Raw genomic sequence first — 115343 nt, forward strand, 5'->3', positions numbered from 1 at the left:
CCAAAATCCATAAAAGGTGCAGATACAGAACCACCATTACGACCCAAAGCACAAAATAAAGATTAACCTTCCCTTTCATCTGCGCTCAGTTTTTGGTCCTGTGTAAAGTGATATATAGTTCCCTAAATCCACGGCCTTGGTAATGGTTTCCCCTACCTTCTTCCCGTTCTCGAAAAGTAGCCCTGTTCCCTGTTGGATGTACAGAATCCTTCCCATTAATTTCTCAGTTCTTTATTGTTCGCATCGCTCAATAATTTTAACAAGACCGCTCCAACTTCATATTGGGTCAAGTCTGGATTTTTGTCACTGAAATCCTCAATCGCATCTATGAACACTTTTTCAAGTTCATTGATTCTTATCTTGCCGTCTATTCTGTTTTGAAACTTGCTCATTCTCCTTGAATTTCTTGTAAAGTTCAACTATGAGGTTGTCGAAACGCTTTTTTGCGCTGCTGTTCTGGTAGGTCTTCTTGTTCTTGAACCCCAGACGCTTCGCAATCCATTCATTGTCGATGCCCAAAGCCTTCCTTACATCCTTAATGTCCATTAAATTTACGGAATTATACCCACTTATATGGGCAATGTATGGATTATTTTTGCATTTCACCGAACATTTGGATAGTTTTATTACTTCCCCCTTAACTTTAAGAAAAACGAAAAGATGAAAAGACTTTTACTATTGCTCTTTTTAGCGGTTTCCTGCTCAAAGAGCAATGATGGGGAAACAGTTAATACCTCTGTTGTTTCCTATCATGTCGAAGGAACAGGTACTATTTACAAGCTTCAGTACACCGTCAATGCATTTGATGGTTCGAGCAATGCAACTTCGCCTGGGGAGATATTTGATGCCGAACTTCCATTGGTGATAACAATAGATGATTACAAACCTAAAAGAATGGAGGCCTTTGTTCTTTTGGATGATATTTCGGATAGGGAATTTATTGATAGAATCTATATTAAAAAAGATGGTAAAATAGTGGATGAAACGTCCTTTTTTGAAGATTCTGAGGTTTCCAATATCGGAGGTATCTATTCAGTTCATTTAAATTATGAATGGTAATTTTATCCCTTTAATAAGTATCATTAATCAACCCTTGGAGCGTAAACGATTCTTTTTCGTCATGATGGTAATATGCCTCTCCAAAACCCCTTCCATTTTCCTCCATTACATGGTATTGAACTCCCCAATCATAGTTGGCTCGATTTACAATAAACGTATATTCAAGTGTTTCAATCATTTTTCTTCAACCTTCGGCACCAAATACTCCCATAACGGCCTTGCCATTGAAACATACCGTATTGCAGCGATTGTGTCCGGTTCATGGGCCTTTGGTGGCTGTGGCAATATCTTGCCGTTCTTATCAAGGTCGTAGAGCCAGTTCGATAATGCCTGTATCGTTGTGGTTGACCTTTTGGTGACCTTGATGTCATAACTGCCCAAACGCTTCATCCCAAGCAGTACAGAGGTCTTTTTTACCCCTCTGGCATTGTGTCCATGTGCGTTCAAATCTTTAAGTTCCGTTGCTCCTGAAGAATCGCCTATTATCATCTGGTTCTTCTCGAAACCTATCTCCTCCATTTTGTCCACAATCGACATCCGCTCGGCCCCCTCAATTTTTTCCGGCATTAGATTGTTCTCAATGAAAACCTCGTCAACATAGAGCGATACCCCTTTGATATAGCAGTCAATGAGCACTGTGGGATCGGGGCTTTTCCCAAAGTCCATTCCACTTGGAATCCGTATGGCATCCTTTGGGATCTCATCGACCACCCCAAAATCATATATCCGCCTATCCGAATACGTCCCGACCAATCCAAGACCGTACACCCTGAACCACTCCGTTTTGTGCTTTCGACTCTCTATGTACCTGACTTCGTTCTCTGGACACATTTCATTGTCCTTGTATGTGACGATTATCTTTTCACAATCAGAACGTGGTTCAAGTTCCTCATGCGCCCAAAACGTTGTGTCGGGATTATAATCGATTATTACCTCTTTGCTCCGGGCAATATAGTGCTCGACCGCTTGCCAACCCAATCTATTGCCCTCGTTTATGTAAAGCAGGTCCCTACGCGGCCCTTTTCCTTTGAATGGCTTGTTGTCGTCCGCGTGGCGGAACTGTATCTTCCTGCCGCCCCAATAGAACACATGTTCCGATTTATTGAAGTACCTATTGAAGTCCATGCCCCATTCCTCGAAAAGAAATTCAAAATCAGATATGGGACCGTCCTTAAGGTTTGGATATGTATCGGTGAGTATGGTGGTGACCCTTGCCTTGGGTCTGTCGTCCATTATAAGAAGCTCTGTAGCGATGTTTTTCCCGGCGCCTTGGCCTCCCTGTATAAGTTTGATGGGGGCCTGCATTTCCTTTATCTTGTAATATGTTGTGGTGTAGGCGACTGGCACGGCCTATTTTTTTTGATGACCCGACATATCAACTATCTTTCTCTCTGGAATTGTGGTGATTTCATGTTTGTCGGTAAGGCCGTTCATACGCTGTGTGATACTTGGATTTATAAGGTTTGCAAACCCTTTGTCCAACTGGTCGGCCCTAATTTCCCTCTTAATGCGCGAACAGATGGGGAAATAATCCTTGTATGATTCATTCTTACCTTCAAAATATTCAGTAAGATCAGGATAGGTTATTTCGGTATTGTCCATTACAAAGCACTCAAATCCTTCCATGGTCAATGCCCGGGTATATTCCCTTTGAACTGTGGTTGCATCCTTCCCGACCCAATCCTTTTGCCTTAATGGATTACTGTTGATTTCTTCTTTATAGGATTGGAAAAGCTTCCACATTCTTTCTGGGGTTTCTATGTACTTGTTTTTCCCCATCAATCAATCTCTTGGTGAAGTTTCTTAGGTTCGTTGTACAGGAATCTGGCATCGTGGAAGTTTATCTCAATATCGGGGTTTATCTTCTTCGCCTCGTTGTCGAGTATTCCCCTTAAAAGTTTTGCCTCCACTTCATTTGCGTTGCTTATCTCTATAAAGCAGATACCACAACTCTTCCTATAAAACTTGTCATTTCTTGACATTTTCGATTACATATTATAACCGTTATTTACAAATATAGTGATAATCTGTAACATATGCAACTATGCTTTTTGTAAATTATTGCCCCAGATATTGTTAAACTCGCTCTGTTCAATTTCTTTAAAGGAGGATATTAAATCATCTGTTACTTTTTTAAAAGTATATTCTTCAGTGCAGACGTTCAAACTCCATTTCCACCTTCCAAATCTGGCTTCACCACAAATAACCTCGCATATTACTTCATTCTTCTTTTTGTGTTGGTAGTATCGTCGCATTTCTTATTTGTTCCTATTCCCAAAAAAATAAATTGACTGGCTGTTTATTTTTACATCAAATTTCTTTTCAATGTCCCTCTGAATATCTTTTATCCTAGAGTCGTTGAACTTTATTCTTCCCCCTGTATCGGTAAGTATTATGTAGTTGTCCTTTTCATTGAACATTGATTCCTCGAACTGCGCCCTATAATCTTCAAAATGTGCTTTGTGGATAAGCTTACATTCCATTAGGAGATCAATTGTGTTGTGGATGGAACTAAGGCTTACGTGAAATCTTTTGATTATTTTATCGTAAATGGATTTTATCTTGAAATTTCCATCTTGATTGTAGACTTCTTCCAATATTGCAAGTCTTTCTGGTGTTTTTCGATACCCTTTTTGGTCCAAAAAATTACAAAATATGATTTTAACCTGTTCTTGTGTGCTTTCGGCCATTGTTATCTTTTTACTTCAATTCCAATTGTGCAGTTCTTTTTCTTTCCCGGATTCTTCATCAACTTCTGACCTAAGTTCCCCCGTTACCTGGAGATAGCCGAACCCTTTTATCTTTTCCTCCGCGTCCTTCCGGGAAATTGCCTCGATGCGCGGGCCTATCCATTTCTTCAGTTTGCCGTCCTTGGGGTCTATTGCCCATGTCATTGTCTGGAATTTCCTCACAGTTCTTTCCTTAGTTGTTCCAGGAGCCATTTTGCGCCGTTAAACACTTTTCTTGCACCCTCTACGTCACGATAATCATAATCGGTTGGATTTTGAATCACATGATATTCGTTCATTTTGTAAATTTCCTTTTCAGCCCTTTCCAACACCTTTTCCATTTGCTCTTTGTGGTAGGATTCAGCAAATTCAGATATTGTTTTATAGTTTGGGTTTATACTCGTTCTTGAAAGTTCAAAAAAGTGGTCAAACTCAAATTCCTGCCTTTTTAGATATTCTTTTGCGTTATCACTCATCTTGCTTTGCTTTGTGGGGTTCAGTCTTCATTAAAATCTTCACCACAATTCTTACAATGCTTTAGTACTTGTTCTTGATTGTTCAGCCCAATGAAACAGTATGGGCAATGACCACTTTTAATTACTTCTTTCTTCTCACTTGCTTCCATTGTTCAAATACGGTTTAGTGGTTACTTGTGCTGACATTGATATTGCATCTGTCTTGAAACTTTTTCTTAGTTCAGCATTTTTATTGCTGACTTTTTCCAAACCGTCAATAACTCTTTCTTCTTCTCTTTTGCAAGGCATACATTGTTCTTTACATGCTGAAATTGCCCTACACACATAAAAATCTTTATCAAAGTCCATTGTAGATAAGGTTATTGGTTAAAGATTCCACACGCCTAATCGTTTAGCGTTTTTCTTGATTTCTTCTTTTTGTTCAAGTTTAAACCCTTCTTCATCGGTTTCGATTGCGCTCAAATACCCTTTGATAAATTCTCTTTGCTCCTTAGATGGATTTCCTAAATCTAAAAACACATCAATAGCTGATTCCTCGCTTTGAGCAACCACTTTACCTACTAAAAGTTTTGATTCTTTATTCCTTGCTTCTACCAAAAATTGATAGATTCCGTAAAATTTATTTTCCATTGTACATTGTTTTGTTGCTTACTTTGGGTCTATTGGTAGGGCTAAAGTTTCATGTTCTAATTCGCTTCTGAATTTACAGAATGCTTTAAGGAAATTCTGACCTTCTTCTTTTGTTAGGTAGATGTTGTTTGACCAATAGTCCATTTCAGAATCCCATTTAGTGTGTTTTGTTATAACGGCGTACCCTGCAATTTCTCCTTCTATTGCTCCTATTGCGCCGTTATCCTGCCTGTAAAGCACTTTTTCAACATGCTGCACGTCTGCCATTGGAATAACGGCTGTTTTACCGTCAAAAATTGATTCATTCACTTTTCCCATTTTCTTCAATGTTTAAGGTTAATTTTAGTTTTAAGAGTTCCAACTCAAATATTTTCTTGTCCAAGAAATTTGAAAGGCTATTCAATTCCAGTTTCTCTTCCATGTTCATTGGTCTAAAAGTTTAATTTCTTTGGTCAGGTAAAAGCATTGCGCCATGTAAAGCATATTCAATGGCTTTTTCAATGTTTTCAAAATCATCGTATGTGTCACAGCAAGTAGTAAAACTGTCTGCGTTCAAATCCTCTACGTTGATGTAGAATCGTTTCTTTCCATACTCCTTGGACTTACCAAAGCCGTGGTCACGTGTGACATAAATTGAATGCCCTTTATATTCAGCCTCAAAATGCTTTTTACTGTATTCGGTTATTTTCCTTTGTTGGAAAATGCATCCTGCTATTTTCATTGGTCTATTGGTTCTGTGGTGTTCAAAAGTTGCTTGGCCTGTGTGAATAATTTCTTTTCCTTTTCACTCAAACCTTCTTCAGAAAATTGTTCGCTCAACAAATGAAATTTAACTTCGCTGACAAAATCTCTAAGCCTTTCAATGGTCTGCTCTTGGGAGGTGGTTTGTTGGGATGCAAATCCGTCAATTGCTTTTTTGAACATTGAGGCATACCATTCAGCGTGTTCCTGTGCAGATTGCCCCCCTTGCTTATATTGAGCTGTGAGATTGAATCCTTGATTTCCAAACCAAACTGTTGGTACTACGCAATCATCACCGTCAACGTCCTTGCCTTTATTGTAATCAACCCGAAAAAATTCATTTTTAGTTCCCATGTCCCTAGAATATCAATCCAATCAAAAATCCCATTATCAACAATATCGCAGTCCTGTGCCTTAAATAGAAGGTCTTCCAGTTCTTTTCGGCCACGTAGTCCGTTGGGTGCTCCAATCTGTCCGGGTCTTCCAAAAAGTCGGCCATTACGTTCACAAATTCGTTGTACCTCTGGTTGTCACTCAAAAAAAGTTCGTCCCCCAGGTCGGTTCCCGAGAAGAACCTGTCAGCTCTGTCTATGTTCTCTTGATTTGCCATGATTTTATTGCCTATTTTTTTGCGTGTTAAAAAGGTTTCTTATTTTATATGGGGCTTTGATCTCTATGTAGAAGAACAGTAAATGGAGGTTGAAAAAACTTCTTGAAATCTCAAATCCAAACAAGCAACCATTAAAATCTCCCAATTCTATATTGAGTATCTCTAAGAAAAATCCATTGTAATTATTCCACTCACAACTGATAAGGCTCACTTTATTCATCTGTCCTTTGTTTTATTGTAGGGGTTGGTCAATCAAAGCTGAGTCAGCCCTAGACGTTCCATAAATTTGATACAAGCTTGTTTGTTGTCTTTATTGATTTTTATCGGGGAATCACCTTGTCTCATGTTTTCGGTTACAATCACAACTCTCCATCCATGTTCTTCACTGAAAGGCAATTCATCATCTGTTTTAGATGGCTTCTGAATAAAAGCCTCAACAATCTTGTTTATATTGATATAGTGTTCCATGATATTCCTGTTTTAATGTTTGCTCTTTAAAATGGCACTGGTGGTCTTTTTTACAGATTCTAGTCCAACTCTTAGGTATTGAGTGCTGTTCGTCCCGACCACTGGGATTTCGCTTTGCTCCCCCGTTGGGGTGGATTACCATTGTTCCTTTTACTGCTCATTTTTTGCATCAGTGCCATTGCTCTTATAGTTTGGGAGTGGCGGTGTTTAGTGTGTGCGCTAGCTTTCTCAACAGATTGTTTATACACTCGTCTCAAGGTTCTGCTTAGACCTTTTTTCACCACTCCCGTTACTATGTTCAATCAAATACCAGTTCTTTATTGGTGTATTTTGTGTTAAGGTCTTTTGCTTCCATTCCTATATGTGTTCTATGTGTTGGTCAGGAATTTTTGAACTCGTTCCATTGGGATTCGGTTAGCTCGGCCTCTTTCTTGAGTTCTCCCATTCTTTTGTCAAAACTTTGGTGGACCCGTTCTTCAGCTTCCTTTAGGGCCATTCTCTTGTCTTTGGGTGATAACCCATCAAGCATATTGAATATTTGTTCTCCTAATGAGATTTCCCTACATGCTGATAATTCTTCTTTTTTAATTTCTCCGTACATCGTATATCTGTTTTAAAATGTTCCTTTTTATGTTTGGATAGACCCTATTTTTTAGGGTCTTTCGTTACTTGGATGGTCAGTTTTTTTGTTCAATATCTTGTCCAGAGTTTCCAGTTCCTTTTTTGAGGGTGATATGAATGTCTCATCAATTATTATGTCAAATGTTTCCAGTTCGTTGGTATCGTATCTATAGGTGAACTCCACCTCAATTGTGCCTTTTTTATATCTATTGGTATACCATTCATCGTGGTCGTAGGCCTTGATGAAATCAAAGCCCATTTTTTCTAGGTCGTTTTCTGTTGGTTTTGCCATAATGATTGAGTTATAAGCCTGTCAGGTTTGTCACATTGACCGCTAGAAAGAATGAATTGACAATACATATAATCAATCCAAAATCCACTTTCCCCTTCTTTACACAATGTATTCCTGCTACAATAAGAACTGTTTGGATTATTATCAATATGACCAATACCGTCTTAATTATTTCCATCTCTTTTTTCTTTTAAAAAACCCCCAGTACCAAAAGGAAGTAAAGGGGGCAACTAACTAAACCAACCAAAAAAACTTAAAACCTCACTTTAGTCGCTACGGCCAAAGCCCCTTTTGGTAACGACTGTGGAACAAATGTAGAAATTATTTTCGATTTAAAGAAATTTATTTGCTCTTTTTGGAAATTTATTTCTATCTTTGAATTGTAGTTGTATGGGAACAACGGGAAAATTTAAGGGTGGCAGTAGTGAACCCATAGGCCCCTGTAGCGAGACCCATACAATCGTTCAGGGGCTTTTTAGTGCCCGGGTGTTTTCTACGGTTGGACCCAAACTCAAACGACATTTATGGATAATCCAGAAATAGATGATAGTAGGGGAAATGTCCATAGAATACAGTTGAAGTGATGAGCAATGCTGGCAATGCCCGAGCCTGTAACCAGCGACATTGGTATAATACTTAAGTCTCGCCCTGTTGAAGAATGGGGTATTTCACCGACGCTAAAACGACCTTTTTCTAGGTTTTGAATGGTTTTTACTCTTTTTTCTTAATATTTGTCTTACAGTCGAATAAGGAAAGTGGAGTATTACCAAAGGGGATGGCTCTTTTCAAAAATCAACAAAAGTATGGGTGAGATTGAAATTTGGACAGATGGAAGCTGTGACCCAAATCCCGGGAAGGGAGGTTGGGCATTTGCTTTGAATAAGGAAGAGTATAAAAGTGGAACAAGTGAGCATTCCACAAACAACAGAATGGAAATGACAGCAGTGGCCGAGGCAATAGCTTATGTCAAATATGAGTTTCCCTCTCACAGTTTGAGGATTTACTCTGACAGCCAATATGTGGTCAACGGCTTCAATTCCTGGATGCATTCATGGAAGAAAAAAGGGTGGACGAAGAAAGGCGGGGAAATAAAGAACCTTGATATATGGAAGACCCTGTACGATAACCATGAGGATGTCACGCTTGTTTGGGTGAAGGGCCATTCAGGCAATGACATGAACGAGTTCGTTGATGTGCTTGCGTCAGGTGGTGACCTATCCAATGTGGAGATCAGGCCAATTGAGAGAATAGACCCCTTATGGGAAAATGTTTTCAAGGAGTTTTCAAGATGGGTCAAGGGAGGTTATAAAAATGAGGACAGGGATTCCTTGTTGAGAAGGCTGCAATCGAAATATTCGATATCAGTCGCCGGGGAAGCTGAAATGGAAGCCTTAAAAATAAAAAAGGTGTCGGTAGAGGATCCCGAAAATGGAATTGTGATAACCTATGAGTTGATTGAAAGCTTAAAAACGCACGCAGGGGGATATTCAAAGAAAGGACTCGAACTATTGGGTGTTGAGTGGCCGCCAGAAAAAGGATGGAAGGCTAGGATTCTAGGAAACGTAATTGATAGAGGGAGTTACGACAGACTGATGCTTGACCCTAAAAGAGGGGGTAAATAAAAAATTCAATTGACAAATGTCAAGAAAAATGGAATTTTACGGAAAATCCATAGTTTTTTTAAGGTTTTTCCACAATGTAGATAAAGAAAAAAGGGCTATTTTAGAGGGCTTTATCGTTTGATAAGTATTTGATAAGTTTCCCCTGCCAAAGCCCTTAAACATCTGAATATGAAGTAGATTAATGGTTAAATCCATTAAATTATTTCATATGAAAAAATTAATTTTTGCACTGTTTTTGTTGTTCGGGACACCAATCATCTTAACGTCCTGTACGGCAGACGAGAACGAAGAGTATGTCACAATCGCAGAGGACAAGGACAAAGAAGAGGACAAGGACGAGTAGGCCTTTTATCATCCTTATGATTTTATTGGGGGCGGCAATCCTAATGTTCGCCCCTCTTTTCCATATAGTCTTTCCTAAATCCAATCCAGTTGTAGATGCTTACGAAAACGATTTGGATGCAAAGGTCTGGCTCATTGACCAACAAGTGGAGAAAGCCCATAACGATTATAAGAACGGGGCGATTACAGGCGATGAAGCGTACTCACTTATATTCCATGACCTATTGCCCAAAAGAAGTGATCAGATAAAAATCAATGAAAAACTTCTTGAAAAGAAAGAGGATTCCGAAAGGATTTTCGGATGGAAGACATGGCGTTCATTTTGGAACGGTTGGGGGCAGAGATTGCCATATGTGGTTTTCGTGCTATCGTTTTCCTTTCTCTTTTTTGCGTTCAATATAAAGGATAGGCTTCTGTACTGGTCGCTGATATTCTTTCAATTGGCAGGATACACCATGACCACCTATCAACAGGCATATTCATTTTGGCCCGCGCAGGACATACCTATAAAAGGCTATAGATTGACAATATTTTCAATCGGACTGTTCATGGGAACATCTATAATATTGTTTATGAAGTACTATTTCTCCAAAACAAATTTATATATGGAGATTATAAGAATGTTGAACGGTGTCCTTATAAAGGATGTGAAGCCGTATGTTAAGAATGAAAGGGAATACGAAGAAGAAATAATGTGGCCCACTTTAAAAAATGAAAGGGATGCTCTCAAACAAGGATAAGAAAAAGGTAGTTGATGATTTGGTCGAGTTCAGGGCTTTGAACGATGAGCTTTCAAAAATGATTATGGACCAGAAAACAGAGAATAAAAAGGAAAAGGAAAAGGTAAAAAAAATCCTTAAGGACAACCCCGACCTACTTTTATTCTTAGGAATCTAAAAACTTTTTCAGTTCTTCCGGGTTGTTCAGTAGATAATTGACTTTCTTCAGTACTTTATTTTCAATGACCTCCAAAAAATATGGATGTTGGAAAAATTGAACCTTGTTCTTCCCCGCAAAAAGCGAAATTTCATCTAAAGTTACAGAAACACCATCTTTTTTAATACAAAGTTCCCCATCATTGAAAGAAACTTTCTTTCCACTTCCATAGAAATGGTTTTCTATTATTTCCTTTTCATAATCCTTTAGGCTTTCATTGGCAAATGCCATACGTATTGTTGCGTCCGACATATCCAAAAGGCCGCCAAAAGCACTCCATTTAAGGCCTTTCTCCTTTTTCAGTTCCCTGAATTTAGTGTAAAATTCTATCTCCTCCATTACTATCATGGTGTAAAAATCGAAAAATTTTCCAATTTTAACAAAATTATTTTCTATTTATGGAAATTTATTTCGATATTCGTATTGTAATAATAATACTAAAACACCCAAAGATAATGCACAGAACGCTAACAATAAAGGAAAAAGAGGTGACGGGGATGTTTCCGGTTGACAGCATCTCTTGGGATTGGAGCTTTGGGGATGATGACGGGCGGGAGTATTCCACCTATGAAAACGTAGAGCATGAGATTGAGTTTGATGACATCGTATTGATATTCCATTTAAAGATTAAGTCTTATGAGGGATGCGAGCATAACGATGTATCCATAAACGACATCAAGGAGATATGGGTGGGCGAAGAACTTGTTGAACTTCCCTGGGAAGATGAAAAGGAGCTTATCAAGATACTTGTCAAACATTACGAGAACCCATTTAACATAGAATAGACATGGAAGAGTTTAAAGGAACAAAAGGGGAGTGGAAAGAAAATCAAAGTGAGGTATACTCTTCAATTTATAAAAATGGAGAGCCGTTCGATCTCGTTAAGGTTGCCTCTTTGGTTCAAATAAATCCAGATGAAACCAAGGCCAACGCCAAACTAATTGCAGCAGCACCTGACTTATTGGAGGCTTTGAAAGATGTATATGACTTGCTAGAGGAACACCAACCTAATTGGTATCTGAGAAAGCACTTCAATAAAATGGAATCAGCATTAACTAAAGCATTGGGATAATGGAAGCATCATTGAAACAGGCAAAACAAATGTTTTCCCACTACGAGGAAGAAATCAAAAAATGTTCCCGAAAAAAGGAACTCCTTGAAATACAGGAAGAATTTGAGGAGGCAAAAAAGGTTGATAGGGTAATTGAACACTATATGGTTCAGCAAGACCACCACGCCAACTATCTAAAGGCAATGGAATATTACATGGAACACAAACTACAGGAAGCATGAAACCGATACTGAAGAACTTTTCGGGCAGCGGACGCTTTGAGTACCGTATACATCCAACCATCGGCAAAAACTTTGTTTCATTGGACATGTACATAAAAACTCCTTTTACTGAAGATTTTGTGTTCCTGAACGGTGTGTCAGGAGACTTTAAGGAGGGACAAAAAAGCTCTATTGGACTTGAAAAGGCCTTAAAACTGACAGAGGATAAATGGGGATTGAACTTAATTAAAGCTGATTTACAGGCGGTATGAAAATCCTAAAGATAGATTCATCAAGCACCAGGATAGAAGTTGAATATGACCTTGAAAGACTGGAACAGAAGAACTACCAGTGGCACGTAAAGCAAATGATATATGACGAACAGGGAAAAAACGGAATACGCACTTGATTTCTATTCCGATCACTTCGACAAGAAGGGGTATTGCATAGACCTTCACTTCTTCCTGAAGAAAAGGGGATTTGAAAGGGTATGGACGAGCATCCAGAACAACTGGTTCAACAAGGGGATATTCCCCAGCAACAAAAAACTTATAAACCTGATATATGAGTTCACGAAACAGTACAAAAAGAAAATCGCAGCCGCAGAGATTGGGGTTGGTTGAATGGTTCACCAAGCATCCCATCAGCAGTGATGTATGCTCCAAGGACTTCGCTATAACAAGGGCAATTGAATATTTGAGTAAAACGTAAACAATTAAAAATAGATAAAATGAAAATTCTAAAACAATTCGGGCATCAAGGTGATACGCAAATCTTCACAATCGATGAAATCCCCTGCAATGCCAAAAAAGTCGATAAGCAATACATAGCCGCATCGGAGCGAAGCGGAAGTTTCCACGCACTTTTTGGGGACTATGACATGTACGAAGTGGACGGGGGTTTTGTCATCGATGCAAAAGAGGAGTGTGTACTCAATCACTCATTGGAATCCATCCTTGCACAAAACGGTATCTCAATGGAGGACGCCAAAGTCCTTCCCAAGAAAGACCATAGACATTCTGTATTACCAAAAGGCAAATATGTGGTTGGTATACAAAACAGATTTGACCCGTTGGAGAACATCAAAAAACACGTGATAGACTGATGAAAACTTTAAAGGACTTTACACCGGAAGTACAGGCGAAGATTCCAAAATACATCCAAAACGGATTGAAAGGGGTGTTTGACGGGCAGCGATATAATGATTTTTCATTGGAAAAGGCTGTTGAAGCGGTTGCCCACAACTACGAGATATGTGGTTATAAAGCACCGTTCGTGTTGGTCGCTGAAAATCCCCTTGAAGCACAATTGTTGTTCAATTACACTAAGATGTTGTTCGGAGATTCGCAACTGGGTTCGCAACTGTATTCGCAACTGGGTTCGCAACTGTATTCGCAACTGGGTTCGCAACTGGGTTCGCAACTGGGTTCGCAACTGGGTTCGCAACTGTATTCGCAACTGTATTCGCAACTGCGTTCGCAACTGGGTTCGCAACTGGGTTCGCAACTGCGTTCGCAACTGTATTCGCAACTGGGTTCGCAACTGTATTCGCAACTGTATTCGCAACTGGGTTCGCAACTGCGTTCGCAACTGTATTCGCAACTGTATTCGCAACTGGGTTCGCAACTGCGTTCGCAACTGTATTCGCAACTGTATTCGCAACTGGGTTCGCAACTGTATTCGCAACTGTATTCGCAACTGCGTTCGCAACTGTATTCGCAACTGGGTTCGCAACGAAGCGAACTGTTCAAATACAATTCTGATTATCTGTTCACACTGAACGTCTATTCCGATTGTTATTATAGTTGGTTCGAGTTCATGAGAAAAGAACTTGATATTACACTCACAAAGGATATTGACGCCCTTTTTCAAAAAACATTCAGGTTGCAAAGAGAATCGGGTATTTATTCTGCCATTTTTTCCGAATTGGTATGCGTGTTTTCAAAATACCCGAAACAGGTCAAGAGAAACCAATCCAATGATATGCACTGCATAGATGGCCCCGCAGTTGAATGGGGACGGTATTCTGATGCTACAAGGTTTGATTGCTACTATGTCAACGGTAGACAGGTCGAAAAAGAACTAATTGAAAAAGATTTCTCCAAAATCGACCTGATAAACGAGGAGAACGAGGATAAAAAGGCCGCTATGATAACCATTGTAAAGGAAAGACAAGGAGATAAAGGGCTTTTGGACTTTCTTGGGGCAACAGTGGTGGATGAAAAGGCGATAGAGCATTTTGAAGGATATAAGGAAACGGTGAGGCTCTACAAGACCAAAGAATCCTATGAAATATTACAGGACAGGTTCGGAAACATGGGACAGCCCTATTGTTGGAGCGAGATAGTATGCCCATCTACAGGAACCACCTATCTGATAGAGAACTCTGCGGATTTTACGGATGCAGAGGAAGCGTTGAAATTTTTGAGGCCAAGTTTCGTGCCGGAGGAATTGATGTACAGATGGGAATCATTTGCAAACTAATATGATAAACCTATTACCAATACCCGGATTCATATTGATGTGCCTTGTGTGGTACTGGCAGATAAAGGGGAACAAAAAACCAAGGAGATGAAGTGGATTAGCGTAGAAGAAAAATTACCCGGTTATGACCCGAATGATGAAAGGGCGTTCAAATATTTTTTCAGGGCAAACAACGAAAGGTATTATTCAGGCTATTCAGTCACAGAATATGGAAATACCATGTTCTATCAGAGCAACGGTAGGAAAATATTGGGGGTGACCCATTGGACACCAATAGAACCACCAAAAAGATAGTATAAAACTGTAAAACAGATATAAATAGAGCCGAAGCGTCAACGGCAACATTTGACGTATTTCAAAACATTTAAAAAATGAGCAGAGCGGACGAATTTAAGAACCAGAACCCAAACCCATGCAACATCTTCCTGAACTGGAACAGTAACGATGGATGTTTCCAGTATTGGGACAGGGAATCCGAGACCAATGTCCCGGTGAAGATGCCCTTTAAGTTTCTTTTTCTCAAACAACTCCACACCGTGAAAGGTTGGAGCAATTCAAGCGAGAGCGGCATCTATTCCAACGAGGTCGATAAGATTGGCGAGGAAAAGATGAACGTAAGGAGTTTCAAGGGCGGACAGATTGCCGAGGGGCTTTGGAAGGACATCAAGGCACGTGTAAAGGATTTCGGTGGGCATTATGTAAGGAGCGTTTATATCATGCTGGAGGATGGCACATTGGCCAACCTACAACTTAAGGGAAGCCAAGCGCAAGAATGGTACGAGTTCACCAAAAAGACCTTTAAACGGCTACAGGATGAATGGGTAGAAGTGGTCGGGGCGGATGCCCGCAAGAACGGAAGCGTCAAGTACACCGTTCCACAATTCGTGTTCAACACATCCCTTAATTCAACAGAGGGCGAAAAGGCAGAGGAAGTGTATGCCGTGATCAAAATGTACATGGATGCCTATCTAGCATCGAACCAAGTCGAAAAGGAACTGGAAAGCGCGGTGGATGCCTACGAGGAAAAACAGAACATGCCACCTACCCCACCAGTTGAGGAAGATGCGGTTTTGGCAGTGCAAGAAGATGACGAATCGGATTTGCCATTTTGATGGAAGGGAGTAAAGAACAATTTTTAAAACTAAGGGAAAATGAGCATTCAGAATTACATAGCGAATTTGGACAGGTGCATAGATGGTTTGAGGAAATACGCCGTTTCGGGGGACATCCAACCGCACGAGGCATACGCACTGATAAAGGAATCGGGAATCGATGAAAGGCTCGGTTCCTGTATATCGGAGATACGGGGCGTTGCAGTGGACGGCTTGAAGCACAATTATCTGGAGGGGAATGAAAAGAACTATAAGAGCAATGGCTACGCCTTTACGGTAAGGTCAGGTTCGACCAGATATTATTTCACCGATGTTCCAGAGGTCAAGGAAAAGAAAATCCTTGCGGAATCAACGGAGGAATGGAAAGGCTTCAAGGCTTCCGAACATAAGTATAAAACCGCCTTTTTGATGAAGCAGAAGAACATGGCGATGTTCGATGAGGAAACCGGAGAGGAAGTAGATGTTTCAAGTGTCAAGGTGGTCTATTCACCAGATACCTTATCCGTAAAGAAAATTGAAAAGGAACTTGTTTGATGCTGATAGTAGGCGCACAACTGGAGAGTTACAGAAGTCTTAAGGACAAGACCCTTAAGCTCAGTTTTGAGACGCAGGAGCCAAGCCCTGAGCAATTGACCGAGATTGCCAAGGCTTCCCAAAAGTTCGGTTATCTGGCCTTTAAGGAAGATAATTTCAAGACCGATGAACTGGAAGTGTTGAACGGCCTTAAATCAGATTATGAAGACAAAGGGAAATCAAAGAGCCAACGTTTGAGGGCGGTACTCTATAAGAATTTCGAGCAGGACAATCTTGGTTATAAGGTGTTCGATGATTTCTACAACAGGAAGATGGAGGAATTGATAAACCACTTTAAGGGAAAATTGGATTGATGAAACAAAAGCCCAAACCCTGTAAAGGAATCCAACCGACCACAAAAGGTCTTGGATGTGGAAAACCAACATACTACAGAACGTATGGATTGGGCAGGGATTGTGGCTGTTACCAAGATTGGCTCTTGAACACGGAAGCCGGAAAACTAAAGATGAAGAAAGCGGAATTGAAGGCTACCAAACCACGAAGGGAACTTGAAAAGGCCGAAAGGGAGCATAAGGAACGCATGAGATTGCCCAAGGCCTTGGAAATAACGCAGGAGGTGTTCAATAGATATATAAGGCTTAGGGATGTTGGATTGCCCTGTATCTCGGAGGGGATAGCATGGAAGAACGATTTTGATGCAGGGCATTTCTTCTCGGTAAAACAGTACAGTGAACTGAGGTTTGATTTTGACAACTGCCACGGGCAGAGCATCCAGGGAAACAGGATGAAGGACGGGAACTTTCAGGACTATGCTATAAACCTTCCATATAGAATCGGAGAGGAACGTTTCGCAGAATTGCTCAAAAGGGCGGAAAGGTCAAAACAAAGGGTTAAGAAATGGACTTTGGAAGAACTGGAAGAAATAAGGACTGAATGTAAACGGAGAATTAAAGAATTACAAAATGGAGCCTAAAGAAAGAGCAAAGGAAATCTATGATAAAATGAAGGGCTTTCGGGTGAAGAACTCCCATCGAAAAAAATGTGCCTTGGTTGCTGTTGATATAATCCTAAAAGATGTTGGAGCTGAAGATTGGCTTCCAGATGAAGAATTGGGAATCAATTATTGGCAAGCGGTCAGAAAGGAAATTGAAAAACTCTAAGGACTGAATGTAAAAAACGTATAAAGGAACTTGAAAATGGAAACTAAACAGACAAGCACACTGGCCTACGATAAATATCGTGCCGATGGAAAAAAGGAGCGTGACCACAAGATAATACTGTGGGTGCTCTCCACTTATGGAAGATTGACCGCTTTCGGTATAGCGAAACGTGCCTTTTACAAGGTCATGGAGAACGGAAGGGAGCGCACAAGAAAACTTGATTACATCGCCGTCAATAGAAGAATGAAGGAGTTGCGGGAATCAAGCCTTGTGGAGATAGTGGACAGGCACAAAGATGTTGACGGGAGTCTGAGAACGAGGTATTCCCTGAAATGAAATTTTGGATTGCCCCTTCCCTTTACCGCCCCGATAAGGAGTGCTTCATATTCCGTGAGGACGGTGTTGAGATAAAGGTGGCAATCTGCGAGAACATAAATTCTGTGAGCCTTATGTCGCTGAAAAAGAACCATTATTTGAGAACGGTTGAGAAAATCGAGATACACAACTACTACAACATGACAAAGAAAATAGAACTGTAATGACACTCGAAGAGCGCAAAATCGAATTTATCGCTGAAGTACATACAACGGCACTCAACAAATATTCGGATGAAATGATTTCAGATTTCATCGGGTACTGGACTGAACTGGACAGAAAGAAAAAGAACGTGATGCGCTTTGAGGGGGAAAAGTATTTTTCAATGGGAAGGAGATTGGGAAGATGGGCAAAAAACGAAAAACAATGGAACACCCCTAAAATTAGGGAAACAAAAGTGAACGAACCAAAATTGATACAGGTAGATTTCAATAAATATGGATGAAGCAAAGGGATTTGGGGCTGAACTGAAGGATTTTCAGCAGTCCTTACGGGAAAAGGTAAAGCATGATGTCTATAAAGCACCTGAAACCCATAAGGTGAAAAGAAGTGTGGTTGATTTTGATGGGCTTTTTGAAAGGCATTCAAAAAAACTCTGCCAAGGCTTTGAGACAAATTTCAATGTTGAGGAGATTAAGTACTATTTCAGGGAGCTGTACTCAAAAGGGTACGATAAAGGTCTTCTTGTTTACGGTTCTTTAGGGGTGGGCAAGACCATGATATTCGACATAATCCACTCAATGGCAAAGGAACTTGTCGTTTCACAGGGATTCCAAGGGCTTTGGTTCACAAAATGCACCGCCCCTTGGTTGGTCAGTGAAAGGATGAGGAGCGTGGAGGAAGGCTATACGGGGAGTTTTGATATAGCAACCTACCACAGGGGAAAACTTTATATAGACGATTTGGGAGCGGAACAACTGTGCTTCAACAAATATGAGCTTTTGGAAGAGATATTGTTCCAGAGACACCGAAACAAGGCTTTGACGATGGTGACAACAAACCTGACCCCTGCTGAAATTGGAAAAAGATATGGTGCAAGGGTCTTTGATAGGCTACCTGAAATGTTCCACATGATAAAATGGGAAGGTGAAAGCAAAAGAACGGTTAGCAAAAAACAAGGAAACAAGATTTAAGAAACATATAAAGGATGTGTTATGAGGGAACGAAAATTTAGGGTTCGGTATCATCAAGAGGCGCAGGGCAATATCCCAGAGCAAATTATAAAGAGGGTTTACCCGTTTAAAGACCTTTTGGAATATGGAAAGCCACATAACATTGAAAAAATCATTTCAATTGATGATTGGACAGGCCTTAAGGACAAGAACGGAAGTGAGATTTTTGAAGGGGATATTCTGCAATATCAGTTTGAAGATGAAGATAATAAAGCTTTTGAAATAGTTTGGCACCAATTCGGTTGGGGGTTTAAATATAAACATTGGGAACATCCTTCCTATATGAACCCTTTCAACATTGAGTACGGGGCAATAATCGGAAACATCCATGAAAATCCAGGGTTGCTATGAAAACCCTAACCCTCATATTGTTCCCTTTCCTTGTATCGGCGCAGATTCATTTGAATATAGGCATAGTTGACATCCAAGATAGATTGGACGGCAATACAATGGCTTGGGACGTTGGCTATTCGCAATTCTTTGAAAGAGTGGGCATAGGGGCAAACTTCCGCAGCACCCAGATAAAAGGGGACGGGTACTTTACACTCGAGGGAAATGTGAGGTATAGGATGGTGGAAGAGAGGATTTATAGAAGTGAGATTTCCGCAGGGGCGGGATGGAACCTTGACGAACACGACATCCACCCGATTGTAGGACTTAGGAACGCCGTACGTATCGACGAGGGAACATGGCTGACCGTTGATTTTGACAACAGTTACAGAAACAGTCAAGATTGGAACGGTGGTGGATGGCGTTTTGAGACCTATCTGCTTATAGGGATAAGTCTTGATGTTAAGTGGCAGAGGAATTTAAGGAAAAGAAAAAGGTTTTTTTGATATGAATCAGATTCAAGAGTTTATTCAATACATACTTCAAAGCGTTAAGTTTTGGGTAATTGTACAACCTTGGCAAACGGGGTTGATAGTTAGATTTGGAAAGAATGTGAGAAAGATAGAAAAGGGAGTGTATTTTAAAATACCCTATTTTGATTCGGTTTATATCCAAGAATCTAGGTTGAGGGTTTCACCGCTTTCCATGCAGACATTGACAACAAAGGATTTAAAGACAATCACTCTTAACGGTTCAGTTGGTTACAGTATAGAATCGATTGAGGATTTATATAAGACACTCTACCATCCCGAAACCACCATAGCCAATATCGTTATGAGTGAGATTTCAGATTACATCTACTCCAAGGATTTGATAGATATTACCCCAAAACAACTTCAGAAGAACGTGTTTGAAAAACTCAACACACATCAATATGGTTTAAAATTCGAGTATTTTAAGATTACAAATTTTGCGGTTGTAAGGACTTATAGACTTATCCAAGACCAAAGCTGGATTGACGAAACCTTAAAAATGGACGAAAGTAAATAACCATGAACCGAGAGGAACCATTGGAGATACAGTTGATATGATTTTAGAAACGGTAACAAAGGAAGAAGTTAAGGAAATGGTCGAGTTCTATTTTGACCCAGGCCTTTTGAGAAGGGAAACGGCAGCGAGGTATCTTGATATGCCGTTATCAACTTTTGATGAGTTCACGAGGCAGAACCCTCATTTAAAGAAGTACAATGGTAAGCGTGTGAGATATTGCCCAAAAGAGCTTAAGAAAGCCTTTCAAAGTGCGATATAAAATCAAGTGCCTTGTCCATGCTTGTCTTTCCTATGTACTTTAAAAAAGTTTCCTCTGAACTATGGCCAGTTATTCCCATCAACACGGGGGTAGGTATCTTGCCAAAGAAGTTGGTGGCAAAACTTCGCCTTAGATCATGTGTACCTATAATTTCCCACTTTGGAAAATAACCCGTTTTGCTGGGTTTTCCTTTCTTGCCACGCTTGAACCCATATACTTTTTGTTCAAGTTCCGCTTCCTTGCATACCAACTTGATATAATCGTTTAGTTTTTGCAAACTTATCGGATGTGGAAAATCTTCCAATATCCACTCAATGTCCTTAACTATAGGTAAAATTATATCCTTTCCGGTCTTGGACTGTCTTATCTCAAAAAACTTTGTTCCCTTGACCTCTTTTAAATCCTTTAATCTCAACGATAGTAAATCACCTCCCCTCTGCCCTACCATACATCCCAATAGGAGCCATTTACGTGCATTATCCAGATAGGGCAGTAAATCCAGTCCCTTTATTTTTTTTTGTTCCTCTGGGGTCACTATAACAAGCTCTTTCTTCTTCTCGGAAAGTTTGGGGACTTTCTTTATTTCAGGATTTATTTTCTTTCCCACATTTTCCGCGTCCCTGCAAACCGTCTTTAAAAGCTCGATGTTCTTCCCCACCGTGTTCAATGAATCCCCTTTATCGAACAGCCATTTTTGGAAGTCCCTTGCAAATTTTGCATCCACCCTGACCAGTGGAATGTTCTCTTGGTATTTGTCTATGAGTTTGTTGAAGCTCTTATAAAGTTTTATGCGTCCTTCGGAAAGTCCAAAGCCCCCCTTCCTGTTCTTGCGTGTGTGGGATGTCGCCAATATTTCATTAATTTGCGACTGTACAGTTTCCTCGTTGTTCTCAGATGACAATATCGATTCAATCCATTTATCATTATGCACCTCCACTTCATTGTAACTTTCCTCTATTTCATTCTGTAGTTTTCGGAGTTTGAGCTGTAAAGGTTTATCTTTGTGCCAGTTCTCTGAATTGCAGATAAAGCGGGTTTTCTTACGGAACAGTTTTTCCCTTGAAATCGACACCCTTACGTACACGGGTACGGTACGCCCCTTTGAGCGGATATAGAATTTAGTTTTCATGTGTGCAACAGTTGTGCAACCAAATCGGTTAGCGGTCATACAAAACTATACCAAAGAAACGTAAATACAGGGGTTTACAATGATAAAATATGATATACCACTGATAAAGTAGCCCCTCTCTCGCTACAAAAAAAGACCATTTTGTGAAATGGTCTTTTTTTATGTCCATTATTTTCCCAGCTTTTTAAACAGTCATATAACCTCACCTGCTTCTTTGAACTTTTCTATCGTTCCCAATGGCAATTGAAAGCTGAAAATGTCTTTGTCTTAATGCGAATGGAAAAGCGTAAATTTAAAGAAAGTGTAAAATCATCTTGAAATTGGAGCGTCCATATCAACTAATTCTTGATAACGTCAGTAGGTTTATTGATTTAACCAAGCTTGAACAACAAAAGTATATTTCTTTACTTACCACAGTAAAAGTAAAAAGGAAAGCATTTTTGATGCAAGCCGGCGAAATTGCCAAGTACGAATACTTTATCACTAAAGGTTGTTTAAAAGTGTACACGCTGGATGAAGATGGCGCACCTCATATCTCCATGTTCGCGGTTGAAGATTATTGGACAGGAGACCTAGCCAGTTTTATTACCAAAGAACCATCACGCTATTTCATTAAAGCCACGGAAGATTCAGAATTATTAGGTGTCTCCAGGGTTAATTATGATTTACTTTTTCAAGAAATCCCAAAATTTGAACGATTTTATCGTATGCTTTATCAAAGGTCACTCATAAATTATATAAGACGTTCTAATCATGGCATATCCTTAACGGCAGAAGAACGATATATTGAGTTCAAAAAGAAATACCCGGAAATTGTCAATAGAATTACCCAGAAAGACTTGGCGGGCTACATTGGTATTACTCCAGAATTTATGAGCAAAATTATCTCGAAAGTCAACAGGATGTAAAAGTCTTAAACTAGTTCATTTTTTTTCATGTGTTCCTCTCGGAATTTTGAGGCATGAAAAAAATACTCATCATAACATCTCTTTTTACCATTGGTTTTGCAAACTATTTGCAGGCGCAATTCACCCAGATAGAACTGTTCTCGGGATTGGATAAAACGGATTTTACGCTGTATGCAAGCTATCCAATAAATACCAAAAAAACACTGAGCATTGCAACCCTAGCATTCTTTCAAAAATTCAATAAAAAAGAGAATGAGGATTTTGATGAGGTTGGCGTTCAACCCACCTTATTCTGGAATATCAATAAAACCATTTCAGTTGGCCCCTCGGTTTATTACAATAGTATTTCAGGGTATTCAGGGCGTTTGTCGGCAAAATTTACATTGAAGAGTTCCAGGTTATTGTTTGTGGTCATTCCTACCGTAGGACGCTATCAACAAACAAAAAATGCATATGCTGAAACCTTTGCCCAAGTCCAGTTTAATACGCCTATCAGTGATAAGATATCGATAGGGCTCAATGGACAGTTTTTAACGGTCTGGGATGAATTTAGGACGCATTCCAGAAGTTTTCAGCAAGTACGTGCAGGCGTAACATTCCATGGGCACCAATTTGGTCTTGGTGTGGACTTTGACCAGTATGGACCCAACCCAATACTTATATCATCATTTGGTATGTATTACCGAAAAACTTTTTAAACCATTTTAAATCTTAAACCGTATGAAAAAATTAGTGAAAACACTTATGAAGACAAACCCAAACATTGGATTTAGTATTGCACGATTAACACTTGGCTTGGTACTACTTCCCCATGGCGCACAGAAATTATTAGGACTTTTCGGAGGTTTTGGTTATTCAGCAACAATGGAATCATTCACAACACAAATGGGATTGCCAAACATTGTAGCCTTCTCCATAATAATGATTGAATTTTTTGGCTCTATTTCCATACTTCTAGGGTTCCTTAGTAGGTTCTGGGCAGTATCAATTATAGGAATGTTTATAGGCATCATTCTTACTACGCAGGTGGAACATGGTTTTTTTATGAACTGGTTCGGCAATCAAGCTGGTGAAGGTTACGAATATTCCCTTCTTGTTATCGGTCTCGCCCTAACCATATTAGTCAATGGTAGTGGAAAATGGTCCATAGATAATTTAATCGCTAAAAAACAATAATCATGAAAAAAATAATCACAATAGCAGGGAGCAATAGTCAAAAATCCATCAATAAAAGTTTATTGACCTATACCCATAGCTTTTTGGAAAATGTAGAGATTATCCCAATTGATTTAAATAATTATGTATTGCCTATTTATGGTGTTGATTTTGAAGCTGAAAATGGAATTCCGACAGCGGTTAAAAGACTAAACGAAGTATTTGATACTGCCGATGGATTTATAATAGCTCTCGCAGAACATAATGGGTCGTATGCAGCAGTGTTCAAAAACACGATAGACTGGTTATCTTGTGCAAACATGAAAATATGGAGAGAAAAACCCATGCTGCTAATGGCAACCTCATCGGGAGCAAGAGGCGGAGCAACCGTATTACAATCTGCAAGTACCTACTTCCCATTTATGGGAGCCAGCATCACCGATACTTTTTCATTACCCTCATTCTATGAGAACTTCAATAGCGGAGAAATTAGTGATGAAGACTTGAAAAAGGACCTTCAATCCAAGGCTACTAAATTTCAAACAAAAATTAAAGCGAGAAATCATCAATACCAAAGCTAATAGCGCAAACTAAAAAGACCATTTTACAAAATGGTCTTTTTCTTTTCTATTTGCTGATTAAAGGAATGAAATCTATAGGCTTTCCTTTATAATATGTTCCACTACTTCGGGATTTAGAAGGGTGGAAATATCTCCTAAATTATCAGTTTCCTTGGATGCTATTTTCCGGAGAATACGACGCATGATCTTTCCACTTCGTGTTTTGGGCAATCCGGGCACAAATTGAATCTTATCCAACTTGGCAATAGGACCAATATGCTCCGTGATCATTTGGTTGATTTCCTTTTTCAGGTTATCGCGATCTCGGGATTCTCCGGTTTCCTTTAAAATGACATAGCCATACAAGGCATTTCCTTTGACATCGTGTGGGAATCCAACGATAGCAGACTCCGCCACTGCTGGATGTTCGTTAATGGCATCTTCAATGGGTGCCGTACCCAGGTTATGTCCCGAAACAATGATGACATCATCCACCCTACCGGTAATTCTATAATAACCGACTTCATCCCGTAAAGCACCGTCTCCTGTAAAATATTTTCCTTCAAAAGCAGAAAAATAGGTGTCCTTATAGCGCTGATGGTCTCCCCATATGGTCCGTGCTATGGAAGGCCATGGAAATTTAATGCAAAGCCGCCCATCTACTTGATTGCCCTTGATTTCTTTTCCATTTTCATCCATTAATGCGGGTTGCACCCCAGGCATGGGCAAGGTTGCGTAGGTGGGCTTTGTTGGGGTTGAAAAAGGAATGGGAGAAATTAAAATACCACCGGTTTCCGTTTGCCACCAGGTATCCACAATGGGGCATTTTTTCTCTCCGACATGGTCATTGTACCAGTGCCATGCTTCTTCGTTGATAGGCTCTCCTACCGTACCCAAAACTTTTAAACTAGAAAGGTCATATTTGGTAACAAAGTCCAGATTTTCTTTGGCCAAAGCACGAATGGCGGTAGGCGCTGTGTAAAATTGGGTGACTTTATGTTTTTCCACCACTTCCCAAAATCTGCCAAAATCAGGATAGGAAGGAACTCCCTCAAACATTACAGTAGTGGCCCCATTGACCAACGGTCCGTACACAATATAGGAGTGGCCCGTTATCCAGCCGATATCCGCAGTGCACCAATAAATATCTTCTTCACGATATTGGAACACATTTTTAAAGGTGTACGCCGTATAAACCATGTATCCCGCCGTAGTATGCATCATTCCCTTGGGTCGACCCGTAGAACCTGAAGTATACAAAATGAAAAGTGGGTCTTCTGCTTCCATGATTTCGGGAACACAATCAGCATAGGCTTTGTCCAACAAGGGTTGCAACCAATGGTCACGTCCGTCCATCATGTCGATTTTTTCTCCAGTTCGTTTGGCGACCAAAACACTTGCGATACCCGGACACTGTTTCAACGCCTCATCCACAATTCCTTTTAGGTCGATGGTCTTGCTACCTCGGTACGAACCATCAGAGGTAATTACCATTTTGGCATCACAATCATTGATTCTTGTGGCCAATGCTGTGGATGAAAATCCTGCAAATACAACAGAGTGGATGGCTCCAATCCGGGCACAGGCCAATACAGAAATGGCCAACTCCGGTATCATCGGCAAATAAATCACCACACGATCTCCTTTTTTCACGCCCTTTTCCTTGAGTACATTGGCAAACTTGCACACTCGTTCATGCAAATCATGATATGTAATATGTTCCGATTCCTCATTGGGGTCATTAGGCTCAAAAAGAATGGCGGTTTTATCACCACGACTTCGCAAATGACGGTCGATGCAATTTTCGGTAATATTGAGTTGGGCACCATCAAACCATTTGACCTCAGGCTTTGTAAAATCCCATTCCAACACCGAATTCCATCTTTTGCGCCAGAAAAAGTGCTCCTCCGCCACTTCTTCCCAGAACGCCTCTGGATTTCTTACGGATTTACGATAGACCTGAAAATATTCTTCCAAATGTTTAATATGGTAGTTGCTCATTGCTTTGAATAAATTTTTATGTGGCTTTAAAATTATGAAAAAGGGGGCAATTAATTAAGGATATCAGTGGTCAATAGCGTCTCCTGCCCCGCTTGGAATGCGGATATTTTCCACAATTTCCTGTACTTCCTCAGGAGGGTCTTCGGTAAAGGTATTAACCACTATCGCCACTATAAAGTTCACTACCATGGCGATGGATCCAAACCCTTCTGGCGAAATGCCAAACCACCAATCATCCTGTAAACCAGCAACGGCTTCCTGTCCTCCATCAAAAATTCCAAACTTAAACTTCAACATATAGAAAAGCATGAGACAGAGTCCTACCACCATTCCTGAGATGGCTCCCTGACTGTTCATCTTTTTATAAAAGATGCCCAAGATTATCGCAGGAAAGAACGATGCTGCCGCCAGACCAAAGGCTAGTGCTACCACCGCGGCCACAAAGCCTGGCGGGTTGATTCCAAAATACCCTGCAACAACCACAGCTACTGCAGCTGAAATTCTCGCTGCCCAAAGCTCTCCTTTTTCGGAAAGGCCCGGATTAAGGACATTTTTAATTAAGTCATGGGATACGGACGCCGAAATTACCAATAACAATCCTGCTGCGGTTGACAAGGCGGCTGCCAGTCCACCTGCAGCAATTAAACCAATTACCCAAGCCGGCAAATCCGATATTTCCGGGTTGGCTAACACCATGATATCACGGTCAACTGTTAGTTCATTTATTTCTGGGGCGGCGACATACTGAATTTTACCATCGCCATTTTTATCCTCATGGGCAATGAGTCCAGTAGTTTCCCATCGGCTGAACCATTCAGGCATTTCATTGTATTCTTTTCCACTTACCGTTTCAATTAGGTTTGTTCTTGCGAATACAGCCACTGCTGGTGCCGTGGTATACAATATAGCAATGAACAGCAAGGCCAGACCTGCTGACTTTCGGGCATCCCGAACCCTTTTCACAGTAAAAAAACGAACAATTACATGCGGTAAACCAGCCGTACCTACCATCAATGCCAATGTAATGGCAAATACGTCAATCGTACTTTTTGAACCAGAAGTATACTCCGCAAAACCAAGTTCGGTGGAGAGTCCATCCAATTTATCCAGAAGATAGGTTCCAGAACCATCAGATAAGGTGTCACCAAAACCAAGTTGTGGAATGGGGTTCCCTGTCATCTGAATTGAAATGAATATGGCAGGTACCATAAAGGCGAAAATCAATACGCAATATTGCGCTACTTGGGTATAGGTGATGCCTTTCATTCCACCGAGGACGGCATAAAACAAAACAATCACCATACCGATGACCACCCCTGTATTAATATCAACTTCCAAATATCTCGAAAATACGATGCCCACACCTCGCATTTGACCCGCTACATAGGTAAAAGAAACAATAAGGGCGCAAAAAACCGCTACTACCCGGGCTGTTTTGGAGTAATACCGTTCTCCAATAAAATCTGGTACGGTGAACTTTCCGAATTTTCGAAGATAGGGTGCCAATAGTAAAGCCAAAAGAACGTATCCTCCAGTCCATCCCATTAAATATACAGCTCCATCATAGCCCGCAAAGGAGATAATCCCGGCCATAGAGATAAAAGAGGCTGCCGACATCCAATCTGCTGCCGTGGCCATTCCATTGGCCAATGGAGAAACCCCACCGCCGGCGACATAAAATTCTTTGGTGGAAGCGGCCCGAGACCAAATGGCAATTCCTATATACAGACCAAAGGATAACGCGACCAACACATAGGTCCAAATTTGAACATCATTCATAATTAGGTTTTAGGGATTGGTTACTCTTCGTTGAAACCGTATTTCTTGTCCAATTTGTTCATAAGCCGAACGTATACGAAAATGAGAATCACGAAGACATAAATGGAGCCTTGCTGGGCAAACCAAAAGCCCAGCTTAAAGCCGCCCATTCGGATGGTATTGAGCTCATCCACCAATAGGATTCCGAAGCCGTAAGAGACCAGGAACCAAATTGCCAGTAAAATTGAGAGGTATTTTAGGTTTTCTTTCCAGTACTTTTTGCGAAGGTCTGTGTCCATCTGTTCGGTTTGATTGAAGAAATATATGAAATCCTCAGAAAAAACCACCAAAAATTGGAAAGTGCAACACTTTTTAAGAAATACCGTTCAAATAATTTGAAACGTTAATCCCGATACGTTCATGAATGTTGGAGACATCTGCTTTTACAAAATCTTCTCCGGTGATGCTTTCATACAATTCTATATAACGCTCTGAGACAGATTCAATATATGCATCACTCATTTCTGGGACGGTCTGCCCTTCCAAACCTTGGAATCCGTTGGAAATCAACCATTGGCGAACAAACTCCTTGGACAATTGCTTTTGCGGTTCGCCCTTGGCCTGCAATTCTTCATAGCCTTCGGCATAGAAATAGCGGGAAGAATCTGGGGTATGGATTTCATCTATCAACACGATTTTCCCTTCCTTGGTCTTCCCAAATTCGTATTTGGTGTCCACCAAAATCAGTCCGCGTTTTGCAGCTATTTCTGTTCCTCTTTGGAAAAGGGCTTTGGTATATTTTTCCAAAACTGCATAATCGGCCTTGGAGACAATACCACGCTTCAAAATATCTTCTTTGGAAATATCCTCATCATGGTCTCCTTTTTCTGCTTTGGTAGCCGGAGTGATGATGGGTTCCGGAAATTTATCATTTTCCTTCATCCCTTCGGGCATGGGTTCACCACATAGCAATCTTTTGCCAGCTTTGTATTCTCTCGCAGCGTGCCCAGAAAGATACCCCCGAATCACCATTTCAACTTTAAAGGGGTCACACGCTTTTCCGATGGCAACATTGGGGTCTGGCGTAGCCATCAACCAATTGGGCACGATATCCTCCGTGGCCTGCATCATTTGGGTGGCAATCTGATTCAAAATCTGGCCCTTGTACGGAATGCCCTTGGGCATAACCACATCAAAAGCAGAAAGCCGGTCAGTGGCCACCATCACCAAAATATCATTGTCCAAGGTATAGACCTCTCTTACTTTTCCTTTATATATTGATTTTTGACCCGGAAAATGAAAATCCGTGTCCATAAGCGTATTTTGCCCCATCTTAGAATTGGTTTTGGTGCTCTATGTTCTTGTATGCATCAATGACTTTCTTGACCAGTTTGTGACGAATTACATCCTTATCATCCAAATAAATTATGCTGATGCCATCCACATTTTTAAGGATAAGCAAAGCTTCCTTCAAACCTGAAATCACACGTCTTGGTAAATCTATTTGGCCAGGGTCACCGGTCAATAAAAACTTGGCGTTCTTTCCCATCCGGGTCAGAAACATTTTCATTTGGGCATGGGTAGTGTTCTGGGCCTCATCCAAAATCACAAAGGCGTTGTCCAGTGTACGACCACGCATAAAGGCCATTGGCGCAATTTGAATGGTACCATCCTCAATGTACTTTGCCAATTTCTCCGCCGGAATCATATCACGGAGTGCATCGTATAATGGCTGCATGTAGGGATCCAACTTTTCCTTGAGGTCTCCAGGAAGAAAACCTAAATTTTCCCCAGCTTCCACCGCAGGTCGGGTTAAAATAATTCGCCGAACCTGTTTTTCCTTCAGCGCTTTTACGGCCAAAGCCACTCCGGTATAGGTTTTCCCAGTCCCCGCAGGGCCAATGGCAAAGACCATATCATCCACCTTGCAAGCATCCACCATTCTTCTTTGGTTGAGCGTCTGCGCCTTAATCAAACGTCCACTGACACCATGTACCAAAACATCACCACTGCTTTTGGATGCCGTTTCCTCTTGCCCATTAGCGGTAAGGACACGCTCAATCATGTTTTCATCGAGCTTGTTGTACTTGGCAAATTGACCTGTAAGCATATCAAACCGTTTATCAAACTCTTCCAAGAGTTCTTCATCTCCATATACCTTAATTTTGCTGCCACGCGCAACAATTTTTAGCTTTGGGAAATATTTTTTTAGAAGTTCAATATTCTCATTCTGCTGCCCAAAAAAGTCCTGTGGGCTAATATCCGTGAGTTCTATGATGAGTTCGTTCAAAAAGTGTGGGGTATTTTTATGTTGTTTTTTACAAGAATTGTATTCTTTCTTTTTTAATGTAATTTTACTTCACAAACTTAACCAAAAATCAATTTGAGCAGGCAAAAACATATCAACAGTATTGCATGGCAATCATAACCTTAACTACGGATTTTGGAATTAAAGACCACTTTGTTGGTGCCGTGAAAGGGACTATTCTGAGCAACCTTCCCGATGTGAACATTGTTGATATTTCCCATGCCATCAGCCCATTCAACATTCAAGAATGCGCTTATATCCTTAAGAATGCCTATCGTTCCTTTCCTGAAGGAACCGTACACGTTGTAGGTGTGGATTCTGAACTTTCACCCGAAAACCAACATATTGTGGTGCAGGTGGACGGGCATTATTTTGTGAGTGCCAATAGTGGGGTGATTTCGTTGATTACTTCTGAAGTGAAACCTGAAAAAGTAGTGGAAATCAAGATTCCGAATATCATTTCAGGGTCGTTTCCCGTTTTGAATGTCTTTATTCAGGTGGCCTGCCATATTGCCCGTGGTGGAAAATTGGAGGTAATTGGAAAACCATTTGATGAGTTGCGTGAACTGCGCGACTTCGAGCCAAGAATCATCAACAACGGAAAAACCATTTCAGGAAATGTCATTTATATTGATAATTATGGCAATGTGGTGACCAATATCCAAAGAAGTTTGTTCAACGCCTATAGAAATGGTAGAGCTTTTGAAATAAATGCGCGTACCACCAAAATCAGTCAAATCCATGACAGTTATAATGGCATCATCAATTTTGATTTGGATAAAAATCAACGCAAAGGCCCCGGTGATGCATTGGCCCTGTTCAATTCTGCAGGATATATTGAGCTCGCCATTTATAAAAGTGACCTGAATTCCGTGGGAGGAGCCTCTTCCCTTTTAGGCCTGAATTATAGGGATACCGTAACCATAAATTTTCTGTAAATGCTGATACGTATCGTGAAACTCACTTTTAAACCCGAAAATATTCCTAGTTTTGAACGAATTTTTAAAGAATCAAAAAACGGAATCTTGGCGTTTGAAGGTTGTAATTTGGTAGAGCTGTACCAAGACCTCAAAAATCCTTGTGTGTTTTTTACGTATAGTTTTTGGGAAAAGGAATCAGACTTGGAAAGATATCGGACATCAGATTTTTTTAAAGGCGTGTGGGGAACCACCAAGCAACTTTTCAGTGAAAAACCCGAAGCTTGGAGCGTCAACAAAGTGCAAACTACAAACCCATCTTAATGTTCGCGATTTTTAAAAGAGAGGTACGGTCTTTTTTCACTTCGCCCATTGGGTACTTGATCGTGGGTGCCTTTTTGTTGCTCAACGGTCTTTTTTTATGGGTTTTTAGAGGCGAGTACAACATATTTGACTACGGTTTTGCCGATTTGGGAAACTTCTTTTTACTGGCTCCTTGGATCTTTATCTTTCTGGTCCCGGCCATCACCATGAAGAGTTTTTCTGAAGAACGCAAAATGGGAACCTTGGAGTTGTTACTCATAAAACCCATCTCTGTATGGAAATTGGTATTGGGTAAATTTTGGGGTGCGGCACTGCTATGTATTATTGCTGTGATTCCGACTATTGTTTACGTATTTGCCATTTCAAGTTTGGGCATGATTGAGGGCAATTATGACCTCGGAATGGTTCTCGGTTCTTATTTTGGGCTATTATTTTTGATTTCGACCTATACTTCCATTGGCCTATTTGCTTCTACGCTTTCTGATAACCAAATCATTGCCTTTTTGGTGGGTATTTTACTGTGTTTTTTGGTGTTCAACGGATTTGATGCGGTTTCTTCGCTGTTTTCGGATGGAGAGTCTCAGCAATTGATTCAAGGAATTGGAGCAAAATCACATTTTGAAAGTATTGCCCGAGGGGTCATCGATACTCGGGATTTGGTGTATTTTATTTCGATGACGCTGCTCTTTTTGTACCTCACTTTTCAACGTCTAAAACAACTGCCCCGATGAAGAAGTTTCTCATTTCAGTAGTCGTGGCTCTCGTAGCCGTTTTGGTGTTGAACATCCTGGCGAGCTTTGCTTACACTCGTTTTGACCTCACCGAAGACCAGCGGTATACCCTATCGGAACCTGCCATTGAGGTCGCCGAAAAGTTTAAGTCTCCTGTTGTAGTGGATGTACTTTTGGATGGAAACATTCCTCCAGAATTTTCAAGACTAAAGACAGAGACCATCCAATTGTTGGAATCCTTTGCTTCCAAAAACAAAAACATTACCTATAACCTGGTAAATCCCTTGGAAGATGAAAGTCAAGCCCAACAGACTGTTGCTGAGCTACAGAGTTTGGGCCTCCAACCTGCCAGTGTAACCGTTGAGGAAAACGGAAGGGTTTCCCAAGAGTTGGTCTTTCCTTGGGCCATGGTGAATCATGGAAATCGGACCGTAAAAGTGGCATTGCTCAAAAATAAAATTGGGTCATCTGCAGAAGAACGCATCAACAATTCGGTACAGCAATTGGAATATGCTTTTGCTGATGCCTTTACCAAATTGAACATCACCGAAAAGAAAAGCATTGCCGTCATCAAAGGAAATGGGGAACTCTCCGATATGTATTTGGCGGATTATTTGACCACTATTCGGGAGTATTACAACATTGCCGCCATTACCTTGGACTCTGTGGCGTCTAACCCACAAAAGGTGTTGGACCAACTGGCGGGTTTTGATATGGCCTTGATAGCCAAACCCACCGAACCATTTTCTGACCAAGAAAAATATGTGCTGGACCAATACGTGGTGAACGGAGGGAAATCCATTTGGTTGGTCGACCAGGTGGCCATGGAAATGGATAGCATTCTAGCCGGTGGTGGAAGCGCTTTTGCCCTACCTCGCGAACTCAACCTAAAGGATTTCTTCTTTAAATATGGGGTGCGAATCAATCCTGTTTTGGTCAATGACATGTACTTTACTCAAATTGTTTTGGCGACTGGTGAGGGAAACGATTCCCAGTTCGACCCTGTACCGTGGTATTACAATCCCATGGTGTTTTCCAAAAACAACCACCCCATCAATACCAATATTGAGGCGGTTCGCTATCAGTTTGCAAGTCCTATGGATGTTTTGGAGAATGATTATGACAAAACCATTCTTTTACAGAGTTCTCCGCTGTCCAAAACCGATGGTACTCCACGACAAATCAGTTTGGACATTTTGAACAACCCTCCAAATCAAGAAAGCTATACCCCCGGAAATATGCCTTTGGCTGTTTTGGTTGAGGGTGATTTTGTATCGATGTACAAAAACCGCGTAAAGCCTCTCAAGTTACAGAATACCACAGAAGAAGGTCCAGCTAACAAAATGATTGTCATTTCGGATGGGGATGTCATCAAAAACCAATTGCGAAACGGCAGACCATTAGAATTGGGTTATGATAAATGGACCAGTAGTTTCTATGGCAACAAGGAATTTTTGGTCAATTGCACCAATTATCTCTTAGACAACACCGGACTTATAAACATTCGAAGTAAAAAAGTGTCCATTCCGTTATTGGATGTGAAGAAAATTGCTGCCGAGAAAACCAAGTGGCAAATCATAAATATTGGGGTTCCCGTATTCTTGACACTTCTTTTTGGGGTTTTCTTCAGCTATTACCGAAAGCGCAAATTTGCAGCCTAAGTGTTAATAAATTTGTTTCTTTGCTTCGCCGTTTTAAGATATATTTGCTTTTATCGATTTACAAGCCCAGTTTTAATGACCTCAAGTCGATTGGGCCGCAATACTAAAGGATTTCTTTGATGAAGTTTATTGTATCCAGTACATATTTATTGAAACAATTACAGGTTTTGGGAGGAGTTATTAACAATAGCAACACGCTTCCCATCCTAGATAATTTTCTGTTCGATTTAAAACAGAATCAACTTACGGTCTCTGCATCCGACCTAGAAACTACCATGAGCTCTGTGCTTGAAGTGGATTCTGATGCCGAAGGCACCATCGCTGTCCCAGCACGTTTGTTGTTGGACACCCTGAAGACCTTTCCTGAGCAACCCCTCACCTTTGTGGTAGAGGACAACAATACGGTGGAAATCAGCTCCAACCATGGTAAATATGCCTTAGCGTATGCTGATGGGGCAGAATTCCCAAAAGCAGTGGAGGTTTCCAATCCGAGCTCCACTACCCTATTGGGCGATATTTTGGCCACGGCCATCAATAAGACCATTTTTGCCGCCGGAAACGATGACCTTCGCCCGGTGATGAGCGGCGTGTTTTTTCAGTTTTCTACAGAGAATTTGACTTTTGTGGCCACAGATGCACATAAATTGGTAAAATACCAACGGCAAGATGTTACGGCTTCGCAAGTGGCGGAATTCATTATGCCCAAAAAGCCATTGACCTTATTGAAAGGGATTTTGGCCGGTTCTGAATCTGAGGTGACCATTGAATACAATGATAGCAATGCAAAGTTCATTTTTGACAATTCAGAATTGATTTGTCGATTGATTGATGGAAAGTACCCCAATTATGAGGCGGTCATTCCAAAGGAAAATCCCAACAAATTGACCATATCCAGAAATCAGTTTTTAAGTTCGGTACGAAGGGTATCCATTTTCTCCAATAAGACCACGCACCAAATCCGGTTGAAGATTGCAGGTGCCGAGCTAAATATTTCTGCTGAAGATGTGGATTATAGCAACAAGGCCGAAGAACGACTTTCCTGCTCCTATCAAGGTGACGATATGCAGATTGGGTTCAACTCACGCTTTCTATTGGAAATGCTCAACAACTTATCCTCTGATGATGTTTCTTTAGAAATGAGCTTGCCCAACCGAGCTGGTATCCTTACTCCCATCGATGGATTGGATGAAGGCGAACATGTTACTATGCTGGTAATGCCTGTGATGTTAAATAACTAAATACTCAAACTATACGTTTAAAAAGCTGGAGCGTTATGTTCCAGCTTTTTTTATTTATAAAAACCGTATCGTTAAAAAATAAGATGGTGCTTCACCGTTGGAAGCCTTTACCGCATTGACTATGGGCAATATAAAACCTAGAATACCTGTTGCAATCAAACCCAGAATTCCCAAGCCCAAAAGCAAGATGGCCGGGATACTTATAATAATGTAAAGAATCAAGCTTAACTGCAGGTTGATGATGGCCTTTCCATGTTCATTCATCCCCTCTACCTTATCTCGTGACGATAACCAGATGATCAAAGGAACTAGTAGACTTCCAAACCCAATAACATACGATAATAACTGGGTCAAGTGTGTGATGGACAACAGCGTGTTGTCCTTTCGCATAACATTTTGATTAACAACTTCCATTTTTCGATTGATTTTGATGATGTACCTTATGAGTATATAATTTACGTAAAATGTTACAGCTTTCCGCTAATTTGTACTTTTGCGCCTATGTCATACGTGGATAATATTGTTGCCTTAGCTACCCCTTCAGGAACCGGGGCCATTGCGGTGATTCGCATTTCTGGGCCTGATGCCATCTCGATTGCCGATTCCATTTTTAAATCGATTAAAGGAAAAAAATTGTCCAAACAAAAGAGTCACACCATTCATTTGGGGCATATTATGGATGACGACAAAATCTTGGACGAGGTACTCGTTTCCATTTTTAAGGGGCCGCACTCCTATACTGGCGAAAATGTGGTTGAAATATCCTGTCATGGGTCTCCCTATATTCAACAACAGATTATCCAATTAATCTTGCGAAAAGGGTGCCGAACTGCTTCCGCTGGTGAGTTTACCCTTCGTGCTTTTTTAAATGGAAAAATGGATTTGAGTCAGGCGGAAGCGGTGGCCGATTTAATTGCCAGTGACAGTAAGGCGGCCCACGACATTGCCATGCAGCAAATGCGGGGCGGTTTTAGTAATGAAATTCAAAAATTGCGAGAAGAATTGCTCAACTTTGCTTCCTTGATTGAATTGGAGCTCGATTTTTCACAGGAAGATGTTGAATTTGCGGATCGTACCCAATTCAACGAGCTGTTGAATCGCATTAGTGAAGTCCTAAAAAAACTGATTGACTCCTTTGCTTTGGGGAATGTCATAAAACATGGTATTCCTGTTGCCATTGTTGGGCAACCCAACGTGGGAAAATCCACCCTACTCAATGTTTTACTGAATGAGGAACGGGCCATTGTAAGTGATATCGCTGGGACCACCCGGGATACGGTTGAAGACCAAATCAGCCTCAATGGCATCAATTTTAGATTTATTGATACCGCTGGCATCCGTGAAACGGTGGATGTGGTTGAAAAAATTGGGATAGAACGGACTTTTGATAAAATTGAAAAAGCCAGGTTGATTATCTTCCTTTTTGATCATATGGATTTTGGCCGTTCGGAGCTGGAGCGGATTCAAAATCGATACCCCAATAAACAACTGGTCCCTATTTGCAACAAGGTGGATTTGTTGGAGGAATTCCAAATAGAACAATTGCGGCAGGAAATTCCAGATGTTCTTTTTCTTTCAGCCAAAAACAAAACAGGCATCCCAGAATTGGAAAGAAAACTACTTGCTCTGGTGGATTCTGGTGCATTGAGTGGTGACGAAACCATCATTACCAATAGTCGCCATTACGATGCTCTTTTAAAGGCGCTGGAGGAAATCCAGAAAGTAAAAGAAGGCATGGATATGGGATTGGCCAGTGATCTTATGGCCATTGACATTCGTCAAGCTCTATTTCATTTAGGGGAAATCACTGGAAGCGTCACCACAGATGATCTTTTGGGGAATATTTTCTCCAATTTCTGCATCGGGAAGTAACCCTGATACCTAATTTATGGAAATTTGATCCTACCAGTCTAACGACTCATATCTCTTCACAATCAAAAATTACCGGCCATGTGCAATGGGTGTAGGTAAACACCTCGGGTTTAAAGTCTCATTTCCTGCATTTTACCTAGATTTGGACAAATACCCAATATACCTTTTATCGGGTATTCCTGTTTAACAAAATATATGTTAAATTGTTCTCCAATCAATCTCTTTTAGTTATGAGGACACTCTTATTAGCATTCGTTTTATTCAGTTCATTCGCTTTTGGCCAAAATCAGAGAAGTACAGGTCTCCTTTTTGATGATGAGGCCTATGAGCGAACACCCATCAAAGCAAAAAATGTTGCTTTTCAAGATGTTGTAACCGAATTTAGATCCGCCACGTTAAAACAATTTGTTCCCAATATAAAAGACCAGGGTGGTTATGGCACCTGTGTTGGCTGGTCCAGTGCTTATTATGGCAGAACAATTTTAGAAGCTCGGTTAACGAATGAGGAAGATTCAATTCAAATCAATGAGAACACTTTTTCACCTGTATTTACCTATTTGCACTCTAATGTTGAAAATGATTACAATTGCCAAGGGGGCGCATTTATCGGACGGGCCATGGAAGCCATGATAGATCTGGGTGTTCCATATTACAAGGATTTCGATGTAATGTGCGAAACCAACATACCTGAAACCGTTTTAAAAAATGCCCAAGAGCACAAAATAAAAGACTATACAAGAATCTTTGGATCTGATGAGCCACAAGACGTTAAGATTGATGGTATAAAACGCTCGCTGCTAAACGGAAATCCAGTAATTATAGGATTTAAAATTGAGAATGCCTTTTTTAGTGCCAAAACCGTGTATGAGCCTGATAATTTGGGAACCGAGGGGGGACACGCCATGTGCGTAATAGGTTATGATGATGATAAGTATGGTGGCGCATTTGAGATTGTGAACAGTTGGGGACCATCATGGGGCAACGATGGTTTTATGTGGATCAGATACAATGATTTTGTGGAATATACCCGTTATGCGTTTGAAATGATTCCACAAGTATCCAAGCCCAAAACAAAAACCGTACTGGCTGGTGAATTGGAACTTCGGTTAAGGGACAATACCACAATGGAAGTAAGCAAGGGTGATGGCGATTATCAAGGCTCTGTCTTTGGTTTTCAAGATGTGGTCATTGAAGATGAATCGCAAAGTATTGGTGATTATATAACCACATCCAGCTATCCCACCGAGACCCGGTATCAAATGATCACTAAGGTGAATCAACCGGCTTACGTTTATGTGTTGGGTGCCGATTCGGACAATGAGAATTCACTCTTATTTCCCTATGATGAATCTGTAAGTCCCTTTATAAATTCAGATAAGGCCCAGGTTACCATCCCTTATGCCGGACCCAACCAGAAAGCCTATTTTAGGTTAAACAAAGAGGTTGAATCCGACTACTCCATTGTTATCTTTTCACTTGAAAAAATTGACATGCCTGCTGTAAAGAAGCAACTGGATGAGATGAACGGCGATTTGTTGGATAAGCTTTATATCATTTTCAATGACCAGTTGATCAACAAGGACGAGGTTGAACTCATGGAAGAAAAAATGGGCTTTACGGCAGAGTTCTCTGAAGGATCCATGGCTATGATGATTTTGGATATTAAAAGAACATAAAGCCATGTTCAAATCTTTTTCAATTATCGCCTTTTTGTTTTTTCTACTATCGTGCAATTGTCAAAAAACACCGAAAACTAAAGAGGTCGTTAGCGAAAAATCTATTTCCAGCGGGAAAATCAGAGCGTTTTTAACGGAGAAAAACTTTGACATAATCACCTCAGCCAATCTAGTGGTGGTCTTTGATATTCAAAAGAAGTTAATAGAAGGTACGGTTGACGAATACTCCAACAAAATTGTGCTCAAGGATACGCTTGATTTGGAAAAGGCCGATGGATTGCTGACCAACATTAAAAATGATGCGTCATACGTTTGGGACATGGAGAAAGGTACTGCCCCATTCAATGCCTCCCAACAGCTTTTAATTAGAAATGAGACCGGGCGAATTGTTCTTTTGATAGATCAAGAAAACCGTAAATTGGGGTTCATCAATCTAGATGGACAAAAAGTGATTACAATTTCCGAGAGCCTTTTGGAGTATTTCAAGAGCTTTTAGTTTTTTGGCTGGCAAAATGGGTTTTTCCTTTAAACATAAAAAACGCTTCCCTAAGGTAAATCGGCTTCTTTTCAAGGAAGCCTTTTTTTGCATGCTTTTTTCCTTTATTGTTTTGGGGCTGGTGACTTTTATTGGCGTTAACCTTAGCTTTTTTACCCCTTTCAACAATGCCTTTAAAGATTTCAGCTATTTGGACCTTTATTATTCTGAAAAGTTGGAGGAAAACCAAGGCCATATCAATCAAAAGATAGTATTGGTGAACATTGACCGTCTAAACAGAGAAGATATCGCCCTATTGCTCAATAAAATTAACCAGCAGCATCCAAAAGTAATAGGCCTCGATGTCATTTTTGAAAAGGAGAAAACCCCTCATGGGGACAAGGCATTAGCCAAAAGTCATAAGTTGCAAAACTTGGTTACAACTTATACCATTACCGATATTGGAACAATAACAACTTCCAACCACATTGCACAGCCAAACCAACTTAGTGGATACAGTAATTTTAGTTTTGATTTCGAATCCTCAGTAGTCCGCAACTTTTTGGGGCAACGAAAAATAAACGATACCGTCCAAACTTCTTTTGCACTTGCTGTGGCCAAAAAATACTTGGGAAACCAATGGAACAAATCCCGGGACAATTATTTTCTAAAAGAAAGGCCTATTAATTACAGAGGCAATCGGGATGATTTTTTAATCCTGGAAAACGAGGACATCTTAGGTCAAGATAGTATTCCATGGCTCAAGGACAAGATTGTTTTATTGGGGTATTTGGGAGATTTAAACAGGCATGAGTTTGATATGGAAGACAAACATTTCACTCCGATGAACCCCAAGTTTGTGGGAAGAAGCGCTCCCGACACTTTTGGCCTGATCATACATGCCAACATTATAAGCATGATATTGGAAAATGATTACATCAGCGTGTTACCCCAATGGGCCTTGATCATAATAACCCTTATCCTTACTTATCTTGCATTGGCTTATTTCATTTGGTTGTCCAAAAGACAACTGGCGAGCTACATTTTAAGATTGAATATCATAAGATTGGTTTTTATGGTGCTTCTTATTTGGTTGGCCCTAGCCCTTTTCCGACAAGGAATCTTACTAAAAACGGCTGGTGTTATTGCCACAGTGGTCTTTAGTATAGGTCTTATTGGGTACTATAAAAAGGTGATTCATATTTTGCATAAAAAATATAAATGGAACGGGTACTTCTTTCAAGAGTAATTATAGCCATTGGGTTATTCATTAGTACAGGCCCAAGTTTTGGGCAACATGGCTATTTTGTTTTTAACAAAAGAGGAGTACCTAAAATAAATGCGGACCAACTACTGAATCGAGGAAGCCTTTTATCAGAAATTGATACGTTGCATTTATCCCTAAATGACTACGTTCTTCTCTTTAATAAAACTGGTGAACTTTTTGAAATGGACATGCCAAACAGCTATCTGTTTTCAGCAATCAAAGACCATAAAAAAAAGTTCGAGTCAAACACCATGACCAAGAAATACTTTGCTTATGTATGGAAAAAGTTCACCAACCAAATAAAAAGTAAACAAGATCCCGGTGTGGTATATCGAGAGGACCGATTCATAAAATTGGAGTTTCCTGTGGACAGTGCCAAAGTGTTTTCACCCGAGCTTCGGTTTACGTGGAATAACAAAACGGACCAAGAAGAGGTTTTCTTTTTACTGAAAGATTTGGAGACAGGACATTTGACCAAAATTGGAACAAAAGGCAATTACATACTGCTTCATTTAGATAATTCCCTGCTAAAAGTGGGTCAATCTTATGAATGGACCGTTGCAACATCTTCCTTTCCAAATTTGAACGAATTAAAATTCAATCAATTAAATGTTTTAAACAAGGAAGACTTTGAAAAATTACAGAAGGAAATTGAAGCTATCGTAAAGGCCTTCCGACTACTGGGATTTTCGGAAGATGAGATAAGGGAGGCTATCTGCCAGGACTTCAAATATTGCAGTCCTTCCCCATCCAATTAAAATTTAATCATCCCACAGATTAATCTGAGCAAAGCTGGCAGTATTTTAAAGTGCTGTATGCTGCATTTTCCAAATCTCTGGCAACCACTAAAATGTAATAGTACTCGTTGGCATCAAAATTTGGGATTTGAAACGTTACACTGGTATTTACCAAATCCTTGCTTTCCCCTCCATTGGTTTCGTTTTCAGGACTGATGTTTGCATCTCTTGACCAATATGCATCATATTTTAAATTGCCATCGTTTTCTTGATCACCTCCGGTCCACCTAACAGTTATCTGCGTAGTACCGCCCGAGGTTGAAACCAACACCGTTTCATTAAACTTTACGGCCAAAGGAACATTGTTGTCGTTGGGCAATGCACTTGGCGTTCTAAACACACGTTCCTCACTTGAAGCCAAATCACTCACCACTTTCCACTTGTAGTCCGAACTAAAGTCAACCTCCCAGTCAAACTGATAGGTGCCATCAATCAATACGGGTTGCGCATCTATTGTTTCGCCATTGAGAACCAAGTCGAAACTGGAAATATTACCCTGGAGTTCCCATCTAAAAGGAATTGAAATTCGACCTCCCACCGTAGTTCCCTCCTCACACTTGGAGTTGGGTTCTGGATATTTAAGGTTTATGGCAAATTCGTCGGGCTCAAAACTTCCATCACAGCTTAAAAGGGCAAAACCAACTAAACCAACCCAAATTAGATAGATCTTTTTCATAACCTTAGTTCTTTAATAGTTTAAATTGGATCATCTCCTCACCCTCAGGGATAATAAGTCCCAAATAGGTTCCTTGTTCCAAACTTGAAACATCCAGCCTAACAACATCTGTTTGTGTATTGGACATTTGTCTAAAGACCAGTCTTCCTGCAAAATCAAAAAGTTGAATGTCCAGTTTCCCTTGAAACGAGCCACCATCTATTGTCAATTCATCTTTTGTTGGATTGGGATAATAGTGTATATCGCTGAACAAAATACGTTTTTCAATAATCCCCTTGCAATCTGAGTCGCCACTGATAATAAGATTGTTGATTCCTTTTTTTAACGGAACATCAATAACATGTTCGGAATCATCTTCAAACTCAAATTGATGCGTACTATTATCTGTTAAGACCGAATACCTTGTACTTCCGGAAACCTTTAGACTGACCATATCTCCATCGAATCCATTTTCCTCAGCGGTCATGCCGTCAAATTCAGTAACACGGACCACATAGTTGGGCAATAATACGTCAGGATACGTGATATCGGCCACTGGTTTAAAAGCCAATGTTATTTCATAGCTGCCAATAGCCAATTCATCGAACACTTGTGAATTATCCTCTGAATCATTTTTGTCTAAATCTTTTGTGTCGGTATACGTGATATCATTTTTACCAACAACCGTTACCTCAAACGGAAAAGGTGAATCGTTCTCAAGGTAAATTTCTCCCAATTGGTCGGTTCCAGGACATCTTGGGCTTTTGACCAGTATGTTGATCGTACTGGGATCAAAGGTGGAAACATCTGAAGTTAAACTGATCAATTCCGCTTCTGCCAGACTTGGGGAGCCAATCATATAGTTTACACCAAAATCCAGGGTAAGAAAAAGACTTTCATTATTTTCAACAACATCATCGGGCAATGCTTTAATAAAAATGCTTTTGGTGGCTGTACCTCCTGCTTCAAAAAGAACCTTGGCATCATTTAGGGGTATGCTGGTAGTTTGGTCCTGCTGAAATATTTCATAATCTGATTCAATAACTTGATTTGTATCCGTATTTCCAGAAACTTTGAAAAAGACCTCAATATCTTCGGTTGGTACTTTGTCCAGTTGAATGATCATTTCGGCAAAATCGGTGGCATCTGCCTCTCTTGATTTGTTGTCCGCTCCCGAGAACATGGTAGCGGTGTACTCAAAGGGATCATCACTTTCAATGGTAATTTGTTGGGTGAAATTATTGTCCAAGGAATATCCTCTGCGATCTATTAACTCAATGGTAACTGTTTCCGTAAGTTCATATATATCGTCATTTAATGGGTTTATTACAATCTCTGCACTTTGCCCATTATTCGGAATTGTAACAAAACCTTCCAAGGTATTCAGGTCTAGATTGTCAATTGTGTAATCTAAGCCTGGGGTCGCTGCCCCTTCTGCTTGCGCATCCTTAATACTATAATAGATTAACATATCATTTCCTGTATTGTTCAAGGTTTCGAGTTCTACCTGAAGTGAGGCATTCTCAAGCGGAAATTCACGGGCAATTTTTCTATTTTCAATACTATTTAGTGATGCCTGTATGGATTCAAGGATATAAAAGTCGGTATCGATATATTCAATGGTATCATCATTTACGTTGTTTATATCAAAAATGTTTGTGGGGACCAACACAAACTTATCGCTGTCAATTGGATTAAAAGAAACAGCAAACTTCTCGGATACTTCAGAGCTTGGATCTACTCCATTATCATCATTGATGATAGTTCTTACTTGAAAATTATACTCTGACCCCTCTGTATCATTGGGCACACCTCTAATGGGAAGGTCTCCAATAGCGCTATAATCATCTGGGGATGCTTGTGGATAATTATCCTCTGGATTTATCGCATAAGGGTTTTCTGCATTTTTAAATTCTAAGGCCACCTCATAGATATCGGAACCACCAACACCTTTTTCCGCATTGAACGAGTACCGTATGGATTCACCTTCTTCAATTGAATAATATGCACAGCAACCCTGCCCCGGACCATCCAATTGTTGTAGGTTTGATTCATCTATGGTCAAATAAATGATAATCTTGCCCTCATCGTCCCGAACATTGGCCTGTAAAGGGTCTGGTAATGAGAATTCCATTGAGCCCAACACGGGTTGTTGCAGTGTAACGCTATAAAACTCACTATGATTATCAACAATGACTTCTTGAGGGTAGATAAGAATTAGTTCTCCAACAGATTCATTTTCCATTACCATTATTACAGATTCTGTCGGACTTTGTGTTTCGCCTTGCAACACGTAACTACCTTCTTCGGCAACTCTTGCAAAATTGGTTTTATTTTGAAAGTATTCTTCAAGATAGGGATCTACTATCTCGTTGTTAAACAACACTGGGAATTCCAAATTGCCATGATCCGTCCAAGGATTCCCTTGCGCATCAAATAAAGAAATTGTAAAAGTATCCATACCTCCTTCAACACCGCCCGTATTGTCTATTGTTACCGTTATGGCATCGGAAACCATTGGTGGTACGTCTTTTATTGTAATCGTATAGGTAAGTGTTCCATCTGCTTCATTTAGCACAGCATTGGCGCTATCTGCCCATTCATAGATATCATTTTCATTGGTATATAATACGATCACCAAAGTTTCATCTGGTTCTGAACCAGCTTGATTGTTTTCTCTTATGATCGAAAAGTCCAGGGACCCGTCTTCGGAAACATTTTCCTGAACATAAAATGTTTTGGGGTTTGAATCAGGAATATAATCATCATTAATGGTTGCTGAGCTTGGAGTCAAATCATATCGGACTTCATATTCATAAGTTACCGCAGCTGGAGGCTGAGCCTTAATCCCAATGGAGAAAAACTCCCCTTCATTGATACTCAAATTTCCTTCGTTATCAATTTCAACACCGCTGATTGTTGCTTCCAAGGAAAAGGGATCAGAAATAACTTGGGGTTCATCTGCAATGGTGATTATAAATTCCTTGCTACCATCTGGGTTTGCATTTTCCCATTGGTAGACATCATTGGGATCTTTTTCCAGAACTATCACAATCTCTTCACCTTCATTATCGAAATCATCAACAAAAACCTCTATTTCCAAATACTCAATGGCATCCTGTTGATATCTGGCTATAAAAGATACTGGGCTGTTCCCATGCGTATAATCCTCATCGAATAGGGCTGTACTGCCACTGGAATTGAAAACAACATCAAATGATCCCTCATCATGCAATACCGAATTATCCGCCTCAAAATAAATCCGGAACTGCTGCCCTTCCTCAACCGTGTCTGCAGGGTTTCCCACAGGCAAACTAAGGTAAGGGGTTACAATCATTGGGTCTGTATCCTCAATGGTTACTGTAAAGGATGTTGGTGTTACCGTATAATTGGAGGTGTTTTCGGAAGTGATATTGATGATGTAGGTTTCATCCCCTTCATTGATCCCGTCTTCATTAACGGTAAAAACTATGCTGCCATCAGGATTCTGGGCACTTATAGTAAAGGTTTTGTTTAAATTATCTATAGTGAAATCCTCGGTGCTTTCAATCCCATCTTTTGTAATACTGATTACCGGGTCATAGATTATCCCGTTGGTTCCGGTATTAGCTGTATCAAAGTTAAGTTCAAAAGACTGGCCTTCGGTTATTTCAAAATTGGGGCTTGTCCCTGTCGCTCCGGAAATAGTTGCTGTAACCACAAAAGGTTGAGGTGCACTGCAATCTGTTCGGTACTCTGCATTGGCATCCTTTTGCCAATTTACCTGCGATGCGGCATTTCCAATATCCGTGACTTGAATGCAACTCAATGAAGAATTTCCCGTAGCGTTAAAATCGGTAAGGTTCTGATCCATGGAACTGATATCTAACTCCATTAGATCATTGTTCTCTAAAAAAAGCTCGGTTGTTGTGTTGGTATTGGGCAGTGCAATACTGTTTAGGTTGTTGTCCCCTACATAAACACTGGTCAATTGGTTATTATTTGTGAGATTTAGGTCGGTTAAGGTATTACCACTGATATTTAGAAAAGAAAGCTGCAAATTTTGACCCACATCTAAAGTGGAAAGATTGGAGAAGGAAACTCCCAGGGACACCAGTTGACTCAATAAATCCAAATTTGCCAGAGTGGCCAAATTTGGGCAACTGTTTGCCAATAAAACCTCAACAGATGTGGTTGCGCCGAGCTGAATGGTGCCAAAATTATTGTTGCTCACGTCCAAATAGGTAACGTTGGGAATACCCCCAAAATTTATGGTAGACCCGCCATTGCCTATCCCATTGTATTGCAACTCCAGCGTGGTGACATTTGTGAGAAAGGAGCCGCCATTTCCTGGGTCGTTTTGAAACCGTATGGTTTTTCCCCCAAGGTTACAGTTGGTGGCATAAATTTCCACCAGACTGAGGTTTTGTAATTCCAAGCTATTAAGGTCATTATCACTTACATTTAATATTTGTAATGATGCAAACGCTTCCAGACCACTTAAATCATTAATTCCAGCATTTGATATGTTTAAATTGGTTACACCCGTTACATCCGATGTTAGAACACGACCATCAGTTGGGCCACCTTCAGAATCTATGCCTTGGTTGATCAGGGCCTGTTCAAAATTGGCATCGGGAATAAGCGTATAACCGCAATCTATACTATAGTTGGCGGTTATATCCTTAATCCAATTTCCAAGCGCCGTTTGTTGATCTGCAAAAACAACATCATCCACCTGGATGCAATTAAGATTTGAATTTCCATTGAGTTCTACGGAAGTGAGCAGGTTGTTGTTCCCGTTTTTAAGGTTCACATAAGTTAGTGCTCCATTATCGGCATTTAAAATTGATAAATTGGTGTTTTGAGACAAATCCAATGTGGCAATCTGCGATTCATAAGTAGCCAAGGTCTCCAACGCGGACAAAGATGTAACATCCAAATTTGTCAAGGGATTTATGGCTAGGCTTAAGTCCACTAAATTGGGAAGACCACTTACATCAATACTGGAAATTTGATTGTCCGCCAATTGCAATACCGTCAGTCCACTCTTCCCGGAAAGGTCAATACTGGAAAATAAGTTGCCACGGGTAACAATTGATAATTCAGTGATAGCATTGTTTTGGAAAATATCAACACTTGGCAAGTTAGGGGTGTTTATGATCACGATTTCCTGCAAAAGTAAATTTCCGCTAAAATCAATTTCTTGTATGGTCGCCGCTTGATTGTCGATAAGACTAAAAATCGTTAGAGAGGAGAAAGCTTGTAAACCATCAAAGTCACTGATATCATAACCGGAGATGCTCAATTCTGAGAGGTTGGAGATGTCGGCGGTCAGCACACGACCATCGGTAGCTCCCCCTTCTGTATCAATTCCTTGATCTATGAGGGTTTGTTCAAAATTGGAATCTGGGATGGACGTATATTGTCCATACGACCAACCCGTTAACAAGAATCCTATAATTAGAAGTAGTGCTCTTTTCATTTTCTTTCATTTGAACCTGTCAAATGCAGGCAATCTATCGATATAGCTCTTTCATAAAAGGTATGCTCACCCCAACATACAGATGGGTTACTTTGCCTTCTGTAAGTATACTGCTCAATGCCATTGAACCTACCGTAACCGGTCCATAGCGAAGCCCAAGTCCTGCAAAAATTCCCGCTTTCTGATTAAAGTTTATAGGGAGGTATGCGCTGAACTTTCGTGTTTCATATCGGGGCGTTACAGTAATGAGGTCGGGTTGCGTATTTGCATAGTTGTCCGAGACACTTGTAAGCCCTTTTATGTAATTAAAATTGATATAGTAATTGTTTTTGAAGAGATAATCCAAATTTAGGTGAGCCGACATCGGCAATGCTACACTTACATCGCCTCTGGCCGGATTTATGGTGACCTCCTCGCCTTCGCTATCCATGATGGTGCCAATCAAGCCATTAGTTACATCATAACTGTTTGAATTTATGACCAAATTATTCACTGAGATAGTATCTTGCTGAATTTCAGCATATTTAATGGTCCCCATATCCAAAACTGAAGCGCTTATCTTCAGTTTATATTTATTCACAGCTCCGCTGTTGCTACGGACATCCACACGATTGGTCTCTCTGGGGCGCCACTCGTAGACCATCCCAATATCTCCTCCGTAACCCGAGCCATTGTTCTGAAAATTAAAGGACTCCTGGATAAATAGTTTCGATGAGTCTTCATCGGCTTGTTCTTGAAAACTGTTAAGTACAATGAGGGGGGCATCAACACCAGTATTCAACGTAAGTGCATTTCCATCATAACTGCTACTGAGACTACCTCTAGTCTCCACAGCACCATTTCCTACATAATATTTGAATGTGCCTCCGAGCTTAAAAAAATGAAAATTGCCGTCCAACAAAACGGCTGAAACGTTAAGGCCTGCTTCTTTCCAAGAGTGAAAAGTAGAATTAAGGTCGCTATTTTCATGGTCAAAACCTTGCTCTAAAGTAGAAAAACCTTGGTTTGCCCCTCTTAACAAGGAACTGCCCACGTTGTTATAATCAAAAAAAGTTCGTGAACGCAGCAGGAGTCCCACAGCAAAACGGTCATGAAAGTCCCACGTTACTGAAGGCAAAAGAACATCCGTATGTCCAAACGAATACCCGTCGTTCTCCCCATGGGTCAAGTTGGTGGAGAATTCAAGTCCATTGAATCCATTTGGTGCTGTTTCCACTTCAAAATTGGGAAGGGCGCCAATATCCGATATCCCCATTTGATTGTATGAAAGTACATTGATATGATATTCGTATTTGGAATCTACACTGTTGGCAGGGTTGGCCACAGTACCATAAATACCACTGTAATTGTCGAACGCAAAACCCTGTGAGGTCTGAGAAAATGAAATGAGGGGAAGCCCAATTAGAAAAAAAAGAAACTTAATGTACTTGTTTCGCATTCGTTGGTCTGGTTGAGGTCTAAAAGTCAAGATTTTAAATGTATCAAAACATTTTTAATATCATTTAAGCATTTTGTTGATTACATCGATATATTGATGAATTCAACGAATAATTCAAAAATAATTACGAATGGGATATGAGAAAATACCCAATACACGGTATTTACACCTAAATACTTGATAAACAACTAGAAATAGGTTTAAGAATAACCTATTTTGGATGTGGGAATAATCGCTTTTGAGCTGTTTACTTTACTTCGTTGAGCAGCTCAACTTCAGAAATTGAACGTTGTTGATATAATCGGTCCCCTTTTGGTAGATCATACTCAAGTTCCGTCTCAATAATTTGAACCTCTTTAGGGAAATAGGTCTGGTCATGAAGGTCATATTCAGAGATGATCTTTTTAATCTCCATGGTCTTTTGATCCTTTCTTTTTCCTTTTCTAAAATGCTCTGTTTTCTCGTTTTCCATGATTGCATAAAGCAACCCGGATTGTGTACTAAAATAATAGTGCTTGGTAAGCTGTATTCGTTTGCCCTTTTTGTTAAGATTTCCAATTTCAATGGTTTCTTGAGGTAATTCCAATAGAAAGCACTCTTCGTTACCCATTCGTCTTCTTCCTCTGTAATGTGCCACTTCAGGGTTGGACAACAACAAAAAATCATCAAAAAAGTATTGGGTAGCTGGTTTTCGCTCCCTTTTAAAGGTGTAAGAGTCTTGCTTTAAGCTTGTTCCAATGGGTGGGGCTCCGTTCCGCCATTGGTCCTGATCTGTATACTTCCAAAATAAAGAGTCATTTTTAATGAGGTATTGCTCTTGTCTTTCTTTATGCAAAATGGCAATGGTATTGACACTTTGTTGGTAATCATAAACATAGACAACAGGTTCTTGATTAAAGTTCTCGCCTTTGGTTTCTGAAATGGTTTCCTTAAAGTTCAACTGTTTTATTTGACCCACTTCCTTAATACCTCCCAATTGACTGTAATACCTGTTTATGATCAGTTCTGGGGTGACGTCCCTTTCGGCTGTGTCCTCATCCAAAATGATTTTTTTAAGGTTGGGGTCATTGTACTTCATCCAACCAATTTTAATGGCTTCCAAGCGTTCGGTCCTTCCGGGATGGGTTGAACTTCCTTTCTCTGGAACATTGGCAAACATGCTCTGTGCCTCTTCAAGGGTACTCCCCATTCTTGCCAGGGTATGGCCGGCAAACCTGTCTGCACTTAGTTCCCATCTTGGGTTGCTTCCGCCCCTGTTCAATGAGTGGTACAACAGAAAATGGCCTACTTCATGGGCCAATACACCTATTGATGCCCAATCCATCTGGGAGTTTTTTGACATTTGACCCAACCATTTGGGATCATACAGGATGTAGGGCACTAAATTGTTGTTCTCGTCTTCCTCAATATGGGCCAATGCGTTTTTTATATTTTCACATTTACGAAGCTTAAAGTTTCTGTTGAGTCCCATCTGCCCCATAATTTCATCGACAATGGCTTCTGCTTCGGGGTCGGCAGATTGACTGGTATTGCCAAAACACAAATCATCAACCGATTCAATGACCACGTTCTGGAAACCTTGAGCGCTTCCATATAGGCCAAGTAAAAGGGTTATTGCGAAAACAATACTATTTTTCATCCTAAAAATTGTTTTTTTGGCTCACTCAATAATTCGCCCATGTCAAGAGAATCGATTCCAGCTTGAATTTGAAGCAATTTAACAATCTATTTCGGCAATGCACGAATCAAAAAATTGGAAATATTCCCCATATTGTCCTGATAGAGTTCCAAATACCGGTCCCAGTTTTGTTTTTTGCTATTGACTTCCCGTATGCGCACCTGAATGTTCTGCAAAACCTTCATTTTTGGTATTACCTGAAAATTGGGGTCCTCAATCACCATAGATGTACCATCTATCAGCACAGAATCCAGTAAGATGGGATTGATATGAAATTCTCTTGCTTTGTCAGCATCATCAAAATAATAAAAGCCGATGTCCAATATATAATTGATTTGGTTGCCAAGTGAGCTTAGCTTGGCCCACGAATGGTTAACTTCATATTCTTTTAGTCCTATATAATGATATCCTTCCACATTAGTAACGGCACCGATTTCAAATTTAAAACGGGCAATCCGTTCTTTTTCACCGGAATTATTGGTGCCCAAATGATCAAAAACCAGGGTTTTATTTGGGTCCAAAGTCTCAAAACCCTTAGATTCATCAAAAAATGAATAGGTAGCAAAGTACTCTTTGTTGAAATTATCGGGATTATAAAAAAGCTTGGAAGCACCGTCAACCAGCAATGGAATGATCTTGGCCACGAGCTTTCCCCATCCAATGGTATACGCATCTTCTGGGTTTTCCTTGGAGACAAATTTTAGTTCGTGCGTTATGTCCTCAAACTCAGTTTTTATTATGCCTTCCTTACCTTGGGCATAATAGTCTTCGGTTTGGGAAAATCCTTTTGTGAGCGATGCACACAAACACAGTGCGCTTAAAAAAAATGTTGCTTTTTTCATGGTCTTTCTTTTACTGGAAAAGGACTTTTAAGCTCAGATTAAAAAATAGGGTTAAAACTTATATTTCTTATCCAAGGCATATCGTAACAATTCACCTTTTCCCTTAAGCCCCAAGATACGAATCATGTTTTTACGATGGGTATCCACCGTATGTAATCCTATAAAAAGTTCATCTGCTATCTCACGAGAGGTTTTACCTTGCGCTATCAATGCCAGTATTTCCATTTGCCGTTTGGTGAGTATTCCTTTTCTATTATCCTTTTTTTGGGGATTTATTCCATCCACATTGATATTGGGGTCAACATAGATTTTACCCTCGGCTACCACCAATATTGCGTTGAGTACTTCTTTGAGCGATGTATTCTTTAAAATATACCCAGATGCTCCTGCTCGGATCATCTGCTTTATAGCCTCTTCTTGATCAAACATGGTAAAGGCAAGTACCTTGATGTGCGGGTATTCCTTTTTAATGATTTTAGTTGCTTGGATTCCATCCATTTTTGGCATGCGTATATCCGTAACCACAACATTTGGCTCTTTCCTTTTTACAAGTTGAAGCAAGGCATCACCGTCATTGGCGGTGCCAACAATTTGTATGCCTTCCTCATATTTTAAGAGAAGGGTGAGTCCGTCTATCAACGATTGGTGATCTTCTGCTATGGCTAAACGTATCATATGGGAATATCTATAATTACCGTGGCCCCTTTCCCTATTTCGGACTCGATATGCAATGTACCTTCTAGGTGCGCCACTCTTTTATCTATACTTTTAAGACCCATTCCTGTTGATTTAGAAATGATTTTGTCCGACTGAAAACCTACTCCGTTGTCCTCTACCATAATATTTAGGGCATCACCGTGGTTGGTGATATGGATATTGGCATACGTTGCATTGGAGTGCTTTATGATGTTGGTAATCAATTCCTGTATAATTCTGAACAAAGTATGCTCCAAGCTGTTTTCCAGACGATTGTCCAATCCAAAATCTTTTACCTCAATTGTAATATTGTTTGCGGCGGAAACCTTTTCAGCCATATGCTCAACAGCTTTTAAAAGTCCCTGTTTGGCTATTACCCCCGAATTTTTGGCATGAGCTATGGCCCGAATTTTATGATACGCTTCATCGATCAAGGCATTCGTTTTGGAATAGAGCTTGTCAACATCATCCTTGATTTTTGGTTGCAATGAATTGAACAAGAGCTTTACATTGGCCATTAATCCTCCCAAATCGTCATGAAGGTCATTGGCAATGCGTTGGCGTTCTTTTTCCTGACCTTCGATCATGGCATCTATGGTGTTGAGTTCTTGCTCTTTGAGCAATGTGATCACTTTCTGCTCTTGCAAGGTTTTCTGCTGCTCGGCCACAAGTTGTTTGCGTTTGGCATTGCTGTTCACCAAAAAGGCTATGGCCGAACCAAATACCAACAATAACCCCAATGCTATTGCTAAATTTCGGTTCTTTCTGTTCTGGGCATCGAGCTCCAATGCATCCAGTTTTAATTTGTCTGTTTGGTTTTGAACTGTTAATATGGACGATTCCAAGGTGTTGTTCTTGTAACCAAGCCTGTATTCAATGTCCACGGACTTTCTTAAATAGTAATACGCTGAATCTGTATTTCCCTCCTTCTGAAAAATCAAAGAGGCCAAACGATCATTGTAGAACGTGTCCCTGAGCTTCGAGGAAAAATTATTGGAAACTTTTAGATAGTTCTTGGCTTGTTGCAGTTTGTTGTTCTGCATGTGCAATGAAGCCAATTGCCAAGCAATATCTCCTCTAAAGCTTTCTAAATACGGTTTGTTGAGGGACAGGCTGTCTGCTTTTACAAAAAAATCTTCTGCTTTTTTGAAATCCTCCTCAATTTTGTAGAAAATACCTTTTTCGTAGTAGTATCTGGGATAAAGGTCATGTGACTTGGGAAATAAGGCAAAAATTGAATCCAACCTTTCATAATATTTATAATATTGACTGTCCACAGCATTTACATTGTCATCCGCTTTTGAAAAGAAGATCAGGCTGTACATGATGATCAACGTCTCATCGGTCAGGTCGGATTTAAGTTCAATGAATCTCTCTAAATATGGGGCGTATTGCTTTCCTCCAATAAAGATTTCGGAACTGAACAAATCAAGCAAACCGATCAAAGCAGCTTTGATCAAATACGATTTATCCAGTTGCTCAGCAATTTTAAGGGCTTCTGAAAAGTTTTTGAACGCTTCCAAGCTATTTCGTTTTACCGCGTAGGTACTCTGATAGCCTGAAATAAGTCCATTTAAAAATTGAATCTCCTTTGAACTGTTTTCATTGGTTGGCAAAACTGATTTTTCGGTTTTGTACATCAATATTTCGGCCAAGTGCAATACGTAAGGCTTTGCTTTTTCCTCACCAAACTTGACAGCCAAGTTCTTCGCAGCCACAAAATCATGATTTTTGGTATGATTGAAGAATGTTTCAAGGTCTGACTGACCTGAACATACATAGCTTGAAATAAAAAAAATAAAAAAAGGTATTAGTCGGCCCATTGATCAAAATACCACTTTATTAAAACTTTGTTTGCACCTTTTTCCCGGTAAGGTCAAGGACACTTCATTTTTGTAAGTCTGTGGCAATTGTTCTTGGTCGTAATCCTCTTTTCTCACTACATGTCTTCCATCCTTGTAGAAAAACTCAAAATCAAATGCTTCTTTATTATCAGGTTGGCACGAAATCAGTCCATCAGAATCAAAAATTACCCTGCCATTAGCATCCTTTTCTGGAAACATGGGATTAAGGTAGCGCTCTGAATGCAAATAACTGCCATTTTCAAAATGAATGCTTTTAAGCTCATTTTTTGTTAAACTGTAGGTTCTATTACTGGAAAGGGCCCGAGTATATATTTTGAAGGTAAGCTCACTTTTTGACTTTTCTGCTGCCACGACCACCGAATCGATTCCAATGAAATAGGTAGGTTTGTAGTTTACGATCTCAAATTCTACGCTTTTCAAGGTTTTAAAATTTGATCCCATTGATGAGTCCTCTATTTCCAGCGAAACATAAATACCATAATTGGTTTGATAATTCTGACCCGCCATTATAAGCTGTCTTCTACTGTCGTTTAAATCCAAGGTTGAGCTGTATTCTTCAAACCCGCCAACTTTTTTAAGGACAAGCACATCGTTGTTCTTGCCCTCGACGGTTTTTTTCTGGGCAAAGGAATTTTGTGGTTGAACGAGAATACAAATTAGGAGTAAAACAGGGGCAATACTTTTAAAAGCTATCATGGAAGTTGATGGTTTTGGTTAACAATCAACAATTTCGCAAAATCTTGTTAATTACAAATACCCGTTACTGGGTAATTTTAACCCAAGTACATCAAGCTTAAAAGTAACGTAGAAAATAACTGTTTTTTTGAACCCGGGCTATTTGACTTTTAGTAAAGTATTGGTCCCCAACAGGACCATATTCATAACAATAAAGCCAATGATTACGAGGAAGACCAATTCTACATGTGAAAGTATGGTGTTCATCCCCAATGCCCTATTGGAACGTTGGGTCATTTGGGCACCTTCGGTAAATTGTATTCCTTCCAGATCATCCAAGTTTTTTCTTATCTCCTGTAGTTCAAGCTGAATATGTTTTCGGGTTTTCCCCGTAGTCTCTGTTTGTTGCTCCAGCTTCTCCTCAAGGGAAATCAATTGTGCATAATTTTTTCTCAAATCGATGTAGAATCCCGATTCACTTCGGGTCAATTTGGTTTCTCCAAAGCGCGACATCAGACTAGCAATGGAATCATTTTTGGGCTCAAAAAAAACTGTATTCCCGCCAAGGGACAACTCTTTTTGATAAAACAGCCCACTCAACTGATAAATATAATCTTGAGCAACCACGCGATCTTTGTACACCGAGTTCACGGTATTTTGGGTTCGTAGAATATATCCATAGTCCATGACATTGGCAATCATTATAAGTACAAATGAAATTGCCAAAACCAAAAGTAAGCGGGATCTTTGCTTTCTTCTGGAACTTTTGGATATGATGACCGCTTTTAACACTTTTATCCTGTTCTTCCTATCGCATATATTCTTTTGTAATTCTAAAAATAAGCCCAGCCTCAATACTACCTATCGAGCAAATCTTGGAACAATGAAGCTGGGCCAAACACCAATCAATTAACTACTACTTAAGCTTTTATCAATTCTCCGGAGGCCATTGCTTCCTTAAAATCTGCTGCTACTTGCCAATGGCTTCCAAAAAAACGATTGCCATCAGTTCGCTTGATTCTCACGGTAAGCGTGCCATCCTTTTTTTCCTTCACAGCTGTGACCACAACTTTATTGCCTTCCACCCTTTTATAGTTGGCAATTCCACCACGCTTTATGATGAAATTGGCTCTTGGAAAATCAATGTGCTCATATTGTGGGGCATCGGGTCGTCCAATTTCAAAAACATCACCTACAGACACCTCTTGGGCATTAAGGCCAAAAGCACCAATTAAAAACGCTACTACTAAAATGTATTTGTTCATATCTAAAACTATTTAAGGGTTATACAAAACTTTTGTTCTATTCATTTTTTAGGGAATACCTCATCGTATCTTTTGGAAGCCATTCCACGTGTTCTATGACAATCGGGGCCATACAATCGGGCACTTTCACTTGGTCTCCTACTGAAAGACCTATCAATGCCGCACCCAAAATGCTCCGTACCGATACCTTTCTGTCATTATTTGTGTGATCATCTTCAAGCACCAATTGAAACGTTTGTTTCTTTCCAGAAATGGTCACCGTTACATTGGAATACAGCCGCACAATACCTTCCGGCACTTCTGAAGTGTCACAGATCTTCGCATGGTCCAAACTCACTTTAAGTATATCCAAAGCATCTTTTTGGAGATCGTCATGGTAATACTTATGAAAGTTCAATATCTTTTTAAGGGCCAAATAATCCGTCTTCTCTATAATCACATCTCCAAACTTCATGACTTGGGTTTAGGTGTTGTACTTCTTATAAATGGCACCAAAATCAACATGCTATTCCATTTGCCCTATTCAAGGCAAAGCCTGTGCCTAAAAACAGCGATATAATTTGAAAAGGATTTAATTAACTGAATATCAGGTATTTATTGTAATATGGAAGAAGTGATGGGGAAATAGAAGTGGGTGTTTTTTACCCGTATGGGTAAATATTACCCACTTATTTAAGTCTTTCTCGAAGTGTTTTACGATCTATGCCTAAAATTTTTGCGGCCTTTGATTTGTTGTTTCCAGTGGAGACCAATACTTTTTGGATGTATTCCTTTTCCACCTGCTTTAAGGACTTTAAGGATTCCTCTGGGAAGTCAATTTTAAATTTAATTTGTTCGGGTAAATGTTTTACGGTTACCTGTCCGTCACACATAATTACCGCTCGCTGAATGATATTTTCCAGCTCCCGGATATTGCCTGGCCACGAATACCGCTCTAGCACTTCAACAGCCTCTGGGGTAATGCTCACCAATCTGTCCCTATATTCCACACCATATTTTTGAAGAAATTTATTGACCAATAGCGGAATGTCTGAAATTCGCTCACGCAATGGTGGTACTTTTATCGACACTACGGATAAACGGTAATACAAATCTTCCCTGAAATGCTTCCCCGCTATCATTTCTTCCAAATTGCTGTTGGTGGCCGCAATGATTCTGACATTGAGTTTCTCGGGCTTTTGGGAGCCCACTTTAATTACTTCCTTTTCTTGAAGGACCCTCAATAATTTACCTTGAACGGCAAGCGAAGCATTCCCTATCTCATCCAAAAAAATGGTCCCATTATTTGCCGCTTGAAAAAAACCATTTCGGTTTTCGTTGGCACCGGTAAAGGCTCCCTTGGTGTATCCAAAAAGCTCGGCTTCCAAAAGGTTTTCTGGAATGGCACCACAATTGACCGCAATAAATGGAGCTCTGGAAAATGTGCCAGAATAGTGAATGGCACGGGCCACAAGCTCTTTTCCTGTCCCACTCTCACCTTGAACTAGAACGGTGGCATGGTTGTCCTTTACCCGCTCGATGATTTCCGTAATGTCTTCAAAAGCTTCCGAGGCACCTATCATTTCTCCGTATACCCTTGGGAGCTGTGGTGTCGATTTTATATCCCTATTCTTTAGAATAATGGTCTTTAGCGCCTTTGCAACGGCATCTTCGAGTTCAGCTTTGGTGAAAGGTTTAGTAAGATATTCCGTAGCGCCAGATTTAATGACACTCATGGCATCATCAATGGAAGGAAAGCCCGTAACCACCAGTTTGGGCATATCCGGAAAATGCTCTGCTGTGTATTTTATCAATTGTATGCCATTTATTTCGGGCATATTGATATCTGTGATCAAAAGGTCTATCTCCGTATCCTTCAAAATATAAAGGGCCTCCTTAACCGATACGGCACTGTACGTATGGTAATGCATCCCATTGAGGTGCCTTTGGAGCAGTTCCAAAATTTGGATGTCATCATCCACCAATAGAATGTTTTCCTTTTTCAGCATATAGGCGCTTATTTGAGTTTGGGAAATTCAATGGTAAATACAGTTCCTCTGGGCTTGTTCGTGGCATGGGTTATACTACCTTTATGGCTTTGTATGATACCATGCACCACGCTCAGACCAAGACCACTCCCCTCGCCCACGGGCTTGGTGGTAAAGAAAGGGTCAAAAACACTATTTTCTTTATCCTTGGGTATTCCTGAACCTTCATCGGAAATGACCATGATAACCTTATCCTTTTTATCCGTGACTTTGACTTTGATTTTACTTTGTGGTGGTGAAAAATAAATGGCATTTACAATAAGATTAAACAATACTTGGGTAAGTTGAATCTTATCGGTCCGTAATTCAATATGCTCAGTATTGACTTCCAACTCACAGGAAACCTCGTTTTTGGCAAGTGTGGTTCGCAATAGATCAATGGCGTCCTTTATGATGGGCACAATGTTGAGCGTGGTACGTTCCTCCGGCATTTCGCAAGCAAAGAACATGAGCTTTTTTACCACTTCCCTTGAAAAAATGGTGTTGGAAATGATTTTATCCAAATCCTTTGTGGCAATTGTGTCGTTCTCTACCCTTTCCCGTAAAAGTTCCGAGAATCCTAAAATGTTGGCCAATGGCGTATTCAGTTCATGGGCAATACCGGCAGTGATCTCTCCCAAAATCCGGAGCCTATCCGCCTGTTCAACCTGTCTTCGAATACTTTCTTGGTTATCCTTTATTTCCTTTCGCTCCAAGAGATTCCCCACTTCCAAACAAACGTTGTCCAATAACTGTTGTTCTTCCACCAAGAAATCTTCCAAAGTATATTTTGGTGTGGGATATCCTACACGTATTACACCTTTTGGCTCATTAAAGACCTTGATGGGCGATTCCAAAAAAACATAGGCCTCTCCCCTTTCTTCGGTTTGAATTGAAATTATCGGGGTTTCCAGTTCCACATACGTCTCTTCATCAAACTGCCACGCCCGCTGCAAACAATTGGCTATGGCCCTCAATACTTCCTCAATCTGCTCGTAATCACTGTTTACGATCAAGGAAGTAACTTCATAGAGACAAGTCAATTCCTTAATGCGCTCCTTGAGTTTCTGTTCTGCTGTGTGCAAGGTCTTTACTTTGCCTGTAAATTACTAATTTCCTAATTTACCAAGAGTGAAATGAAGGTTTTTATAGTGTATTAGGCACTCCCTTTTGAATCCAATCGTTGAATTTCAATATTGGCGGCAACAATTAGATTTTTGAGTTGCTCTGAATCTTTCTTTGGGCAATTTTGGGCCAATTGAAATTTTGAACTTTCAATAAGTCTATGGCAATACGCAATCTGTTCATTGACCGATAATTTGGATATGGTCTTTACAAAAAGGTCATCCAAATGGCACAATGAAACTTCTTTGGGCTTTTTACGTATAAACTTGAACATTTTAAATATGTTGTTGGTTGGTTACACCAAAAACCACAAAAACCAAGCCATAATTGTCCACAACACACTTAAAAGGTCTCCCTAATCATCCACCTTCAACATAAACCCTCTCCGGTTCACATTTACAATACTTATTTTGGAATCCCTGCTCAGGTGTTTTCGTAGATGTGAAATAAAAACGTTGAGGCTCTTTTTATTGAAGTAGTCATTTTTATCCCAAATGGTGGTTAATATTTCCTTGTGGGTACACAACTGGTTCATGTTCATGGCCAATAAGGTGAGTAGGTCGAACTCTTTTCCTGTTAATTTTACGCTCTCTCCCTTGTGTTTAAGTTCAAAACTCTCTGTGTTCAAGGTATAATCCCCAATAATAAAACTTGTCTCTTGGGGTTCTTTGTTTTCTTCGGCAACCAACCGGGATAGAAGAGCATTGATGCGGACCACAAGTTCCTCTTCATCTATGGGTTTTTTTAAGTAATCTACAGCTCCTAGGGAAAACCCTTTCAGCACATCAATCTTTAAGGAACGTGCGGTTAAAAAAAGAAATGGCAGTTCTGGATTTATGGCTTTTATCTTTTGTGAAAGTGCAAACCCATCCATATCGGGCAACATAACATCCAAGATGGCCAAGTCAAACACATTGGTTTCCGTTTTTTGGATTGCTTCTTGTGCATTCTTTGCCCAAGTGACACCAAATCCCTTCATACCCAAATATTCAGAGAGCAAATACCCCAAGGAAGCATCATCCTCCACCAAAATCAATTTATAACTACTGTCCATTGTCACTTATTTTTAGGGAAATTATAAAGGTTGTACCCTCTCCCAATTTACTGTCTACCGTAATATTGCCACGGTGCATGCTTACAATCTTATGCACATAGGATAATCCAAGACCATACCCTTTTACTTTATGCACATCGCCGTTCTTAACTCTATAATATTTTCTGAAAATCTTTTTTATATTACTTTGTGAGATGCCCGGACCATTATCGGAAATGGCCATCAGTAGCTTTCCTTTCTGGATATGCGCATTGAGCCGTATCACTGGGTCATCTGAATACTTTTTGGCATTTTCCAAAAGGTTTCCAATAGCATTTTCCAAATGAAATTTTTCTGCCCGAATGGGATAAGTGTCTCCTTGCAAATCATAATCAAAATCGACCTCTTCATATTCCGATAGTGTTTTAAAGTCTTCACATATCCGCTGCAGCTCAGTTTTAAAATCCAGTTCTGTAAACTGCATTATTTTTTTACCAGACTCCAAGCTTGCCAATTCCAGTACTTTATCAATATGCCTTCGTAACCTATCGGTTTCCCGCCGAATCAATTCCAAAACAGGTTTCTTCTCTTCGGATATATCCTCTTCCAATATTTTGCTGGCCAGGCCGATGGAGAAAACTGGAGTCTTCAACTCATGGGTAAGATTATTGATGAAATCATTGGTGGTTGTGATCAAACTGCTCTGCCAATAAAACGATCGTAGCACCCAAAATACAACCACAATTATGGCTAGCAGAAAAATAGCACTTGGAATGGTCAACCCATTTAATTGACTTAAAAAATACTTGTTGATGTCTTCAAAACCCAATTCAAGAACTACTTCCTTATTTAAAAGATTGGGCAAATACCCTTCTATCTTAACTGGATACACAAGGATGTCATCATCCTTTACATGTGGTTTTAAAGACGTAAGATATTGTGTGGAATCCCTTGCGTACAATGAATAGGTAAACGGTGCGTCTATACCCGAAACCCCCAATTGATACGAAATGTAATCGTTCAGGTAAAATTGGGAGAGCCTTTGCAGGCTATCCAAACTGACCTGCAATTCAGAGGTATCTTTTTTTATGGTACTACCAAGAGTGTATGAAAGGGAATTGAGTTCGGAGAGTTCACTGTTTATATTTTCCCTTGCTTCATCAATCTTTTTTGAAAATTGTACTCGTGCAAGCCCCAAACCAACCCGAAGATATTGGTACTGTACCACCAAAAGGCCAATAACAGATACCACAAAAACAATGACGTATACATTTCTCCGTGTCAGCATATTGCGAAGTAAACAAAAAATCTGAAGCATTTAACCTATTGGTTGGCTTCATTAATCTTTCATTAATCTTTTTGTTCTTTCATTAACCGCTCCATATTCATCTATGTTTTACTTTAGTCTCAGAGTTTAGTTAGTTATAAGTAGCATAACATCCGTTAAAAACGTAAAAAACCGACCTTTTTGGTCGGTTTTTTTATTTCAGTTCAATGGCGATATTATTTTTTAACCACTAATTGCTTGAAGTATATCTCTCCATCCTCAGTCAATATGTTTAAATGGTATACCCCACTTTGTAAATTAGTAATTGGTAAAACGTAAGTATTATAACCCGTTATTAATTCCAAAGCATTATGAGTGCCCACCAATTGTCCAGATGAATTAAAAATTTGTATCGCTTTTAAACCTGAACTATCACTGGTTGAAAGCGTAACTTCTGTTGTTCCAGGGTTAGGATATAACATAATTTCATACGGAACAATCTGCACGTTACTATCCAGGTCAATCGCTACATTATCCACTAGTCGTGCTGTAAGGCTTGGCGAAGAACCTGTCACGGTCACATTGTCAATGAAATAAAATTCTGGGTTCCCACTGACGATCATCTCCACAATAATCTGTACAGTTGATCCCGTAAGGCCACTAGCCGTAAAGGTCTGAGGGTCTATGTCGTCCGATACAAAACCGAACTCCACAGGAGTGCCACCGTCCAAAATGTACAGCGCTCGCACAAAATCATCGCCTTCCTTGTTGTCCCTGTCATCGTCTACATCAACGGATACCGATACCGTTCCACCTATCGCAATGACCTCGGAGGTCCACGCTCCAGGGGTATCACTGGCCCCTCTGGCCATGAAACGGCCATCGAGGACCTCAAAGGTCCCCCCGTCACGTGTCGAGGTCCAGGCTGTTGCCCCGTTGTCCACGGTGGCTCCATTGGTCAGGTCCTCAAAGTCCTCCAACCATATCGTTCCCCCTGAAGGGATAGTACCATATGTGGCCGTTATACTCACTGCCGAAGATGGCATCGTTACGGTGGTAGAGGCGCTGTTGACATCAGCGACAGCTCCGACATCGCCCGTCCAGGCCTCGAACTGCTGGCCCGAGGGTGCTGCATCAGCTACTATGTTGACCACCTCACCCGACTCGTAACTTCCATCACCACTTCCGTTGTTCACCGTAAGTGCATACGTTGTACCGCCGATCGGACTGTATGTGGCAGTCACACTCACTGCCGAAGATGGCATGGTAACCGTCGTTGAGGCACTGTTAACGTCAGCGACAGCTCCAACATCGCCCGTCCAGGCTTCGAACTGCTCGCCCACAGGGGCCGGATCGGCAACAATGTTCACCACCGTGCCCGATTCATAACTTCCATCGCCGCTTCCGCTGTTCACCGTAAGCGCATAGGTTGTGCCCCCGGCCGATTCACCCGTTACGGTCACATTGTCAATGAAATAAAATTCTGGGTTCCCGCTGACGATTATCTCTACCACGACCTGCACAGTTGAGCCCGTAAGGCCACTAGCCGTAAAGGTCTGAGGGTCTATGTCGTCCGATACAGAACCGAACTCCACAGGGGTGCCACCGTCCAAAATGTACAGGGCTCGCACAAAATCATCGCCTTCCTTGTTGTTGTTCACATCGTCCACATCAACGGATACCGAGACCGTTCCGCCTATCGCAATGACCTCGGAGGTCCACACTCCAGGAGTATCACTGGCGCCCCTGGCCATGAATTGGCCATCGAGAACCTCAAAGGTCCCCCCGTCACGTGTCGAGGTCCAGGCTGTTGCTCCGTTGTCCACGGTGGCCCCATTGGTCAGGTCCTCAAAGTCCTCAAGCCATATCGTTCCCCCTGATGGGATAGTACCATACGTGGCCGTTATATTCACTGCCGAAGATGGCATCGTTACTGTGGTAGAGGCGCTGTTGACATCAGCGACAGCTCCAACATCGCCCGTCCAAGCCTCGAACTGCTGGCCCGAGGGTGCTGCATCAGCTGTAATGTTGACCACCTCGCCCGACTCGTAACTTCCATCGCCACTTCCGTTGTTCACCGTAAGTGCATACGTTGTACCGCCTATTGGGCTGTACGTGGCGGTAACACTCACTGCCGAAGATGGCATGGTAACCGTCGTTGAGGCACTGTTAACGTCAGAGACAGCACCCACATCGCCCGTCCAGGCTTCGAACTGCTCGCCCACAGGGGCCGGATCGGCAACAATGTTCACCACCGTGCCCGATTCATAACTTCCATCGCCGCTTCCGCTGTTCACCGTAAGCGCATAGGTTGTGCCCCCGGCCGATTCACCCGTTACGGTCACATTGTCAATGAAATAAAATTCTGGGTTCCCGCTGACGATTATCTCTACCACGACCTGCACAGTTGAGCCCGTAAGGCCACTAGCCGTAAAGGTCTGTGGGTCTATGTCGTCCGATACAGAACCGAACTCCACAGGGGTGCCACCGTCCAAAATGTACAGGGCTCGCACAAAATCATCGCCTTCCTTGTTGTTGTTCACATCGTCTACATCTACCGATATAGAGACCGTTCCGCCTATTGCAATGACCTCGGAGGTCCACACTCCAGGGGTATCACTGGCGCCCCTGGCCATGAATTGGCCATCGAGAACCTCAAAGGTCCCCCCATCACGTGTCGAGGTCCAGGCTGTTGCCCCGTTGTCCACGGTGGCCCCATTGGTCAGGTCCTCAAAGTCCTCCAGCCATATTGTTCCAGAGACACCGCCTTCATTCCCTTCCAATCCAATGGTCAATGTCTCTCCAATGCCATAATCAATCACTAAATCAGCTGTTGCATCGCTAGATGAGCCTGTGTAGATCAATGATAATTGGTGTGTTGAATTTGCTTTTATGAATCCGGGATTCATCGCTCCGGATACAATGGCAAAATCTGATGCATCTGGTCCGGTGATGTTCATTTCAGTAACATAAACACCTGTATTACCTCCTGAAGCGTCCACATCTACCAACGCATTATTACCCGAAGTCAATTGTACAGTTAAAGGTGCATCCAAGATACTTTCGGTACCAGCAACTCCAACTGGGGCATCCGTACCAAAATATTCCATATTCTTTTGATTACCTCCTCCACGACTTGGAGATCCAGCAACAACGTATACACCAGTACCTGATACAATAGCCTGAAAGCCATGGCGTTCAAAATTCATATCTTCCAATCTTGTCCACAACCCTGTGGATGGATCGTATGATTCAGTTATTCGAAGGGCATCATCAACATTCTCTCCATAAACTATTTCGTTGCGTACTTCTCCGCCCATAACCAGCAAATTTCCATTAAAGTTTGCTACAGCCGGAGCAGCTCTTGGTGTGGGAAGATCAGCTGCCAGGGTACTCCATGATCCACTTGTGAAGTTAAAAACATCAACTTCTGGCAATACAGGCTTAAAACCACCTCCATCTCCACCGGATTGTCTTCCACCAACGGCATATAAATTATCATCGATGACCACTGCATGGAAATGATCTCTTGCTCTTGGTGCATCAACTAAAGGCGTCCAAGTGCCTGTGGATGGATCATATTCATCAAACCAAGGCACATAACCTCCAGCATGACCCAACGTGTTTCCTCCTATGATGTAGAACTTGTCATCGTAAACTACCAAGCCTGCAGATCCCCTCTTTCTACTTTCAGGTATTTCCGGACCTTGTATCCATTCTTCATTTACAGGGTCAAAAGCCCAAATAAAGTCGGCAGGGGGTTCTGGGAACGTATTAGCCTGAAAAGCTCCAATAACCCAAATAAGACCTTGATATTCTGTTGCCTGAAAGTGATTAAACTCAAAAGGAGCAGAATCAACAAGGGATGTCCATGAATCACTTGTGTAATCATAAATGTCCAATGTTCTAGCACTTTCACGGCCACCCATGAGGTAAAATTTATCCCCAACCTGAACGAAAGAGCATTCATGTCTTCCTGTATAATTTTGGTCCTCATTTTTAAGAACCCATTCCGTACCTATTGGTACTGCGTTTACTGTAATGGTCACTGTATCGGTATCTGTCTGGTCATCACCATCCGTCACCGTCAGTACTGCATCATAGTTGCCTGCTTCCGTATAGGTATGCATAGGGTCTGCTTCGTTCGATACTGGACTACCGTCACCAAAGTCCCATTCGTATTGCACCACTGCTACATCATCCGTGGAGTTGCTACCTGTGAAACTTACTTCTAGTGGCATATCACCACTTTCCGGTGTTGCCTCTGCCAAAGCAGTGGGAGGAGAACTTGTAGTTGTACCACCACTAATTTGTATAGCGGACAACTTGGGCTGGTCTACTCCTCCATCAGAAGCCAGTGCAGATAGGTATAGGTTCAGTATCCCATCATTTACTGTAACGGGATAACTCTTGATTGTGGGTGTTTCAGCACCAACGTCGGCCGTAATATCATAATCATCAAGTACCAAGGAGCCTTCAAGGGTTACATCGAACACCCTCAGTCCTTCACCTCCTGTACCACCTCCAGTGGCTCCCCAATAGAGTTCTGCCATATGCAGCTGTACAATATAATCACCATTGGGAACAGGAATCTCATAGCTATAAAACTGATCAGAGGAACTACGTTCCGTCTGGTACAACGGAGGAAGCGCTGCATCAGAATTTTCATAGGTGCTACCACCAACAAAATACTCATCTTGTTGGTAATCCACTCCATTATGGGTTAGGGCCGGACCACCTGCGTTGATGTTGAGTTCAAATGCACCCTGAGGGAGTATTACCCATTGAAAGGAAATAGATTCTATATCTTCGGTATCTCCATCGGTATCATCTACAATGATGGTAACATTGTAAGGCGACCCAGTGGCCGCACCCATTTCTATAGTTCCTCCAATCTGACCATTTGTAGGCTCAATGGTTACTCCTGGTGGAAGGCCTATGGCAGAATACTGAAGATTACCATCCCCTCCGGATGCTTGAACGAACAGGCTTCCATTCAAAGCTTCTCCTTCTTGGTTGGTTTGATTAGCCAGTTGTTGTATTTCAATAGGGTTACTGGCATCAAAAGATTCTATGATTTCTATACCGCTTATTACGGCATCCCCATCGTTGAAGTTGATCAGCGAAATATTGATGAAGTCATCCAGTACCTCAATCGTTTGTGATAGCACTACACCATTTCTAAAACCATACGTCCCGGATAAATCAATATCATCCATGTTTGGGTAAATATTCCCTTCAACTTCAACATCAAATACCCTTTCCCCAGCTTCGGAAGTAGCGTTTAATCCCTCTCCCATATAAAGCCGTATTTCATAAAGTCCCTGAAGACTCACTGGAAACGAATAGGTAACATGGGGAATGGATTCAAAAGTGTCGTATCGTGATGTGTTGAAAATATCGGTTGGTGTGGTTGACAAATCCACCGAAGCATCAAAAGATTGCATGGACTGTACATTTCCCACTGTGTTGGTTTCCCACTGAATAAGGTATTCATTGGGATTGGGATTGGTATCAGCAGCCCACGAAATGCCTCCGTCCAATGCCGCTATTTGCGGACCACCAGCATTCACTCTATAGATAACAGGAGATGCCGCTACATTCACATTGAACACAAATTCAGTAAAATTGGTGTCTTGGTCAGTTGCCCTGATGGTAATATCGCTATTTGCCGCTGTTGCTGGATAGTTAAGCGTTAAAATATTTCCATTTACTTGGGCGCCAATACTGGGGTCTGTATTGCCCGATACCGAATAAACAAGGTTTTGATTTCCATTATCATCATCAAAATAGTTGTTTAAATTAAAGGTATCGGATCCAGAATTGATATAGGTATGAATATCTGAGATGGTACCCGTAATCGTTGGTGCTCCTCCAATAACATTCAAATAATCCCATGTTCCCTCCAATTCAACACCTGTGGTGTTTGAGGTTCCGATAAGTCCAACTGCCAGTGGATTCCCGGTTTGTTGGATTGATTCAAGAACTGCTCCTTGGGCTGTAATAGAGCCTAAAAGTTGCCGTGGTCCACCATCAAAGGCATATTCCAATCCTATTTCGCCTGTGGATGGGTCTACCAAGAAATAAAGAATGGCGCTGGCCCCAGGACGATTGCCAGGGGCAATGGCCAATTCTATTGGCGTCTGTTCTGAATCTGCGATCTCCTGACGTACCTGCAATCCTGCTTGGGTAATTACAAACTTAATGTAGTTACTCTGGGTTCCATCGCCCATAAATATGCCCAATTCACCATTTGCTGGGCTGGCTGCGTGGTATAGTTGTAAGTTGTCCGTAAAGTTGATAAGCCTTGAGACAATGGTATAGGGAGTAGTGGTTATGTCCGACTCCACTCCATATTGAAAAGCTTTTTCTTGACTATTGGCATTTCCTAAAGCTGTACCTGCGGTCAACTGCATGGTCATGGCCCCAATGGCCCCGCCAAGAATATCGTTGGGGTTTGGGTCGCTGGGATCATCCCTTCGATCCAACCATTGTAGCCAATTGGGATTGGCGTCCCCATTATTCATCATTCCGGTAAAGCCCAGTCCTAAATATCCCTTTAGTTCGGTATTACTTGAAAACATTTGATTGATCACCGGTATACTAAAGGCATCGGTTCCAGAATCTTTGGGATCTCCCAATTGAAATGGATCCTGAGCATCTGGAATCCCATCATTATCATCATCAGGGTCGTTTAAATCCGAAACCAAAGTTCCTCCAGCTGTTTTATCAAAATCATTGGGTTGAGATCCACCATTGCACGGGTCAGACCCATTCTCGTCTTCATCTTGATTTGTATACCCATCAAAATCATAGTCATCCGTTGCATAGCCGGGTGTACTGGGTGGATTACAAATGATAAAATCCTGTGGTTCAAATACGTAAATACCCCCTTCCAGAGTTGCTACCCATATAGACCCCGGAAAGATATCCGTATCAGAATTACAGGTTACGCCAAGTGCATTTCCTTCCAGTCCAGACAAAAAGTTACTGGTCAGGTTTTGCAATGACCCATCCGGATTTAATTCAACACGTCTCAATCTCCCTGTATTTACCCCTGCAATTAAGTCGCCTTGCATGGCACCGCCAAAATTACTGGCTGTGTATTCGTCAATACCATTGGTATTGGTTCCCCAAAGGGTAATAATTTCAGCATCATCCCCATCTGGGTTGCTTATGCCCGGTCCACGCCAATCGCCTTCCACAGGGTTAGCCATGGCCACAGGCACTGGAGGCCAGTTTGCGGGCAATCCCAAATCTGGGTTTGTGGTTGAACCTGGCGTAGAGCCATCTGGATCATAAACCATTGTTCTAAATACCGCTCCATTGGTTGTTCCATCGCTCGATGGGTTAGTGTACAAGCCTGCCCCAAAAGGATTGGCGCGGGCGGGGTTGGCATGTCCCCCATAAAAACTTCCAGGAACATAGGTGTTAATATTATTGGTGACCATTTTAAGGTTGTCACGGTTGTTAACCGATTCGCCACCAGAATCTGAACTGCTTCCAGGTTGTGCCGGATTATAATCATTGGTTACATTACCTGTTCCCTCTCCAAATGGGAATCCACCCCAACCTTGGTTGGCACCGTTATCCGTAATATAAACAGCGCCACTTTCCGTAACTACAAAATCATATATGTTTCTATGCCCTGGGGAAAAAATCTGTACAGGGCCTCCCGATACCAACATCGCTTGATTTAAACCATCATTACCTCCAAAAGGATCATTTACATCAATACCATTATAATCTTGATGATTGGGATCGGTTACGCCATTTACATTAGGGCGACTTGGATCATCCAACGTGGGTAGGTCGTAAATATAACTGCGGCCATCATCATCCAGAACAGGCATACTTTCCAATTCATCCAAATCAACCGAAAGGAGTGCAGCGGTAAGCGCGTATTCGCCGGTGTAGGCAAAATTCCTGGAAGGCGACCCTGCATTGGTATGTCCACCTTGACCAATCAATAGATATTCTTGGCCATTGATTTGGGCCAATTCCAAACCGTTTGAGGCGTGATTTTCTTCGGATCTAGGTAGCCCTCGCACAATATCCACAACTTCCCATTCAGAGCCTGTCCATGAAATACGGGTTATTATCCCTGAGTTTGTATCGAGGCCGCTATCACCATTACCTCCACTACCAAATCCTCCAATCCTAAAGTCACTGGAGGCTACATAAATTACGGGGTTCTCTGCGGTTCCACCTACTTCAATTCCCAAGGTTTCCCGGGATGAACTAAAAAATAGGCTTCCATCGTCATTGTGGTCCTGGATCGTGGTAATGGCATCTAATTCTTCCGTGGCTGTAACCACATAATTTCCTGGTCCATTTCTTTCGATAGTAAACACCAGGATAAGTCCGCGATAATCGGAGACATAGAGCCTTCCATCCGGTCCAAACTTCATGGAAGTTCCGTTGGTAATGGATGGAAATCCATTTAAATTGAGTTCATTTAATGAAAAACTGACCTGCGCATAGGTCGAGCTGCATAAAAAAAATAAAAAAGTTACACATAGAAGTCGGATACACCTATGTATTGTGGGGTAAAGTTGTATCATATTTGTTCTTTATATGGGCTAAAAAGTAATTATGTAAAAAGCACGGGAAATCCCGGAAATGTTTATTATTTCATATTGATTGTTTTTAGTAATAACGGGGGGCGATACGAATATATACCACATGTTTTAACTTGAACCATTACACTGTGCCAATTAAGACCAATTACCATAAAATTCGGTGAACGTCAGAATTGGACATTCATATGACTTGCAGTGCATTACCCTTACGTGTAAGATTTTACCGTCTTATGCATATAACTACTGGTTTTGAGAGGGTTGTATAGTTTTTTGTTTTAGGGTTCAGAAAGATTTTTTCCGCCTATTTTTGCACAAAGCGTTTTCTATGTTGAACTTTTTTTCGAAGAAGGAGTACCTTATTGATCATTTGGGAGGTCTTGTGGACATCCATAACCATATCCTCCCTGGCATTGATGATGGCGCAAAGAAGGTTGATGATTCAATAGCGTTGATCAAAGGGTTTGGTGAATTTGGCGTAACCAGATTTGTATGTACACCGCATATTATGCACAATTACTATCCCAATACACCGAAAACCATTCAAGAATCCTTTGAAAAGTTGAGAAATGCATTACATAGTGAAGGTATGGATGGTGTGTCATTGGACAAGGCTGCTGAACACATGATCGATGATAACTTTGAACAATTGCTACACAACAATCAGACCATGCCACTTAGAAAGTACCATTTGCTGGTTGAAATGTCTTTTTTGCAACCTCCCATAAATATGAATACAGCTTTGGACAAGATCATATCCAAAGGATTTTTCCCGGTACTGGCCCACCCAGAGCGGTATTTATTTTTGAGCAGTACCTCCAACCGTCTTAAAAGCTATAAGGAAAAGGGGGTTCTGTTTCAGGCTAACCTATTGTCGCTGGCCGAATATTATGGTAGTGATGTAAAAGCAAAAGCCGTTAAACTTATGGAAAACGATCTTATAGATTTTGTTGGTAGTGATGTTCATAACATGCAACAATTAAAATCCCTAAAAGAGGCAACCATTACCAAAAAAACAAGTAAAATGCTGTATTCGATAGTCAATAATACCATTGAACAGTTCTATTGATTGATTTGGTTCATGAATATACTAAAATGAAAAGCGGGCGATAATCGCCCGCTTTCTTATTTAAAAACACTTTGAACTTTAATTTCGTACCAGTAGTGCAACCCCTATAGGGTCACCTTCACTCAGTTCTACTGTGATGTAGTACAACCCGTCCCTAAGTGTAAATATTGGAATTGCATAATCTCCACTAGTTCCATCAACGTGTACTTCTGCTGGTTCATGTGACTCCATGAGCCTTCCAATGGCATCATGCAGATTGATTTTGGTGACTGTTGCCCCGTTTAAATTTCTTACTCTAAGACTGGCATAGTCATCCTCAATCCTGACCGGGTTAGGCGCCACAATGGCTTCCATTTCCAATCCAGAACCAACTTCAATGGTTATGGTTGTGGAATCCATCGCTCCTTCAGCGTCAGTAACCGTTAGTGTGACTTCATAGGTTCCTTCTGTCTCAAACGTATAAGTTGGATCGGCTTCTGTAGAACTGGCCCCATTATCATCAAAATCCCATGCATAGCTTACTACGCCAACATCATCTGTTGAGTTTGATCCTGTAAACACCACTTCCAAGGGTGCATTTCCGGATTCCAGTGAGGCCGTTGCTACAGCAATTGGAGCCTCATTACCGGTCACTTCAATGGTTATGGTTGCCGTATCCATCAATCCTTCAGCATCTGTAACCGTTAATGTGACTTGATAAGTTCCTGCCACGTTAAAGGTGTGTGTTGGATCGGCTTCTGCCGAACTACCTCCATCATTAAAATCCCAAGCATAGGTTGCTATGCCTACATCATCTGTTGAAGTTGAGCCCGTAAACACCACTTCCAAGGGTGTCTCTCCAGATTCTGGAGTGGCAGTCGCCACTGCAACTGGAGCTTCATTATTGGGTGCCGTTACGTTAATGGAAATTAGAACTGTATCGAACAACCCTTCCCCATCTGTAACCGTAAGCTCAACATCATAAGTTCCAGGTGCATCAAATGTATGGGTTGGATCAGCCACATCAGATGTTCCACCGTCCATAAAGTCCCAGGCATAGCTTACCACTCCATTATCATCGGTTGAATTACTTCCTGTGAAAGCAACTTCCAAGGGTGCAACTCCACTCAAGGGTATTGCCGAAGCAACTGCCTCTGGAGCTTGGTTGCCACCTAGTTCAGTAACCTGAATGGTCACAATATCAGTATCAGTCAATCCACTACCATCGGTAACCGTAAGTTCAACATCATAGGTTCCTGCTGTAATGAAAGTGTATGTTGGATTCATCTCGATGGATGTTCCACCATCCGTAAAGTCCCAAGCATAACTTACAATGCCCACATCATCAGTTGAACCGCTTCCTGTGAAAGCAACCTCCAAAGGTGCTGTCCCCGTTTCTGGGGTAGCTGTTGCTACAGCCATTGGGGCTTCGTTAGTCGAAACCGTTACGGTCACTATATCTGTATCGGTCAAGCCACCAGCATCGGTAACCGTAAGTTCAACATCATAGGTGCCCGGTGTACTGAATGTATACGTTGGATCTGCTTCCGTTGAGGTAGCTCCACCGTCCATAAAGTCCCAAGCATAGCTTACCACGCCTACATCATCAGTTGAACCGCTTCCTATGAAAGCAACCTCCAAAGGTGCTGTACCCGTTTCTGGGGTCGCTGTTGCCACAGCCACTGGAGCTACATTAGGTGAAACCGTTATGGTAACCACATCTGTATCGGTCAAGCCACCGCCATCGGTAACCGTAAGTTCAACATCATAGGTGCCCGGTGTATTGAAGGTGTATGTTGGGTTCGCTTCTGCTGACGTTCCTCCATCCATAAAGTCCCAAGCATAGGTAATAATACCCACATCATCTGTTGATCCACTTCCTATGAAAGATACTTCCAAAGGTGCTATTCCAGATTCAGGAGAAGCAGTTGCCAACGCCACAGGTGGCAGATTGGGCTGGTTTACCGTTATGGTTATTACATCGGTATCCGTAAGTCCTTCTACATCCGTAACCGTAAGTTCCACATTATAAACTCCGGGTGTATTAAAGGTATAGGTAGGACTTGCTTCGGTTGATGTACCTCCGTCTATAAAATCCCAAGAATAGGTGTCAATAGCCAAGTCATCGGTTGAACCTGTTCCATCAAAAACAACCTCTAGAGGAGCATCGCCTTCAGTTGGGATGGCAGATGCCAGTGCCGTTGGAGCAACTCCTGTTCCATTAACCTCAATGGTTATGCTTTTTGTGTCAAAAGTATCGCCATCACCAACGGTTAAATCCACAACATAGGTTCCTATTTGAGTAAACTCATAAGTTGGGTCCGCTTGATCAGAAGTAGAACCTGTACCATCATTAAACTCCCATAAATAACTGGTGACACCTACATCATCCAAGGAATTACTTCCTGTAAAGTTGACGGTCAAGGGTACAAAACCACTGGTTACGTCAGCTTGTGGAACCGCGATCAGATCGCCAGGTTCTCCAATGTACCATACAAAGTCGATGGTTTCATTTCCTGCAGGATCGCCATCATCGGTAACCGTTACGGAAACATTATAGGGGCTGTCATCAGCAGCTCCAGGGCCACTCACACCTCCACCCTGTTGGGATTCTGGTGCGTTAAGAACCGCATTGGTGTTGTTATTGTAACCCCACTCGTCCACTTTATACAATACCATTCGATCAATGGCATGGCCTAAAGAACGCTCTGAAACTTCCATGGTATAGGTACCTGGATTTACAAACCAAACAAAGATTTCATGGTTATCGTTATCATAGGTTCTGGCCTGCCAATCATACACTTCAGAGGTTCCACCACTTCGATACACTTTGAAATAACCGTCAGCTCCTGCACCGTCTGGTGTGGTAGCAGGTGTTACTCTTGAACTACCAATAGGGAAAACAATTTCTGATTGTGCGCCTTGAAGGTTTGCAATAATATCTGCTTCAGTTCCTGGGTTGCCCACAGTACCATCGATAGCGAAAAACCAAACATCATCATTATTAGGGAAACGCAACCAACTATCATTTTCGTCAGCTGGCTCAGGCCCTGAAAAGAAGTTCTTCCAGTTGAAACGATAGACCCCAGCCTGGGTAATCGTGATTTCATAGGGTATGGTACCTGCATTTATATTGTTAAAACTGTTCGTATTGGCTATAATACCAGTTGCTCCATCCAAGTTGGTAATATCCCATCCTGTGGTATCTCCTGATTCGGCTTCAATAACCACCAATCCGTTTTCTTCTATAAAATTATCTCCACTACCAGAGATAAAGCCATCATCAATGGTACCTGTTATGATACCTGTGTCCGTATTTATAGTCAAATCTGGTGGTAATCCTGTAGCACTGAACGAAGTGTTGTTCGGACTTGTTGCCTGAATTTGCAACGATACCACATCCCCTTCGTAGTTATACTGATCTCCGGGGTTTGTCACTCCAAAGCTAGCATCGGGATTATTAGTCAATGTAATACTATAAGTACTTGAGTCATCATAGTTAATGGTCAAGATGGCAATCCTATCTGGGCCAGTACCTGACAATGAAACACTTAATGAATGTGTGCTGTTTGGATTGATCAAAGCATTTGTTAATTCACCTGACTCAATAGCAAAATCAGCTGCATTGGCTCCAGTGATTTCCATGGAGGTCACAAAAATTCCAATGTTACCGTCAATGACATTTAAGTCAACATCTACGGTTTCCCCATCATTGATAACCACGGTATTTTCTGAAGACAGTACACTAACGACACTTGGAGACCCTACTGGGCTATCTTCCCCAAGGAATTCCATATTCTTTTGGTTTCCACCTGCTCTGTTGGGAGAACCACCCAAGATATGTACGCCAGGACCAGAGACAATGGCCTGTGTCCCATGTCGTTCAAAATTCATGTCGGCCAGTCGATCCCACGATTGGGTCACTGGGTCGTATTCTTCTGTAATGGCCAAGGCATCATCTGTATTGACCCCATAGACCAATTCGTCTTGTACCTCACCCCCAATTACAACCAGTCTGTTGTTGAAGTTTACCGCAGCGGCTCCTGCTCGAGGTGTTGGGATATTCTGCCCGTTTGGCAAAGTGCTCCAAGTGCCAGAGGTAAAATCGTATACATCAACCTCTGGGATAACAGGCTTGAAAACATCATTAGGGAAAGGGCCAGAAAGTCTACCCCCCGCAGCATATAATTTGTCTCCGATCACTACTGCGGCAAAGTGGTCCCTTGCTCTTGGCGCATCGGCTAAAGGTGTCCAAGTGCCCGTAGCAGGGTCGTATTCATCAAACCAAGCCACATAGCCCCCATCATGCCCATCATTGTTTCCACCTACTATGTAAAACTTATCATCATAGACCACCAAACCTGTGGATCCTCTTTGTCTACCCGCAGGTATTTCCGGTCCCTGAATCCACTCTTGGGTAGCTGGGTTGAACATCCAAATGTATTCAGCTGGCACTTCATTGGGATATAGATTGTCTTTGAATGCACCAATAACCCAAATGAGACCCTGATATTCGGTAGCCTGGAAGTGGTTAAATTCTTCAGGCGCCGAATCAGTCAATGAAGTCCATGAATCAGTAGTATAATCGTAAATATCAATGGTTTGCGCTTCTTCGCGGCCACCCATTAAATAAAACTTATCACCCGCTTGTACGAAAGAATTTTCGTGTCTTGCGGTATAGTTTTCATTCTCATCCTTGTCCGTCCATAAAAACTGGGTTTCCACATTCCAAATAAATGCTTGACTGGATGGAGCTGATAAAGGCTTTACAGCGGTGACCACCACAGCATGGGTTCCATTAGAATTGGGACCACCTGTAGACGCAGCCGCATTGATAGTACCCGATATTTGACCTGTTGAAGGGTTAATGTTTATCCCTTGGGGTTGGCCAGAAATATAATAGGTAATATTTTCTCCGGAATCTCCTCCACTTGCAGAAGCATTGAAATCGACCGTATCCAGAATGCCATTGTCTTGATCGGGGATACTTGCCAAGGTCAATGTTGGATTACCGGTATCCACTGCATATACCTCAATGGCATTTACCAACGGATTTTCTGTTACATGGCCAAAAGAGATGTTCAATCCGCCATCATTGACTGTTGCCGGATAGGAAATCATTCCGCCTACTTGTTGGCCAAATCTTTCAACCAAATCTAAATCGTTTTCAACCAACGCTCCTTCAATGAAAATATCAAAAACACGGTCTCCGATAGTACCTGTACCATCAAAACTATTTCCCATATAGAGATTGACCATATAGTCGCCATTTTCAACGGTCAACACATATTCCATTTCAGGTGCTGCGGCCAAATCATAACGTTCTTCATTAAAAATGCCTAAATATGTACTACTGTCTATGTATGCCGGGATAGAGGAATCTTTAGTGTTGAACGACATGACCTCATAGTCTTCCGTACGTCCCGTGTTCACTGTATAATTGTTTCCCGTCTGGGCACCATTGCCCAAATCATCCTCCCAATTGGCACCTAGATCAGAAGCTACAACTTGAACGCCACCAGCATTGATACGGTACATATAGGGTTCAACAATCTCCCATACAAAATTAATTTCTACCTGATCGCTGGTCAGTCCATCACTGTCATCAACCGTAATCGTGACGTTATAGGGACTACCTGAGAAAGCACCCTCTTCAATGGTACCAAAAATGTGGCCATTGGTAGGCTCAATATCCACACCTGGTGGTAAACCTGTGGCTGAAAAATCAAGATTACCATCACCACCAGCTGCATATAGTGCAAAACTTCCATCAACATCATCACCAGCAAAACCCAATTGGTCTGCAATTGGATTTACATAGATAGGTGTGTCAGAATCGGAAGCATCCAATATTTCAATACCGTTAACCAATGGGTTTTCTTCAAGCCCATGCAGGAATTCAATATTTATGACACCGTCGGTAACTTTTACAATATGGCTGATCATGGTACCGGTATTAGGCCCATAAGTTTCCGACAAGTCCACATTATTGAGCAAAGGCATAACAACGCCTTCTATGGATACATCAAAAATCCGTTGCCCCGGTAGTGAAGTTCCTGCAAATCCATCACCCATGTATAAGCGAACTTCATAGTTGCCCGGTTGTGGAGCAACAGGGAAGGAATATAGCATGTTAGGGCTACCAGGAATGTTATCATAACGTTCTGAATCAAAAATCGCATCAGGTGTGGTGGTTGTGTTTACGGAACCATCTGTGGTTGTAATTGTTCCGTTAGACGAACTGTTAGTACCTGCTACTGCCAAGTATATTGAATTATTGGCCTTAGTATCTTCACCCCAATCTATATCGCCATCAATACTGGACAACAAAGGTCCTCCTGCATTAACCCTATATAAAATAGGTGGTGTCTCGGTTACTGTTACGGTAAAGGTATCATCGACAAAATTAAGATCCTGATCTGTTGCCCTGATGGTAATATTGGATACCTCTGCCGTGGATGGAAATGAAAGCGTTAAGATATTGTCCGTAATGCTGGCACCTATTTGATTATTAGTATTGCCTTGAACATTATAGGTAAGATTGGCCGCGCCATTATCGTCATCAAAATAAACATCCAAGTTGATATTCTCATCGACTGAATCTATCAGTTTTTCAATATCGGGTATGCCTTGAACCACTGTAGGGGTTTCCGCTTTGACATACAAAAATTCCCAAGTACCTTCCAATTCAAAACCAGAAGCGTTGGATGTACCGATAACCCCAACCGCCAAATCAGTATTGGCTAGCTGAATGGCATCTAAAACTTCGTCTTCTGCCGTAATGGTACCCAAAATGGTTCGGGAACCACCATCCAACTCATATTGTAATGAAACATCTCCTGAAACTGCATCGACCACAAAGTAAAAGTCAATACTGGAACTAGGTCTGCTAGGAACAGGAATATTAAAGGTTATAGGTGTTTGTGCACTATCCCCTATTTCTTGCTGTGCTACAAGGCCCGAAGGCGTGGCCACAAACTTAATGTAGTTGTCTTGTGTACCGTCACCAATCTGAATTCCTAACTCACCGTTTGGTGTATTTGCATTGGTGTATAATTGGTTTTGGGTTATGTCAAAGCCTCTAATTTGACCATGTACTGTGAACCCTCCCATGGATTGGTCCACTTGAACACCGTATTGGAATGCTTTTTCTTGGTCGTTATTGGATTCAAAAGCTGTTCCATCTCCCATTTGCATGGTCAAGGCACCAATGGCTCCACCGAGTAAGTCATCAGGATTTGGACCGGGTTTATCCAACCAGTCCAACCAGTTGTTGGCTGTGTCTCCGTTGTTCATCATACCTGTCAATCCTAGACCTAAGTAACCACCAAGCCCGGTGTCAGAATATAAGTCATTGGTAACGGGTAGTTCAAAGGCATCACTCCCTCCTACATTGGGATTACCCAATTGGAACGGGTCGTTGGCATCAGAGATACTATCATCATCATCGTCATTATCATTAAGATCGGAAATTGAATCGTCATCGAAGTCGCTAGGCTGTGAACCACCATTACAGGGGTCGGTACCATTATCTTCTTCATCTTGATTGGTAAACCCGTCAAAATCGTAATCGGCATTAGCATCATATTCTGGATCACTGGGATCTAAACACTCCACAAAATCTTGGGGCTCCAAAACAATGATGCCTCCGGTAGAAGTATTAAAAAGACCTACCCAAATGGTCCCTGGAAAAGGATCCAAATCACTATTACAGGATATCCCCAAAGCATTGCCAGCTCCCCCGGCATTTAACCCAGATGCCCAAGATTGCTCCAGTTCATCTAAACTGCCATCAGGATTTAGTACGACTCTATGTAAAATACCATTGTTCTTCCCTACAATAAGGTTCCCTTTATAAAAGTCACCACCATTACTAGCAGTATATTCATCAATGCCATTGGAGTTTCTTGGGAAAATTGCAATGGGTTGATCATCCGGACCATCAGGATTAGGTACCGACGGGCCGCGCCAGTCTCCTTCCACTGGGTTTGCTACCTCAACTGGTGGCCAATCCGCAGGAAGTGCGATAGAAGGATCATCCGTATATCCAGCTCCTGGACTTGAAGGATCGTAAATCAACGTCCTATACGTAGCATTATTAGGATTGGAATCAGGAGAGGTTAGCAGCCCTGCACCCGTTGGGTTTGCCCGTGTTGGGTTGGGATGCCCACCATAAAATGTATTAAATGTATAATTTTGAATATCAGTGGTAATTAGTTCCAAATGATCTTCATTGTCCATACCTTCACCATTCTCTGTGTTGGTGTTAATATCCCCGCCAGGTTCTCCAGGACGATAGGCATTGGTAACATTGGCTGTTCCTTGATTTTCTGGGAGTCCTCCCCACCCTTCATTAGCCCCGTTGTCCGTGACATACAGTGCGCCGCTTTCCGTAACTACCAAATCGTATGCATTTCGATACCCAGGTGATAAAATTTTCACAGGGCCACCAGCAACAACCTTGGCTTGGTTCAATCCGTCATTTCCCCCAAAGGGGTCATTTACATCAATACCGTTATAACCGGGTGCACCTGGATCGGTAACACCATTTGCATTGGCTCTGGTTGGGTCGTCCAATGTTGGCAGATTGTATTTGTATACTCTTCCATTGTCAAACTTATCTGTCATGGCCTCTATAGCATCCAAGTCTATTGCCAGTATGGCCGCAGAAAGTGCATATTCGCCCAATAAAGCAAAATTAATGGAAGGTGATCCTCCATTGGCATTTCCCCCTTGAGCCACGATTAGGTAGTTTGTACCTCCAATGTTTACAAACTCCAAACCGTTGGTGGCATGATTTTCTTCAGAGCGAGGCAATCCCCTTACCAGATCGGCCACATCCCAAGAGCTTCCATTCCAAAAGAAACGGGTAATGGTTCCTGAATTGGTATCCAATCCTGTGTCTCCATCACCAGTAGTAGCCCCACCTACTCTAATATCACTGGAAGCCACATAAATAATAGGATTAGCTGCAGTTCCGGCAACGGCCAGACCTGTTGTTTCCCTTAGAGTGCTTGAGTTATTGGTACCATCATCATTATGGTTCTGGATTCCTTGGACACCTGTAAGGGTTTCCATGGCAGTTACCTTATAGTCATTGGTCCCATCGCGCTGTATAGTCATAACATGAACCAGACCGGTATATTCAGTGGCATAAAGCCTCCCATCCGGACCATAGGTCAGTGACGTAATCCCTGAGGTAAATGTTCCCTGTCCATTTAGATCCAACTCACTTTCCAGAAAACTTAATTGTGCTTGTACTTTAGTTGAGCATATTGTTGCAAAAAGTAAAAATAACAATACGAATTTGGGGTAATTTCTTTTCATAACGGTAAAAGTGTTTTCAACCATTTTTTTTATACGGTAAAAATTGGCAATACTAAGGTCTAAAGATACTTTAATGCATATGAAGCCAGCGGATTGTCTATGTATTATTCGTTCAATCCTATTTCTTTATCGATAAAATACAATGACGCATATTTAGCAGTGCAGAACAAAAAAAAACGCAGGATTTACCTGCGTTTTTTTCCGATAAAAATTCTCTTGAACAAGATTATTTTATAAAAAATGGGGGATTTTAGAATTTCCACCATTTTTTGGCGACTTTTCCATAACCGTAGCCATATTTGCCACCATACCCTAAGTTATTCAATTTCACATCATTGACCACAAAGGAAAGTCCTTTTATTTTACCTTCTTTCAGTAATTTCAATGGAAAATCAAGTGCCTTGGTCTCGGTCACATCAGCTCGGGTAACGTAAATCAATTGGTCTGCGTGTTCACTGATCAAAAGTGTATCTGAGACCAACATCATAGGTGCTGTATCAACAATGACATAATCATAGCGTTCCGAAACTTCATCCAAAAGCTCTTTTAGTCTCCCGCTCATAAGAAGTTCTGAAGGGTTTGGGGGTATTCTCCCTGAGTAAATTACATCAAAATTGTTGTCATGTACCAGCATGGTATTCACAATTTCCTTGTAAGAAGATATATTTCGGTCATGCAGATATTCGGTCAATCCATAATCCGATTTATTCTGCCCCACGGAAAGTTTATCAACATTCTTTCCGGTAAAAAAGCTTTTAAATTTAGGGTTACGTACATCGGCCCCGATCAACAAAACCTTTTTGTGGGTATTGGCCAATATCATGGAGAGGTTCACCGATAAAAAGGTTTTACCCTCACCTGGCACACTTGATGTAATGTAAATAATGTTATCAGATTTTTTATTGGGCCTGGATTTTATCAAATAGTCCAAATTGGCCCTAATAATACGAAGTGCCTCGGCCAAAACCGAGCGATCATCCTTGGTAACAACTTTTTGCTCTTTTTTGGAAAGTCGTGGTAACTCGCCGAGTATGGGCACACTGCTGTGCACGATTTTCTCCAAATTGTGCATATTGTGCACTTTGTTGTCCAATAAGTCTTTACCATAGATTACGGTAAAGGGTATTAAAAGTCCTAAAATCCCAAAGGCCAAATAAACTATCTTCTTTCTTGGAGATACTGGTAGTTCTTCAAAATACGCACTGTCGATCAATTTAGACTTTGGTGCTGTTGAAGCTACTGTAATTTGGGCTTCTTCCCTTTTTTGCAAGAGATACAGGTATAAGGATTCTGTGGTTTGTTGGCGTCTTGTGATGTCCCGCAGGGCCCTTTCGTTCTTTGGCGCTGAATAAATCTTTGAGTTGATGATGGCTTGTTGCCCGCTCAAGGTGTTCACCTGTAGTCCCAAGTTGTTCACCGTACTGTTTAAACTTGCCTGCATTGTCCTTTTTAAGCTACTCAATTGCTGGTCAAGGTTAACAATGACAGGGTTCTTCTCATTGGAACTTTCCAGAAGACGATTTCTTTCTTGAACCAATTGGTTGTACTGCTGTGTAGTATTGGCTATGGTAGGGTCTGATAGTCCCAAATTGGCAGGGAGCACTTCAAAGCTTTCTTGCTGGTCCACCATATCCCGCATGGAGGAGGCAATGTTCAATTGTGTTTCAGCATTGGCCAAATCTTGTCGATTGGCCGCCCCTACATTGAGGTTGAGATTGGCTTCAGAAGCAATATCAGTTACGCCTCTACCCGTTTTAAAATCCTCTGCAGATTGGTCTACTGAGGATAAGCTCGATGATATATCGGCTATCCGCCCTTCAATAAAACTTGAGGTTCTATCCGCAATCTGTTGCTTATCCTCAATGGCGTTCTTGTTATAAATGGCCACCAATTCATTAATGATATCCCTAGCCTTTTCTTTCACGGGATCTTGTAAACTAATGTCAAGAATATTTGAAAAATCATTTGGCTTGGAAATAATGATTTCAGTTTGGTATACCGTCGCAATTGTGGAAAGGGGCAACACCTGAACTTTAAGTCTTTTCCCTAAGTGCTTGCTAATATAATCTGCATTGGGCGTAATGACTATATCCCCAATAGAGGTTGTAATATTCTTACCAAAAGCATAATTTTTGGGTGCTTCATCTTCTTCAACAGAATATCCAAAGCTTGTTGTAGAAGAATTTAGTTCCAAATAAAACTCAAATTCTGCCTTATAGATGGTAGAATCCGGAGCTATGATGTTCAGGGTTATTGGTGAATTATTGTAAAGTTCCGTATTTCGGATACTGCCCAGGGAGTAAACCTTGGTGTTAAGGCCCAATTTCTTGGCTACTTCAATCAAGTTGGAACGAGACGTAATGATTTCAACCTCATCCTCAACATTGTTTTCCATATCTGAAAAAACATCTATGTCTTGCAAAAGACTAGCCCCAGGGCTCGCTGATTTTTCCTGAATAATTTGAATTTTTCCTTTCGCCAGATATTTGGGTGTTGAATATCGAATAAAAAGGTGGGCAACAATAACTCCAATGATAAAAGATAGGGCAAACCACTTCCAATGTTTGGTATACTTTCTTATTTCATCACTAAAATTAAAGTCACTAGTATTATTTTGACTCATTACCAAATGTTGTAAATAGAATTATAACCTAACTTCTGGTTATAAGAATAATGGTTGATGTAATTAATATTGAAGCAATTGACACATAAATTCCGGCCCTATTATCCAGGCTTGAGGCCGTTACAGCAGATTTGTTGGGCTCTACATAGACCACATCGTTTTGTGTCAAATAATAAACCGGCGAGCTCAAGACCTCTTTGTTGGTCAAATCGACCTTGGTGTAGACTTTGGTACCATCAAAATCGCGGATGACCATTACATTGTCACGTCTACCCTTAATAGTTAAATCACCTGCAAGCCCTATAGCCTCCAATATTGTAATACGCTCTCCTTCAACATTGTATGTTCCAGGATTGTTGACGTCCCCCAAAATAGTTACAGTAAAGTTTTTTAATCGAATATTAATGATGGGATCTTTTAAATAATCGCTCAACCTTTCCCGTAAAAGTACTCTCACCTCTTCTGGGGAAAGACCTGCTATCTTAATTTTTCCAATTACCGGAAAATCAATTTCGCCATCTTGGTCCACCAAGTAATCAACTTGCTCGGGACGCATACCGTCTTCCTGTGACCCCCTAAAAAGGTTAAATGGTACACTGGCCTCTGGATTCAGGGTAGATATGTGGATTCCGACCAAATCATCAACCTTGAACTTAGGTGAAAATGTGTTTTTATCAACCAAAGTTTCAAAGTTGTTTGAGTTTTGAAAATAAACCACATCTTTCGGTGATGCACATGACGCCACCAACAAAACAATTGTGGCCAACACTACAAGATGATGACTCGCTTTTTTTAAAATTCCCATTGAAGTTGATTTATTGTATTGATTAAGAATGCATAATTTTTTTGTCCTCAATCTCATCTTTGTCGGCAGTTTTGGACTTATCAAATCTACAAAGATCAGAGTTATTAGAAATATACTCCGGCACTATTTCTTTCATTATTTGCACGATGGAACCATTAAAGAACATATTGGACACAAAAAGTTCATCGATTTTGGAACGGACAAACTCATAGTTTAAGTCCCTAACCTTGCTAATCATAATCTTTTTGTTGTAGGTAGGCAATGTATTTTCGCCATTGGCCAACAATTCCTCATACAACTTTTCACCAGGTCGCAGACCTGTAATTTTTATGTCAATATCTTCAGGATATTTAAGTCCGGAAAGTTTGATCATGTTTTTGGCCAGATCAAAGATTTTAACCGACTCGCCCATATCAAAAATAAAGATCTCGCCACCTTTTCCCATGGCCCCAGCTTCCAATACCAATTGGGATGCTTCTGGAATGGTCATAAAATAACGTGTAATGTCTTTATGGGTCACCGTAAGCGGACCACCTTTTTCAATTTGTTTTTTGAAAAGCGGTATTACGGAACCATTTGAACCCAATACATTTCCAAATCTGGTGGTTATGAACTTGGTTTTCTGTTCCTGCTGCTTACAACTAATGTACATTTCAGCGATACGTTTGGTCGCACCCATTACATTGGTTGGGTTCACCGCTTTATCTGTGGACACAAAAACAAACTTCTCTACATTATGGCTTATGGAAAGGTCTGCAATGATTTTGGTACCTCCCACATTTATTTTGATGGCTTCATACGCATTGTACTCCATTAAAGGCACATGCTTGTAGGCCGCTGCATGAAACAAAATATCTGGCTTATGCTCTTCAAAAAAGTGGTTCATCCTATTTTTATCCCTGATATCAGCTACAATGGGGATAAAATTATGGTGCCCAGCTTGTTTTAATTCTTGCTGAAGGTCATATAATGCAGACTCTGCCTGATCTATTATCACCAAGGACGAATAGTCATAGTTTGCAATTTGCCTTGCTATCTCACTTCCAATTGAACCCGCACCTCCGGTCACCATAATGGTCTTGCCCTTAAGCTCCTCAGAGACTTTGGACTTTCTAATGCTGATTGGTACCCTATTCAACAAATCTTCAATCTGTACATTCTTGATCTGGGATACTTTAAACTCTCCATTGATCCAATCTTGCACAGGCGGTACGATCTTAACCTGCACCGGTAAATCAACCAAGCCTTCAACCAGTCTTCTAAGTTTGATGTTGTCAATCTTATGAATGGCAACAATAATCTCGGTTATGTTGTATTTATCAATCAAGTACTCGGTCAAGTCCGATCTTGAATGTACAGGAAGACCATTGATGCGTTTTCCGGCTTTTTTCTTATCATCATCAATAAAACCAACCACTTTGGAATTGGTAGCAGTATGATTGCTAAGTGCATTACAGGTTATAATCCCCGATTCTCCCGCACCATAGATGAACACATTTTTGAAAACCTTGAACTTCGCGACCATATTATGGTACATGGCCTTAAAAATATATCTTGATGCGGTAAGTCCCACAAAACTGATAAGGCTGTGTATTATTATAATGGAAAGTGGTATGGTAAAACCATCAACATACTCGAACTGCCTATTGAGAATAATTATAAAAATGATTAGGATACTGGATAGGCATATGGCATTGAAAATATTGTAAATGTCCTTGATTCCCGTATGTCTAACAAAACCCTTGTGAGATCCCGTTACCACAAAAGCAGCGGCTGCCATGAACATCACAACGGGTAATTGCACCAAAAGCTTCGACACGTCAAAATCAAAGGAAAGGTTAAACCTGATGATATAGGAAAGCACAAAAGAAAATGCAATCACTAAAGTGTCAATGGCCAGAACCAGCCATTTTGATGCATATCGGTGTGAATTCTTTAAAATGTATTTTTTTAGCATTAGTCTAGATTGTTTAAGATTAGGGAGGTTATTCGGTATAAATCTTCTTCAAGTAAGTTAGAGCCACTGGGCAAGCAAAGTCCTCTCTTAAAAAGATCAGAAGACGTTCCATTGGTATAACTTTTAAAATTTTTGAAGACGGGTTGTTCGTGCATGGGCTTCCAAAGTGGTCTACTCTCAATATCTTCCACTTGCAGGGCAAGCCTAATTTTTTCCCTCACCTCATAAGATGGGGTTAGGATGCAGGTAAGCCAGCGATTACAGTAAAATCCATTGGGTTCCTCCAAAAATTGAATTGTTTCAAGGTGACCCAATCGTTGTTTATAATACTGGTAATTTGCTCTTCTTGCGGTGACCCTATCGTCCAAAACTTCCATTTGTCCACGACCAATACCCGCTAAAATATTGCTCATTCTATAATTGTGTCCAATGGAAGAATGTTCATAATGTGGGGCGTTATCCCTGGCTTGCGTGGCCAAGAAAACTGCCTTTTTCTTTATCTCAATATCTTTTGTGAGCAGTGCACCACCGCCAGAGGTAGTAATGATCTTATTTCCGTTGAACGACAATATACCAATGTCTCCAAAACTTCCACATTTTTGTCCGTTTACAGAACTGCCCAGGGCTTCAGCACTATCCTCCACTACTGGAATTCCGTATTTCGCGGAAATCTCAGCGACCTCTTGGGTCTTATAGGGCATACCATATAAATGTACCGCCACGATCGCCTTGGGTTTTTTCCCGTTCTCAATACCGTCTAAAATGGCTTCTTCCAATAATTCTGGAGAGATGTTCCATGTATCCTTTTCACTATCAACAAAAATGGGATTCGCCCCCAAATAGGTTATTGGGTTTGCAGAAGCTGAAAATGTAAAACTCTGACAAATAACATCATCATCATGGGAAACGCCTAAAAGTTTTAGTGCCAAGTGAATTGCTGCAGTACCTGAACTCAATGCCGCAGTATTTACCTCATTAGTATAGTAATCGGATATTGAGGCTTCAAAACCATCAACGTTTGGCCCCAAAGGAGCTACCCAGTTGGTGTCGAAAGCTTCTTTAACATAGTGCTGTTCGGTTCCTCCCATGTGGGGTGAAGACAACCATATTTTGGTTTTTGTCATCAAAATTGAATCTAGTTAAGGTTATTCGGGAATCAAATGTAGCCATCTGCGTCCTAGCCAAAGCCATAATTCGTTCAAGACTTAAAATTATCGATTAAAGGGATATTAAAAGTGAAATTTGTATAAACATTCTTTGGTTGTGTGTCAGTGAACGAAATAAGTAGGTAGTATGTCCTTTTTTGCGAACAATAATGGAAAGTTTTTAAAGTTATTATAACATTTGCAAAAAAGAAACCTAAATCCCTAATGAAAAAAATCAATAAGATTTGTTGTATTGGTGCTGGCTATGTAGGCGGCCCCACTATGGCAGTAATAGCAAAGAATTGCCCAGAAATTGATGTCACCGTGGTAGACATCAACCAAAAAAGAATCGACCTTTGGAACCACGACAATCTTGACCTTCTTCCTGTTTATGAGCCCGGTCTAAAAGAAATTGTTGACGAAACCAGAGGGAAAAATTTATTTTTTTCAACCGAAGTGGATAAGGCCATCGATGAGGCTGAAATGATTTTCATCTCGGTAAACACACCTACCAAGACCTACGGAAAAGGGAAAGGCCTAGCGGCCGACCTTAAATATATTGAGCTTTGCGCAAGAAATATTGCTAAAGTGGCCAAAACGGATAAGATTGTAGTTGAAAAGTCTACATTGCCCGTGCGGACCGCAGAAGCCATTAAAAGTATTTTGGACAATACCGGTAAAGGAGTCAAGTTTGAAATCCTTTCCAATCCGGAATTTTTGGCCGAAGGTACTGCTGTTGAAGATTTATTGAATGCTGATAGAGTTTTGATCGGTGGCGATGAAACCAAATCCGGTCAAGATGCCAAGGACACCCTTAGTTGGGTATACGAACATTGGTTGCCCAAAGAACGCGTATTGCAAACCAATGTTTGGTCTTCCGAGCTATCCAAATTGGTGGCCAACGCATTTTTGGCACAACGGGTTTCTTCCATTAACTCAATTTCTGCGCTTTGTGAAAAAACTGATGCCAATGTGGCCGAAGTATCCAGAGCTATTGGTTTTGATAGCCGAATAGGATCTAAATTCCTGAACTCCTCGGTTGGTTTTGGAGGTTCATGCTTCCAAAAAGACATTCTAAACTTGGTATACATCGCCAAAAGTTATGGGCTTACCGAAGTCGCCGACTATTGGGAGCAGGTCATCATCATGAATGATTACCAAAAAAGACGTTTTGCCGACAATATTATTTCCACACTGTACAATACGGTTTCAGGGAAAAAAATCTGTTTCTACGGCTGGGCGTTCAAAAAAGACACCAACGATACGCGTGAATCTGCCGCTATATATGTAGCAGATGCCCTTTTGGACGAACAGGCCCAAATTGTAGTCTATGATCCAAAAGTTTCAGAAGAGACCATTTATGCAGATTTGGATTATCTGGGAACCAGAAGTCCAGAGGAGAACAGAAAACTTTTAAAAGTGGTTAAAGACCCTAAGGAAGCCTGCAAAGATGCACATGCCATTGCCATTTTAACGGAATGGGACGAGTTTAAAAACTATGATTGGCCTGCCTTATTTGAGTTGATGCTAAAACCCGCCTTCGTCTTTGACGGAAGAAGAATCCTTGAAAAGGAAAAAATGGATTCTATCGGGTTTAAATACTACAAAATTGGGCAATCATGAGAATATTGGTGACCGGTGCCGCTGGTTTTATAGGATATCATCTATGTGAAGCATTGCTAAAGGGTGGTCATTCCGTTGTTGGACTTGACAACCTCAATGACTATTACGAGGTAAGTCTAAAGTACGACCGTTTGCAGCAATTGGGAATCGACACCAAGGATGCCCAGCAAGAAAAAGTACAAAGTTCCAGCAGCATTCACGGTGAAAAAATGATCTTCGTTAAAATGAATTTGGAAGATAGGGAAGCCCTTCCAACTCTTTTTAAGGATCATGATTTTGATGTGGTCTGCAACTTGGCGGCTCAAGCCGGGGTTCGTTATAGTTTGGAGAACCCCGCTTCCTATATTGACAGCAATATTGTTGGTTTTTTGAACCTTTTGGAATGTTGCCGACATCATAACATAAAGCACCTGGTATATGCCAGTAGTTCCAGTGTGTACGGATTGAACGAAAAGATTCCGTTTTCCGTACAGGATAATGTGGACCATCCCATAAGCCTGTATGCCGCCAGTAAAAAAAGCAATGAACTGATGGCCCATACCTACAGTCATTTGTATGGGATACCCACCACAGGACTTCGGTTTTTTACCGTTTACGGCCCTTGGGGAAGACCTGACATGGCCATTTATCTGTTTACAAAAGCGATAACCCAAGGTAAGCCAATAAACGTTTTTAACCACGGCAAAATGGAACGAGACTTTACTTATGTGGCTGATATTGTGGAAGGGGTTGAACGTATCATAGAAAAACCGGTGAACGAACGGAAAGAGCTGTACAAGCTTTATAATATTGGCAACAATAGCTCTGTAAAATTGATGGATTTTATTGAAGCTATTGAAACCAGTTTGGGCGTAAAAGCGGAGAAAAACATGATGCCCATGCAACCTGGTGATGTAACCCGCACCTGGGCCGATGTGGATGATCTCATCGCTGATTACAATTACCGCCCCAATACGCCTGTTGCCGAAGGCATTCAATCTTTTGTGGATTGGTATAAGGGTTATTATGAGTTATAGAACATTAATTCTAAAATTAATCAAGTAAAACACTGATGGAACAAGGCAAAAAAATAAAGGTACTTTACTTTGCCGGATCGGGAAGGTCTGGATCTACCATTTTGAATATAATTTTGGGGAACCATCCTCAAATTTTTGGAGGAGGAGAATTGCAGAACATGAGAGAGGTCTACAATGACAGCAAAATTTGTTCATGCCAAAATGTTTTGGTCAATTGTGAGTTTTGGTCATCTGTAGTAAATGATTGGTTTTCCAAAGTTGAAGAAGACAGTACCTTATCTGGCTTTAAAAAATGGAGCGCGTTTGAAGGTGTTTTTTCTTTTAGGGCTTGGTTTAAGATGTATTTTGGAATCGGAGAAAAAAGTACCGAATTCAAGAAGTATCAAATGAGCACTTCAGAATTTCTCCGCGCCGTTCAAGAGCATAGCAAAAAAGAGGTTTTGGTCGACATATCCAAAAATCCACTTCGGGCTTGGGCACTGGAAAAAAATCCTGATATTGACCTAAGAATGGTTCATCTTGTTCGGGATGGAAGAGCAGTGACCTGGTCCCTAAAAAGAACCGCTGAACGGCAAAACAGAAACAGACCAACATGGAGAGCTGCTATTTTTTGGGCATTGATCAATAGAATGACAAATTTGGTGCGATCCAAAGTTGAGCATAAAACTTTGGTTAGATATGAGGATTTTATTGAGAACCCCAGAAAAATTCTAACCCAAATTGGTGAGATGGCGGAGATAGATTTTTCGGATATTATAAATAAAATAGAAAACAATGCTGATTTTAGCATTGAGCATGTGATGGCCGGTAACGGCATCCGAAAGGCAGACACCATAAAATTTGAGACTACCAAGACAGATGGGTGGATGCAAAAATTGAAGCCAAGCAGCAAAAATCTTTTCAAAGTTCTTTCATACAGTTCTTTGAGGAAGTTTAACTACAGCTAAAGGTCTTCGGTCCACTCCTTTCCAAATGTCCAATCGCATTGGATTAGTTTGGCCTATTCAAAAAGAATTTGGAGCTTTTCTCTTTCTTCTGGAGAGAAAAAAGTTTCATTGTTCTTGTTCTGGTTATAGATTTTGTTCTTTATAAAATAATCAAAACATACCTTGTCTTGGCTTAAACCAGTATAAGAAAGAATTTTTTGAATTGTACTTTCAGGGTTTTTGATAAAGTTGGAATATTCCACTCTTAATGCATCTGGTCTGAGTTTATCAATCTCATTTTTGGTCACCTCAGTGACTTTTTTTACTTGGTAGGCCGTAATTTGAACACTATCTGATTTGTTGGATTCCAACCAATCATAATCCTTATCATTATAGGCCCCCTTCCACCAAAATGAGGTCATACCCCTAGTCTTCCAAAAAGGCACCCGCATCAATGAATTTACCACGGCAATAGGGTCTCTGGTGATATGGACAACCTTTGCATCCGGAAAAATACTCAACAAATAGTTTAACCGTGAAGGCCCGGTTATCTTAAATGCCAATCTTTTCTTGCCCTGTTTTTTAACCAGTTTCTTAAAAAAAGAAACAATTCGTTTCTTCTCTTCTGGAGTAGCCTCTTCATTGATTAAAAAATCCTGGGAAAAACTTATTCCATCTCGTACCAAATAATTCCACATAGGATAGGCTTCCACAGAGCGAAATATGAAGTAATTTAAAAGGGATACTTTATTGAGCTGTTTTTTTTGACCGTGAAATCTCCAGAACGGATTATCCGCCAGTCTTCTCAAATAGTTGATATTGGTATTTCCTAAAACCCGAGATTGATATTGGGACGGGTATGCCAAGTCTTTATGACGCATCACAATTTCAGAAATAACTGATGTGCCTGACCTTGGTGCTCCCAAAAAAATGATAGGCTGCTCCAAATAATTGGTTCCCATAAAATAGAATGCTTTGTTATCCGGAAGACTCTTTACGTCTTTGGAGGTTTTGGTCTTAAAAATAACAATTTCCCTGAACTAACCATCCAGTATTTCAAGACACTCGACCAAAAACCCTTTTTTGCCTCATTTGATTCAGGTTGAAAGCATCTTTACAAAGGTTACAAATTGGCAATATCAAAGAATCCCAAAACTAAAACCGCCCTATGAAATTCATAGGGCGGTCCATTAAAAATTAGAAGCGGAGTTGATTTTTGCATTAACGCTGAATCAAGAAAATCAGTTGCTAATGCTTAGATTATTGGTACCATCAATCATGGTCTCAAACCCTCCCGCATAATATTCAGCACATATTTCAAGATTGGTATACCCTGCATTGTTCACAACAGCATATCCATCAGCAAAAGTCCAATCCACATGGGTTGTCAACATATCATTTGGATTATTGGGGTTAAGATGGGCATGTTGGTTCTCAAACCAATCCGGCATGTTATCCCCATCTGAATCCGTATACATTGATGTTCCGGTGAAACTGGTCTGTGTCCACGCACCTGTAGGTCTATATTCCCTTTCGGTAGCATTGTTTCTGGTCTTGTTAAAGTAAGAACTATCCAAATCATCAGAACCATAATAAGGCGTACCATCAGCATTTATACCTCTATTGTGACCAACACTTGCCATAAGTTTTTCGGGTACGTCAACCGCATCCCAATACCCATCAGATGGTGGATTAAAGAAAAATTGTTGGCTGGTGATGAAAAATTCATTTGGAACAGGTCCATCTTCACGTACAGGTACTCCATAAAACTCTTGGGATGAAGACCTAAACCATCTATAAAGATTAGATTGTAGGCTGCTGGTGTCATCCATGTTAATACCTTCCGTTAAATTGTAACCAGCAAATATGCGTGGCTCATTACCGTTCCAATCCTCGGTGAAGTTTAGTTTATTGCCCCTATTGTCCATTCCTCCCAAACTGCTGGTTTTGTTTCCCTGCATGTTATAGTTTCTATGATAATCCACATTAGGGGTTACATTATACCGGGATAATCTTGCCGACCAATTGACAATGAAGTTGTTGTAAATTTCAAAATTTCCATTGGCGTTCAAATTTGGGAATCTGTGCGATATATTGTAGGTCATATTTCTTGACCATGTATGCTCTCCAATATCTGTATATGTTGGTGTATCTCCTTGCCTGTTTAAGATAGAGGCAGTACTATGGTCCGGATCAGCTTCGGCCAACAGGTTATAGGTGAAAGAAGAAGTATTTCTAGATGCATCACCTCCTTGATTATGAGTACTCACGTTCAATGTCCAAGTCTGATCAAGACCGTACCTTAAACTACAATGGTCAACCATATTACTGGTACCATTTTCAATCTGTAAATAATTAAGGGCATCAAAACAGTTTTGGTTGACTACACAGGGTAGTCCCAAATCTGATTGCAAAGTCATAAACCTGAAGATTAGATTGCCCGCTCTTGTAAAAGACATTCTGGGATGACTAATGGTAAGTCCCAACCCTGGTGCCATTTGACCCCAAACAGCAATATCACCACTAGATGTGTCATACTCTGCATACGGATTTGAATCTGCTACCCTACCTTCTACTTTAACGATAACTATTCGCGAACCTGATGCCTCAAAAGCTTCTCTAAAAGAGCCTGGGCCAGATGTGTTCAAGTTTGTTACTTCATAGATTCTGGCATTGGAAGGGTTTACCCTTGCAAAAGCACCTGCTCCAATAGCTGAAGGAAATGCTTTTAGTTCATTAAGTGTAATTACATCACCGATTACAATAGTACCATCGTCATCAGCGTCATCTTCATCATCTGTTTGTGGATTGCCATTGACCTTGCCCGTATATTCAACAACCAAGCGAGGGCCAGGGTTGTTTGGGCTCTCTTTGGAGGATATGGAAATATCGTTCCCGGATGCAATGTTCAATACAATCGAGGTCAAAGACGGTGTTAACGCTTCACTATCCAATGGAATACGCTGGTCAAAGCCAATCGAATATTCACTGTCTACCTCCCCTAAAAGAGTTCCCATGCTTGGGGCATTTTCAAGGGATAAGGTTTCTTCGGTCCAATCCGTACCAGCTCCTTTATAAGCTTCTAAATGGCCATGGCCTTGATCGGAATCCGTAGTAAATTCAAGGTACGCATCAGTAATGGTTCCTTCAATAGGTCTTAGATCAAATTTTAGGTATGTTGTTCTTACATTGGCTTCAACACGGACAATGTCTTCATCAAAACCTTTACCATCCTGCAAGTAGGCATCATCAATGGCATTCAATGTAATGGTTGACGTTTCAACTTCGGAACCATCTTCTCCATCAGAATCAGAACTGCTATCATTGTCAGTTATGGAATCTGGTTCATCCAAAACTGCTTCTGCGAACAAATCTGAATCTTTCTGACATGAAGAAAACAGCAAAAAGAAAAAGGAAACAACAAACAACATAAACGTAGTTGGGGTGGGGTTACGTTTCATAAGTTAGGTTAAAAAAGGTACAATTAAAGATTCAGTATGCAATACTATATCAAAAACGAAAAACTCCGATTAAAAGTTGTCTTTTTTCGATGAAATACATGCTTTTTTAAATATGTGTTATTTCATCGATACTAAAATTCATAACAACTCAGCGTATGGCATGCTGCAATTTTTTTTTCTTCCGAGATACGGGAGCAATCTTCTTTTGGATTTTTAGATCAACTTTTTTAACATTGATTTAGCGTTTTACCCCATTAATAGCATCCAAAATGGATGCTAGAACGAAAAAATGTGTAGTTGGGATGATAAAATGTTTTTGGCTCGAAAAAAGTTTAGACCTTAGCGCAAAATTTATTGAAACGGTTGTTGGAATTTCATTTGACCAAATAGAACTAGTAGAATCTTGAATGCAATATAATTTTATAGATTTCTATACCCCCCGCCAGAGTTTAAAAAATGGTCAATGCACAACAATAAATGACTGAATCACCGTTAACTTTTTATAGACTAATATTGTAAACTTTTTATGGGTCCTTCCAAGAACGATTCACTTACCAAAAAAGGAATTAAAGGCTTTATTTGGAATTTTTCGGGTTCAGTTGTCCAAATTGTTTTGCAGTTATTGGTCATAGGTATTCTATCTAGATTACTTACTCCTGAAGAATTTGGTGTTGTTGCCATTATAATGATCGTGGTCAACTTTACACGGCAAATTACCCGAATGGGGATTGCCAGTTCCCTTATTCAATTGCCTGTAATAACTGACAAACATATTGCATTAGGGTATACTTCTTCCATTGTATTGGGAACTCTTTTAGGGTTTGTCTATTATTTGCTGACTCCTTTGTTTGCCGATTTTTTCAATATTCAAAAAGATCTTGATGCCCTTCAGTTTTTTTCCATCTTTTTTCCATTGGTGAGCTTTGGAAGCGTTGGAGAAGCACTTTTAAGTAGAAAATTTAGATTTGATGTTGGGGTTAAAATTGGGTTGATAGCGTACCTCATTGGCTCAGGAATCGTTTCAGTGGCCATGGCCTTTCTTGGTTTTGGGTATTGGTCACTCATTTGGGGACAGTTTATTACACTTTGCTTTACCATCATCCTAACCATCTATTATGAGGTGCCCAAATTTTCATTGCGTTGGGAAAAACAGCCTTTAAAGGATTTGTTCTTTTTTGGTTCGGGACACACCTTGGGAATCATCTTTAATTTTTTTGGAGAGAAAGCAGACAATATTGTGGTTGGTAAAATTTTAGGAACCGCTTTATTGGGTTTTTATTCAAAGGCCTTTCAACTCTATTCCATACCTGCCAGTTTTTTTGGTACTATTTTCGACAAGGTTCTGTTCCCTATTCTATCCCAAAAACAAAACGATATTAAAAAACTGTCGTCTTTCTATACATTTAGTACAACCCTGTGTTTTGGTCTTTTGATTCCCATAAGCGTATTGATTTTGATCAACTCAGAACTTATCATCGATGCATTTTTGGGGAATCAATGGAAATCAGCAGTACTCCCCTTGCAATTGTTGATATTGGGACTGTCCTTTCGTTTTGGAACCAGGATAAACAAGTCATACCTTAAATCTTTGGGAATTGTTTACAGGGGGGCTTATTACCAGCTCATATTTGCACTTTTAATGTTTGTTTGCACCTATGTTGGTGGGCAGCTCTATTCGTTGCCCGGGGTTGCAGCAGGGGTATTGGTGGCTACAGTGATAAATTATGTGCAAATAGCATATAGACTCTATAAGTTATTGGATTTTTCAGGTATTGGACTGATAAAGGACCTGTCCAAAAATATCATGTTCCATTTCATATTTGTTTTGGCAACCATGCTATTGTATTACTTTGGAATTACATCAAAATGGATTCACCTAGCCATAACAGTAATAGTATATTTGCCCATATTTGTACTCTACTTTAAAAGCAAGAAAAATATCGTTTTTACACCTAACAATCGCCCCATGTTTATTACCGTAAGCAATTCGTTGCCCGGAAAGATTAAAAATTATATGGGTCGAGTACCTATATTTAAAGACTTTTTTGCACAGCATTCATGAATCTTAAGATTACATACATAATCATTGCTCTTTTATTGGCAGTTGACAATGTCTTTATCCGTTTCCGAGTGGGTGGCATCATTAGTTTTGACCGTGCATTGGAGTTTGTATTCTTTTTTATCCTTTTTAAGCCTTATTTGATAGCATTGAGGGAGAATAGTTTTTTTAGAGGCTGGAATAGATTCTTGATTGCCTTTATTGTATTACAGTTGGTAGTGGACCTTCGTCTTTTGGTCCAAAACCAATTAGAGCTAAAAGGATTATTGATAGATGTATTCAAAGGTCTTTCATTCATTGTTTTTTCTTCACTGTTCTTTTTAACGGCCAAAAAAAATTTAAAATATGTGAATATTATATTGATTGGCCATTTTGCGATATGCATATTCTCATTGTTGCAACACCCATTGTCTCCCATTGCAGGTCAGATGCTTGACATTAAAAGAACCCTATTATCTGCACCTACAGACGGTAGGATTTCCCAAGGACTTGAAAATGAAAGCATGTACATTGCTGGTGGGCACGCCGACCGATTCAGGATGGCAGGACCTTTCGTGTCGACCATATCATTTACCTATTTTGCAATTTCCAGTTTTTGCATGGCCTTTTTTATGTATATAAAGACCAAGAAAAGATTTTATCTGATGGTTCTTGGAGCTGTTTTTATATGCTCTGCGCTGAGTCAGACCCGTTCATTATTGCTCGGAGAACTTGTGTTAATTGGCGGTTATTTCTTTTTGATTCCCCATAAAAAAAGACCCATCTATCAGACTGCCATGGTTATAGCAGGCCTGGTCCTTTCCCTCTCCATTGTAGTGGGACAAGAGTATTTTTTGCCCAAAAACTCTAGGTTGACCAAGTTGAGTTCGCAAGGAGAATCAGACAGTAGACCGCTATTATGGCTAACCGGTGTCACCGCGGCTGTGCGTTACCCCTTTGGGGTATCCAAAAGAGAATACCAGACCGTAAAACAAGATATGTACCACAAATATGGACATACGGCCATACTGCACCTACCGTCGCACCATGGTATCATCAATGTTGGCATTTATTATTCATTGCTTGGCTATGTACTGCTCTTCATGTTGGTGAAATTTTTATTGGAGCACAATAGAAAGTCAAATTCCATTATGCGGGTCTTTTTTATTCTGTGTCTATTGGGATATACTACACACCTAACCTTTCACAACAATATTTTTCTGATTGCAGATTATCCCTTTTTTATGGTTCTGATGTTATTGGGACTTGAATCACAAGGCCTTATTCCAATACCGGAAGAAGAATCACAGCATGTAAATCCAATCACTGATTAAATGGGGTTTCCAGCTAAAAACAATGGCCAGATGATGCGCATAACAACTAAACCGTAAGAATTTTTGAATAACCAAACCTTAAAATCTACCTAGCATTGGAAAAAAAAATTGATGTCCTTTTTATTTTGCCATCATTGCGTTCAGGGGGTGCTGAGCGGGTCATGTCCTTTTTGGCGCAAAACATTGATCCTACTCTATTTGATTCCCATTTGCTGATTACGGGCTCCAACAAGGACCAGAAATATAAAGTAGAAAACATTCCCGTAACCTTTTTAAACAAAAGTCGGGTCAAACATGCCATCCCTGCAATTATCAAGTTTCTGATCATGTACAGACCAAAAATAGTGATAGGTGCCATGGGACACGTAAACACGGTAACAGGGTTTATTGGCCTTGTGTTCCCTTGGATAAAATTTGTGGCCAGGGAAACCACTATATCCAGTTTTAGTATGGAGGGCGACAAGACCGAACATGAAAGACCTGCTTTACCCTATCGCTTGGCACTAAAGTCCCAGGATAAGATTGTATGCCAATCCAATGACATGAAACATGATCTAATTGAGAACTTTGGGTTGCCAGTTTCAAAAATGGTCGTCATCAATAATCCGGTGACTTCAAAATTCAAATTGAAAGAACGCATCTTTGCGGAAGACAATGTATTACGGTTCATTACCATTGGTAGGTTAACGGAACGAAAAGGGTTTCAGAGGGTCTTAAAAGTCTTGGCAGAGTTCAACAAACCTTTTCATTATACCGTTATTGGTTCGGGAGATTATAAGGATACCTTAGTTAGCTTGATTGACGAACTGGGGATTACTGAAAAAATCACATTTGTTTCCCACACCAATAAAATCAATGAGTATTTGGCGCAAAACGATCTTTACTTGCAAGGGTCTTATGTTGAAGGTTTTCCAAATGCATTAGTAGAAAGTTGTGCCACGGGCACTCCGGCCGTTGTTTTTGATGCCCCTGGTGGAATCAATGAAATCATTATTCCAGGGGTGAACGGGTACATGGCCAAAGATCATTCGGATTTTTTAGAAAAATTGGAATTGTCCATCAACCACGATTGGAACCCAAGTGCAATTCGCGAGTCTGTGTATTCCAGATATTCAGAGGAAAAGATCTTGTCTAATTATGAAAACCTTTTTTTAGGGTTGGTCTCCCCCAAGAAAAAAATTCAGAAAAAAATAAAATAATCTGATTTGCTACGTTATGTAGTAGAGAATTTCAATTAAATGAAGGTTTTACAGGTAATTAATTCTTTAAATTCAGGTGGGGCGGAAAAACTGGTCACAGATTTATGTATCGCTTATCTAAAAAAAGGAGTGGATGTTGAACTGGCTTTGCTGAACGGCAAAAAAACAGCGTTCATGGACCGTTTGACAAAAATTAGCCCCGAATTAAAAATCCACGATTTGGGCGAGGGAAAAAGTATGTACAGCCCGACGCATATTTTTAAACTAAAAAGATTGCTGAATCAATATGATGTGGTGCATGTGCACCTATTTCCATCTTTTTATTGGGTTGGGTTTGCAAGTTTTTTGGGGAATGTGCGGGCAAAACTTTTTTACACAGAGCACAACACCACAAACCGGAGGAGAAATCATCCCCTACTAAAACATATTGACAAAATCATCTACAAACGGTACACTAAAATCATTTCCATATCAGATGCAGTGCACGAAAACTTGCAGGAACATCTTGGTAAATTAAGAAAGTTGGTGTATCAAATCAATAATGGAATCAATCTAAATGAGGTAAGTTCCGCTAAGCCATACCAAAAATCAGATCTAGGTTTTGACCAAACCACCACGCTTTTGCTACAGGTATCGAGTTTTACACCGCAGAAAGACCAAAAAACACTGATTGAAAGTTTACTCCACCTACCGGAGACCACACATCTTATTCTAGTGGGCGATGGTCCGCTAAGAGCGGAACATGAAAAACTGGCAGCTTCGTTGAAGCTATCGGACAGAGTTCATTTCTATGGACTGCGAAGCGATGTGCCCCGTCTTCTAAAGACCGTTGACATAGTTGTTCTTTCCTCAAACTTTGAAGGCTTGTCCCTATCTTGTGTTGAAGGCCTTGCCTCGGGGAAACCTTTTATGGCTTCAGACGTACCTGGCCTTACCGAAGTGGTCCAAGGACATGGAATCCTATTTCCAAAAGGAGATCACGAATCATTGGCTGTAAACATAACCAAACTGACAACGGATGAGGTTTACTATAAAGACGTAGTTGAAAAATGTATGATACGATCTAAAGATTTTGATATAGAAGATATGGTAGAAGGCTATTTGCAATGCTATACCGATGCCATTAAAAAATAAGGAGCCATTCAATAATCGCCACAATCAATGACAAAGCCAAAAGTTTTAATTATTTGTTCTGTTTCCTATTCCCTGCTCAACTTCAGGAAAGATTTTATAGAAGAACTTGTTCTAGCAGGCTATGATGTTTGGTGTGCAGCCCCAGATTATGACAAGGTTAACTCTGACGCCGTTAAGGCCATGGGCGCCCATCCTGTTGAATTCAATCTGCAGCGTAAAGGGCTAAATCCCTTCAAAGATTTTAAAAGTGTGAGGGAACTCAAAAAAATCATGAAAGACCTTGAGGTGGATTTTGTGTTTGCCTACACCATTAAACCGGTTATTTATGGCTCTTTTGCAGCTCAGCAATTAAAAATCAAAACCTTTTCGCTGATTACAGGGCTCGGTTTTACCTTCAGCGGGGTTTCCCTAAAATCGAAGCTTTTGGGTCAGGTTTCACGACTATTGTATAAGCTTGCTCTCAGAAAAAACAACGTTGCCATTTTTCAAAATGTGGATGATAAAAACCTCTTTTTGGAACAAGGTATTCTGCCCAAAAACAAAGAATCCTTTGTGGTGAACGGCTCTGGAATCAACATAGATCGCTTTCGCCCTAAAACTGATGATGAATTCAATAAAGGGGGCACTGTAAATTTTATCATCATTGGCCGATTGATGGTTGAAAAAGGCATTGAACTGTTCCTTGACACCGCTGTATCCGCACATAAAGAAAATAGGGACGCCAAATTCCATGTGGTTGGCAGCCCTCCTGAAGATTTGACCGCATTGGCATCAAGATTACAAAAGCTACATGATACTGGTGTAATTGTGCACCATGGGACGCAAATGGATGTTAGGCCTTATCTCTACGCCGCGGATATTTTTGTCTTGCCCACTTACTATAGGGAAGGCGTGCCAAGGTCCATTTTAGAAGCCCTATCGGTAGGTTTGCCAATAATAACTACACGAACTCCCGGATGCAGGGAAACCGTAGAGGAAGGAAAAAATGGCTTTTTGATTCCGCCAAAAGAATTGGAGCCTCTTAAAAAAGCCGTAAACTACTTTTTGGACCATCCAGGTAAAATTGAAGCCATGGGAAGAGAAAGTAGAAAACTTGCGGAACAGAAGTTTGATGTCCGCTTGATAAATGCTGATTTACTCAAGATCATCAATCAAAATATTGCATGATGTATTCAAAATTCTTTAAACGAATAATAGATTTTTTGGTCTCATTGGTGGCGCTACTGGTGCTATCTCCCATTATTTTAACATTGACCATTCTGCTTGCATGGGCAAATAATGGAAAACCCTTTTTCTTTCAAAAAAGGCCGGGGAAAAATGAAAAGATCTTCACCATTATCAAGTTCAAGACCATGAACGATAAGAAGGATGCCCAAGGCAACCTCCTCCCCGATATGGAACGCATTACCAAAGTGGGCAAGTTTGTGCGTGGTGCCTCTCTTGATGAAATTATGCAACTTATCAACGTACTTAAAGGAGACATGTCCATTGTTGGACCGAGACCCCTTTTGGTGGCCTACCTCCCACTCTACAATTCCGAACAGGCCAAACGGCATAATGTAAAACCCGGAATTACAGGATGGGCACAAGTCAATGGCCGTAATGCCATAAGTTGGGAAGAGAAATTTAGGCTGGATGTGTGGTACGTCAATAACATTAGTTTTGCCACTGATGTAAAAATCTTGGTCAAAACCGTGCAAAAAGTAGTACAACGCGATGGTATATCGGCCAGTGAAGACCAAACCATGGAACGGTTCATGGGAACCAAAAACCAATGAACCTCTTTTACAAGGATGCATATTCAAAATAGCTGCATCCTACCACTTATGTACGATTCAAAGAAAGTTTGAACAACTTTATAGATAAAAATCAAAGCCATACCAATAAATACCTAGATTTGGACAATGGACAAATTAAGGCAAGCTGATACAACCATGAAAACTGTAATGATTTTAGGGGGATCCAAAGGAGTAGGAAAGGAAATCCTCAAATCCTGTGTAAAGAAGGGCTATAACGTAGCCTTTTGTGGGCGAAACCAAGAGGAAGGCCATAAGGTCATCGAATCCACACAAGCTCAAGATCAACTCTATTTCCATAAAATTGACTTGAATGACGTTGAAGACATTAAAGACTATTATGAGAAAACCATAGAGCGTTTCAAAAAAGTGGATGCTTTGATTTTGTATGCAGGTACCACTTCAATAGCATCAATACTTGATGTAGAGGAGGACGTGTATGATAGTGTGTTCAACATCAACCTTAAGGCACCCTTCTTTTTATTGAAACACGTGCTAAAATCCATGGTTGAACAGCAGTCAGGTTCCATTCTATTTTTTGGGTCGGCGCACATGGATTATGGCGAAGTCGACAGAGCTCCGTATGCCTTGACCAAAAGCAGTTTATATACATTATCAACCCATATAGCACATCATTATGCCAAATATGGCGTGAGATCCAATTATTTGGTCATGGGTTGGACCAATACCGAAGGAGAACTTGAGCTACGCGACAAAGAAGGTGTAAGCGAGGAGAAACTAAAGGAAAAGGCATCGGGAATCATCCCAATGGGTAGAATGCTCAATACATCGGACCCCATACCCGCAGTGATGTACTTTATTTCAGACGAATCAGCAATGACAACCGGCTCATTGATGCGAATTACAGGAGGAGAGTTTATTTAGATAGAATGACCCCATCTTCAACTTTTGAAAATAGAATTCCAAACACCATAAAATCTGCACCTGAAAGCAATATTTATGGTGGTGGTTTGTTTTATAATCAATCGAATAAACTATGAGTCAATTGAATACTGTTGAAATAAGCGTCATTGTACCCATTTATCGGATTGAAAAGTACTTGCCTCAATGTATTGATAGTCTGCTGGATCAATCTTTTTCAGATTTTGAATTGATTTTGGTGGACGACGGCAGCCCAGACAATTGCCCTAAAATTTGTGATGATTACGCAAAAGAAGATGCTAGGATAAAGGTTGTTCACAAAGAAAACGGCGGACTCTTAAGTGCTCGAAAAGCAGGATTGGACAATGCCAGTGGAAAATATATTGCATACGTTGATGGTGATGATTGGGTGGATACGTTTTATTTGGATACCTTGTACAAACTTGCGGTGGCAAATGACTCAGACCTTGTGGTTACAGGCCATTTTAGGGAGTTCGATGGTAAAATAGAGACCATAAAACCAAAAGATACCGGCACCTATAGTCATGAAGAAGTACAATCCTCCATTCTTCCCAACGCTATCTATAATGGCCGTTTCTGTGAGCATGGCATATCAACCTACGTGTGGAACAAATTGTTCAAAAAGTCGCTGTTGAGTGAGGTTCTGTATGATGTCCCCAATGAGATAATCATGGGAGAAGACGCAGCCATAACCTATGCCTACCTTACCATTTCAAAAAAGATTACCGTAAGCAAGGTTCCAGTGTATTACTATAGACAGCGACATGATTCAATTGTGAAGTCCATTGAGAATCCGCAGATGGAATACTATAGGTTGGGGTTGTTGATGAGTTTTCTAAAATCAAAGCTCAGTACAGTTCTTGACGCAAAAAATCTGGATAAGCAAATTACATATTATTTGTACTCTCAAATTTTGGTTCGCTCCGGGGGGTTGATTTTTGACAAGGATAGCAATTTGATTTTCAATCCTTTTTTAAATGTTGGCCCTAAATCGCGAGTCGTTGTTTATAGCTCTGGTTCTTTTGGACAACATATTTTGTCTACCAATACCAAGGCCAACTTTTTTGAGGTGGACAAGTGGATAGACTTGGATTTTCATCCTTTAAGTATTGGCGGAAACCATGTACAACCCATCAGTGCTGCAAACAACAATGATTTTGATCATTTGATCATCGCCACCATCAATCCCACAAATCATGATGAAATCCAAGAGGAGCTGGAGCTTATGGGCATTGATGCAAACAAAATTGTAGAAATTAACACAAACATAGAGGACATTAAAAAATTACTGATGGATTTGGGCTTTAATGACCAATTTGAGTATCAAAAAAATTAATCCCCCACCCAATTAAAATTGAAACCTCAGAAACATCAAAATAAGACGATGTTGTAATAACTTTGATTTATGAAAAGACTTATTATACTGGGAGGTAACCCAGAAACGGCTGTTTTGGTAGATGTGGCAAATGCAATGGGCATTTATACCATTGTAGTTGACCCAAATCCCAATGCGCCAGCCAAAAAAAATGCTGCTGAATCCCATGACTTTGATGGTTTTGATGTTGATGGCATTGCGCAATTGGCTAAAGACCGTAATGCGGATGCTGTGTTGGTTGGAGTGGCGGACATCTTGGTAAAACCCTACAGGGAGATTTGTGAAAAATTGGGCATACACTGCTACGCCACCAAAGAAGCCATTGAGGCCTTTTGCAGTAAAGATGGCTTTAAAAGGTATTGTGCCGAATATAATATTCAGGATATTCCAGGAATTTATTTGGATGCATCAAACATTGATAAGCCAGAAAATCTGGACTATCCCTTAATGATAAAACCTGTTGATAGCGGTGGTGGGGTTGGCATGAAGATTTGCAGAGACGATAACGACTACAATGAGTCGGTAAAGACCGCATTGAAATTTTCCAAAAAAGGAGTCGTCTTAGTTGAAAAATACATGGACTGCGATGATATGGCTGCGTATTATACTTTTAGAAATGGCGTTCCGTATATTTCAGCAATATCTGATAGACTTACTACAAAAAAACAAGGGGATGCCAGTCCGGTTTGTATTGGAGCAGTATATCCATCCAAACATTCCCAGCTGTTTATTGATCAAGTGCATCCAAAACTTTGCGAGCTCTTTAAGGGGCTGAAAATCCAAAACGGGGTACTCAATATTCAGTTTTTTGTGGAAAATGGCGTAGTCTATGCCTATGACCCCGGCTTTAGATTGCAAGGTGAGGCACCACACATCCACATTAACCACATCAACGGATTCGATCATAGGGAAATGCTGGTAAATTATGCCTTTACCGGTGTTTTGGGAGAAGATGATTTTGCCGAAAAAAATGATTATTGGTTCAGAGGAAAAAATGCCTGTACCATTTGGATACTACTAACAGGAGGTGAAATTGGGTCCATTGAAGGTGTGGATGAAATAAAAAATGATCCAAATACCGTTTTTGTATTGGAACGATTTAAAGAAGGGGACACTGTTGAAGAAGAATGGCTAGGAACCGAGCGACAGGTGTATTCCAGAATCTATGTCGTGGCGGATACCATTGCGGAAATCAACTCCAAAATCCGTGCTTTTAAAGATGTTTTGAAAATCAAGGACACTAATGGCGAGAACATGATTTTGGAATGGTTGAAGCCTTTCAACGAAGATGACTATTAAACAAAAGAAAACTCCTTTCGTTTAAACATATAGAAGTAGTTTGCCCCATAAAATGGCACTAAATCAATTTTATTTGTCAATACTGAAGGATGCTCTAGTTTTATGCTGATTTTGAGGGCAATATGAAAAAATGAATTGTCTCATTATTCGTATCAAAGTCCTCAAATCTGCATTTTTTAGTGATAAAAACAACAACACAACCCAATCAAGATTGCAATGAAATTAAGCATACTTATTCCGCTTTATAACAAGGAAAAATATATTGAGCGCTGCTTTAAAAGTCTATTAGATCAAGACCTATCAGCAAATGAATATGAGATTATCATTGTTGACGATGGCTCCAAAGATTCAGGAGCTGCGATTGTGGCTGACTATGCTGAAAAGCATGCCAACATCCATCTCATAAAACAACAAAATCAAGGCCCAAGCGTGGCTCGAAACAAGTGCTTGGAGGCAGCCAAGGGTGACTACGTCTATTTTTTGGATGCAGATGACTATTTGGCCACCAATGTCTTGAAAGCCTTGATTGATTTGGCTACAGGGCATGATTTGGACGTACTCGAATTCGAAACCAAGGAAAAGAAGGAAGGTTCAGAACTCGACTTTGATTCCATGACAAAAAACCCACAAGATTTACCCGTGGAGGTCATGGATGGCATTAGTTATGTTGCCGAGTACGGCTTTAGAAATGAAGCATGGCGCTATATTGTTAAAAGAAGCCTTTTGGAGAATGCCGGGGTAAAATTTATTGAAGGTACTTTGTACGAAGATGCCATTTTTACTGCCAGTCTCTTTTTTAAGGCCAGTAGAATGGCCAAAGTGGACATGGATGTCCACCGCTATATCGTGGTTGAAAATTCCATTGTTACCAGCAAGGACCGGGCGCACAACCTCAAATTTATTCATGGCATGGTCAATGCCATTGAGCATTTTCATGGTTTGATCAAAGGATTGGATAGCTCCCACCCCGATTATGGTAGAGTGGTTAAAAATCTAAAAGGTAAACAGCAGGCTTATGTTTTTGCCTTGATTATAAGAACTTTAAAATACCGTTTGCTCAGTTTTAAGGAACTGAAACAAATACTATCCAAATTGCATACGTTTGAGGCGTATCCCATGGATCCGAAAATTGGAGGTATTGGTGAAGGCAGTACAGGGCGTTTATACAACATGACTTTTGTTCCGGCATTTAACAATAAGACCTGTCTTTATTTGGGTATGGGGTTGATGAAAATTATGCCCTCACGTTAGTTAATAACGACATTAATTTAATTTTGGTTGAGCTACAGTGTAATAAATATGCTGTAGCTTTTTTTTGTACCAAAAATTCAAGGGAATCTGCCACAAAGAATTAACTGCAAGGTCCTGTATAGTCCTATTCTTAAGAAATTTGATTGTTTTAAGCACTTGAACTACAGATAGTGTAAAAAGCCCTCCTTACTTTCATTCAACTTAGAGTTAATCCTTGAAGGACACTTAGAAAAAATAATTTTCATCCAGCCGAAATCAATCCTACTTTGGAAAATGCACATAAAAAAAAGCCATAGCTTTCACTATGGCTTTTAAGGTTTGATATATGTGTAATCCTAAAATTCAACAATCTGAAATTCCGATCTTCTGTTCTTGGCATGTTTATCTTCCGTACAATACACCCCATCTCCACAGTCGTTTGTCAATTGGGTTTCCCCAAAAGCTTCATGACTGATTCTGCTTTCAGGTATTCCTTTTGAAGTGACATAGGCCACGGTACGTTCTGCTCTTCGCTCCGAAAGCCATTGGTTATACTCGTTGGTTCCTCGGGAATCCGTATGTGCCGTTACCTTAATGACCAAGTTTGATTCATCATGCATAACGGCCACCAATTGATCCAAAAGTTCTTTGTCCTTAGAAGTCAAGTAAGAAGAATTAAGCTTGAAATAAACATTGCCCAATCCGTTAATCTTGTTCTGAAGGGCAGCGCGTCTGGCATCCTCAGCATCTTTTTTGGCCTTTTCGGCAGCAGCCAACTCAGCAGCTTCTTTTTCTCTTTGTAGACGTTCAGCCAACAAACGGGCTTCCTCCTCTGCCTGAGCAATGGAATCTTGAACTCTTTTTTGTTCTTCTTCCATTTCTTTCAACAAAGCAAGTTTTTCCTCTCCTTTTCGGGAAAGTCCTTTTTCCACTTCAAAACGATAGGCTACACCCAAGGCATGCTGGATATGATTTGTGGCATTTTCGGTGCTCATGGCCCATTTACCAGTAGTATTTAGGTCCAATCCCCAATGGTCGGAGAACCATGTCCTAAACCCCAAAACAGCATTATAGGTCCCCCTACCCTGATTATTGGCATCAGTATATCCTGCACCAATTCCAATATAAGGGTCAAAAAATCCGGTTTCCCCCAAAATCTTATTAAGGTCATAACTTACCCGAAAATCAAGAGCCAAATAATCAATGTCCTCCGTAATTTCCACTTTATCAACAATCTTGCCCTCTTGGTATTGGTTGTAAGACCCAATGGCCTCAAGACCGAGTCCATTCTTAAAATAACGTCCCACACTGACTCTAGATGGGAAAGGAACCATGTTCCAACCCTTTTCCAGGTCAAACAACTCGCCGAACTCATCACCAGAGTCATCAACGGCATTGACCCCAAGGGTTACAAGCCAGTAACTCTGTACTATACTATCCTTCTTTGTTAATTCAACATCTTGTGCAAGGATTGATGCCGTGAAGAAACAGGCCAAAGCCACAAGAGCTGGTTTTGAAATATTCATTATTTATGATTTGAGGTTATCAATAACAAAGGTATGTCACTGTTATAAAATGGTGCGTTTTGCACTTTTAAGTGCTTTTATTTTCGATAAGAAGTACATATTTCCATTTGGGTTACCATCCCACCTTTTGAAAGTTCAGTAATTTGGCGGTCAACGGCATTTTATATAGATAAAAGGGATATTGAATGGGTGCTGCTTCCATATTTTCAGCGCTCTTTTGGTCTGATAGCTCAACGGCAATGGTTAGTTCTCCTTCTGTTTCATTGATTTTGGACAACAATGGTAATTTTTCTCCTTTTTGTTCTCCCATACAGACCACAATGACGATTTCCTTAGAAAAATCCACCATGGGCACTGGAAGTCCCGGTTTTCGGGTCCTATTGATCTGGGAATAGAACTTGTTCAAGGATTTTGTATCACGAATTTCCATGGCTTCATACTCCGTAATACCACTATAGCCATCTTTTGTTACAAGCTCAACTTCCTCCATTTTTTCTCCGGCCAAGTCCTTTTGAGCCTTGCATGAAAATAAACAAAGTGTAAGCGATAACAACAGTATAAATCGCATAAATCAAAAGGTATTTTTGAAACGGGATTTATAGGCTTTTTCATAAAGTTCCTCGTAAAGGGGCAAAATATGGACTATATCAAACTTGGAGGCCACATTGTACGCGTTTTGTTTGAATTGCTCCAGAACTTTGTCATCCCGAAGGATTTGCAGCGACTTTGACGCCATATCCTCCACATCCCCAACATTGGACATAAATCCAGAAATCCCATCTTTGTTCACTTCTGGGATTCCACCCGTATTGCTGGAAACCACAGCTACTTTATTGATCATCGCTTCCAATGCCGCCAAACCAAAGCTTTCCGTTTCCGATGGCAATAGGAACAAATCCGAAAAACAAAGGATTCTATCAATTTCAGTACTGTTGCCCAAAAACAATACTTTTTCTTTCATTCCAAGGTCATCACATAATTGCTCTGCCTTTTCTTTTTCGGGCCCCTCACCCACCATAATGAGTTTTGCGGGAAGCTCCTTTTGAATCTTATAAAACACCTTAATCACATCGGGAATACGCTTTACCTTCCTAAAATTACTGATGTGGGTGATAATGCGTTCATCCTCTTTGGCCATCAAGGAACGTTGGCAATCGGTATATGCAGTGCTATATTTTGATTTTTCGATGAAATTGGGAATGACCTCTATCTCCTTTTCAATATCAAAAAGTTCTATGGTACTTTTCTTCAACGCTTCGGAAACAGAAGTGACCACATCAGATTTGTTGATACTGAAGGTTACTGCCGGTTTATAAAATGGATGTTTGCCCACCAAAGTAATATCGGTTCCGTGCAAAGTGGTGATCATGGGAATAAAAATCCCGTATTCCTGAAGCATTTTCTTCGCCATATACCCTGCATAGGCATGGGGAATGGCATAATGCACATGCAATAATTCAATTCCATAAAGCTTTATGGTATCCACCAATTTGCTGGATAAGGCCAATTCATAGGGTTGGTAATGAAAAAGAGGATACTCGGGTACGTGCACCTCATGAAAGTGGATATTATTCCCCAAAAGGCCCAACCGCACCGGTTGCCGATAGGTAACAAAATGAACTTCGTGGCCCCTCTCGGCCAAGGCTATACCCAATTCAGTGGCTACAACACCACTACCACCAAATGTGGGGTAACAAACAATTGCAATTTTCATGACTACAAATCTAAGTCAATATTTGTTGTCTAATTTATAATGGAATCATAAATAGCTTGCTGAATCCTGGTTCGCAAGCCAGACCTGATTAGCAAAGTGTTGGAGGACGATGGGTATGTCCGGTTCGATAAAAAGACGTAAACCAGTTCTGCATCGGGGTCTGCCCACGTATAGGTGCCCGTAAAACCACTATGTCCGAAGCTTTTTGGAGACACACACCCGCAAGTAGGCCCACTTTCTTCCAATTGGGGTTTATCAAAACCAACCCCACGTCGTACGTTTTTATTGCAGAAATAGCAGGTATTGAATTTTTTTACGGTACGTTCGTTTAAAAATCGTTCTCCACCATAATAGCCGCCTTGCAGATACATTTGCATAATCTTGGCTACATCATTGGCCGTACTGAACAAACCTGCATGTCCTCCTACGCCACCTTGCATGGCGGCTCCCATATCATGCACGTAGCCTTGTATGGTTTGATACCGATAATAATCGTCCTCCTCAGTGGGAACAATTTCATTTTTTGAAAATTTATCCAGTGGATTGAACGATGTGTACTGCAGTCCCATAGGTTTATAAAGAAACTCATCTATAAGCTTGTCCACAGACTTTCCATAAGTGTCTTCAATAAATTTTTTGAATACATAATAGCCCACATCACTATAGCGATACCGGTTTGATTTTAAACTTTGACGGCCAATGCGCTCATAGATAGAATCTTTATAGGCGTTGGTAAGATACAAGTGGTCCGCCACCTGATAGGAAAAGTCTTGGGAGGGGTTTTGACTGTAAAATTCTGGGGAAGGCTTCCTTTCTTTGTTCAAAGTATCCAAATAAAATGCAATCCAAGCAGGGAGACGGCCATAATGTGACAGTGCCTTTAGCACAGTTACATCTTTAAGTTCAGTGTTTTCATACTCTGGAACCAGTTCCTTGAACGTATCGTTCAACTCAATTTTCCCCTCTTCCTCCATTTTCATAATCAAGGGAAGGGTTGATAAAATCTTGGTCAAAGAGGCCAAATCGTAAATGGATTCTTCATTGATTTGTACCTCGCTGTTGTAGGTAGGTTTGCCAAAACTTTTATTGTAAATCACCTTTCCCTTTCTCGCCACCAAAACTTGTGCTCCAGGGTACATCAATGAATCCAATCCGTTCTGTACCAAAGTATCCACCATGGCCAATTGTGAGGAACTCATCCCTACGCGTTCGGGTATGCTGTACCCCAATCGTTGTAATGGTTTTACTTCCACTCCCGTATTCACTGGAAATTCACCGTGGGCAGAAACTGGGAGTTTTCCTGTTGCACCAATAGCGCCAAAAATAACCTCTGCAGCCTTTTCTTGAGCTATCGCACTATTCTGGTATCCAACAACCACTCCGTCCATAGTATCAAAATTGAGGACGTCCAAGAGTGCGTAAGGTTTTGCAAATAGGGTCAATATGGTATTGCTAGTGCGGAGTCTTGAGATTTCCTCAAGCCAAAACAATTCATTTTTGGAAAACTTATAGCCTTTCCAAGGGCTTTCATTACTCTTGTGAAAACCTATGATTACCAAATTATAATTGGCCAATTCCTTTTTATACCCAGCGATATCTTTCGCCTCAATTTTAGTGACCTTAAAATATTTGTTCAGGGTCTTATAAAATTTATCCCCTGAATCATCCCCAAACTGTACATAGGCAATTTTCTTGTTGTCCAATTTTCTGATGGGCATCAACGAAAAGTTGTTTTTGGCCACTGTAATGGCCCCTTCAATGGCTTCTTCGTAGACCACATCATTTTCAATCCCATTCAAATCCTCATATAAATTTTCCAAGTCAACAGGATGGTAATTGGATAGGCCGACCTTGTACTTGGCCATCAATATTTTTTTGACCGAATGGGCCAAGCGCTCTTCGGAAATGACACCGGTATGGTAGGCCTCAATCAATTTTTCTTTGGCTTTAAGTACATTTTCGGGCATCAGCAGCATATCATTTCCCGCCAAAAAAGCTTGGAGTTCAACCTCTCCATCAGGAGCAAATTGCGATACCGCCTTCATATTTAGGGCATCCGTAAAAACCAACCCTTTAAAACCCATTTTATCTTGCAATAATTGGTAGACGATATCATTTGAAAGCGATGAAGGATACCCTTCCCTACTTTCCAAACTAGGTACATCCAAATGAGCTATCATAATGGAACTTAAGCCACTTTCCATTGTTTTCTTGAAAGGATACAATTCAATGGAATCCAATTGTTCCCGAGTCGAATTAATGATGGGCAAAGCTTTATGGGAATCCGTAGCGGTATCGCCATGACCTGGAAAATGTTTTCCACAGGATAAAACCCCGGCCCGCTCCATTCCTTTCACAAAGGCAATTCCTTTTTCAGCAACATTTATAGGGTCTTCTCCAAAGGAGCGATTGCCAATTATAGGATTTTGTGGGTTGTTATTGACATCCAAATCCGGAGCAAAATTGATGTGCACTCCCAATCGTTTGGCATGTTTTCCTATTTGGTAGCCTACTTTTTCCACTACGGAATTATCTTGAATCGCTCCCAAGGTCATATTCCATGGAAAGGCATAGGTGGAATCCAACCGCATGGCCATACCCCACTCTGCGTCAGAACCAATAAGCAGTGGCACTTTGGATGAGGATTGATATTCATTGGTCAATTTTGCTTGTTGCACAGGACCACCGGCCAAGAAAATCACGCCGCCAATACCCTGCTCTCGTACAAGTTTTTTGATTCTATCCTTTGAAGCTTGATCTTGATTGGAAGCTATGCTCACCATGAACAACTGCCCCACCCGCTCTTCCAATGACATTGCGTTGTATTGACCATTAAGCCAATTGGTTTGGGCAAGCGAGTCCTTGGTGACCAAAGGATGATTTTGGCCCATTGCATGCAAACAAAAAAACAGGAAAAAGGAGAGGTAGATCTTAATCTGCATAAATATCTTGTCTATGACATCAACTTACAGCACATAAAAATATTGCATTTCATCGAAGAATGCACAGAAATTAGGATAATTTAAGATTCTATCTATACAAAACGGGCATGCCAACTTTCACTGGCCGGGACTTCCCAGTTTTCCAAATACTCTTGTTTTGTGGCCACCAAATTGTTAAAAACTACTGTGTTTTTGGAAACGGCCTTGTCTTTGGCCAACTTCTTAAAGTCTTTTAACGGTTTATAGGCGATAAACTCACCTTGTTTAAAAGATACGTTCATTCGATCCAATAAGATCACATTATATTTTTGTTCCAAACGTTGAATAAAATGTACCGAAGCATCAATGGAACAACCCGAAGCACTGGCATTCGTTTGATCTAATCCGATAACAATAAAACGCTTGTATTTTATTTCAAAACCGGCGTGTAAATCGCTACCGTGGGCTGTCCATTCTTTTAGGAAACTGGTCAAACCCTCTTCAAGTTCCTTTTGTTCTTCTTCCGTAAAACTCCTATTGGCTTGATATATCCAAATTCTGGAGTGGTCTGGCAATTCATTGAAATCTACTAGCATTTTTTTTATACTTTTTAAGGAGAACACCCCTGTAGTCACCTCAAGGGGACAATTTAATTCTTACAAATTTAGGGAGTTTGCCAATACTTCGGCAACATCCAAAACCGTAACACTACCTTCTTTTTCATGTGCTTTAATGCCATCCGTCATCATGGTATTGCAATACGGACAACCTGTTGCAATAATATTGGGTTGGATCTCTAAAGCATCTTTGGTACGCAGTACGTTGATATCCATATCTCCCTTTTCAGGTTCTTTGAACATTTGGGCACCTCCCGCACCACAACAGAGGGCAGTTTTTTTATGGCGTTTCATTTCCACCAATTCTGCATTGGTTTTAGCGAGCAGTTCTCTAGGAGCATCAAAAACGGAATTGGCCCTGCCCAAATAACAGGGATCGTGGAAGGTAATGCGTTTTCCTTTGTATGCTTCTCCTTCAAGCTTCAAACGGCCCTTATCTATTAATTCTTTAAGATATTGGGTGTGATGAAGAACTTCATACGTACCCCCCAAACCTGGATACTCATTTTTTAGCGTATTGAAGGAATGTGGGTCACATGTAACAATCCTTTTTACTTCGTAACCATTCAGCAATTCTATGTTCATCATGGCCTGCATCTGAAACAAGAACTCATTGCCGGCCCGTTTGGCCACATCTCCTGTGGAACTCTCTTCGGTACCTAAAACGGCAAAAACAACATTGGCCTTGTTCAATAACTTTACAAACGCTCTGGAAATCTTTTTGGCCCGATCATCATAACTACCTGCTGAGCCTACCCAAAACAATATTTCGGGCTGCTTGCCTTCTGCCATAAACTCTTGCATGGTTTTCACCTTCAATTGCTCGCTCATAGTTCCAAATTTATTCGTTCACCCAGTTTAAGCGGTCCATTTGATTGTAGGGCCAAGGTGCACCGTTGTTCTCGATATTGGACATCATGTTGTTCAACTCCATCGGCGCTGCGGATTGTTCCATGACCAAATAACGTCTCATCTCCACAATAATGGATAAAGGGTCAATGCTCACAGGACAAGCCTGGACGCAGGCATTGCATGTAGTGCACGCCCATAGTTCTTCTGGGGTGATATAATCATTCAACAATTGTTTGCCATCGTCCACGAATTCACCTTTGTTGGCATCCATAATCTTCCCGACTTCTTCCAGACGGTCACGTGTGTCCATCATGATTTTTCGGGGTGATAGTTTTTTTCCGGTTTGGTTGGCCGGACATTCTGAAGTACATCGACCACATTCGGTACAGGTATAGGCATTCAAAAGCTGGACCCAATTCAAGTCCATTACATCAGAAGCTCCAAATTTTTCGGGAACCGGTGCATCTTCAGGTGGTGCTGCGTAGGGATCAGCGGAAGGGTCCATCATCAATTTGACCTCATTGGTGACAGATTCTAAATTATTGAACTGGCCTTGTGGTTTCACCTTACCGTAGTAGGTATTGGGGAAAGCCAACAAAATGTGTAAATGTTTGGAGTAATATAAATAATTCAAAAAGGCTAAGATGCCTAAAATATGAAGCCACCATGCGGCTCTTTCAATTACAATAAGGGAGGAAATGGATAGACCGTCAAATAAAGGTGTTATAAACTGACTAATGGGAAATGCGCCTGCCTCCGTGTAATGTGCAGCTCCCAGTTGTTGTAGTTGGGAATCGGCTGCATTCATGGTCAAAAATAGCAGCATCAACACAAATTCGATATAGAGAATTAGGTTCCCGTCTGTTTTGGGCCAACCTTTCATTTCAGGTTTTATGAACCGTTTTAGTCTGATGATATTTCGTCGTATCCAAAAAATCACCACAGCCACAATGACCAACAGGGCCAAAATTTCAAATGAAGCAATTAAAACATCATATAATGTACCTAGTGGCGCAAACAGGCGATGGGTTCCCAAAATACCATCCAAAATAATCTCCAACACCTCAATATTGATGATGATAAAGCCGACATATACAAAAATATGCATGAGCCCCGCTACCGGACGTACCACCATTTTAGTTTGTCCGAGTGCAATACGAACCATGTTTCTCCAACGCTGGGGCTTGTTGTCACTAACATCCACATCCTTACCCAATTTGATGTTCCGGGACAATTTTTTAACGTTCCTTGTAAAGAAACCGATACCTGCAATCAGGGCTATCACAAAAAGTATATTGGGCAAATATTCCATGATACACTAGTTCTGGGTCTGTATTGAATCGGCCGGATCGTTTTCAGGAAGGGTATATTCCTTTTGCTTTTTCCCAAATACGGATACGTTGACATAACGTTTGGGGTTGAGTCTGAAATCCTGTAACAATAGTTCCAATTGCCTTGAAGATTCTGCCAAATTATTGTACAAGGCATCATCTTTATGAAGTTTGCCCAATGATCCCTCGCCTTGTTCAATTTTTTCGAGGATACCGTTCAACTTGTTAACCGTTTCTTGGAAATTGGAAAGTGTCCCTGCCAAATCTGCACTAGCCAATGAATCTGAAAGCTTTGAAAAATTGGATGTAATATTACCCACATTTTTAAGGGAGCTGTCCAATTGCTGTTGGTTGTTCTCCAGTAGCAGGTTTATTTTATCCGCACTGCCCTTAAACGCTTTTACCAATTGGTTGAGCGAAACGATGGTTTCCTTCAACTCTCTTTTGGTAGGGTCGTCCAAAATTTGGTTGACATTCATCAACAAGGTGTCTGCATGGGATACC

General features: G+C 40.8%; 112 protein-coding genes (1 of these 112 running past the window's edge). 53 read left to right on the forward strand and 59 right to left on the reverse strand.

What is annotated here, in order from left to right:
- Positions 1-75 precede the first annotated feature (75 nt).
- Together J0X14_RS14275 and J0X14_RS14280 are read right to left on the reverse strand one after the other, a co-directional pair.
- Positions 76-216: a hypothetical protein gene (locus J0X14_RS14275; RefSeq protein WP_207098485.1), complete on the reverse strand. Its 141-nt coding sequence runs from the start codon at positions 214-216 to the stop codon at positions 76-78.
- Positions 216-392 (reverse strand): hypothetical protein, encoded by a 177-nt coding sequence (locus J0X14_RS14280; RefSeq protein WP_207098486.1) that lies wholly within the window; start codon positions 390-392, stop codon positions 216-218. The genes J0X14_RS14275 and J0X14_RS14280 overlap by 1 nt, the downstream gene beginning before the upstream one ends.
- Before the next feature lie 268 nt (positions 393-660).
- Here J0X14_RS14280 and J0X14_RS14285 point away from each other — a divergent pair, with 268 nt between their 5' ends.
- Positions 661-1059 (forward strand): hypothetical protein, encoded by a 399-nt coding sequence (locus J0X14_RS14285; protein WP_207098487.1) that lies wholly within the window; start codon positions 661-663, stop codon positions 1057-1059.
- 10 nt (positions 1060-1069) lie between these two features.
- Here the strand turns inward: J0X14_RS14285 and J0X14_RS14290 are convergent, their stop codons facing one another.
- From J0X14_RS14290 to J0X14_RS14365, 17 genes are all read right to left on the reverse strand, one after another.
- On the reverse strand, positions 1070-1237 hold the full coding sequence (locus tag J0X14_RS14290) for a hypothetical protein (RefSeq protein WP_207098488.1): 168 nt from the start codon (positions 1235-1237) through the stop codon (positions 1070-1072).
- Positions 1234-2406 carry a hypothetical protein gene (locus J0X14_RS14295; RefSeq protein WP_207098489.1) on the reverse strand — a complete coding sequence of 391 codons (1173 nt, stop codon included), beginning with the start codon at positions 2404-2406 and terminating at the stop codon, positions 1234-1236. The genes J0X14_RS14290 and J0X14_RS14295 overlap by 4 nt, the downstream gene beginning before the upstream one ends.
- Before the next feature lie 3 nt (positions 2407-2409).
- Positions 2410-2838 carry a terminase small subunit gene (locus J0X14_RS14300; RefSeq protein WP_207098490.1) on the reverse strand — a complete coding sequence of 143 codons (429 nt, stop codon included), beginning with the start codon at positions 2836-2838 and terminating at the stop codon, positions 2410-2412.
- Positions 2838-3041 (reverse strand): hypothetical protein, encoded by a 204-nt coding sequence (locus J0X14_RS14305; protein WP_207098491.1) that lies wholly within the window; start codon positions 3039-3041, stop codon positions 2838-2840. Before J0X14_RS14305 ends, J0X14_RS14300 begins: the two co-directional genes overlap by 1 nt.
- Before the next feature lie 276 nt (positions 3042-3317).
- Positions 3318-3749 carry a Fur family transcriptional regulator gene (locus tag J0X14_RS14310; RefSeq protein ID WP_207098492.1) on the reverse strand — a complete coding sequence of 144 codons (432 nt, stop codon included), beginning with the start codon at positions 3747-3749 and terminating at the stop codon, positions 3318-3320.
- Between the two features lie 15 nt (positions 3750-3764).
- Complete coding sequence (locus J0X14_RS14315; RefSeq protein ID WP_207098493.1) at positions 3765-4001, reverse strand: hypothetical protein; 237 nt, start codon at positions 3999-4001, stop codon at positions 3765-3767.
- Positions 3968-4264: a hypothetical protein gene (locus J0X14_RS14320; protein ID WP_207098494.1), complete on the reverse strand. Its 297-nt coding sequence runs from the start codon at positions 4262-4264 to the stop codon at positions 3968-3970. The genes J0X14_RS14315 and J0X14_RS14320 overlap by 34 nt, the downstream gene beginning before the upstream one ends.
- 135 nt (positions 4265-4399) lie before the next feature.
- A complete protein-coding gene (locus tag J0X14_RS14325; RefSeq protein ID WP_207098495.1) occupies positions 4400-4612 on the reverse strand; it encodes a hypothetical protein in 213 nt (70 codons plus the stop codon).
- 18 nt (positions 4613-4630) lie between these two features.
- Positions 4631-4894 carry a hypothetical protein gene (locus J0X14_RS14330; protein WP_207098496.1) on the reverse strand — a complete coding sequence of 88 codons (264 nt, stop codon included), beginning with the start codon at positions 4892-4894 and terminating at the stop codon, positions 4631-4633.
- Positions 4895-4912: 18 nt separating this feature from the next.
- Positions 4913-5212, reverse strand: a complete 300-nt coding sequence (locus J0X14_RS14335; protein ID WP_207098497.1) for a hypothetical protein — start codon at positions 5210-5212, stop codon at positions 4913-4915.
- Positions 5196-5321 (reverse strand): hypothetical protein, encoded by a 126-nt coding sequence (locus J0X14_RS19140; RefSeq protein WP_262897105.1) that lies wholly within the window; start codon positions 5319-5321, stop codon positions 5196-5198. The genes J0X14_RS14335 and J0X14_RS19140 overlap by 17 nt, the downstream gene beginning before the upstream one ends.
- Before the next feature lie 12 nt (positions 5322-5333).
- Positions 5334-5615, reverse strand: a complete 282-nt coding sequence (locus tag J0X14_RS14340) for a hypothetical protein (RefSeq protein WP_207098498.1) — start codon at positions 5613-5615, stop codon at positions 5334-5336.
- The gene (locus J0X14_RS14345; protein ID WP_207098499.1) at positions 5612-5989 is read right to left on the reverse strand and encodes a hypothetical protein; all 378 of its coding nucleotides are present in this window, start codon (positions 5987-5989) and stop codon (positions 5612-5614) included. The genes J0X14_RS14340 and J0X14_RS14345 overlap by 4 nt, the downstream gene beginning before the upstream one ends.
- 4 nt (positions 5990-5993) lie before the next feature.
- Positions 5994-6245 (reverse strand): hypothetical protein, encoded by a 252-nt coding sequence (locus J0X14_RS14350; protein ID WP_207098500.1) that lies wholly within the window; start codon positions 6243-6245, stop codon positions 5994-5996.
- A gap of 252 nt (positions 6246-6497) precedes the next feature.
- Complete coding sequence (locus J0X14_RS14355; RefSeq protein WP_207098501.1) at positions 6498-6713, reverse strand: hypothetical protein; 216 nt, start codon at positions 6711-6713, stop codon at positions 6498-6500.
- A gap of 379 nt (positions 6714-7092) precedes the next feature.
- A complete protein-coding gene (locus J0X14_RS14360) occupies positions 7093-7314 on the reverse strand; it encodes a hypothetical protein (protein ID WP_207098502.1) in 222 nt (73 codons plus the stop codon).
- Positions 7315-7365: 51 nt separating this feature from the next.
- Positions 7366-7626 carry a hypothetical protein gene (locus tag J0X14_RS14365; protein WP_207098503.1) on the reverse strand — a complete coding sequence of 87 codons (261 nt, stop codon included), beginning with the start codon at positions 7624-7626 and terminating at the stop codon, positions 7366-7368.
- A gap of 803 nt (positions 7627-8429) precedes the next feature.
- Here J0X14_RS14365 and J0X14_RS14370 point away from each other — a divergent pair.
- The 4 genes from J0X14_RS14370 (at position 8430) to J0X14_RS14380 (ending at position 10487) form a co-directional block, all read left to right on the forward strand.
- Positions 8430-9248 (forward strand): ribonuclease H, encoded by an 819-nt coding sequence (locus tag J0X14_RS14370; RefSeq protein WP_207098504.1) that lies wholly within the window; start codon positions 8430-8432, stop codon positions 9246-9248.
- Positions 9249-9456: 208 nt separating this feature from the next.
- Positions 9457-9591 (forward strand): hypothetical protein, encoded by a 135-nt coding sequence (locus J0X14_RS19145; RefSeq protein WP_262897106.1) that lies wholly within the window; start codon positions 9457-9459, stop codon positions 9589-9591.
- A gap of 16 nt (positions 9592-9607) precedes the next feature.
- The gene (locus tag J0X14_RS14375; RefSeq protein ID WP_207098505.1) at positions 9608-10330 is read left to right on the forward strand and encodes a hypothetical protein; all 723 of its coding nucleotides are present in this window, start codon (positions 9608-9610) and stop codon (positions 10328-10330) included.
- Entirely contained in the window at positions 10311-10487 is a 177-nt protein-coding gene (locus J0X14_RS14380; RefSeq protein WP_207098506.1) for a hypothetical protein, read from the forward strand. The genes J0X14_RS14375 and J0X14_RS14380 overlap by 20 nt, the downstream gene beginning before the upstream one ends.
- Here J0X14_RS14380 and J0X14_RS14385 read toward each other — a convergent pair.
- Positions 10476-10865, reverse strand: a complete 390-nt coding sequence (locus tag J0X14_RS14385) for a hypothetical protein (RefSeq protein WP_207098507.1) — start codon at positions 10863-10865, stop codon at positions 10476-10478. The genes J0X14_RS14380 and J0X14_RS14385 overlap by 12 nt on opposite strands.
- 116 nt (positions 10866-10981) lie before the next feature.
- On the opposite strand from J0X14_RS14385, the gene J0X14_RS14390 reads away from it, so the two are divergent.
- From J0X14_RS14390 to J0X14_RS14485, 20 genes are all read left to right on the forward strand, one after another.
- Positions 10982-11311 (forward strand): hypothetical protein, encoded by a 330-nt coding sequence (locus J0X14_RS14390; protein WP_207098508.1) that lies wholly within the window; start codon positions 10982-10984, stop codon positions 11309-11311.
- 2 nt (positions 11312-11313) lie between these two features.
- Positions 11314-11598: a hypothetical protein gene (locus tag J0X14_RS14395; RefSeq protein WP_207098509.1), complete on the forward strand. Its 285-nt coding sequence runs from the start codon at positions 11314-11316 to the stop codon at positions 11596-11598.
- Entirely contained in the window at positions 11598-11819 is a 222-nt protein-coding gene (locus tag J0X14_RS14400; RefSeq protein WP_207098510.1) for a hypothetical protein, read from the forward strand. Before J0X14_RS14395 ends, J0X14_RS14400 begins: the two co-directional genes overlap by 1 nt.
- Positions 11816-12070, forward strand: coding sequence for a hypothetical protein (locus J0X14_RS14405; protein ID WP_207098511.1), 255 nt, complete (start codon positions 11816-11818; stop codon positions 12068-12070). The genes J0X14_RS14400 and J0X14_RS14405 overlap by 4 nt, the downstream gene beginning before the upstream one ends.
- Positions 12071-12172: 102 nt before the next feature.
- Entirely contained in the window at positions 12173-12421 is a 249-nt protein-coding gene (locus J0X14_RS14410; RefSeq protein ID WP_207098512.1) for a hypothetical protein, read from the forward strand.
- A gap of 107 nt (positions 12422-12528) precedes the next feature.
- Positions 12529-12903 (forward strand): hypothetical protein, encoded by a 375-nt coding sequence (locus J0X14_RS14415; RefSeq protein ID WP_207098513.1) that lies wholly within the window; start codon positions 12529-12531, stop codon positions 12901-12903.
- Positions 12903-14282, forward strand: coding sequence for a hypothetical protein (locus J0X14_RS19255; protein ID WP_410548707.1), 1380 nt, complete (start codon positions 12903-12905; stop codon positions 14280-14282). Before J0X14_RS14415 ends, J0X14_RS19255 begins: the two co-directional genes overlap by 1 nt.
- Before the next feature lie 87 nt (positions 14283-14369).
- Positions 14370-14576, forward strand: a complete 207-nt coding sequence (locus J0X14_RS14425; protein ID WP_207098515.1) for a DUF551 domain-containing protein — start codon at positions 14370-14372, stop codon at positions 14574-14576.
- A 77-nt stretch (positions 14577-14653) separates the two neighbouring features.
- Positions 14654-15394, forward strand: coding sequence for a hypothetical protein (locus tag J0X14_RS14430; protein ID WP_207098516.1), 741 nt, complete (start codon positions 14654-14656; stop codon positions 15392-15394).
- 39 nt (positions 15395-15433) lie between these two features.
- Positions 15434-15928 carry a hypothetical protein gene (locus J0X14_RS14435; protein WP_207098517.1) on the forward strand — a complete coding sequence of 165 codons (495 nt, stop codon included), beginning with the start codon at positions 15434-15436 and terminating at the stop codon, positions 15926-15928.
- Positions 15928-16281: a hypothetical protein gene (locus J0X14_RS14440; RefSeq protein ID WP_207098518.1), complete on the forward strand. Its 354-nt coding sequence runs from the start codon at positions 15928-15930 to the stop codon at positions 16279-16281. Before J0X14_RS14435 ends, J0X14_RS14440 begins: the two co-directional genes overlap by 1 nt.
- Complete coding sequence (locus J0X14_RS14445) at positions 16281-16901, forward strand: recombination protein NinG (protein WP_207098519.1); 621 nt, start codon at positions 16281-16283, stop codon at positions 16899-16901. Before J0X14_RS14440 ends, J0X14_RS14445 begins: the two co-directional genes overlap by 1 nt.
- Positions 16891-17088 (forward strand): hypothetical protein, encoded by a 198-nt coding sequence (locus J0X14_RS14450; protein WP_207098520.1) that lies wholly within the window; start codon positions 16891-16893, stop codon positions 17086-17088. The genes J0X14_RS14445 and J0X14_RS14450 overlap by 11 nt, the downstream gene beginning before the upstream one ends.
- A gap of 36 nt (positions 17089-17124) precedes the next feature.
- Positions 17125-17424, forward strand: a complete 300-nt coding sequence (locus tag J0X14_RS14455) for a hypothetical protein (RefSeq protein WP_207098521.1) — start codon at positions 17125-17127, stop codon at positions 17422-17424.
- A gap of 202 nt (positions 17425-17626) precedes the next feature.
- The gene (locus J0X14_RS14460; protein WP_207098522.1) at positions 17627-17908 is read left to right on the forward strand and encodes a hypothetical protein; all 282 of its coding nucleotides are present in this window, start codon (positions 17627-17629) and stop codon (positions 17906-17908) included.
- Entirely contained in the window at positions 17901-18596 is a 696-nt protein-coding gene (locus J0X14_RS14465) for a hypothetical protein (RefSeq protein ID WP_207098523.1), read from the forward strand. Before J0X14_RS14460 ends, J0X14_RS14465 begins: the two co-directional genes overlap by 8 nt.
- A gap of 21 nt (positions 18597-18617) precedes the next feature.
- Positions 18618-18986 (forward strand): YopX family protein, encoded by a 369-nt coding sequence (locus J0X14_RS14470; protein WP_207098524.1) that lies wholly within the window; start codon positions 18618-18620, stop codon positions 18984-18986.
- Positions 18983-19471: a hypothetical protein gene (locus J0X14_RS14475; RefSeq protein WP_207098525.1), complete on the forward strand. Its 489-nt coding sequence runs from the start codon at positions 18983-18985 to the stop codon at positions 19469-19471. Before J0X14_RS14470 ends, J0X14_RS14475 begins: the two co-directional genes overlap by 4 nt.
- A 1-nt stretch (position 19472) precedes the next feature.
- Positions 19473-20015, forward strand: a complete 543-nt coding sequence (locus J0X14_RS14480) for an SPFH domain-containing protein (protein ID WP_207098526.1) — start codon at positions 19473-19475, stop codon at positions 20013-20015.
- Positions 20016-20052: 37 nt separating this feature from the next.
- Positions 20053-20274, forward strand: coding sequence for a hypothetical protein (locus J0X14_RS14485; RefSeq protein WP_207098527.1), 222 nt, complete (start codon positions 20053-20055; stop codon positions 20272-20274).
- Here J0X14_RS14485 and J0X14_RS14490 read toward each other — a convergent pair.
- Positions 20246-21403: a tyrosine-type recombinase/integrase gene (locus J0X14_RS14490; protein WP_207098528.1), complete on the reverse strand. Its 1158-nt coding sequence runs from the start codon at positions 21401-21403 to the stop codon at positions 20246-20248. The genes J0X14_RS14485 and J0X14_RS14490 overlap by 29 nt on opposite strands.
- A 320-nt stretch (positions 21404-21723) precedes the next feature.
- Here J0X14_RS14490 and J0X14_RS14495 point away from each other — a divergent pair, with 320 nt between their 5' ends.
- From J0X14_RS14495 to J0X14_RS14510, 4 genes are read left to right on the forward strand one after another with little or no spacing between them, the layout of a single operon-like run.
- Positions 21724-22311 (forward strand): Crp/Fnr family transcriptional regulator, encoded by a 588-nt coding sequence (locus J0X14_RS14495; RefSeq protein ID WP_262897108.1) that lies wholly within the window; start codon positions 21724-21726, stop codon positions 22309-22311.
- 53 nt (positions 22312-22364) lie between these two features.
- A complete protein-coding gene (locus tag J0X14_RS14500) occupies positions 22365-23009 on the forward strand; it encodes a hypothetical protein (protein WP_207098530.1) in 645 nt (214 codons plus the stop codon).
- A 22-nt stretch (positions 23010-23031) separates the two neighbouring features.
- Positions 23032-23487 (forward strand): DoxX family protein, encoded by a 456-nt coding sequence (locus J0X14_RS14505; protein ID WP_207098531.1) that lies wholly within the window; start codon positions 23032-23034, stop codon positions 23485-23487.
- A gap of 2 nt (positions 23488-23489) precedes the next feature.
- The gene (locus tag J0X14_RS14510) at positions 23490-24047 is read left to right on the forward strand and encodes an NADPH-dependent FMN reductase (RefSeq protein WP_207098532.1); all 558 of its coding nucleotides are present in this window, start codon (positions 23490-23492) and stop codon (positions 24045-24047) included.
- Positions 24048-24119: 72 nt separating this feature from the next.
- Here J0X14_RS14510 and acs read toward each other — a convergent pair whose 3' ends face one another.
- The 5 genes from acs to J0X14_RS14535 all read right to left on the reverse strand — a co-directional run bounded on the left by acs (position 24120) and on the right by J0X14_RS14535 (position 30075).
- Positions 24120-26027 (reverse strand): acetate--CoA ligase, encoded by a 1908-nt coding sequence (gene acs, locus J0X14_RS14515; protein ID WP_207098533.1) that lies wholly within the window; start codon positions 26025-26027, stop codon positions 24120-24122.
- A 63-nt stretch (positions 26028-26090) separates the two neighbouring features.
- Positions 26091-27806, reverse strand: a complete 1716-nt coding sequence (locus J0X14_RS14520; RefSeq protein WP_207098534.1) for a sodium:solute symporter family protein — start codon at positions 27804-27806, stop codon at positions 26091-26093.
- A gap of 20 nt (positions 27807-27826) precedes the next feature.
- The gene (locus J0X14_RS14525) at positions 27827-28084 is read right to left on the reverse strand and encodes a DUF4212 domain-containing protein (protein WP_207098535.1); all 258 of its coding nucleotides are present in this window, start codon (positions 28082-28084) and stop codon (positions 27827-27829) included.
- A gap of 73 nt (positions 28085-28157) precedes the next feature.
- A complete protein-coding gene (locus J0X14_RS14530; protein ID WP_207098536.1) occupies positions 28158-29117 on the reverse strand; it encodes a phosphoribosylaminoimidazolesuccinocarboxamide synthase in 960 nt (319 codons plus the stop codon).
- 1 nt (position 29118) lies between these two features.
- Positions 29119-30075: a PhoH family protein gene (locus tag J0X14_RS14535; protein ID WP_207098537.1), complete on the reverse strand. Its 957-nt coding sequence runs from the start codon at positions 30073-30075 to the stop codon at positions 29119-29121.
- Between the two features lie 125 nt (positions 30076-30200).
- Here J0X14_RS14535 and J0X14_RS14540 point away from each other — a divergent pair, with 125 nt between their 5' ends.
- From J0X14_RS14540 to dnaN, 5 genes are all read left to right on the forward strand, one after another.
- The gene (locus tag J0X14_RS14540) at positions 30201-31031 is read left to right on the forward strand and encodes an S-adenosyl-l-methionine hydroxide adenosyltransferase family protein (RefSeq protein ID WP_207098538.1); all 831 of its coding nucleotides are present in this window, start codon (positions 30201-30203) and stop codon (positions 31029-31031) included.
- Positions 31032-31334: a putative quinol monooxygenase gene (locus J0X14_RS14545; protein WP_207098539.1), complete on the forward strand. Its 303-nt coding sequence runs from the start codon at positions 31032-31034 to the stop codon at positions 31332-31334.
- Complete coding sequence (gldF, locus tag J0X14_RS14550; RefSeq protein WP_207098540.1) at positions 31334-32065, forward strand: gliding motility-associated ABC transporter permease subunit GldF; 732 nt, start codon at positions 31334-31336, stop codon at positions 32063-32065. Before J0X14_RS14545 ends, gldF begins: the two co-directional genes overlap by 1 nt.
- The gene (gene gldG / locus J0X14_RS14555; protein WP_207098541.1) at positions 32062-33726 is read left to right on the forward strand and encodes a gliding motility-associated ABC transporter substrate-binding protein GldG; all 1665 of its coding nucleotides are present in this window, start codon (positions 32062-32064) and stop codon (positions 33724-33726) included. The genes gldF and gldG overlap by 4 nt, the downstream gene beginning before the upstream one ends.
- Before the next feature lie 119 nt (positions 33727-33845).
- Entirely contained in the window at positions 33846-34964 is a 1119-nt protein-coding gene (gene dnaN, locus J0X14_RS14560; protein WP_207098542.1) for a DNA polymerase III subunit beta, read from the forward strand.
- A 54-nt stretch (positions 34965-35018) separates the two neighbouring features.
- On the opposite strand, the gene J0X14_RS14565 is transcribed toward dnaN, so the two are convergent.
- Positions 35019-35378 (reverse strand): DUF4870 domain-containing protein, encoded by a 360-nt coding sequence (locus J0X14_RS14565; RefSeq protein WP_207098543.1) that lies wholly within the window; start codon positions 35376-35378, stop codon positions 35019-35021.
- Between the two features lie 87 nt (positions 35379-35465).
- Here J0X14_RS14565 and mnmE point away from each other — a divergent pair, with 87 nt between their 5' ends.
- The 5 genes from mnmE (at position 35466) to J0X14_RS14590 (ending at position 41012) form a co-directional block, all read left to right on the forward strand.
- Positions 35466-36836: a tRNA uridine-5-carboxymethylaminomethyl(34) synthesis GTPase MnmE gene (gene mnmE / locus J0X14_RS14570; RefSeq protein WP_207098544.1), complete on the forward strand. Its 1371-nt coding sequence runs from the start codon at positions 35466-35468 to the stop codon at positions 36834-36836.
- Positions 36837-37066: 230 nt separating this feature from the next.
- On the forward strand, positions 37067-38512 hold the full coding sequence (locus J0X14_RS14575; RefSeq protein WP_207098545.1) for a C1 family peptidase: 1446 nt from the start codon (positions 37067-37069) through the stop codon (positions 38510-38512).
- Between the two features lie 4 nt (positions 38513-38516).
- Positions 38517-39008, forward strand: coding sequence for a hypothetical protein (locus J0X14_RS14580; protein ID WP_207098546.1), 492 nt, complete (start codon positions 38517-38519; stop codon positions 39006-39008).
- A 91-nt stretch (positions 39009-39099) separates the two neighbouring features.
- Positions 39100-40236 carry a CHASE2 domain-containing protein gene (locus tag J0X14_RS14585; protein ID WP_207098547.1) on the forward strand — a complete coding sequence of 379 codons (1137 nt, stop codon included), beginning with the start codon at positions 39100-39102 and terminating at the stop codon, positions 40234-40236.
- Positions 40209-41012, forward strand: coding sequence for a hypothetical protein (locus J0X14_RS14590; RefSeq protein WP_207098548.1), 804 nt, complete (start codon positions 40209-40211; stop codon positions 41010-41012). Before J0X14_RS14585 ends, J0X14_RS14590 begins: the two co-directional genes overlap by 28 nt.
- A 19-nt stretch (positions 41013-41031) precedes the next feature.
- Here J0X14_RS14590 and J0X14_RS14595 read toward each other — a convergent pair whose 3' ends face one another.
- The 17 genes from J0X14_RS14595 to J0X14_RS14675 form a co-directional block, all read right to left on the reverse strand.
- Positions 41032-41727, reverse strand: coding sequence for a hypothetical protein (locus J0X14_RS14595; RefSeq protein WP_207098549.1), 696 nt, complete (start codon positions 41725-41727; stop codon positions 41032-41034).
- Positions 41728-41731: 4 nt separating this feature from the next.
- Positions 41732-47170, reverse strand: a complete 5439-nt coding sequence (locus J0X14_RS14600; RefSeq protein ID WP_207098550.1) for a T9SS type A sorting domain-containing protein — start codon at positions 47168-47170, stop codon at positions 41732-41734.
- A 34-nt stretch (positions 47171-47204) separates the two neighbouring features.
- A complete protein-coding gene (locus J0X14_RS14605) occupies positions 47205-48608 on the reverse strand; it encodes a DUF5723 family protein (protein WP_207098551.1) in 1404 nt (467 codons plus the stop codon).
- Positions 48609-48855: 247 nt separating this feature from the next.
- Entirely contained in the window at positions 48856-50247 is a 1392-nt protein-coding gene (locus J0X14_RS14610) for a DUF2201 family putative metallopeptidase (protein WP_207098552.1), read from the reverse strand.
- A gap of 86 nt (positions 50248-50333) precedes the next feature.
- Positions 50334-51128, reverse strand: coding sequence for a hypothetical protein (locus J0X14_RS14615; RefSeq protein WP_207098553.1), 795 nt, complete (start codon positions 51126-51128; stop codon positions 50334-50336).
- Between the two features lie 51 nt (positions 51129-51179).
- Positions 51180-51803, reverse strand: coding sequence for a response regulator (locus J0X14_RS14620; RefSeq protein WP_207098554.1), 624 nt, complete (start codon positions 51801-51803; stop codon positions 51180-51182).
- Entirely contained in the window at positions 51800-53542 is a 1743-nt protein-coding gene (locus tag J0X14_RS19210; protein WP_207098555.1) for a sensor histidine kinase, read from the reverse strand. Before J0X14_RS19210 ends, J0X14_RS14620 begins: the two co-directional genes overlap by 4 nt.
- A gap of 108 nt (positions 53543-53650) precedes the next feature.
- Positions 53651-54385 (reverse strand): hypothetical protein, encoded by a 735-nt coding sequence (locus tag J0X14_RS14630; protein ID WP_207098556.1) that lies wholly within the window; start codon positions 54383-54385, stop codon positions 53651-53653.
- A 138-nt stretch (positions 54386-54523) separates the two neighbouring features.
- Positions 54524-55156 (reverse strand): Tar ligand binding domain-containing protein, encoded by a 633-nt coding sequence (locus J0X14_RS14635; RefSeq protein WP_317194453.1) that lies wholly within the window; start codon positions 55154-55156, stop codon positions 54524-54526.
- 128 nt (positions 55157-55284) lie between these two features.
- Entirely contained in the window at positions 55285-55629 is a 345-nt protein-coding gene (locus tag J0X14_RS14640) for a hypothetical protein (RefSeq protein ID WP_207098558.1), read from the reverse strand.
- 37 nt (positions 55630-55666) lie between these two features.
- A complete protein-coding gene (locus J0X14_RS14645) occupies positions 55667-56083 on the reverse strand; it encodes a GreA/GreB family elongation factor (RefSeq protein WP_207098559.1) in 417 nt (138 codons plus the stop codon).
- Between the two features lie 214 nt (positions 56084-56297).
- Positions 56298-57617: a sigma-54-dependent transcriptional regulator gene (locus J0X14_RS14650; RefSeq protein ID WP_207098560.1), complete on the reverse strand. Its 1320-nt coding sequence runs from the start codon at positions 57615-57617 to the stop codon at positions 56298-56300.
- Positions 57618-57625: 8 nt separating this feature from the next.
- Positions 57626-58720, reverse strand: coding sequence for a sensor histidine kinase (locus tag J0X14_RS14655; RefSeq protein ID WP_207098561.1), 1095 nt, complete (start codon positions 58718-58720; stop codon positions 57626-57628).
- A gap of 71 nt (positions 58721-58791) precedes the next feature.
- Positions 58792-59034 carry a hypothetical protein gene (locus tag J0X14_RS14660; RefSeq protein ID WP_207098562.1) on the reverse strand — a complete coding sequence of 81 codons (243 nt, stop codon included), beginning with the start codon at positions 59032-59034 and terminating at the stop codon, positions 58792-58794.
- Between the two features lie 81 nt (positions 59035-59115).
- Positions 59116-59814 carry a response regulator transcription factor gene (locus J0X14_RS14665; RefSeq protein ID WP_207098563.1) on the reverse strand — a complete coding sequence of 233 codons (699 nt, stop codon included), beginning with the start codon at positions 59812-59814 and terminating at the stop codon, positions 59116-59118.
- Entirely contained in the window at positions 59804-61111 is a 1308-nt protein-coding gene (locus J0X14_RS14670; RefSeq protein WP_242528045.1) for a sensor histidine kinase, read from the reverse strand. Before J0X14_RS14670 ends, J0X14_RS14665 begins: the two co-directional genes overlap by 11 nt.
- A 185-nt stretch (positions 61112-61296) precedes the next feature.
- Positions 61297-69471, reverse strand: coding sequence for an InlB B-repeat-containing protein (locus tag J0X14_RS14675; RefSeq protein WP_207098564.1), 8175 nt, complete (start codon positions 69469-69471; stop codon positions 61297-61299).
- A gap of 496 nt (positions 69472-69967) precedes the next feature.
- Here J0X14_RS14675 and J0X14_RS14680 point away from each other — a divergent pair, with 496 nt between their 5' ends.
- On the forward strand, positions 69968-70708 hold the full coding sequence (locus J0X14_RS14680; RefSeq protein ID WP_207098565.1) for a tyrosine-protein phosphatase: 741 nt from the start codon (positions 69968-69970) through the stop codon (positions 70706-70708).
- Positions 70709-70786: 78 nt separating this feature from the next.
- Here J0X14_RS14680 and J0X14_RS14685 read toward each other — a convergent pair whose 3' ends face one another.
- The 5 genes from J0X14_RS14685 to J0X14_RS14705 all read right to left on the reverse strand — a co-directional run bounded on the left by J0X14_RS14685 (position 70787) and on the right by J0X14_RS14705 (position 86523).
- Positions 70787-80014 (reverse strand): PKD domain-containing protein, encoded by a 9228-nt coding sequence (locus J0X14_RS14685; protein ID WP_242528046.1) that lies wholly within the window; start codon positions 80012-80014, stop codon positions 70787-70789.
- A gap of 250 nt (positions 80015-80264) precedes the next feature.
- Complete coding sequence (locus tag J0X14_RS14690) at positions 80265-82637, reverse strand: GumC family protein (protein WP_207098567.1); 2373 nt, start codon at positions 82635-82637, stop codon at positions 80265-80267.
- Positions 82638-82665: 28 nt separating this feature from the next.
- Positions 82666-83442, reverse strand: coding sequence for a polysaccharide biosynthesis/export family protein (locus J0X14_RS14695; RefSeq protein WP_207098568.1), 777 nt, complete (start codon positions 83440-83442; stop codon positions 82666-82668).
- Between the two features lie 22 nt (positions 83443-83464).
- Positions 83465-85399, reverse strand: coding sequence for a polysaccharide biosynthesis protein (locus J0X14_RS14700; RefSeq protein WP_207098569.1), 1935 nt, complete (start codon positions 85397-85399; stop codon positions 83465-83467).
- A complete protein-coding gene (locus tag J0X14_RS14705; protein WP_207098570.1) occupies positions 85399-86523 on the reverse strand; it encodes an aminotransferase class I/II-fold pyridoxal phosphate-dependent enzyme in 1125 nt (374 codons plus the stop codon). Before J0X14_RS14705 ends, J0X14_RS14700 begins: the two co-directional genes overlap by 1 nt.
- 246 nt (positions 86524-86769) lie before the next feature.
- Between J0X14_RS14705 and J0X14_RS14710 the strand changes: the two genes are divergently transcribed.
- The 3 genes from J0X14_RS14710 to J0X14_RS14720 are packed head-to-tail and all read left to right on the forward strand — an operon-like array spanning position 86770 to position 90130.
- On the forward strand, positions 86770-88167 hold the full coding sequence (locus J0X14_RS14710; protein WP_207098571.1) for a nucleotide sugar dehydrogenase: 1398 nt from the start codon (positions 86770-86772) through the stop codon (positions 88165-88167).
- Entirely contained in the window at positions 88164-89183 is a 1020-nt protein-coding gene (locus J0X14_RS14715) for an NAD-dependent epimerase (protein ID WP_207098572.1), read from the forward strand. The genes J0X14_RS14710 and J0X14_RS14715 overlap by 4 nt, the downstream gene beginning before the upstream one ends.
- A gap of 35 nt (positions 89184-89218) precedes the next feature.
- Complete coding sequence (locus J0X14_RS14720; RefSeq protein ID WP_207098573.1) at positions 89219-90130, forward strand: sulfotransferase; 912 nt, start codon at positions 89219-89221, stop codon at positions 90128-90130.
- Positions 90131-90183: 53 nt separating this feature from the next.
- Here J0X14_RS14720 and J0X14_RS14725 read toward each other — a convergent pair whose 3' ends face one another.
- Complete coding sequence (locus J0X14_RS14725; RefSeq protein WP_207098574.1) at positions 90184-91071, reverse strand: sulfotransferase family protein; 888 nt, start codon at positions 91069-91071, stop codon at positions 90184-90186.
- Positions 91072-91350: 279 nt separating this feature from the next.
- Entirely contained in the window at positions 91351-93570 is a 2220-nt protein-coding gene (locus J0X14_RS14730; protein WP_207098575.1) for a hypothetical protein, read from the reverse strand.
- 526 nt (positions 93571-94096) lie between these two features.
- Between J0X14_RS14730 and J0X14_RS14735 the strand changes: the two genes are divergently transcribed.
- From J0X14_RS14735 to J0X14_RS14780, 10 genes are all read left to right on the forward strand, one after another.
- Positions 94097-95632 carry a lipopolysaccharide biosynthesis protein gene (locus tag J0X14_RS14735; protein ID WP_207098576.1) on the forward strand — a complete coding sequence of 512 codons (1536 nt, stop codon included), beginning with the start codon at positions 94097-94099 and terminating at the stop codon, positions 95630-95632.
- A complete protein-coding gene (locus J0X14_RS14740; protein WP_207098577.1) occupies positions 95629-96942 on the forward strand; it encodes a hypothetical protein in 1314 nt (437 codons plus the stop codon). Before J0X14_RS14735 ends, J0X14_RS14740 begins: the two co-directional genes overlap by 4 nt.
- A 95-nt stretch (positions 96943-97037) precedes the next feature.
- Positions 97038-98141 carry a glycosyltransferase gene (locus tag J0X14_RS14745; RefSeq protein ID WP_207098578.1) on the forward strand — a complete coding sequence of 368 codons (1104 nt, stop codon included), beginning with the start codon at positions 97038-97040 and terminating at the stop codon, positions 98139-98141.
- Between the two features lie 39 nt (positions 98142-98180).
- A complete protein-coding gene (locus J0X14_RS14750) occupies positions 98181-99275 on the forward strand; it encodes a glycosyltransferase (RefSeq protein ID WP_207098579.1) in 1095 nt (364 codons plus the stop codon).
- 27 nt (positions 99276-99302) lie between these two features.
- Positions 99303-100442, forward strand: a complete 1140-nt coding sequence (locus J0X14_RS14755; protein WP_207098580.1) for a glycosyltransferase family 4 protein — start codon at positions 99303-99305, stop codon at positions 100440-100442.
- Positions 100442-101053 carry a sugar transferase gene (locus J0X14_RS14760; protein WP_207098659.1) on the forward strand — a complete coding sequence of 204 codons (612 nt, stop codon included), beginning with the start codon at positions 100442-100444 and terminating at the stop codon, positions 101051-101053. Before J0X14_RS14755 ends, J0X14_RS14760 begins: the two co-directional genes overlap by 1 nt.
- A gap of 156 nt (positions 101054-101209) precedes the next feature.
- Positions 101210-101956: an SDR family NAD(P)-dependent oxidoreductase gene (locus J0X14_RS14765; RefSeq protein WP_207098581.1), complete on the forward strand. Its 747-nt coding sequence runs from the start codon at positions 101210-101212 to the stop codon at positions 101954-101956.
- 112 nt (positions 101957-102068) lie between these two features.
- Positions 102069-103310, forward strand: a complete 1242-nt coding sequence (locus tag J0X14_RS14770; RefSeq protein ID WP_242528047.1) for a glycosyltransferase family 2 protein — start codon at positions 102069-102071, stop codon at positions 103308-103310.
- 69 nt (positions 103311-103379) lie between these two features.
- On the forward strand, positions 103380-104648 hold the full coding sequence (locus tag J0X14_RS14775) for an acetyl-CoA carboxylase biotin carboxylase subunit family protein (protein ID WP_207098582.1): 1269 nt from the start codon (positions 103380-103382) through the stop codon (positions 104646-104648).
- 216 nt (positions 104649-104864) lie between these two features.
- Entirely contained in the window at positions 104865-105899 is a 1035-nt protein-coding gene (locus J0X14_RS14780; RefSeq protein WP_207098583.1) for a glycosyltransferase, read from the forward strand.
- 335 nt (positions 105900-106234) lie between these two features.
- Here the strand turns inward: J0X14_RS14780 and J0X14_RS14785 are convergent, their stop codons facing one another.
- The 8 genes from J0X14_RS14785 to J0X14_RS14820 form a co-directional block, all read right to left on the reverse strand.
- The gene (locus J0X14_RS14785; RefSeq protein WP_207098584.1) at positions 106235-107404 is read right to left on the reverse strand and encodes an OmpA family protein; all 1170 of its coding nucleotides are present in this window, start codon (positions 107402-107404) and stop codon (positions 106235-106237) included.
- Positions 107405-107516: 112 nt separating this feature from the next.
- A complete protein-coding gene (locus J0X14_RS14790) occupies positions 107517-107972 on the reverse strand; it encodes a hypothetical protein (protein ID WP_207098585.1) in 456 nt (151 codons plus the stop codon).
- Between the two features lie 3 nt (positions 107973-107975).
- A complete protein-coding gene (bshA, locus tag J0X14_RS14795; RefSeq protein WP_207098586.1) occupies positions 107976-109118 on the reverse strand; it encodes an N-acetyl-alpha-D-glucosaminyl L-malate synthase BshA in 1143 nt (380 codons plus the stop codon).
- 29 nt (positions 109119-109147) lie between these two features.
- A complete protein-coding gene (locus tag J0X14_RS14800; protein WP_207098587.1) occupies positions 109148-112060 on the reverse strand; it encodes a glycoside hydrolase family 3 N-terminal domain-containing protein in 2913 nt (970 codons plus the stop codon).
- A gap of 92 nt (positions 112061-112152) precedes the next feature.
- A complete protein-coding gene (locus J0X14_RS14805) occupies positions 112153-112635 on the reverse strand; it encodes an ABC transporter ATPase (RefSeq protein WP_207098588.1) in 483 nt (160 codons plus the stop codon).
- Positions 112636-112695: 60 nt separating this feature from the next.
- A complete protein-coding gene (locus J0X14_RS14810) occupies positions 112696-113487 on the reverse strand; it encodes a (Fe-S)-binding protein (protein ID WP_207098589.1) in 792 nt (263 codons plus the stop codon).
- Between the two features lie 10 nt (positions 113488-113497).
- Positions 113498-114820 carry a (Fe-S)-binding protein gene (locus J0X14_RS14815; protein ID WP_207098590.1) on the reverse strand — a complete coding sequence of 441 codons (1323 nt, stop codon included), beginning with the start codon at positions 114818-114820 and terminating at the stop codon, positions 113498-113500.
- Between the two features lie 6 nt (positions 114821-114826).
- A protein-coding gene (locus J0X14_RS14820; RefSeq protein WP_207098591.1) for an MlaD family protein crosses the window boundary here: on the reverse strand, positions 114827-115343 show its 3' portion. Its footprint extends 455 nt past the window's final position; the window shows 517 of its 972 coding nt (coding positions 456-972); its start codon lies off the right edge, out of view; its stop codon occupies positions 114827-114829.

The sequence above is a fragment of the Allomuricauda sp. CAU 1633 genome, assembly GCF_017313225.1.
Classification (GTDB): Bacteria; Bacteroidota; Bacteroidia; order Flavobacteriales; family Flavobacteriaceae; genus Flagellimonas.

Excerpts from the sequence above, each read along its gene's own strand:
- J0X14_RS14275 (WP_207098485.1), bottom strand. The coding sequence starts at position 216 with ATGGGAAGGATTCTGTACATCCAACAGGGAACAGGGCTACTTTTCGAG.
- J0X14_RS14280 (WP_207098486.1), bottom strand. The coding sequence starts at position 392 with ATGAGCAAGTTTCAAAACAGAATAGACGGCAAGATAAGAATCAATGAA.
- J0X14_RS14285 (WP_207098487.1), top strand. The coding sequence starts at position 661 with ATGAAAAGACTTTTACTATTGCTCTTTTTAGCGGTTTCCTGCTCAAAG.
- J0X14_RS14290 (WP_207098488.1), bottom strand. The coding sequence starts at position 1,237 with ATGATTGAAACACTTGAATATACGTTTATTGTAAATCGAGCCAACTAT.
- J0X14_RS14300 (WP_207098490.1), bottom strand. The coding sequence starts at position 2,838 with ATGGGGAAAAACAAGTACATAGAAACCCCAGAAAGAATGTGGAAGCTT.
- J0X14_RS14305 (WP_207098491.1), bottom strand. The coding sequence starts at position 3,041 with ATGTCAAGAAATGACAAGTTTTATAGGAAGAGTTGTGGTATCTGCTTT.
- J0X14_RS14310 (WP_207098492.1), bottom strand. The coding sequence starts at position 3,749 with ATGGCCGAAAGCACACAAGAACAGGTTAAAATCATATTTTGTAATTTT.
- J0X14_RS14315 (WP_207098493.1), bottom strand. The coding sequence starts at position 4,001 with ATGGCTCCTGGAACAACTAAGGAAAGAACTGTGAGGAAATTCCAGACA.
- J0X14_RS14320 (WP_207098494.1), bottom strand. The coding sequence starts at position 4,264 with ATGAGTGATAACGCAAAAGAATATCTAAAAAGGCAGGAATTTGAGTTT.
- J0X14_RS14325 (WP_207098495.1), bottom strand. The coding sequence starts at position 4,612 with ATGGACTTTGATAAAGATTTTTATGTGTGTAGGGCAATTTCAGCATGT.
- J0X14_RS14330 (WP_207098496.1), bottom strand. The coding sequence starts at position 4,894 with ATGGAAAATAAATTTTACGGAATCTATCAATTTTTGGTAGAAGCAAGG.
- J0X14_RS14335 (WP_207098497.1), bottom strand. The coding sequence starts at position 5,212 with ATGGGAAAAGTGAATGAATCAATTTTTGACGGTAAAACAGCCGTTATT.
- J0X14_RS19140 (WP_262897105.1), bottom strand. The coding sequence starts at position 5,321 with ATGAACATGGAAGAGAAACTGGAATTGAATAGCCTTTCAAATTTCTTG.
- J0X14_RS14340 (WP_207098498.1), bottom strand. The coding sequence starts at position 5,615 with ATGAAAATAGCAGGATGCATTTTCCAACAAAGGAAAATAACCGAATAC.
- J0X14_RS14345 (WP_207098499.1), bottom strand. The coding sequence starts at position 5,989 with ATGGGAACTAAAAATGAATTTTTTCGGGTTGATTACAATAAAGGCAAG.
- J0X14_RS14350 (WP_207098500.1), bottom strand. The coding sequence starts at position 6,245 with ATGGCAAATCAAGAGAACATAGACAGAGCTGACAGGTTCTTCTCGGGA.
- J0X14_RS14355 (WP_207098501.1), bottom strand. The coding sequence starts at position 6,713 with ATGGAACACTATATCAATATAAACAAGATTGTTGAGGCTTTTATTCAG.
- J0X14_RS14360 (WP_207098502.1), bottom strand. The coding sequence starts at position 7,314 with ATGTACGGAGAAATTAAAAAAGAAGAATTATCAGCATGTAGGGAAATC.
- J0X14_RS14365 (WP_207098503.1), bottom strand. The coding sequence starts at position 7,626 with ATGGCAAAACCAACAGAAAACGACCTAGAAAAAATGGGCTTTGATTTC.
- J0X14_RS14370 (WP_207098504.1), top strand. The coding sequence starts at position 8,430 with ATGGGTGAGATTGAAATTTGGACAGATGGAAGCTGTGACCCAAATCCC.
- J0X14_RS19145 (WP_262897106.1), top strand. The coding sequence starts at position 9,457 with ATGAAAAAATTAATTTTTGCACTGTTTTTGTTGTTCGGGACACCAATC.
- J0X14_RS14375 (WP_207098505.1), top strand. The coding sequence starts at position 9,608 with ATGATTTTATTGGGGGCGGCAATCCTAATGTTCGCCCCTCTTTTCCAT.
- J0X14_RS14380 (WP_207098506.1), top strand. The coding sequence starts at position 10,311 with ATGCTCTCAAACAAGGATAAGAAAAAGGTAGTTGATGATTTGGTCGAG.
- J0X14_RS14385 (WP_207098507.1), bottom strand. The coding sequence starts at position 10,865 with ATGGAGGAGATAGAATTTTACACTAAATTCAGGGAACTGAAAAAGGAG.
- J0X14_RS14390 (WP_207098508.1), top strand. The coding sequence starts at position 10,982 with ATGCACAGAACGCTAACAATAAAGGAAAAAGAGGTGACGGGGATGTTT.
- J0X14_RS14395 (WP_207098509.1), top strand. The coding sequence starts at position 11,314 with ATGGAAGAGTTTAAAGGAACAAAAGGGGAGTGGAAAGAAAATCAAAGT.
- J0X14_RS14400 (WP_207098510.1), top strand. The coding sequence starts at position 11,598 with ATGGAAGCATCATTGAAACAGGCAAAACAAATGTTTTCCCACTACGAG.
- J0X14_RS14405 (WP_207098511.1), top strand. The coding sequence starts at position 11,816 with ATGAAACCGATACTGAAGAACTTTTCGGGCAGCGGACGCTTTGAGTAC.
- J0X14_RS14410 (WP_207098512.1), top strand. The coding sequence starts at position 12,173 with ATGACGAACAGGGAAAAAACGGAATACGCACTTGATTTCTATTCCGAT.
- J0X14_RS14415 (WP_207098513.1), top strand. The coding sequence starts at position 12,529 with ATGAAAATTCTAAAACAATTCGGGCATCAAGGTGATACGCAAATCTTC.
- J0X14_RS19255 (WP_410548707.1), top strand. The coding sequence starts at position 12,903 with ATGAAAACTTTAAAGGACTTTACACCGGAAGTACAGGCGAAGATTCCA.
- J0X14_RS14425 (WP_207098515.1), top strand. The coding sequence starts at position 14,370 with ATGAAGTGGATTAGCGTAGAAGAAAAATTACCCGGTTATGACCCGAAT.
- J0X14_RS14430 (WP_207098516.1), top strand. The coding sequence starts at position 14,654 with ATGAGCAGAGCGGACGAATTTAAGAACCAGAACCCAAACCCATGCAAC.
- J0X14_RS14435 (WP_207098517.1), top strand. The coding sequence starts at position 15,434 with ATGAGCATTCAGAATTACATAGCGAATTTGGACAGGTGCATAGATGGT.
- J0X14_RS14440 (WP_207098518.1), top strand. The coding sequence starts at position 15,928 with ATGCTGATAGTAGGCGCACAACTGGAGAGTTACAGAAGTCTTAAGGAC.
- J0X14_RS14445 (WP_207098519.1), top strand. The coding sequence starts at position 16,281 with ATGAAACAAAAGCCCAAACCCTGTAAAGGAATCCAACCGACCACAAAA.
- J0X14_RS14450 (WP_207098520.1), top strand. The coding sequence starts at position 16,891 with ATGGAGCCTAAAGAAAGAGCAAAGGAAATCTATGATAAAATGAAGGGC.
- J0X14_RS14455 (WP_207098521.1), top strand. The coding sequence starts at position 17,125 with ATGGAAACTAAACAGACAAGCACACTGGCCTACGATAAATATCGTGCC.
- J0X14_RS14460 (WP_207098522.1), top strand. The coding sequence starts at position 17,627 with ATGACACTCGAAGAGCGCAAAATCGAATTTATCGCTGAAGTACATACA.
- J0X14_RS14465 (WP_207098523.1), top strand. The coding sequence starts at position 17,901 with ATGGATGAAGCAAAGGGATTTGGGGCTGAACTGAAGGATTTTCAGCAG.
- J0X14_RS14470 (WP_207098524.1), top strand. The coding sequence starts at position 18,618 with ATGAGGGAACGAAAATTTAGGGTTCGGTATCATCAAGAGGCGCAGGGC.
- J0X14_RS14475 (WP_207098525.1), top strand. The coding sequence starts at position 18,983 with ATGAAAACCCTAACCCTCATATTGTTCCCTTTCCTTGTATCGGCGCAG.
- J0X14_RS14480 (WP_207098526.1), top strand. The coding sequence starts at position 19,473 with ATGAATCAGATTCAAGAGTTTATTCAATACATACTTCAAAGCGTTAAG.
- J0X14_RS14485 (WP_207098527.1), top strand. The coding sequence starts at position 20,053 with ATGATTTTAGAAACGGTAACAAAGGAAGAAGTTAAGGAAATGGTCGAG.
- J0X14_RS14490 (WP_207098528.1), bottom strand. The coding sequence starts at position 21,403 with ATGAAAACTAAATTCTATATCCGCTCAAAGGGGCGTACCGTACCCGTG.
- J0X14_RS14500 (WP_207098530.1), top strand. The coding sequence starts at position 22,365 with ATGAAAAAAATACTCATCATAACATCTCTTTTTACCATTGGTTTTGCA.
- J0X14_RS14505 (WP_207098531.1), top strand. The coding sequence starts at position 23,032 with ATGAAAAAATTAGTGAAAACACTTATGAAGACAAACCCAAACATTGGA.
- J0X14_RS14510 (WP_207098532.1), top strand. The coding sequence starts at position 23,490 with ATGAAAAAAATAATCACAATAGCAGGGAGCAATAGTCAAAAATCCATC.
- acs (WP_207098533.1), bottom strand. The coding sequence starts at position 26,027 with ATGAGCAACTACCATATTAAACATTTGGAAGAATATTTTCAGGTCTAT.
- J0X14_RS14520 (WP_207098534.1), bottom strand. The coding sequence starts at position 27,806 with ATGAATGATGTTCAAATTTGGACCTATGTGTTGGTCGCGTTATCCTTT.
- J0X14_RS14525 (WP_207098535.1), bottom strand. The coding sequence starts at position 28,084 with ATGGACACAGACCTTCGCAAAAAGTACTGGAAAGAAAACCTAAAATAC.
- J0X14_RS14530 (WP_207098536.1), bottom strand. The coding sequence starts at position 29,117 with ATGGGGCAAAATACGCTTATGGACACGGATTTTCATTTTCCGGGTCAA.
- J0X14_RS14540 (WP_207098538.1), top strand. The coding sequence starts at position 30,201 with ATGGCAATCATAACCTTAACTACGGATTTTGGAATTAAAGACCACTTT.
- J0X14_RS14545 (WP_207098539.1), top strand. The coding sequence starts at position 31,032 with ATGCTGATACGTATCGTGAAACTCACTTTTAAACCCGAAAATATTCCT.
- gldF (WP_207098540.1), top strand. The coding sequence starts at position 31,334 with ATGTTCGCGATTTTTAAAAGAGAGGTACGGTCTTTTTTCACTTCGCCC.
- gldG (WP_207098541.1), top strand. The coding sequence starts at position 32,062 with ATGAAGAAGTTTCTCATTTCAGTAGTCGTGGCTCTCGTAGCCGTTTTG.
- dnaN (WP_207098542.1), top strand. The coding sequence starts at position 33,846 with ATGAAGTTTATTGTATCCAGTACATATTTATTGAAACAATTACAGGTT.
- J0X14_RS14565 (WP_207098543.1), bottom strand. The coding sequence starts at position 35,378 with ATGGAAGTTGTTAATCAAAATGTTATGCGAAAGGACAACACGCTGTTG.
- mnmE (WP_207098544.1), top strand. The coding sequence starts at position 35,466 with ATGTCATACGTGGATAATATTGTTGCCTTAGCTACCCCTTCAGGAACC.
- J0X14_RS14575 (WP_207098545.1), top strand. The coding sequence starts at position 37,067 with ATGAGGACACTCTTATTAGCATTCGTTTTATTCAGTTCATTCGCTTTT.
- J0X14_RS14580 (WP_207098546.1), top strand. The coding sequence starts at position 38,517 with ATGTTCAAATCTTTTTCAATTATCGCCTTTTTGTTTTTTCTACTATCG.
- J0X14_RS14585 (WP_207098547.1), top strand. The coding sequence starts at position 39,100 with ATGCTTTTTTCCTTTATTGTTTTGGGGCTGGTGACTTTTATTGGCGTT.
- J0X14_RS14590 (WP_207098548.1), top strand. The coding sequence starts at position 40,209 with ATGGAACGGGTACTTCTTTCAAGAGTAATTATAGCCATTGGGTTATTC.
- J0X14_RS14595 (WP_207098549.1), bottom strand. The coding sequence starts at position 41,727 with ATGAAAAAGATCTATCTAATTTGGGTTGGTTTAGTTGGTTTTGCCCTT.
- J0X14_RS14600 (WP_207098550.1), bottom strand. The coding sequence starts at position 47,170 with ATGAAAAGAGCACTACTTCTAATTATAGGATTCTTGTTAACGGGTTGG.
- J0X14_RS14605 (WP_207098551.1), bottom strand. The coding sequence starts at position 48,608 with ATGCGAAACAAGTACATTAAGTTTCTTTTTTTTCTAATTGGGCTTCCC.
- J0X14_RS14610 (WP_207098552.1), bottom strand. The coding sequence starts at position 50,247 with ATGAAAAATAGTATTGTTTTCGCAATAACCCTTTTACTTGGCCTATAT.
- J0X14_RS14615 (WP_207098553.1), bottom strand. The coding sequence starts at position 51,128 with ATGAAAAAAGCAACATTTTTTTTAAGCGCACTGTGTTTGTGTGCATCG.
- J0X14_RS14620 (WP_207098554.1), bottom strand. The coding sequence starts at position 51,803 with ATGATACGTTTAGCCATAGCAGAAGATCACCAATCGTTGATAGACGGA.
- J0X14_RS14630 (WP_207098556.1), bottom strand. The coding sequence starts at position 54,385 with ATGATAGCTTTTAAAAGTATTGCCCCTGTTTTACTCCTAATTTGTATT.
- J0X14_RS14640 (WP_207098558.1), bottom strand. The coding sequence starts at position 55,629 with ATGAACAAATACATTTTAGTAGTAGCGTTTTTAATTGGTGCTTTTGGC.
- J0X14_RS14645 (WP_207098559.1), bottom strand. The coding sequence starts at position 56,083 with ATGAAGTTTGGAGATGTGATTATAGAGAAGACGGATTATTTGGCCCTT.
- J0X14_RS14650 (WP_207098560.1), bottom strand. The coding sequence starts at position 57,617 with ATGCTGAAAAAGGAAAACATTCTATTGGTGGATGATGACATCCAAATT.
- J0X14_RS14660 (WP_207098562.1), bottom strand. The coding sequence starts at position 59,034 with ATGTTCAAGTTTATACGTAAAAAGCCCAAAGAAGTTTCATTGTGCCAT.
- J0X14_RS14665 (WP_207098563.1), bottom strand. The coding sequence starts at position 59,814 with ATGGACAGTAGTTATAAATTGATTTTGGTGGAGGATGATGCTTCCTTG.
- J0X14_RS14670 (WP_242528045.1), bottom strand. The coding sequence starts at position 61,111 with ATGCTTCAGATTTTTTGTTTACTTCGCAATATGCTGACACGGAGAAAT.
- J0X14_RS14675 (WP_207098564.1), bottom strand. The coding sequence starts at position 69,471 with ATGAAGTTTGGACCGGATGGAAGGCTCTATGTCTCCGATTATCGCGGA.
- J0X14_RS14680 (WP_207098565.1), top strand. The coding sequence starts at position 69,968 with ATGTTGAACTTTTTTTCGAAGAAGGAGTACCTTATTGATCATTTGGGA.
- J0X14_RS14685 (WP_242528046.1), bottom strand. The coding sequence starts at position 80,014 with ATGAAAAGAAATTACCCCAAATTCGTATTGTTATTTTTACTTTTTGCA.
- J0X14_RS14690 (WP_207098567.1), bottom strand. The coding sequence starts at position 82,637 with ATGAGTCAAAATAATACTAGTGACTTTAATTTTAGTGATGAAATAAGA.
- J0X14_RS14695 (WP_207098568.1), bottom strand. The coding sequence starts at position 83,442 with ATGGGAATTTTAAAAAAAGCGAGTCATCATCTTGTAGTGTTGGCCACA.
- J0X14_RS14700 (WP_207098569.1), bottom strand. The coding sequence starts at position 85,399 with ATGCTAAAAAAATACATTTTAAAGAATTCACACCGATATGCATCAAAA.
- J0X14_RS14705 (WP_207098570.1), bottom strand. The coding sequence starts at position 86,523 with ATGACAAAAACCAAAATATGGTTGTCTTCACCCCACATGGGAGGAACC.
- J0X14_RS14710 (WP_207098571.1), top strand. The coding sequence starts at position 86,770 with ATGAAAAAAATCAATAAGATTTGTTGTATTGGTGCTGGCTATGTAGGC.
- J0X14_RS14715 (WP_207098572.1), top strand. The coding sequence starts at position 88,164 with ATGAGAATATTGGTGACCGGTGCCGCTGGTTTTATAGGATATCATCTA.
- J0X14_RS14720 (WP_207098573.1), top strand. The coding sequence starts at position 89,219 with ATGGAACAAGGCAAAAAAATAAAGGTACTTTACTTTGCCGGATCGGGA.
- J0X14_RS14725 (WP_207098574.1), bottom strand. The coding sequence starts at position 91,071 with ATGGGAACCAATTATTTGGAGCAGCCTATCATTTTTTTGGGAGCACCA.
- J0X14_RS14730 (WP_207098575.1), bottom strand. The coding sequence starts at position 93,570 with ATGAAACGTAACCCCACCCCAACTACGTTTATGTTGTTTGTTGTTTCC.
- J0X14_RS14735 (WP_207098576.1), top strand. The coding sequence starts at position 94,097 with ATGGGTCCTTCCAAGAACGATTCACTTACCAAAAAAGGAATTAAAGGC.
- J0X14_RS14740 (WP_207098577.1), top strand. The coding sequence starts at position 95,629 with ATGAATCTTAAGATTACATACATAATCATTGCTCTTTTATTGGCAGTT.
- J0X14_RS14750 (WP_207098579.1), top strand. The coding sequence starts at position 98,181 with ATGAAGGTTTTACAGGTAATTAATTCTTTAAATTCAGGTGGGGCGGAA.
- J0X14_RS14755 (WP_207098580.1), top strand. The coding sequence starts at position 99,303 with ATGACAAAGCCAAAAGTTTTAATTATTTGTTCTGTTTCCTATTCCCTG.
- J0X14_RS14760 (WP_207098659.1), top strand. The coding sequence starts at position 100,442 with ATGTATTCAAAATTCTTTAAACGAATAATAGATTTTTTGGTCTCATTG.
- J0X14_RS14765 (WP_207098581.1), top strand. The coding sequence starts at position 101,210 with ATGAAAACTGTAATGATTTTAGGGGGATCCAAAGGAGTAGGAAAGGAA.
- J0X14_RS14770 (WP_242528047.1), top strand. The coding sequence starts at position 102,069 with ATGAGTCAATTGAATACTGTTGAAATAAGCGTCATTGTACCCATTTAT.
- J0X14_RS14775 (WP_207098582.1), top strand. The coding sequence starts at position 103,380 with ATGAAAAGACTTATTATACTGGGAGGTAACCCAGAAACGGCTGTTTTG.
- J0X14_RS14780 (WP_207098583.1), top strand. The coding sequence starts at position 104,865 with ATGAAATTAAGCATACTTATTCCGCTTTATAACAAGGAAAAATATATT.
- J0X14_RS14785 (WP_207098584.1), bottom strand. The coding sequence starts at position 107,404 with ATGAATATTTCAAAACCAGCTCTTGTGGCTTTGGCCTGTTTCTTCACG.
- J0X14_RS14790 (WP_207098585.1), bottom strand. The coding sequence starts at position 107,972 with ATGCGATTTATACTGTTGTTATCGCTTACACTTTGTTTATTTTCATGC.
- bshA (WP_207098586.1), bottom strand. The coding sequence starts at position 109,118 with ATGAAAATTGCAATTGTTTGTTACCCCACATTTGGTGGTAGTGGTGTT.
- J0X14_RS14800 (WP_207098587.1), bottom strand. The coding sequence starts at position 112,060 with ATGCAGATTAAGATCTACCTCTCCTTTTTCCTGTTTTTTTGTTTGCAT.
- J0X14_RS14805 (WP_207098588.1), bottom strand. The coding sequence starts at position 112,635 with ATGCTAGTAGATTTCAATGAATTGCCAGACCACTCCAGAATTTGGATA.
- J0X14_RS14810 (WP_207098589.1), bottom strand. The coding sequence starts at position 113,487 with ATGAGCGAGCAATTGAAGGTGAAAACCATGCAAGAGTTTATGGCAGAA.
- J0X14_RS14815 (WP_207098590.1), bottom strand. The coding sequence starts at position 114,820 with ATGGAATATTTGCCCAATATACTTTTTGTGATAGCCCTGATTGCAGGT.